At 65.3% G+C, this 115,343-nt stretch carries 102 protein-coding genes, 4 pseudogenes and 1 riboswitch (1 of these 107 only partly in view); of the genes and pseudogenes, 64 read left to right on the top strand and 42 right to left on the bottom strand.

All coding sequences use genetic code 11. The features are described 5' to 3' along the window. The 4 genes from BTH_RS28745 to BTH_RS28730 form a co-directional block, all read left to right on the top strand. On the top strand, positions 1-193 hold the end of the coding sequence (locus BTH_RS28745; RefSeq protein WP_009910200.1) for an alginate lyase family protein. Its footprint begins 926 nt before the window's first position; 193 of the gene's 1,119 nt are visible here — the last part of the coding sequence; the start codon falls outside the window, past its left edge; the stop codon is at positions 191-193. A 33-nt stretch (positions 194-226) separates the two neighbouring features. Next, positions 227-1,615, top strand: coding sequence for an L-serine ammonia-lyase (locus BTH_RS28740; RefSeq protein ID WP_011402636.1), 1,389 nt, complete (start codon positions 227-229; stop codon positions 1,613-1,615). 132 nt (positions 1,616-1,747) lie between these two features. Further along, the gene (locus BTH_RS28735; RefSeq protein WP_009906653.1) at positions 1,748-3,451 is read left to right on the top strand and encodes a thiamine pyrophosphate-binding protein; all 1,704 of its coding nucleotides are present in this window, start codon (positions 1,748-1,750) and stop codon (positions 3,449-3,451) included. A gap of 32 nt (positions 3,452-3,483) precedes the next feature. After that, on the top strand, positions 3,484-4,551 hold the full coding sequence (locus BTH_RS28730) for a glycosyltransferase family 9 protein (RefSeq protein WP_009906652.1): 1,068 nt from the start codon (positions 3,484-3,486) through the stop codon (positions 4,549-4,551). A gap of 121 nt (positions 4,552-4,672) precedes the next feature. On the opposite strand, the gene BTH_RS28725 is transcribed toward BTH_RS28730, so the two are convergent. Beyond that, positions 4,673-5,701, bottom strand: coding sequence for a helix-turn-helix domain-containing protein (locus BTH_RS28725; RefSeq protein ID WP_009906651.1), 1,029 nt, complete (start codon positions 5,699-5,701; stop codon positions 4,673-4,675). Positions 5,702-6,006: 305 nt separating this feature from the next. Between BTH_RS28725 and adh the strand changes: the two genes are divergently transcribed. Beyond that, the gene (adh, locus tag BTH_RS28720) at positions 6,007-7,527 is read left to right on the top strand and encodes an aldehyde dehydrogenase (RefSeq protein WP_011402635.1); all 1,521 of its coding nucleotides are present in this window, start codon (positions 6,007-6,009) and stop codon (positions 7,525-7,527) included. A gap of 419 nt (positions 7,528-7,946) precedes the next feature. On the opposite strand, the gene BTH_RS28715 is transcribed toward adh, so the two are convergent. Further along, on the bottom strand, positions 7,947-9,515 hold the full coding sequence (locus BTH_RS28715) for an MFS transporter (protein WP_025404143.1): 1,569 nt from the start codon (positions 9,513-9,515) through the stop codon (positions 7,947-7,949). 178 nt (positions 9,516-9,693) lie between these two features. On the opposite strand from BTH_RS28715, the pseudogene BTH_RS28710 reads away from it, so the two are divergent. From BTH_RS28710 to BTH_RS32640, 3 genes and pseudogenes are all read left to right on the top strand, one after another. After that, positions 9,694-10,032: pseudogene (locus tag BTH_RS28710) on the top strand (LysR family transcriptional regulator); the annotation flags it as partial. Between the two features lie 58 nt (positions 10,033-10,090). Continuing rightward, entirely contained in the window at positions 10,091-11,359 is a 1,269-nt protein-coding gene (locus BTH_RS28705) for an IS256 family transposase (protein WP_011402632.1), read from the top strand. Positions 11,360-11,601: 242 nt separating this feature from the next. Further along, the gene (locus BTH_RS32640) at positions 11,602-11,976 is read left to right on the top strand and encodes an HNH endonuclease (protein WP_080511565.1); all 375 of its coding nucleotides are present in this window, start codon (positions 11,602-11,604) and stop codon (positions 11,974-11,976) included. A 109-nt stretch (positions 11,977-12,085) separates the two neighbouring features. Here BTH_RS32640 and BTH_RS28700 read toward each other — a convergent pair whose 3' ends face one another. The 4 genes from BTH_RS28700 to dnaA form a co-directional block, all read right to left on the bottom strand. Beyond that, complete coding sequence (locus BTH_RS28700) at positions 12,086-13,063, bottom strand: toll/interleukin-1 receptor domain-containing protein (RefSeq protein WP_011402630.1); 978 nt, start codon at positions 13,061-13,063, stop codon at positions 12,086-12,088. 177 nt (positions 13,064-13,240) lie between these two features. Further along, a complete protein-coding gene (gene gyrB / locus BTH_RS28695) occupies positions 13,241-15,709 on the bottom strand; it encodes a DNA topoisomerase (ATP-hydrolyzing) subunit B (RefSeq protein ID WP_009910190.1) in 2,469 nt (822 codons plus the stop codon). A gap of 188 nt (positions 15,710-15,897) precedes the next feature. After that, on the bottom strand, positions 15,898-17,001 hold the full coding sequence (dnaN, locus tag BTH_RS28690) for a DNA polymerase III subunit beta (protein ID WP_009906826.1): 1,104 nt from the start codon (positions 16,999-17,001) through the stop codon (positions 15,898-15,900). A 162-nt stretch (positions 17,002-17,163) separates the two neighbouring features. Continuing rightward, positions 17,164-18,774 carry a chromosomal replication initiator protein DnaA gene (gene dnaA / locus BTH_RS28685; RefSeq protein ID WP_011402629.1) on the bottom strand — a complete coding sequence of 537 codons (1,611 nt, stop codon included), beginning with the start codon at positions 18,772-18,774 and terminating at the stop codon, positions 17,164-17,166. 445 nt (positions 18,775-19,219) lie between these two features. Here dnaA and rpmH point away from each other — a divergent pair, with 445 nt between their 5' ends. The 4 genes from rpmH to yidC all read left to right on the top strand — a co-directional run bounded on the left by rpmH (position 19,220) and on the right by yidC (position 21,869). After that, on the top strand, positions 19,220-19,354 hold the full coding sequence (gene rpmH, locus BTH_RS28680; RefSeq protein ID WP_004198824.1) for a 50S ribosomal protein L34: 135 nt from the start codon (positions 19,220-19,222) through the stop codon (positions 19,352-19,354). Positions 19,355-19,370: 16 nt separating this feature from the next. Then, a complete protein-coding gene (gene rnpA, locus BTH_RS28675) occupies positions 19,371-19,838 on the top strand; it encodes a ribonuclease P protein component (RefSeq protein WP_011402628.1) in 468 nt (155 codons plus the stop codon). Between the two features lie 79 nt (positions 19,839-19,917). After that, positions 19,918-20,187 (top strand): membrane protein insertion efficiency factor YidD, encoded by a 270-nt coding sequence (yidD, locus tag BTH_RS28670; protein WP_006024057.1) that lies wholly within the window; start codon positions 19,918-19,920, stop codon positions 20,185-20,187. A gap of 8 nt (positions 20,188-20,195) precedes the next feature. Then, positions 20,196-21,869 carry a membrane protein insertase YidC gene (gene yidC / locus BTH_RS28665; protein WP_009910184.1) on the top strand — a complete coding sequence of 558 codons (1,674 nt, stop codon included), beginning with the start codon at positions 20,196-20,198 and terminating at the stop codon, positions 21,867-21,869. Between the two features lie 140 nt (positions 21,870-22,009). Here yidC and BTH_RS28660 read toward each other — a convergent pair whose 3' ends face one another. Next, positions 22,010-22,429: a transcriptional regulator gene (locus BTH_RS28660; RefSeq protein WP_009906632.1), complete on the bottom strand. Its 420-nt coding sequence runs from the start codon at positions 22,427-22,429 to the stop codon at positions 22,010-22,012. Positions 22,430-22,767: 338 nt separating this feature from the next. Between BTH_RS28660 and mnmE the strand changes: the two genes are divergently transcribed. Then, positions 22,768-24,171 (top strand): tRNA uridine-5-carboxymethylaminomethyl(34) synthesis GTPase MnmE, encoded by a 1,404-nt coding sequence (mnmE, locus tag BTH_RS28655; protein WP_009910182.1) that lies wholly within the window; start codon positions 22,768-22,770, stop codon positions 24,169-24,171. A 243-nt stretch (positions 24,172-24,414) separates the two neighbouring features. Further along, positions 24,415-25,644, top strand: a complete 1,230-nt coding sequence (locus tag BTH_RS28650) for a tyrosine-type recombinase/integrase (protein ID WP_011402626.1) — start codon at positions 24,415-24,417, stop codon at positions 25,642-25,644. 311 nt (positions 25,645-25,955) lie between these two features. Here the strand turns inward: BTH_RS28650 and BTH_RS28645 are convergent, their stop codons facing one another. Further along, positions 25,956-26,531, bottom strand: a complete 576-nt coding sequence (locus BTH_RS28645) for a recombinase family protein (RefSeq protein ID WP_011402625.1) — start codon at positions 26,529-26,531, stop codon at positions 25,956-25,958. Positions 26,532-26,871: 340 nt separating this feature from the next. Between BTH_RS28645 and BTH_RS34150 the strand changes: the two genes are divergently transcribed. Next, positions 26,872-27,630 carry a hypothetical protein gene (locus BTH_RS34150; protein ID WP_127446420.1) on the top strand — a complete coding sequence of 253 codons (759 nt, stop codon included), beginning with the start codon at positions 26,872-26,874 and terminating at the stop codon, positions 27,628-27,630. 132 nt (positions 27,631-27,762) lie between these two features. Here the strand turns inward: BTH_RS34150 and BTH_RS34145 are convergent, their stop codons facing one another. Both BTH_RS34145 and BTH_RS28630 read right to left on the bottom strand, forming a co-directional pair. Then, complete coding sequence (locus BTH_RS34145; protein WP_127446419.1) at positions 27,763-28,476, bottom strand: hypothetical protein; 714 nt, start codon at positions 28,474-28,476, stop codon at positions 27,763-27,765. 1,676 nt (positions 28,477-30,152) lie between these two features. Continuing rightward, positions 30,153-30,461 (bottom strand): annotated as a pseudogene (locus BTH_RS28630) (DUF3274 domain-containing protein); the annotation flags it as partial. Between BTH_RS28630 and BTH_RS28625 the strand changes: the two are divergent. After that, positions 30,410-30,799 (top strand): annotated as a pseudogene (locus BTH_RS28625) (integrase core domain-containing protein); the annotation flags it as partial. The pseudogenes BTH_RS28630 and BTH_RS28625 overlap by 52 nt on opposite strands. 19 nt (positions 30,800-30,818) lie before the next feature. On the opposite strand, the gene BTH_RS28620 reads toward BTH_RS28625, so the two are convergent. The 6 genes and pseudogenes from BTH_RS28620 to BTH_RS28600 form a co-directional block, all read right to left on the bottom strand. Next, positions 30,819-31,082, bottom strand: a complete 264-nt coding sequence (locus BTH_RS28620) for a PAAR domain-containing protein (protein ID WP_009894667.1) — start codon at positions 31,080-31,082, stop codon at positions 30,819-30,821. A gap of 9 nt (positions 31,083-31,091) precedes the next feature. Beyond that, entirely contained in the window at positions 31,092-32,750 is a 1,659-nt protein-coding gene (locus BTH_RS28615; RefSeq protein ID WP_043037687.1) for a type VI lipase adapter Tla3 domain-containing protein, read from the bottom strand. An 18-nt stretch (positions 32,751-32,768) separates the two neighbouring features. Continuing rightward, complete coding sequence (locus BTH_RS28610; RefSeq protein WP_025404139.1) at positions 32,769-35,009, bottom strand: DUF3274 domain-containing protein; 2,241 nt, start codon at positions 35,007-35,009, stop codon at positions 32,769-32,771. A gap of 13 nt (positions 35,010-35,022) precedes the next feature. Next, the gene (locus tag BTH_RS28605; RefSeq protein WP_011400785.1) at positions 35,023-37,803 is read right to left on the bottom strand and encodes a type VI secretion system Vgr family protein; all 2,781 of its coding nucleotides are present in this window, start codon (positions 37,801-37,803) and stop codon (positions 35,023-35,025) included. A gap of 321 nt (positions 37,804-38,124) precedes the next feature. Further along, entirely contained in the window at positions 38,125-38,430 is a 306-nt protein-coding gene (locus BTH_RS32625) for an H-NS histone family protein (RefSeq protein ID WP_009894664.1), read from the bottom strand. Between the two features lie 587 nt (positions 38,431-39,017). Continuing rightward, positions 39,018-39,434 (bottom strand): annotated as a pseudogene (locus tag BTH_RS28600) (extracellular solute-binding protein); the annotation flags it as partial. Between the two features lie 2 nt (positions 39,435-39,436). Between BTH_RS28600 and BTH_RS32620 the strand changes: the two are divergent. Both BTH_RS32620 and BTH_RS28595 read left to right on the top strand, forming a co-directional pair. Continuing rightward, positions 39,437-39,856, top strand: a complete 420-nt coding sequence (locus BTH_RS32620) for a GNAT family N-acetyltransferase (RefSeq protein ID WP_009910165.1) — start codon at positions 39,437-39,439, stop codon at positions 39,854-39,856. Between the two features lie 19 nt (positions 39,857-39,875). Further along, positions 39,876-40,895 (top strand): AraC family transcriptional regulator, encoded by a 1,020-nt coding sequence (locus BTH_RS28595; protein ID WP_011402621.1) that lies wholly within the window; start codon positions 39,876-39,878, stop codon positions 40,893-40,895. Positions 40,896-40,992: 97 nt separating this feature from the next. Here the strand turns inward: BTH_RS28595 and BTH_RS34730 are convergent, their stop codons facing one another. After that, positions 40,993-41,319: a hypothetical protein gene (locus BTH_RS34730; RefSeq protein WP_155275555.1), complete on the bottom strand. Its 327-nt coding sequence runs from the start codon at positions 41,317-41,319 to the stop codon at positions 40,993-40,995. Positions 41,320-41,442: 123 nt separating this feature from the next. On the opposite strand from BTH_RS34730, the gene BTH_RS28590 reads away from it, so the two are divergent. From BTH_RS28590 to BTH_RS28570, 5 genes are all read left to right on the top strand, one after another. Then, the gene (locus BTH_RS28590) at positions 41,443-41,760 is read left to right on the top strand and encodes a VF_A0006 family four-cysteine protein (protein WP_009910162.1); all 318 of its coding nucleotides are present in this window, start codon (positions 41,443-41,445) and stop codon (positions 41,758-41,760) included. Positions 41,761-42,246: 486 nt separating this feature from the next. Beyond that, positions 42,247-42,891 (top strand): lytic polysaccharide monooxygenase auxiliary activity family 9 protein, encoded by a 645-nt coding sequence (locus BTH_RS28585; RefSeq protein ID WP_009910161.1) that lies wholly within the window; start codon positions 42,247-42,249, stop codon positions 42,889-42,891. A 188-nt stretch (positions 42,892-43,079) separates the two neighbouring features. Beyond that, complete coding sequence (locus tag BTH_RS28580) at positions 43,080-44,744, top strand: BBE domain-containing protein (protein WP_009910159.1); 1,665 nt, start codon at positions 43,080-43,082, stop codon at positions 44,742-44,744. A 108-nt stretch (positions 44,745-44,852) separates the two neighbouring features. Continuing rightward, entirely contained in the window at positions 44,853-45,086 is a 234-nt protein-coding gene (locus BTH_RS28575) for a hypothetical protein (RefSeq protein WP_009910157.1), read from the top strand. 240 nt (positions 45,087-45,326) lie between these two features. After that, the gene (locus BTH_RS28570; protein WP_025369710.1) at positions 45,327-46,070 is read left to right on the top strand and encodes an acetyltransferase; all 744 of its coding nucleotides are present in this window, start codon (positions 45,327-45,329) and stop codon (positions 46,068-46,070) included. 148 nt (positions 46,071-46,218) lie between these two features. On the opposite strand, the gene BTH_RS28565 is transcribed toward BTH_RS28570, so the two are convergent. Genes BTH_RS28565 through BTH_RS28540 form a run of 6 tightly spaced genes read right to left on the bottom strand, consistent with a single transcriptional unit; the run spans position 46,219 to position 52,688 of the window. Continuing rightward, positions 46,219-47,178: a hypothetical protein gene (locus tag BTH_RS28565; protein WP_009910153.1), complete on the bottom strand. Its 960-nt coding sequence runs from the start codon at positions 47,176-47,178 to the stop codon at positions 46,219-46,221. Between the two features lie 10 nt (positions 47,179-47,188). Then, positions 47,189-47,848 (bottom strand): acetyltransferase, encoded by a 660-nt coding sequence (locus BTH_RS28560; protein WP_009906621.1) that lies wholly within the window; start codon positions 47,846-47,848, stop codon positions 47,189-47,191. Next, positions 47,848-48,480, bottom strand: a complete 633-nt coding sequence (locus BTH_RS28555; RefSeq protein WP_009906620.1) for a class I SAM-dependent methyltransferase — start codon at positions 48,478-48,480, stop codon at positions 47,848-47,850. Before BTH_RS28555 ends, BTH_RS28560 begins: the two co-directional genes overlap by 1 nt. Beyond that, the gene (locus BTH_RS28550) at positions 48,477-49,187 is read right to left on the bottom strand and encodes a WbqC family protein (protein ID WP_011402619.1); all 711 of its coding nucleotides are present in this window, start codon (positions 49,185-49,187) and stop codon (positions 48,477-48,479) included. Before BTH_RS28550 ends, BTH_RS28555 begins: the two co-directional genes overlap by 4 nt. Further along, positions 49,177-50,307, bottom strand: a complete 1,131-nt coding sequence (locus BTH_RS28545) for a DegT/DnrJ/EryC1/StrS family aminotransferase (RefSeq protein ID WP_009906618.1) — start codon at positions 50,305-50,307, stop codon at positions 49,177-49,179. Before BTH_RS28545 ends, BTH_RS28550 begins: the two co-directional genes overlap by 11 nt. A 35-nt stretch (positions 50,308-50,342) precedes the next feature. Next, positions 50,343-52,688, bottom strand: a complete 2,346-nt coding sequence (locus BTH_RS28540; protein WP_011402618.1) for a tetratricopeptide repeat protein — start codon at positions 52,686-52,688, stop codon at positions 50,343-50,345. Positions 52,689-53,043: 355 nt separating this feature from the next. On the opposite strand from BTH_RS28540, the gene BTH_RS28535 reads away from it, so the two are divergent. Both BTH_RS28535 and BTH_RS28530 read left to right on the top strand, forming a co-directional pair. Further along, positions 53,044-54,849: a methyl-accepting chemotaxis protein gene (locus BTH_RS28535; protein WP_011402617.1), complete on the top strand. Its 1,806-nt coding sequence runs from the start codon at positions 53,044-53,046 to the stop codon at positions 54,847-54,849. A gap of 174 nt (positions 54,850-55,023) precedes the next feature. Then, a complete protein-coding gene (locus tag BTH_RS28530) occupies positions 55,024-55,347 on the top strand; it encodes an OB-fold protein (RefSeq protein ID WP_009910141.1) in 324 nt (107 codons plus the stop codon). Positions 55,348-55,482: 135 nt separating this feature from the next. On the opposite strand, the gene BTH_RS28525 is transcribed toward BTH_RS28530, so the two are convergent. Both BTH_RS28525 and BTH_RS34725 read right to left on the bottom strand, forming a co-directional pair. Beyond that, a complete protein-coding gene (locus BTH_RS28525) occupies positions 55,483-56,298 on the bottom strand; it encodes an alpha/beta fold hydrolase (RefSeq protein WP_009910140.1) in 816 nt (271 codons plus the stop codon). 276 nt (positions 56,299-56,574) lie between these two features. Continuing rightward, positions 56,575-57,159 carry a hypothetical protein gene (locus BTH_RS34725; RefSeq protein WP_155275554.1) on the bottom strand — a complete coding sequence of 195 codons (585 nt, stop codon included), beginning with the start codon at positions 57,157-57,159 and terminating at the stop codon, positions 56,575-56,577. 14 nt (positions 57,160-57,173) lie between these two features. On the opposite strand from BTH_RS34725, the gene BTH_RS28510 reads away from it, so the two are divergent. The 4 genes from BTH_RS28510 (at position 57,174) to BTH_RS28490 (ending at position 61,240) form a co-directional block, all read left to right on the top strand. Then, positions 57,174-57,851 carry a CsgG/HfaB family protein gene (locus tag BTH_RS28510; protein WP_009906608.1) on the top strand — a complete coding sequence of 226 codons (678 nt, stop codon included), beginning with the start codon at positions 57,174-57,176 and terminating at the stop codon, positions 57,849-57,851. A 59-nt stretch (positions 57,852-57,910) separates the two neighbouring features. Next, positions 57,911-58,342: a DUF4810 domain-containing protein gene (locus BTH_RS28505; RefSeq protein ID WP_009910138.1), complete on the top strand. Its 432-nt coding sequence runs from the start codon at positions 57,911-57,913 to the stop codon at positions 58,340-58,342. Positions 58,343-58,350: 8 nt separating this feature from the next. Next, the gene (locus BTH_RS28500; RefSeq protein ID WP_009910137.1) at positions 58,351-59,025 is read left to right on the top strand and encodes a DUF799 domain-containing protein; all 675 of its coding nucleotides are present in this window, start codon (positions 58,351-58,353) and stop codon (positions 59,023-59,025) included. Positions 59,026-59,578: 553 nt separating this feature from the next. Next, positions 59,579-61,240, top strand: coding sequence for an acid phosphatase (locus BTH_RS28490; RefSeq protein ID WP_009910134.1), 1,662 nt, complete (start codon positions 59,579-59,581; stop codon positions 61,238-61,240). A 264-nt stretch (positions 61,241-61,504) separates the two neighbouring features. On the opposite strand, the gene BTH_RS28485 is transcribed toward BTH_RS28490, so the two are convergent. Both BTH_RS28485 and BTH_RS34130 read right to left on the bottom strand, forming a co-directional pair. Continuing rightward, the gene (locus tag BTH_RS28485; RefSeq protein ID WP_009910132.1) at positions 61,505-62,128 is read right to left on the bottom strand and encodes a LysE family translocator; all 624 of its coding nucleotides are present in this window, start codon (positions 62,126-62,128) and stop codon (positions 61,505-61,507) included. 131 nt (positions 62,129-62,259) lie between these two features. Further along, a complete protein-coding gene (locus tag BTH_RS34130) occupies positions 62,260-62,520 on the bottom strand; it encodes a hypothetical protein (RefSeq protein WP_127462279.1) in 261 nt (86 codons plus the stop codon). Positions 62,521-62,816: 296 nt separating this feature from the next. Here BTH_RS34130 and BTH_RS28480 point away from each other — a divergent pair, with 296 nt between their 5' ends. After that, positions 62,817-63,218: a membrane protein gene (locus tag BTH_RS28480; RefSeq protein WP_011402612.1), complete on the top strand. Its 402-nt coding sequence runs from the start codon at positions 62,817-62,819 to the stop codon at positions 63,216-63,218. 299 nt (positions 63,219-63,517) lie between these two features. Here the strand turns inward: BTH_RS28480 and BTH_RS28475 are convergent, their stop codons facing one another. The 3 genes from BTH_RS28475 to BTH_RS28465 all read right to left on the bottom strand — a co-directional run bounded on the left by BTH_RS28475 (position 63,518) and on the right by BTH_RS28465 (position 66,673). Then, on the bottom strand, positions 63,518-63,832 hold the full coding sequence (locus BTH_RS28475) for a flagellar protein FliT (RefSeq protein WP_011402611.1): 315 nt from the start codon (positions 63,830-63,832) through the stop codon (positions 63,518-63,520). 13 nt (positions 63,833-63,845) lie between these two features. Further along, positions 63,846-65,372: a flagellar filament capping protein FliD gene (gene fliD, locus BTH_RS28470; protein WP_011402610.1), complete on the bottom strand. Its 1,527-nt coding sequence runs from the start codon at positions 65,370-65,372 to the stop codon at positions 63,846-63,848. Positions 65,373-65,521: 149 nt separating this feature from the next. After that, the gene (locus tag BTH_RS28465) at positions 65,522-66,673 is read right to left on the bottom strand and encodes a flagellin (protein WP_009906598.1); all 1,152 of its coding nucleotides are present in this window, start codon (positions 66,671-66,673) and stop codon (positions 65,522-65,524) included. Between the two features lie 544 nt (positions 66,674-67,217). Between BTH_RS28465 and rpsU the strand changes: the two genes are divergently transcribed. Continuing rightward, on the top strand, positions 67,218-67,430 hold the full coding sequence (gene rpsU, locus BTH_RS28460; RefSeq protein ID WP_004198205.1) for a 30S ribosomal protein S21: 213 nt from the start codon (positions 67,218-67,220) through the stop codon (positions 67,428-67,430). A 112-nt stretch (positions 67,431-67,542) separates the two neighbouring features. Here rpsU and BTH_RS28455 read toward each other — a convergent pair whose 3' ends face one another. Together BTH_RS28455 and BTH_RS28450 are read right to left on the bottom strand one after the other, a co-directional pair. Beyond that, positions 67,543-68,748 (bottom strand): IS110-like element ISBma3 family transposase, encoded by a 1,206-nt coding sequence (locus tag BTH_RS28455; RefSeq protein WP_009892020.1) that lies wholly within the window; start codon positions 68,746-68,748, stop codon positions 67,543-67,545. A 337-nt stretch (positions 68,749-69,085) separates the two neighbouring features. Next, positions 69,086-69,694 carry a DNA-3-methyladenine glycosylase I gene (locus tag BTH_RS28450; RefSeq protein ID WP_009906597.1) on the bottom strand — a complete coding sequence of 203 codons (609 nt, stop codon included), beginning with the start codon at positions 69,692-69,694 and terminating at the stop codon, positions 69,086-69,088. 150 nt (positions 69,695-69,844) lie between these two features. Here BTH_RS28450 and BTH_RS28445 point away from each other — a divergent pair, with 150 nt between their 5' ends. After that, the gene (locus tag BTH_RS28445) at positions 69,845-70,735 is read left to right on the top strand and encodes a BadF/BadG/BcrA/BcrD ATPase family protein (RefSeq protein WP_009910123.1); all 891 of its coding nucleotides are present in this window, start codon (positions 69,845-69,847) and stop codon (positions 70,733-70,735) included. 125 nt (positions 70,736-70,860) lie between these two features. Further along, on the top strand, positions 70,861-71,682 hold the full coding sequence (locus tag BTH_RS28440; protein WP_009910122.1) for a Cof-type HAD-IIB family hydrolase: 822 nt from the start codon (positions 70,861-70,863) through the stop codon (positions 71,680-71,682). 179 nt (positions 71,683-71,861) lie between these two features. On the opposite strand, the gene aqpZ is transcribed toward BTH_RS28440, so the two are convergent. Beyond that, positions 71,862-72,566: an aquaporin Z gene (aqpZ, locus tag BTH_RS28435; RefSeq protein ID WP_009910121.1), complete on the bottom strand. Its 705-nt coding sequence runs from the start codon at positions 72,564-72,566 to the stop codon at positions 71,862-71,864. A gap of 305 nt (positions 72,567-72,871) precedes the next feature. Between aqpZ and BTH_RS28430 the strand changes: the two genes are divergently transcribed. Continuing rightward, the gene (locus tag BTH_RS28430) at positions 72,872-73,168 is read left to right on the top strand and encodes an H-NS histone family protein (protein ID WP_009906591.1); all 297 of its coding nucleotides are present in this window, start codon (positions 72,872-72,874) and stop codon (positions 73,166-73,168) included. A 102-nt stretch (positions 73,169-73,270) separates the two neighbouring features. Here BTH_RS28430 and BTH_RS28425 read toward each other — a convergent pair whose 3' ends face one another. Beyond that, positions 73,271-74,335 (bottom strand): glycosyltransferase family 4 protein, encoded by a 1,065-nt coding sequence (locus tag BTH_RS28425; protein WP_009910119.1) that lies wholly within the window; start codon positions 74,333-74,335, stop codon positions 73,271-73,273. A gap of 594 nt (positions 74,336-74,929) precedes the next feature. Between BTH_RS28425 and flhD the strand changes: the two genes are divergently transcribed. From flhD to metF, 25 genes are all read left to right on the top strand, one after another. Further along, a complete protein-coding gene (flhD, locus tag BTH_RS28420) occupies positions 74,930-75,250 on the top strand; it encodes a flagellar transcriptional regulator FlhD (protein ID WP_009906586.1) in 321 nt (106 codons plus the stop codon). Between the two features lie 93 nt (positions 75,251-75,343). After that, positions 75,344-75,895, top strand: a complete 552-nt coding sequence (flhC, locus tag BTH_RS28415) for a flagellar transcriptional regulator FlhC (RefSeq protein ID WP_009906585.1) — start codon at positions 75,344-75,346, stop codon at positions 75,893-75,895. A gap of 201 nt (positions 75,896-76,096) precedes the next feature. Next, positions 76,097-76,957 (top strand): flagellar motor stator protein MotA, encoded by an 861-nt coding sequence (motA, locus tag BTH_RS28405; RefSeq protein WP_009906583.1) that lies wholly within the window; start codon positions 76,097-76,099, stop codon positions 76,955-76,957. 16 nt (positions 76,958-76,973) lie between these two features. Continuing rightward, positions 76,974-78,008 (top strand): flagellar motor protein MotB, encoded by a 1,035-nt coding sequence (gene motB, locus BTH_RS28400; protein WP_009906582.1) that lies wholly within the window; start codon positions 76,974-76,976, stop codon positions 78,006-78,008. Between the two features lie 30 nt (positions 78,009-78,038). Next, positions 78,039-78,419: a response regulator gene (locus BTH_RS28395; RefSeq protein WP_009906581.1), complete on the top strand. Its 381-nt coding sequence runs from the start codon at positions 78,039-78,041 to the stop codon at positions 78,417-78,419. A 31-nt stretch (positions 78,420-78,450) separates the two neighbouring features. Then, positions 78,451-80,700 carry a chemotaxis protein CheA gene (cheA, locus tag BTH_RS28390; RefSeq protein WP_011402607.1) on the top strand — a complete coding sequence of 750 codons (2,250 nt, stop codon included), beginning with the start codon at positions 78,451-78,453 and terminating at the stop codon, positions 80,698-80,700. Positions 80,701-80,730: 30 nt separating this feature from the next. Next, entirely contained in the window at positions 80,731-81,258 is a 528-nt protein-coding gene (gene cheW, locus BTH_RS28385) for a chemotaxis protein CheW (protein ID WP_009906577.1), read from the top strand. A 40-nt stretch (positions 81,259-81,298) separates the two neighbouring features. Then, a complete protein-coding gene (locus tag BTH_RS28380; RefSeq protein ID WP_011402606.1) occupies positions 81,299-83,299 on the top strand; it encodes a methyl-accepting chemotaxis protein in 2,001 nt (666 codons plus the stop codon). Positions 83,300-83,302: 3 nt separating this feature from the next. After that, positions 83,303-84,250, top strand: coding sequence for a CheR family methyltransferase (locus BTH_RS28375; protein WP_009906572.1), 948 nt, complete (start codon positions 83,303-83,305; stop codon positions 84,248-84,250). Continuing rightward, positions 84,247-84,951: a chemoreceptor glutamine deamidase CheD gene (cheD, locus tag BTH_RS28370; protein WP_011402604.1), complete on the top strand. Its 705-nt coding sequence runs from the start codon at positions 84,247-84,249 to the stop codon at positions 84,949-84,951. Before BTH_RS28375 ends, cheD begins: the two co-directional genes overlap by 4 nt. Before the next feature lie 5 nt (positions 84,952-84,956). Then, a complete protein-coding gene (locus BTH_RS28365) occupies positions 84,957-86,051 on the top strand; it encodes a protein-glutamate methylesterase/protein-glutamine glutaminase (protein WP_009910098.1) in 1,095 nt (364 codons plus the stop codon). Positions 86,052-86,136: 85 nt separating this feature from the next. Continuing rightward, entirely contained in the window at positions 86,137-86,532 is a 396-nt protein-coding gene (gene cheY, locus BTH_RS28360) for a chemotaxis response regulator CheY (protein WP_004185006.1), read from the top strand. A 1-nt stretch (position 86,533) separates the two neighbouring features. Then, on the top strand, positions 86,534-87,262 hold the full coding sequence (gene cheZ / locus BTH_RS28355) for a protein phosphatase CheZ (RefSeq protein ID WP_011402603.1): 729 nt from the start codon (positions 86,534-86,536) through the stop codon (positions 87,260-87,262). A 200-nt stretch (positions 87,263-87,462) separates the two neighbouring features. Further along, entirely contained in the window at positions 87,463-87,966 is a 504-nt protein-coding gene (locus BTH_RS28350) for a DUF2844 domain-containing protein (RefSeq protein WP_009910093.1), read from the top strand. A 22-nt stretch (positions 87,967-87,988) separates the two neighbouring features. Next, positions 87,989-89,302 (top strand): DUF3443 domain-containing protein, encoded by a 1,314-nt coding sequence (locus BTH_RS28345; protein ID WP_011402602.1) that lies wholly within the window; start codon positions 87,989-87,991, stop codon positions 89,300-89,302. A 179-nt stretch (positions 89,303-89,481) separates the two neighbouring features. Beyond that, positions 89,482-89,982, top strand: coding sequence for a VOC family protein (locus BTH_RS28340; RefSeq protein ID WP_009910090.1), 501 nt, complete (start codon positions 89,482-89,484; stop codon positions 89,980-89,982). Positions 89,983-90,082: 100 nt separating this feature from the next. Next, positions 90,083-91,549, top strand: a complete 1,467-nt coding sequence (locus tag BTH_RS28335; protein ID WP_011402601.1) for a phytoene desaturase family protein — start codon at positions 90,083-90,085, stop codon at positions 91,547-91,549. A gap of 380 nt (positions 91,550-91,929) precedes the next feature. Then, positions 91,930-93,135, top strand: coding sequence for a flagellar biosynthesis protein FlhB (flhB, locus tag BTH_RS28330; RefSeq protein WP_009910087.1), 1,206 nt, complete (start codon positions 91,930-91,932; stop codon positions 93,133-93,135). Further along, a complete protein-coding gene (flhA, locus tag BTH_RS28325; RefSeq protein WP_009906552.1) occupies positions 93,132-95,234 on the top strand; it encodes a flagellar biosynthesis protein FlhA in 2,103 nt (700 codons plus the stop codon). Before flhB ends, flhA begins: the two co-directional genes overlap by 4 nt. Beyond that, the gene (gene flhF, locus BTH_RS28320; RefSeq protein WP_009910086.1) at positions 95,231-96,964 is read left to right on the top strand and encodes a flagellar biosynthesis protein FlhF; all 1,734 of its coding nucleotides are present in this window, start codon (positions 95,231-95,233) and stop codon (positions 96,962-96,964) included. Before flhA ends, flhF begins: the two co-directional genes overlap by 4 nt. Further along, a complete protein-coding gene (locus BTH_RS28315; RefSeq protein WP_009910085.1) occupies positions 96,957-97,769 on the top strand; it encodes a MinD/ParA family ATP-binding protein in 813 nt (270 codons plus the stop codon). Before flhF ends, BTH_RS28315 begins: the two co-directional genes overlap by 8 nt. Before the next feature lie 24 nt (positions 97,770-97,793). Next, positions 97,794-98,525 (top strand): RNA polymerase sigma factor FliA, encoded by a 732-nt coding sequence (locus BTH_RS28310; protein ID WP_009906542.1) that lies wholly within the window; start codon positions 97,794-97,796, stop codon positions 98,523-98,525. 178 nt (positions 98,526-98,703) lie between these two features. Continuing rightward, positions 98,704-98,843, top strand: a riboswitch (S-adenosyl-L-homocysteine riboswitch). Positions 98,844-98,877: 34 nt separating this feature from the next. Beyond that, a complete protein-coding gene (ahcY, locus tag BTH_RS28305; RefSeq protein WP_009906539.1) occupies positions 98,878-100,299 on the top strand; it encodes an adenosylhomocysteinase in 1,422 nt (473 codons plus the stop codon). A gap of 163 nt (positions 100,300-100,462) precedes the next feature. Continuing rightward, entirely contained in the window at positions 100,463-100,816 is a 354-nt protein-coding gene (locus BTH_RS28300) for a phage holin family protein (RefSeq protein WP_009906537.1), read from the top strand. Between the two features lie 17 nt (positions 100,817-100,833). Beyond that, positions 100,834-101,664, top strand: coding sequence for a methylenetetrahydrofolate reductase [NAD(P)H] (metF, locus tag BTH_RS28295; RefSeq protein ID WP_009906536.1), 831 nt, complete (start codon positions 100,834-100,836; stop codon positions 101,662-101,664). Positions 101,665-101,745: 81 nt separating this feature from the next. Here the strand turns inward: metF and BTH_RS28290 are convergent, their stop codons facing one another. The 3 genes from BTH_RS28290 to BTH_RS28280 all read right to left on the bottom strand — a co-directional run bounded on the left by BTH_RS28290 (position 101,746) and on the right by BTH_RS28280 (position 105,424). After that, positions 101,746-102,966, bottom strand: coding sequence for an ISL3-like element ISBma1 family transposase (locus BTH_RS28290; protein WP_011400919.1), 1,221 nt, complete (start codon positions 102,964-102,966; stop codon positions 101,746-101,748). A gap of 186 nt (positions 102,967-103,152) precedes the next feature. After that, positions 103,153-104,643, bottom strand: coding sequence for an amidase (locus BTH_RS28285; RefSeq protein ID WP_009910081.1), 1,491 nt, complete (start codon positions 104,641-104,643; stop codon positions 103,153-103,155). A gap of 88 nt (positions 104,644-104,731) precedes the next feature. Next, entirely contained in the window at positions 104,732-105,424 is a 693-nt protein-coding gene (locus BTH_RS28280) for a dienelactone hydrolase family protein (RefSeq protein ID WP_009906534.1), read from the bottom strand. A 298-nt stretch (positions 105,425-105,722) separates the two neighbouring features. Here BTH_RS28280 and BTH_RS28275 point away from each other — a divergent pair, with 298 nt between their 5' ends. Both BTH_RS28275 and BTH_RS28270 read left to right on the top strand, forming a co-directional pair. Then, on the top strand, positions 105,723-106,823 hold the full coding sequence (locus BTH_RS28275; RefSeq protein ID WP_009906533.1) for an NAD(P)H-dependent flavin oxidoreductase: 1,101 nt from the start codon (positions 105,723-105,725) through the stop codon (positions 106,821-106,823). A 454-nt stretch (positions 106,824-107,277) separates the two neighbouring features. Continuing rightward, complete coding sequence (locus BTH_RS28270) at positions 107,278-108,420, top strand: branched-chain amino acid ABC transporter substrate-binding protein (protein ID WP_009906532.1); 1,143 nt, start codon at positions 107,278-107,280, stop codon at positions 108,418-108,420. 158 nt (positions 108,421-108,578) lie between these two features. Here the strand turns inward: BTH_RS28270 and BTH_RS28265 are convergent, their stop codons facing one another. Continuing rightward, positions 108,579-109,787 (bottom strand): MFS transporter, encoded by a 1,209-nt coding sequence (locus BTH_RS28265; RefSeq protein ID WP_025369719.1) that lies wholly within the window; start codon positions 109,785-109,787, stop codon positions 108,579-108,581. Between the two features lie 299 nt (positions 109,788-110,086). Between BTH_RS28265 and BTH_RS28260 the strand changes: the two genes are divergently transcribed. After that, the gene (locus BTH_RS28260; protein ID WP_025369720.1) at positions 110,087-110,776 is read left to right on the top strand and encodes a HugZ family protein; all 690 of its coding nucleotides are present in this window, start codon (positions 110,087-110,089) and stop codon (positions 110,774-110,776) included. A gap of 73 nt (positions 110,777-110,849) precedes the next feature. Here BTH_RS28260 and BTH_RS35790 read toward each other — a convergent pair whose 3' ends face one another. Beyond that, positions 110,850-111,098 (bottom strand): hypothetical protein, encoded by a 249-nt coding sequence (locus BTH_RS35790; RefSeq protein ID WP_009910075.1) that lies wholly within the window; start codon positions 111,096-111,098, stop codon positions 110,850-110,852. Positions 111,099-111,160: 62 nt separating this feature from the next. Here BTH_RS35790 and BTH_RS28255 point away from each other — a divergent pair, with 62 nt between their 5' ends. Both BTH_RS28255 and BTH_RS28250 read left to right on the top strand, forming a co-directional pair. Further along, positions 111,161-111,454, top strand: coding sequence for an H-NS family nucleoid-associated regulatory protein (locus BTH_RS28255; protein WP_004195767.1), 294 nt, complete (start codon positions 111,161-111,163; stop codon positions 111,452-111,454). Positions 111,455-111,693: 239 nt separating this feature from the next. After that, on the top strand, positions 111,694-112,884 hold the full coding sequence (locus tag BTH_RS28250; protein ID WP_009906524.1) for a cation diffusion facilitator family transporter: 1,191 nt from the start codon (positions 111,694-111,696) through the stop codon (positions 112,882-112,884). A 165-nt stretch (positions 112,885-113,049) separates the two neighbouring features. Here BTH_RS28250 and BTH_RS28245 read toward each other — a convergent pair whose 3' ends face one another. From BTH_RS28245 to BTH_RS28235, 3 genes are all read right to left on the bottom strand, one after another. Beyond that, positions 113,050-113,508: an Lrp/AsnC family transcriptional regulator gene (locus BTH_RS28245; protein ID WP_004195771.1), complete on the bottom strand. Its 459-nt coding sequence runs from the start codon at positions 113,506-113,508 to the stop codon at positions 113,050-113,052. Between the two features lie 90 nt (positions 113,509-113,598). Then, the gene (locus tag BTH_RS28240) at positions 113,599-114,255 is read right to left on the bottom strand and encodes an exonuclease (protein ID WP_009906521.1); all 657 of its coding nucleotides are present in this window, start codon (positions 114,253-114,255) and stop codon (positions 113,599-113,601) included. Beyond that, positions 114,252-114,896 carry an MBL fold metallo-hydrolase gene (locus BTH_RS28235; protein WP_009910074.1) on the bottom strand — a complete coding sequence of 215 codons (645 nt, stop codon included), beginning with the start codon at positions 114,894-114,896 and terminating at the stop codon, positions 114,252-114,254. The genes BTH_RS28240 and BTH_RS28235 overlap by 4 nt, the downstream gene beginning before the upstream one ends. Positions 114,897-115,343 lie beyond the last annotated feature (447 nt).

Genomic DNA, 115,343 nt, shown 5'->3' with positions numbered 1-115,343 from the left:
GCCCGTGCCGTTCGACGCGAAGCGCCGCGAGGCAGGCCTGCCCGGCTATTCCGGCATGTGGGAGCCGAAGAACGCGACCGAGCTGTTCCACCTCGCCGCGCGCCTGGACGGCCGCTACACGGGCATCGCCCAACAACTGTCGCCGACGCCGCCGGCTTGGCTGGCCGCGTGCCTGCCGCTGCCGGCGCGGTGATCCCCCAATACATCCCGTCACTCAGGAAACGAAATGGCAGTCAGCGTGTTCGATCTTTTCAAAATCGGTATCGGCCCGTCGAGCTCGCACACGGTCGGGCCGATGCGCGCCGCACTGATGTTCGCGCAAGGGCTCGAGCGCGACGCGCTGCTCGCCGCGACCGCGAGCGTGAAGGTCGAGCTGTACGGCTCGCTCGGCGCGACCGGCAAGGGCCACGGCACGGACCGCGGCGTGATGCTCGGCCTGATGGGCGACGCGCCCGACACCGTCGATCCGTCGACGATCGCCGCGCGGCTCGATGCGGTGCGCGACTCGAGAACGCTCGCGCTGCTCGGCACGCACCCGGTGCCGTTCGTGCCGAAGGAGCACATCGCGTTCTACCGGCAGGCGCTGCCCGAGCATCCGAACGCGATGAAGCTGCGCGCGACCGACGCGACGGGCGCGATGCTGCGCGAGGCGACGTATCTGTCGGTGGGCGGCGGCTTCGTCGTCACCGCGGGCGCGCCGAACACGAAGGTGCTCGCCGCCGTCGAGCAAATGCCGCATCCGTTCCGCACGGGCGCCGAGCTGCTCGCGCTCACCACATCGACCGGCAAGTCGATCGCGCAGCTGATGTGGGACAACGAGCGCGCGTGGCACACCGAGGCGGAAACGCGCACGGGCCTGCTGAAGATCTGGGACGTGATGCAATCGTGCGTCGCGCGCGGCTGCGGGATCGGCAACCCCGACGCGGACGGCACCCTGCCCGGGCCGTTCCAGGTCAAGCGCCGCGCGCCGCAGCTCTATCGCGCGCTGACGGGCAATCCGGAACGCGCGCTGCAAGACCCGCTGTCGATGGTCGACTGGATCAACCTGTATGCGATCGCCGTCAACGAGGAAAACGCGGCGGGCGGGCGCGTCGTCACCGCGCCGACCAACGGCGCGGCGGGCATCATCCCGGCCGTGCTCCATTACTACACGCGCTTCACGCCGGGCGCGAACGAGCAAGGCGTGATCGACTTCCTGATGACCGCGGCGGCGATCGGCATCCTGTACAAGCTCAACGCGTCGATCTCGGGCGCAGAAGTCGGCTGCCAGGGCGAAGTCGGCGTCGCGTGCTCGATGGCGGCGGGCGCGCTCGCGGCGGTGCTCGGCGGCACGCCGCAGCAGGTCGAGAACGCGGCCGAGATCGGGATGGAACACAACCTCGGCCTCACCTGCGATCCGGTCGGCGGGATGGTGCAGATTCCGTGCATCGAGCGCAACGCGATGGCGTCGGTGAAGGCCGTCAACGCCGCGCGGATGGCGCTGCGCGGCGACGGCAGCCACTACGTGTCGCTCGACTCCGTGATCAAGACGATGCGCGAAACCGGCGCGGACATGAAGACGAAGTACAAGGAAACCTCGCGCGGCGGGCTGGCGGTGAATATCGTCGAGTGCTGACGCGCGGGCGCGCCGCGCATCGCGTCGGCGCGGCGCGCGAACATCGCTGCCCTGCAGCACGCGGGCGCGCCTTCCGTCGCCCCTTCAACCGGCGTAAGCTGTACGTCCCGCCACGAAGGGAGCCCGTCTTATATGTCGATTTCCCCGGACCGCGAGCAGCGCGCCACCACCGGCGCACGGCTGCTCGTCGACGCCCTGCTCGCGAATCGCGTCGAGCGCGTGTTCTGTGTTCCCGGCGAGAGCTTTCTCGCCGTCCTCGATTCCCTCGCCGACGAAACCGAGCGCATCCAGACCGTCGTCTGCCGGCACGAAGCCGCCGCCGCGAACATGGCGGAAGCCGTCGGCAAGCTGACCGGCCGGCCCGGCATCGCGTTCGTCACGCGCGGCCCCGGCGCGACGCACGCGTCGATCGGCGTGCACACCGCCTTCCAGGATTCGACGCCGATGATCCTCTTCATCGGCCAGTGCGCGCGCGAGCATCTCGATCGCGAGGCGTTCCAGGAAATCGACTATCGGCGCATGTTCGGCCAGCTCGCGAAGTGGGTTGCGCAGATCGACGATCCGCGCCGCATTCCCGAATACCTGAGCCACGCGTTTCACGTCGCGATGTCGGGCCGGCCCGGCCCCGTCGTGCTCGCGCTGCCCGAGGACGTGCTGTCCGAGCCGTGCGCCGCGCAACCCGTCGCCCCCGCGGCGAAACGCATCGCCGCCGCGCCGTCGGCCGCGCAGATGAACGAGCTGCGCGAGCGGCTTTCGCGCGCTCGGCGGCCGCTCGTGATCGCGGGCGGCAGCGGCTGGACGCCCGACGCGTGCGCGGATCTGCGCACGTTCGTCGAACGCTGGCAATTGCCGATCGCGTGCGCGTTCCGCTATCAGGACACGTTCGACAACGAGCATCCGCAGTACGCGGGCGACGTCGGCCTCGGCGTGAATCCCGAGCTCGCGCGCCGCATCCGCGATGCGGACCTGCTGTTCGCACTCGGCCCGCGCCTCGGCGAAGCGACGACGGGCGGCTACACGCTGATCGACATTCCGAAGCCGAAGCAGGTGCTCGTCCACGTGCATCAGGGCGCGGACGAGCTGGGACGCGTCTATGCGGCCGATCTGCCGATCGCCTCCGGCATGCCCGAGATCGCCGCGCAACTCGCCGCGCTCGAGCCGCCGGCATCGCCCGCGTGGGCGGGCAGCGCCGCCGACGCGCATCGCGCGTATCTCGACTGGCGCGCGCCGCGGCCGATGCCGGGCGACGTGCAGCTCGGCGACGTGATGCGGCAATTGCGCGAACGCCTGCCGCACGACGCGATCGTGACGAACGGCGCCGGCAACTACGCCGCATGGCTGCACCGCCACTTCGCATACCGCCACTTCCGCTCGCAGCTCGCGCCGACAAGCGGCGCAATGGGTTACGGCGTGCCGGCCGCGCTCGCGGCGAAGTCGCTGTATCCGCAACGCACGGTCGTCGCGCTCGCGGGCGACGGCTGCTTCATGATGGCCGGCAACGAGCTCGCGACCGCGATCCAGTACGGGCTCGCGATCATCGTGCTCGTCGTGAACAACGGTCATTTCGGCACGATCCGCATGCATCAGGAGCGCAACTATCCGGCGCGCGTGCACGGCACCGGGCTCACGAACCCGGATTTCGCCGCGTATGCGCGCGCGTTCGGGGCACACGGCGAGACGGTCGAGCGCACGGCCGATTTCCTGCCCGCGCTCGAACGCGCGCTCGCAAGCGGTGCGCCCGCGCTGATCGAGATCCGCGTGCCGCAGGACGCGTGCACGCCCGCCGCGACGCTCGAGCAGGTGCGCGAGCAGGGGTTGCGCGCGCGTCGCGCGTGAGTGGCCGCGCGGCCGACGAGCGCTCCCTCGCGATGACGATGACATTCGACGACACCACGCTGTCGCCCGCCGATGCGCTCGCGTACCCCGGCACGCTGCTTTCGCCCGACGGGCGGCTCGTCGCGCCTTACGATCTCGAATGCACGAGCGCCGATGCGCGCGGCTACGTCGGCGCGGCGGCCCGGGTCGGGCTGCTGCACGCGGCGAGCCGCCCGTTCGCGCTCGATTACGCGACGTTGTCGACGGTTCACGTCATCAACGGGATGGGCGTCACGCTCGGCGATTCGGTGATCGGGCTGACCGCGCTCGCGGCGATCAAGGCGCGGCACCCGCACGTGCGCTTCGTGCTGTACCGTCCCGCGCACGCGCCCGCGTACGTCGATGCGCTGTACCGGCTCGCGGCCGATGCGATCGCGCCGGTCCGCACGCTGCCGTGGCCCGCGGCCGACCTGCCGGCGCGCGACACGCGAATCGATCTCGGCAATCACCTGTACTGGCCCGCATTCGCGGCGCGGCCGATGATCGACTTCTTCGTCGCGTCGCTCGGCGTGCCGCCCGAGTCGATCGCGGCCGACGCGAAATGCAATCGCTGGCTCGCGCGGCTGACGCTGCCCACGCTGCCGCCCGAATGGCGCGGCCGGCCGTACGCGTTGTTCTGCCCGCAGGCGAGCACGCCGCTGCGCAGCATTCCGGCGGCACGGCGCGCGGCGCTCGTCGAGCGGCTCGCGCGCGCGTATCGGCTGCCCGTGCTCGGCTTCGGGCCGATCAGCCATCCGGATTATGTCGATGTGAGCGGCCACTCCGCCGATACCGCGCAATTCATCAGTTGGGTCGGGCACGCAAGCATCGTGCTCTGCGCGGATACGTCGGCCGTGCACATCGCGGCCGGGTTCGACGTGCCGACGCTCGCGTGCTTTTCGAGCATCGCGCCCGAGCTGCGGGTGCGCGACTATCCGTTTTGTACGGCGATCGAGCTCGATGTGCCCGAGATGCTGCGCAATCGCCACAAAAGCGATGCGGCGGACGATATCGCGCAAATCGACGCCGCGTATCGGCGCATCGACTGGGACGCGATCGCGTGGCCGCAGGCGCGGACGTGAACACCCGCGCGACAAGCCGATGACTCCGCGTGCGCGCCGGGTACGCCGCGCGCGAGCCGCGAGCCACGATTCGTAAGCCGCGAGCCGCCCGACGCCGGCGGCCGGCGCGCCGCTCACCGCCTCAGCAGGCGAGCGCGCCGCGCAGCGTCTCCGATGGCCGCGCGCCGAACATCCGCCGGTAATCGGTCGCGAACTGGCTCAGGTGCCAAAACCCCCACGCGGCCGCGACGTCCTGCACCGAATCCGCCGCGCGCCCGCGCAAGTCGCGCCGCACGCCATTGAGCCGCAGCGCGCGCAGATAGGTCGCGGGCGCCATCCCGAGCACGTCCTGGAAGCAGTACTGCAGCGTGCGCCGGCTCACATGCAGTTGCTCGCACAGCTCCGGCACGCCGACGGGCCGCGAGCGGTGCGCGAGCACGTAATCGCGCGCGGCCGCGACGATCCTGCGCCGCCGCGACGAATGCTCGATCGTCGCATCGGCCGCGGGAGACGCGCACAGATCGAACAACGCCGCAAGCACCTCCGCCTGCAGATCGTTGCGCGCGCAGTCCGACAGCGGCGCGCCCGCCGCGCTCATCGCGTCCGCGTCGTCGAGACGCTGCGCGAGCAGCGCGCAAAGCCGCGTGAGCCGCGCCTCGCCGACGCGCACGACGGGCACGAGCGGCAATCGCTCGTCGAGCCCGCAGCGCTCGACTTCCTCCGCATAGCGGCGCAGCACCGCGCCGCGCACGACGACACCGTAGATCGAGAATTGCGCGGGCGTGAGCAGCTCGAATTCGACATTGCCGGGCCGAAACGCCAGCGCGTCGGCGGCGATCGGCCGCGCATCGATGCGCGCCGCGCCGTCGCGCGCGACCGGAATGCCGAACCAGTACGCATCGCCGCGCACTTCGCACGCCTGCCGCAGCGTGTGGCTCGTCGTCTCGCGGAACACCTTCATCGTGTCGAGCGGCAGCTCGGTTAGCGTGCCGACGAAACGGCCCGCCGCGAGCTGGTCGTAGGTCTGGCGCCAGCCGATCAGGTTGCGCGCCTGCTCGTCGGCGTCGTGCGCGACGCTGACGAGCGCACGCCCGGCCGCGCCGCCATCGCCGTCCGCGCTGCGTCCCGTATCCTCCGCCGTCGTCTCGGCGCCGGCGTGCTCGTGATCCATCGCGCCTCCTTTTGCGTCGCTGAAGCTGAAACGATCCGTCCGATTACGCAATTCCCATGCCGAAGCGTACCGTCGCCAAAATCGCCGATGTGGGTGCGACGCTGTGCCGCGTTTGAACAACCGGCGCGCGGCGGGTGTTCAACCGTGGCGCAGTTCGCCGCGCGCCGCCGCGCCGCGCGTGCGCCTGGCCCCGCGCCGGCGCTCCGATGCACCGCGGCGCAGCCCGCTGGCACGGTTTTGGCGTAACGATCGGCGTCGCGCACGTCGCGCGGCGCATCACCGATACCGACATGCGAGGAGCAACGATGAATCACGCGGACATGCAACATCTGAACATCGAATTTCCGTACCGCAAGCAGTACGGGAATTTCATCGGCGGCGAATGGGTCGCCCCGATCGGCGGTGAGTATTTCGACAACGTCTCGCCCGTCACCGGCCGGCCGTTCACCGCGATCCCTCGCTCGCGCGAAGCCGACGTCGAGCTCGCGCTCGACGCCGCGCACGCGGCAAAGGCGGGCTGGGCCGCGACGGACGCGGCCCAGCGCGCGAACGTGCTGCTGAGGATCGCCGATCGGATGGAGGCGAACCTCGCGCGCCTCGCGGTCGCCGAGACGATCGACAACGGCAAGCCGCTGCGCGAGACGACCGCGGCCGACGTGCCGCTCGCGATCGACCACTTCCGCTACTTCGCGGGCTGCATCCGCGCGCAGGAAGGCTCGATCGCCGACATCGGCGGCGACATGGTCGCCTATCACTTCCACGAGCCGCTCGGCGTCGTCGGCCAGATCATCCCGTGGAACTTTCCGCTCCTGATGGCCGCGTGGAAGCTCGCGCCCGCGCTCGCGGCCGGCAACTGCGTCGTGCTCAAGCCCGCCGAGCAGACGCCCGCGTCGATCCTCGTGTTCGCCGAGCTGATCCAGGATCTGCTGCCGCCCGGCGTGCTCAACATCGTCAACGGCTTCGGCCTCGAAGCGGGCAAGCCGCTCGCGTCGAGCAAGCGAATCGCGAAGATCGCGTTCACGGGAGAGACGTCGACGGGCCGCCTCATCATGCAGTACGCGAGCGAGAACCTGATTCCCGTCACGCTCGAGCTCGGCGGCAAGAGTCCGAACATCTTCTTCGCCGACGTGATGGACCGCGACGACAGCTACTTCGACAAGGCGCTCGAAGGCTTCGCGATGTTCGCGCTGAACCAGGGCGAGGTCTGCACGTGCCCGTCGCGCGCGCTCGTCGAGGAGAGCATCTACGAGCGCTTCATCGAGCGTGCGATCAAGCGCGTCGAGGCGATCAAGCAAGGCCATCCGCTCGATTCGCAGACGATGATCGGCGCGCAGGCGTCGTCCGAGCAGCTCGAGAAGATCCTGTCGTACATCGACATCGGCCGCGGCGAGGGCGCGCAATGCCTGACGGGCGGCGAGCGCAACGTGCTCGGCGGCGAACTCGCCGAAGGCTACTACGTGAAGCCGACCGTGTTCCGCGGCCACAACAAGATGCGCATCTTCCAGGAAGAGATTTTCGGGCCGGTGCTCGCGGTGACGACGTTCAAGACCGAAGAGGAAGCGCTCGAGATCGCGAACGACACGCAGTACGGCCTGGGCGCGGGCGTCTGGACGCGCGACGGCAACCGCGCGTACCGCTTCGGCCGCGGCATCCAGGCCGGCCGCGTGTGGACCAACTGCTATCACGCGTATCCGGCGCACGCGGCGTTCGGCGGCTACAAGCAATCGGGCATCGGCCGCGAGACGCACAAGATGATGCTCGACCACTACCAGCAGACGAAGAACCTGCTCGTCAGCTACAGCGAAAAGCCGCTCGGGTTCTTCTGATCCCGCGCGCGCGACGCGAATCGTTCGCGCCGCGCGCCGCATGAACGGCTTGGCCTGGCCCGGCGGATTCGCGTGTCGACGCGGCTCCGTCGGGCTTTTTCGCGCTTGCGTCGATTCGGCCCGGCGGCCGAATCGCTCACGGCAACGGGATACGCGGGCGACGCGTCTTTCGCGGCCGAGCGTTCCGGCGCCGGCGCTCGCGCGTCGGCCCTTCTGCCGGCCCTCGCGCCGCTGGCCCCTCCGTCATCGACGCTTCAGCCGCTCGATCTTCCGTCGTCGCTTCGCTCGTCGCCTCTTCGATCTCTCGGATCTCTTCGATCTCTCCGATCTCTCGGGTCTCTCCGAACATTGGCCGCACGGCCATCGCGCCAGGCCGGCGCGCGGCCGCCTCCCTTTATCCTCCGCACTTCATTCGCACTTCATCCGCACTCACGATCGAGCGTCGGCGCACGGCGAACGCCCGCGCTCGCCGGTTCGGCCACCGGCTCGTCTTGCGCGCGAGTCCCGCTCAGGAACGCGAACGCGGCGAGCGCGCACAGCAGCGTGACGACCGTCAGCCCGCCGAGCAGGCTGCCGAACGCAGCCGCATAGCTTTGCCGCAGCGCGTCGCGCGCGACGCCCGGCAGCAGCGCGGCCGCATGCGCGAGGTCGCCCGTCGCGAGCCGCGCGGCGGCCTCGTGCACGGCGGCGGGCGCGACGAGCGACGGCACCGCGTCGCGCACGTGCGGCTGCGCGAGCGTCGCGAGAATCGCATTGACGATCGCGAGCGCGATCCCCTCGCCGGCGACGCGCGTCGTGCTGAAAATGCCCGTCGCCATTCCGGCGCGCTCCTTCGGCACGACGCTCACCGACAAGCCGTCCATCAGCCCCCACGGCATCCCCGCGCCAATGCCGATCGCGAGCATCGGCGCGATCGCCGCCGCGCCCGCGCCGCCGTGCAGCGCGCGGCCGAGCCACGCGAGGCCCGCGGCCGCGATCACGAGCCCGATGCCCGAGATCACGCCCGCCGACATCCAGCGCGTGAGCGTCGCCGCGAGCATCGGCACGACGAGCATCGGCGCGGACAACGCGAGCATGAGCCAGCCGGCGTCGATTTCGCTGAAGCCGTCGATGCCGATGAAGCGCAGCGGCAGCACGACGAGCAGCACGATGTAGCAGCAGCAGGTCGCGATCGGCAGCACCTGCACGCCGACGAAACGCGGGTAGCGGAACAGCGACAGATCGAGCATCGGCCGCGCGACGCGCGCCTCGATCGTCGCGAACGCGATCGCGCAGAGCGCCGCGCCCGCGAGCAGCGCCGCGACGAGCGGGCTCGCCCAGCCGCTTTCCTGCGCCTGGATCACGCCGAACGTGAAACACGACAGCATTGCCGTGAACGCGAGGGTCCCGGCCCAGTCAAGGCCCTGTGCCTGCGGATCGCGCGACTCGCGCATCCTCGGCACGCCGAACGCGAGCGACAGCGCGCCCGCCACGGCGCCCGTCGCGAAGATCGCGCGCCAGCCGAAGCACTCGATCAGCACGCCCGCAAGCACCGGGCCGAACGCGAGCCCGAGCCCGAACGTCGTGCCGAGCACGCTGAACGCACGGGTGCGCGCGGCGCCGTCGAACTCCTGCGCGAGCGCTGCCGTGCCGCCCGCGAGCGCCGCGGCGGCCGCCACGCCTTGCGCGGCGCGCAGCAAATCGACGGCGACGATCGACGGCGCGAAGCCGAGCGCGAGCGAGCACGCGGTGAAGCCGCCAACGCCCGCCGCGAACACGCGCTTGCGGCCGAACTGGTCGGCGAGCGCGCCCGCCGCCATCAACAGGCTGCCGAACGTCAGCATGAACGCGTTCGTGACCCAGTTCATCGCGACCGGGCCGCCGCCGAGATCGCGGCCGATCGCGGGCGTCGCAACCGCGCCGCCCGAGAAGCCGAGCGGCAGCGCGAGCGCGGCGAGGCAGACGGCCGCGAGTATCGCGAGCCGCGCGGCGGAAAAAGATCGATCCATCATCATCGCTCCGTTTGAAAAGCGCCGGCGGGCGCGCCGCTGCCTCAGTTGCGACGACGAACCCTCCGGCCGAGCGACGAACGATAATCCGGATTCAATCGACGAAAAACAACGCAAGATTCCGTATATTACGGACTTGAATTCCGCAATTTCGGGTAACGAAGGGAACCGGAGCGATATGGACAACCTGAACGGCATCGTCGCGTTCGTCCGCACGGCCGAGACGCTCAGCTTCGTCGCGGCGGGACGCAAGCTCGGCGTATCGGCGTCGGCGATCGGCAAGACGATCGCGAAGCTCGAGCGCTCGCTCGGCGTGCGGCTCTTCCACAGGACGACGCGCAAGGTCACGCTGACCGACGAAGGACGGCATTTCCACGAGCGCTGTCATCGCGCGCTCGAAGAACTGCGCGACGCGCAAGCCGCCCTGTCGCAGAGCGCGCAAACGCCGCGCGGCCGGCTGCGCGTGAGCCTGCCCGTGATCGGCTACCGGTTTCTGCTGCCCGTCCTGCCGGAATTCGAGCCTGTCAGATTTTTAGTGTGCTGAGGTCATGAGACGATAACGGAATTAACGTCCTATGACCGATGCAACAGTGAGCAAGAAGAGCAAGAATCCGAAGGCACCAAAGCTGTTTCCCGATGAGCTGATCGATCAGTTGCTTGCCCAGGTTCAGGGCAAGGATGCCGAGTCGATCCTGGGCGAATCGGGGCTGGCCGGCCAGCTCAAGAAGCAACTGGCCGAGCGCATGCTCGCGGCCGAGTTGAGCCACCATCCGGCAGCCGAGACCGAGCAAGGCAGGGCCGGTAACCACCGCAACGGCACCAGCGCCAAGACGGTCCTGACGCCCAACGGCGAACTGAAGCTGGATATTCCGCGCGATCGACAGGCGACGTTTGAGCCGCAGTTGGTTGGCAAGTACCAACGCCGGCTGCCAGGCTTCGACGACCACGTGATCAGCATGTATGCGCGCGGCATGAGCGTTCGCGAGATTCAGGGCCATCTGCTGGAACTGTACGGGTTGCAGGTGTCGCCCGACCTGATTTCGACGGTCACCGACGAGGTGCTGGCCGACGTCGAACAGTGGCAGCAGCGCCCGCTCGAGGCCATGTATCCGATTGTGTACTTCGACGCGCTGCGGCTGAAGATCCGCGACGAAGGCACGGTCAAGAACAAGGCGGTCTATCTGGCGCTGGGCATCCGCGCCGAGGGCCGCAAGGAAGTACTGGGTTTGTGGATCGAGCAAACCGAAGGCGCCAAGTTCTGGCTGAAGGTCTTCAACGAGCTGAAGAACCGCGGCTTGCACGACATCCTGATCGCGGTGGTCGATGGGTTGCGCGGCTTCCCCGAAGCGATCGAGGCGGTCTATCCGGCCGCCCAAATCCAGACCTGCATCGTGCATCTGATCCGCAATTCGCTGAATCTGGCGAGCTGGAAGGATCGCAAGCCGCTGGCTGCCGCGATCAAGCCGATCTACCAGGCCGCCACGGCCGAGGCGGCGGCAGCGGCGCTCGACGCCTTTGCGCAGAGCGAGTGGGGCCGCAAATTCCCTACCGTCGCGGCCATGTGGCAGCGCCAATGGGAACAGGTGATTCCCTTCTTTGCCTATCCGCCGGAGGTGCGTCGAATCGTATATACGACAAACGCTATCGAGAGCATGCACATGCAGTTGCGCAAGATCGTCAAGAACCGCGGCCACTTCCCGAGCGACGAAGCCGCCAGCAAACTGCTGTATCTGGCCTTGCGCAACATCGAAAAGGATTGGAAGATGCCGCCTATCACTTGGCGGCAAGCAGTTAATCAGTTCGCCATTCTGTTCGGCGAGCGATTCACCTCCGCCATCAACTGAGACCTTTAACCGGCCTCAGCACACGAAATTCCTGACACGTCCGCGCAGCCATCAGTGACATCTCTGTTGGTGATTTGGACCAGCTTTACGTTGTCCTCCAACGTGCCTCGGCCATCGCCAGAACCGTACCAAACCGTGTGGCCGACCAGTTCCGGCGCGCGAAGAAGCACCTACCTCAAACTACTGAGGCAGAGCGCCTGGTGGTACAACGTGTCGGGCAAGACTTGTATCGAAGCGCACTGATGGATTACTGGCAGGGACGCTGCTGCGTAACGGGCCTCGCCGTCCCGGGCTTGCTACGAGCGTCGCACATCAAGCCTTGGGCTAAGTGCCAAAGTGACGACGAGAGGCTGGACGTGTTCAACGGGTTTCTGCTTGCACCACATGTTGATGCGCTGTTCGACGATGGTTGGATTTCATTCTCGGACCAAGGCAGCTTACTTGTGTCTGATGCGTTGCCGTCCGCTGCCAGGACTCAATTGGGGGTATCCCCTGAATGGACAATTCAGAATGTGAAGCCAGCTCATGTGCCATACCTGATGTTCCACAGAGCCAACGAGTTTCGTAAGGACTCTTTGTTCGCTCGCCGCGAAGGCTCGAAAGAGGAAACGGCTTGACCTTGAGCACGGTTATCGAAATCGTACGCACCTTGAGACAGGAATCATACATGCGGACGACCCGAGGCGGGTGGCTCAAAAGGCGTTACCGTGCCTCGAGCGGATGAACTCAGCGCTGGACGGGTTCCATCAACATTGACCACAGATACTCAGCGGCTCCGGTGTCAGACAGCTTTTCGGACACTCCCCTGGCCATGTTCATCATCGGCTTTAGGTACAGAGTCTGGCTATCTTCCGCGATGGTAAGCGCCTCGTTGAAGCTGTTGGTATGCGTTGAAATCTGACTGGAGTACGTAATCTCGCGGTTGCTGCTCCCACCGAAGGCGCCGCCGTGGGAGACGCTGCACTGCGAGATACTCTTGCCGTCCTTGTAGATGCTCGCAGTGAAGCGGCGCGCATCGATTCGGGTAAATCGACCCTGGAACTGGCCGTGCCGCTTTTCCAGCTCCTGGAGCGAGCCATCGAAGAAACGGGCGATAAAGTCAAACGTCTCCGAAACAAACGTATCTCTGTCCAAGTCCGAGAACTGATGTTTGACGCGCATGTTGCTAGACCGCGGCAATTGCGTACTCGCGGCGGGCACTGCCACTGCGCGGGCCGCCCCTGCCTCGCGCGCCGGCGCCGCAACCCGCGCTCGCGCCGATGACGACGCGGTCGCACTCACAGCAGCGCGAATCGACTTCGTGATGTCGGCAAACGCCTCATCTTGGTTGGGCCAAGAGGTCACCGGCCGGCCATCGGTCGGAACTGCGTTCAGTTTTCCGAACGGGGCGCTGTGCCAGTCACAAGCGCGCAGGATGACGGGGATGACGCGCACCTCACCAGCCTTATGACGCTCCATTGCACGCTTCATCTCGGTCGCGAAGCAGTACTCGGATGCGATGAAGTTCGCGCTCACTAGCAGCAAGATGATGTCTGCGCTCTCAAGGTGCTCATCGATGCTGTCATCGATGTCGGAGCCTGCGACGATGCGCCGGTCATGCCATGCGGTAATGAGGCCCTCGCGCTTCATAAGCGAGAGGTGGATTTCGAGCTGGTCGCGCAGCGACTCGTCTATATGCGTGTACGAAAAGAAAACTGATGCCATGCCGCGTTCCAGCCGAAATTCACGTCGTTGTTGTGGCCGCAGGCAACACCGCGGCCTCTTTCCTGCGACCGTGACGTCAGTTAGATGACGTCATTAGAGCTATTGGAATGCATCCACCAATAAATGTCTCAATGGATGCTTCCCAAAATCTCACATTATGGTTCCCGCTACACAACCTCAAACATCAATATTCCCCGCCCGCAACGCATTATTCTCGATAAACGCCCGTCGCGGCTCGACCTCGTCCCCCATGAGGGTGGTAAAGATCCCATCCGCCGCAATCGCATCCTCGATCTGCACGCGCAGCAACCGCCGCACCGCCGGGTCCATCGTCGTTTCCCACAGCTGCTCGGGGTTCATCTCGCCCAACCCCTTATACCGCTGCTTAGACATGTTCCGCTCGGCGTCGGCCATCAGCCACTTCATCGCTTCCTTGAAGTCCGCCACGTTCGAGCTCCGTTCGCCGCGCTTGATCGCCGCCCCCGCGCCGATCAAACCCTTGAACGTATTCGCGGTGTTTACGAGTTGCTGATAATCAGCCGTGTGCTGGAACTCCTCGTCGATCACCGATACGCGCACGTTGCCGTGATGCGTGCGCTCGACACGCAGCGAGCGCTGCTCGCGCACCGCATCGTAAGCGGGCACGACGCGCACTTCGGTCTTCGAATCGTCGGACAGCATGGCGGCCAGCGCCTTCGCCGACGCCTCCGTCGACGCCTCGCTCGACAGATCGATCGCGACGCCGTCCATGACCGCCTCGAGCGCGGCCGGGTCGTACAGGCGGCTCAGCCGCTCCACCACGCCCCGCGCGAGCAGATACGAGCGCGCAAGCTCGCCGAGCGCGTCGCCCGAGATCGGTGTGCCGTTCTCGGTCGGCACGAGCTCCGAGCCCTGCAGCGCGAGGCGCAGCATGTGCGCGTTCAGCTCGGTGTCGTCCTTCAGGTAGCGCTCGTCGCGGCCAGCCTTCACCTTGTAGAGCGGCGGCTGCGCGATGTACACGTAGCCGCGCTCGATCATCTCCGGCATCTGCCGGTAGAAGAACGTCAGCAGCAGCGTGCGGATGTGCGCGCCGTCCACGTCCGCATCGGTCATGATGATGATCCGGTGGTAGCGCAGCTTGTCGAGGTTGTAGTCGTCCTTGCCGATCCCGCAGCCGAGCGCGGTCACGAGCGTGACGATCTGCTCGGACGACAGCAGCTTGTCGTAGCGCGCCTTCTCCACGTTCAGCACCTTGCCGCGCAGCGGCAGGATCGCCTGGAACTTGCGGTCGCGCCCTTGCTTCGCCGAGCCGCCCGCCGAATCGCCCTCGACGATGTAGATCTCCGATTTCGCCGGGTCCTTCTCCTGGCAATCCGCGAGCTTGCCCGGCAGGCCCACGCCGTCGAGCACGCCCTTGCGGCGCGTCATCTCGCGCGCCTTGCGCGCGGCATCGCGCGCGCGCGCCGCTTCGACGATCTTGCCGCAGATGATCTTCGCGTCGTTCGGCGTTTCGAGCAGGAACTCCTCGAGCGCCTTCGCCACCACTTCCTCCACCGGCGCGCGCACTTCGGACGAAACCAGCTTGTCCTTCGTCTGCGAGCTGAACTTCGGCTCCGGCACCTTCACCGACAGCACGCACGAAAGCCCTTCGCGCATGTCGTCGCCGCTCGTCTCGACCTTTGCCTTCTTCGCGATTTCGTTGTCGGCGATGTACTTGTTGATCACGCGCGTCATCGCCGCGCGCAGGCCGGTCAAGTGCGTGCCGCCGTCGCGCTGCGGGATGTTGTTCGTGAAGCACAGCACGTTTTCGTTGTAGCTGTCATTCCACTGCATCGCCACTTCCACGCCGACGCCGTCCTTCTCGCCGTTGATGTGGAAGATCGTCGGATGCAGCACGCTCTTCGTCTTGTTGATGTACTCGACGAAGCCCTTCACGCCGCCCGCGAACGCGAAATCGTCTTCCTTGCCGGAGCGCTGGTCGGTCAGGCGGATGCGCACGCCGTTGTTCAGGAACGACAGCTCGCGGATGCGTTTCGCGAGGATGTCGTAGTGGTATTCGACGGTGCCGAAGATCGTCGAATCGGCCATGAAGTGCACTTCGGTGCCGCGGTTCTCGGTGTCGCCGATCACCTGCATCGGCGACACCTGCTCGCCGTCGCGCTCCTCGAGCACGCGGTTCTGCGCGATGCCGCGATGGAATTCCATGAAGTGCTTCTTGCCGTCGCGGCGCACGGTGAGGCGCAGCCAGCTGGAGAGCGCGTTCACGCACGATACGCCGACGCCGTGCAGGCCGCCCGACACCTTGTAGCTGTTCTGGTCGAACTTGCCGCCCGCGTGCAGCTCGGTCATCACGATCTCGGCGGCCGAGCGCTTCGGTTCGTGCTTGTCGTTGAGCTTGACGTCGGTCGGGATGCCGCGGCCGTTGTCGGTCACGGAGATCGAATTGTCCGCGTGAATGGTCACGTGGATGTCGTTGCAGTAGCCGGCAAGCGCTTCGTCGATCGAGTTGTCGAGCACCTCGAACACGAGGTGGTGCAGACCGGTGCCGTCCGACGTGTCGCCGATGTACATCCCGGGTCGCTTGCGCACCGCTTCCAGGCCTTCGAGGATCTGGATCGACGACGCGCCGTAGCTATTTTCGGGCTGCGAATTGTGCTGTTCAGTCATGGGTGTCTTCCGGTTCTGCTGGGCTACTCGAGTGGCGGCGGGGTGCTTCCGCCGAAAAAACCGGGCCGCCTCGGGTTTTTCGCCCCTTTCGGGGGCCGGCGTCGCGCGCCGGCGCTCAAGCGTGCGAATCGCCATAAAAACGCCAAAGGGGCGTGGCGCCCCTTGGTGTGTCCGGCGAGTCGTGCGCGTCAGATGCGCATCGGCATCACCACGTACTTGAATTCGTCGTTCTCGGGCACGGTGATGAGGGCGCTCGAGCTCGCGTCGCCGAGGCTCACCTGAACGGTGTCGACCTTCAGGTTCGCGAGCACGTCGAGCAGATACGTGACGTTGAAGCCGATGTCGACGGTGTCGCCCTGGTAGGCGATTTCCAGTTCTTCCTGCGCCTCTTCCTGGTCGGCGTTCGTCGACATGATCTTCAACTGGCCGGGCGCGATGATGCAGCGCACGCCCTTGAACTTGTCGGACGTGAGGATCGCCGCTCGCTGCAGCGAGCGCTGCAGCTCTTCGCGGCCGATTTCGAACGTGTTCTTGTGCGCCTTCGGAATCACGCGCTGGAAGTCCGGGAACTTGCCCTCGACGAGCTTCGATACGAGCTCGACCTGGCCGAACGTGAACTTCGCCTGAGTCTGCGCGATGTCGATCTTGACCGTGTCGTCGATGTCCTCGAGCAGGCGCTGCAGCTCGAGAATCGTCTTGCGCGGCACGATCACTTCCTGGCGGCTGAACGAGCCTTCGATCTTCATCGACGAGAACGCGAGGCGGTGGCCGTCGGTCGCGACAGCCATCAGGCGGTCGCCGTCCACGACGAGCAGCATCCCGTTCAGGTAGTAGCGGATATCCTGCTGCGCCATCGCGAAGTACACCATGCCGAGCAACTGGCGGAACGCCTTTTGCGGAACGGCGAGGCTCGCGCCGAAGTCTTTCGATTGCGCGACGGTCGGGAACTCGTCGGCGGCGAGCGTTTGCAGGGCGAAGCGGCTCTTGCCGGACTGGACCGTCAGGCGCTTGTCGGCGAGCGACAGCGTGACCTGGCCGTCGGGCATCGCACGCAGGATGTCGAGGAGCTTGCGGGCCGCGACGGTCGTCGCGACCTGGTCGCCGCCGACGCCGAAATCGGCGCGCGTCGTGATCTGGAGCTCGAGGTCGGTCGACAGGAACGACACGTCCGGGCCGTTCTTCGTGATCAACAGATTGGCGAGGATCGGCAACGTGTGGCGGCGTTCGACGATACCGCTCACGGTTTGCAGCGGCCTAAGGAGGGTGTCTCGTTCGGTCTTGACCAGTTGCATAGAGTTCCTTCGTTCAATTAACGGCCTGCAAGCCTCGCAGCGCCTGGCCGGGCGGGCCCTCGGCCCGCCGCCGGCCGGGCGGTCAAACCAGTATTGTGCCTCAAAACCGAACCGCCCCTTTTAAATTGGGGCGGTTCCGCGTTTCTCAAGCGCTCGCGCGCATCAACCCTTGAGCGTCTGTTCGAGCACGTGCAGCTCATGGTTGAGCTGGGCGTCCTTGCCGCGTTCGTCGGCGATCTTGCGCACCGCGTGCAGCACGGTGGTGTGGTCGCGCCCGCCGAACAGCTCGCCGATTTCGGGCAGGCTCTTCTGCGTGAGCTCCTTCGCGAGATACATCGCGATCTGCCGCGGCCGCGCGATGTTCGCGGGCCGCTTCTTCGAATACATGTCGGCGACCTTGATGTTGTAGAAGTCGGCCACCGTCTTCTGGATGTTCTCGACCGAGATCTGCCGGTTCTGCACGGTGAGCAGATCCTTCAGCGCTTCCTTCGTCAGCTCGATCGTGATCTCGCGGCCGTGAAACTTCGAGTACGCGAGGATCTTGCGCAGCGCGCCTTCGAGCTCGCGCACGTTCGAGCGCAGATGCTTCGCGACGAAGAACGCGACGTCCTCCGACAGGCTCACGCCTTCCGACTGCGCCTTGCGCATCAGGATCGCGACGCGCATCTCCAGCTCTGGCGGCTCGATCGCGACAGTGAGGCCCGAATCGAAGCGCGAGATCAGGCGATCGTCGATGCCGGAGATTTCCTTCGGATACGTGTCGCTCGTGATGATCACCTGCGCCTTGTTCGCGACGAGCGCCTCGAACGCGTAGAAGAACTCTTCCTGTGTGCGCGACTTGCCCGAGAAGAACTGGATGTCGTCGATGAGCAGCAGATCGAGCGAATGATAGTAGCGCTTGAAATCGTCGAACGCCTTGCGCTGGTACGCCTTCACGACGTCGGACACATACTGCTCCGCGTGGATGTAGCGGATGCGCGCGCCCGGCTTGTCGAGCAGCAGTTGGTTGCCGATCGCGTGGATCAGGTGGGTCTTGCCGAGGCCGACGCCGCCGTACAGGAACAGCGGGTTGTACGAGATGCCCGGGTTGTCGGCCACCTGGATCGCCGCCGCGCGCGCGAGCTGGTTCGCCTTGCCGGTGACGAAGTTGTCGAACGTGAGCACCGGGTTCAGCTTCGAGCGCTCGTACATCGAATCGGCGGCTTCGCTGTTCGCGCTCGCCGCGCCGGGGCGCCACGTGCGGCGGCCGGCCGCCGCCTCGTGCGCGGTGAGGCTCGGCAGGTCGAGGTCGGCGGCCTCGTCGGCGTTCAGCGCGGCGGCGTTCGCCTGGGCCGCCTGGGCGGCCTGCGCGGCGGCGACGGCGGCGACGGCGGCCGCGGTGGCGGCGTTCATGCCGGCGGGCGCGGGCGCGTTCGCATCGGCGGCGCCCGAGGGCGCCGGGCCGGCCGTAACCGGCGCAGGGTTGGCCGCCGGCAGCGGCGCGCGGGGCGCGAGCGGCGCCGCGCCGGCGGCGCTGCGCTGGCCCACCTTCGGATCGAGCACGAATTGCACTTCGATCGGCGCATTCCAGAAATCTCGGGCCAGATCGGAGATCCGGCCCGAGAACTGGCTCTTGACCCAGTCGAGCTTGAAGCGGTTCGGTGCGGCGATCGACAGCGTGTTCGCAGCGGCATCGAAGGCGACCGGGGCCAAGGGTTTAATCCACGTCACGTACTGTTGGGGCGTCAATTCACGCTCCAATAGCGCGGAACAGTGTTGCCAGAAATCGTTCATCGAAGAGCTGTCGTTGTTTCGTTTGCACGCAGGGCGCGCGGCCGCCCTTGTCGCGGATGCGCAACAAGGCCCGGTGCGGCCGTGCGGACGTGCCTCGGACGCTTGCGCGACAAGGGTTTGAGCGCAGGCGCGAGCCGAGGCGGCGTGCGGGATTCTTGGAGATAAGGCGAGATTCTACCGCCAAACGGGGTGCGCGCGGGAGTTATCCACAGGGGCGGGCGGCTGGTGGGGCGCGATCGTCACAGTGCGCGGAACCGTGGATCAACACAGCTGATGCGGCCCCGGTATGTCTCTAACGTATTGACCGCCAAGAGAAAAACGGTTTAAATAGCGGGTTCCGCGAAAACCAATCCTGTTATTTTCGGCGATTGCGTTCGCCCGGTTGCCTCGAAAGAGAGGGCACGCGGTCCCTGATTCCCGATATTCTCGAACAAGTGAGAGCAACATGAAACGTACCTACCAACCTTCCGTGACGCGCCGCAAGCGCACCCATGGCTTCCGCGTGCGCATGAAGACGGCAGGCGGCCGCAAGGTCATCAACGCCCGCCGCGCGAAGGGCCGCAAGCGTCTCGCCATCTAAGGGCGGGCCGCGCGCCGTGTCCGCCGTCCGCAGCGATGCGGGCGAGGCAGCCGCTGTCCCGGGTTCGATTCCGTTGCAAGCGTCCGCCGCCTTTCCCAAAGCTGCGCGACTTCTGAAAACGGATGAATTTTCATCCGTTTTTCGTTTGCGCCCGTGGCGGCGCACCGCGCACTTCGTGATCTACGGCAAGCCGACGGGGCGCGAAGCGCGTCTTGGGCTCGTCATCGGCAAGAAGTACGCTGCGCGTGCGGTGACGCGCAATCTGGTCAAGCGGCTCGCCCGCGAAGCGTTTCGCACGCGTCGCGCCGAGTTCGCCGGCTGGGACATTCTGCTGCGCCTGCATACGCGCTTCGACAAGAAGGCGATGCCGAGCGCCGCATCCGCGCCGCTCGCGGCGCTGTGCGCGGGCGAGATTCGCGAGCTGCTCGATCGGGCGGCCCGGGAGATTGCCCGGCGCAACGGGGCGAAGCCCGCGTCCGAGTGACGCGCCGACGCCCGTCGCGGACGGCGTGCAGCCGTCCGCCCGATTGGCTCGACCGCGGCGCCATGGCGCCGCCACTGCTATGCAAACGGTTCTGATCGCGTTGCTGCGTTTCTACAAGCTTGCCGTGAGCCCGCTGCTCGGCAGCCGATGCCGTTTTTATCCCTCCTGTTCGGATTACGCGCGCGAGGCAATCCAGTATCATGGCGCCGCGCGCGGCACTTACCTTGCCGCCAGGCGCCTGTGCCGATGCCATCCGTTTTCCGCGGGCGGCATCGATCTCGTCCCGCCGCCCAACTCCGACGCACGTAACGCTCCTCACGAAGCTGAGGCGTCGTCCCATCGACTCTGAGACAACGCATGGATATCAAACGCACCGTCCTATGGGTGATCTTCTTCATGTCAGCGGTCATGCTGTTCGACAACTGGCAGCGGTCCCACGGACGCCCGTCGATGTTCTTCCCGAACGTCACGCAGACGAACACCGCGTCGAACGCGACTAACGGCAATGGCGCGTCGGGCGCGAGCGCGGCGGCGGCGAACGCGCTGCCGGCGGCCGCGACGGGCGCCGCTCCCGCGACGACAGCTCCCGCGGCGCAGGCGCAGCTCGTGCGCTTCTCGACCGACGTCTATAACGGCGAGATCGACACGCGCGGCGGCACGCTCGCGAAGCTGACGCTGACGAAGGCGGGCGACGGCAAGCAGCCCGACCTGTCGGTGACGCTCTTCGACAACGCGGCGAACCACACGTACCTCGCGCGCACGGGCCTCCTCGGCGGTGACTTCCCGAACCACAACGATGTCTACACGCAGGCGGCCGGCCCGACGTCGCTCGCGGCCGGCCAGAACACGCTGAAGCTCGCGTTCGAATCGCCCGTGAAGGGCGGCGTGAAGGTCGTGAAGACGTACACGTTCACGCGCGGCAGCTACGTGATCGGCGTCGACACGAAGATCGAGAACGTCGGCACCGCGCCCGTGACGCCGAGCGTCTACATGGAGCTCGTGCGCGACAACACGTCGGTCGAGACGCCGATGTTCTCGCACACGTTCCTCGGGCCGGCGGTGTACACGGATCAGAAGCACTTCCAGAAGATCACGTTTAGCGACATCGACAAGAACAAGGCCGATTACGTCACGTCCGCCGACAACGGCTGGATCGCGATGGTTCAGCACTACTTCGCGTCCGCGTGGATTCCGCAGCAAGGCGCGAAGCGCGACATCTATGTCGAGAAGATCGATCCGACGCTGTACCGCGTCGGCGTGAAGCAGCCGGTTGCGGCGATCGCGCCGGGCCAGTCGGCCGACGTGTCCGCGCGCCTGTTCGCCGGCCCGGAAGAAGAGCGGATGCTGGAAGGCATCGCGCCGGGGCTCGAGCTCGTGAAGGACTACGGCTGGGTGACGATCATCGCGAAGCCGCTGTTCTGGCTGCTCGAGAAGATCCACGGCTTCGTCGGCAACTGGGGCTGGGCGATCGTGCTGCTCACGCTGCTGATCAAGGCGGTGTTCTTCCCGCTGTCGGCGGCGAGCTACAAGTCGATGGCGCGGATGAAGGAAATCACGCCGCGGATGCAGGCGCTGCGCGAGCGCTTCAAGAGCGACCCGCAGAAGATGAATGCGGCGCTGATGGAGCTGTACAAGACCGAGAAGGTGAACCCGTTCGGCGGCTGCCTGCCGGTCGTGATTCAGATCCCGGTGTTCATCTCGCTGTACTGGGTGTTGCTCGCGTCGGTGGAAATGCGCGGCGCGCCGTGGATTCTGTGGATTCACGACCTCTCGCAGCGCGACCCGTACTTCATCCTGCCGGTGCTGATGGCCGTGTCGATGTTCGTGCAGACGAAGCTGAACCCGACCCCGCCGGACCCGGTCCAGGCGAAGATGATGATGTTCATGCCGATTGCTTTCTCGGTGATGTTCTTCTTCTTCCCGGCCGGCCTCGTGCTGTATTACGTGGTGAACAACGTGCTGTCGATCGCGCAGCAGTACTACATCACGCGCACGCTCGGCGCCGCCGCGGCGAAGAAAAAGGCGAGCTGACGCTCGGCCGGACGAAAAGGGGGCGATTCAGTTCGCCCTTTTTTTGCCGCTTCGGATGGTCGGGCTTCGTTTCGGCTGAAGATAAGAAAAAGCCGCCTGGTTGATCGGGCGGCTTTTTCGTTGGAGCGGGCGGCGCGCGGTCAGCGCTTCGACGTATCGCCGTAGAACTGCTCGATCAGTTCCTGCACCAGATAGCGGTGATGCGGCGACAGCGCTTCGATTTTCGACGCGAGTTCGATGGTCTCCGGCGTCGGCGGATACTTTTCGTCGCGCGGCAGCGGCTGCGGCGTGGTGCGCGCCGCGCTCGGCGGCGGGCCGTAGTGCAGCCAATGCAGATCCACCCGAAGCCACTCGGCAAGCGTGTGAAGCTTGTCCGGCGTCGGGATTGTGCGGCCCGTCAGCCATTTGTGCGCGGTTTGCGGAGAAACCGGATGCTCGCCGTGATGACGCAAATTGAAATGCAAAGCGAGTTCCGTCGCGCCGGTCACTTTTTCTGGGCTGCGCAACAAGGCGAATTTGAGACGTTCGGTGAACGCCGCTTTTTCTTCGAGTGTCGGCATGGCCAGATTGTGCAGTTCGACCGCTGACAGGAAGACAACCAACCGGGTTATGTTTAGCGCAACTGAGTGACTGTTTAACTGGTGGATGCCAGAGGTTGCGATCGGCTGCGGGTGCGCTCATGCTTGCTGATCGGCGGTCGAGGTCGATTCGCCGGCGCGCCCTCCCGGATTTGTCATATCAATTGATTAGCGCAACTAAGATAAACAGAAAATTGCGGAAAATGGCGGGGCGGAACGTTGTCTGCGCAATACTATTGCGTGGCCGGGCTACAATTCGGCATTCAAGGATATCTGCGATTTTTCTTGATTTCCATTTCATTTATTTCAGAATTTTTGCCATGCTCGCCACTGATTCCGATCCGATCGTCGCCATTGCCACCGCGTCCGGCCGAGGCGGAATCGGCGTTGTGCGCATTTCGCTTGGGCGAGCCGGGGAGGCGGCGGCGCTTGCGCTGAGCGACGCGCTGTGCGGTGCGCGGCTCACGCCGAGGCATGCGAGCTATGTGCCGTTTCTCGATGGCGCAGGCGAGCCGCTCGACCGGGGCATCGCGCTCTATTTTCCGGCGCCGCATTCGTACACGGGGGAGCACGTGCTCGAGCTGCAAGGTCACGGCGGGCCGATCGTGCTGCAGCTCGTGCTGCAACGCTGCCTCGACGCGGGGCGCGCGTACGGGCTGCGGCTGGCGGAGCCGGGAGAATTCACCCGCCGCGCGTTTCTGAACGACAAGCTCGATCTTGCACAGGCGGAGGCCGTTGCCGATCTGATCGAGGCGAGCACCGAGGCGGCGGCGCGCTCGGCGGGACGCTCGCTCGACGGCGCGTTCTCGCGCGACATCCATGCGCTCGTCGACGACGTGATCGCGCTGCGGATGCTCGTCGAGGCGACGCTCGATTTTCCGGAGGAAGAGATCGACTTTCTCGAGGCGGCGGACGCGCGCGGCAAGCTCGCGCACATCCGCGAGCGGCTCGCGCACGTGCTCGGCGACGCGCGGCAGGGGGCGTTGTTGCGCGAGGGGCTGTCGGTGGTGCTCGCCGGGCAGCCGAACGTCGGCAAGTCGTCGCTATTGAATGCGCTTGCGGGGGCGGAGCTGGCGATCGTCACGCCGATCGCGGGCACGACGCGCGACAAGGTCGCGCAGACGATCCAGGTCGAGGGCATTCCGCTGCACATCATCGATACGGCGGGCTTGCGCGAGACGGAGGACGAGGTCGAGAAGATCGGCATCGCGCGCACGTGGGGCGAGATCGAGCGGGCCGACGTCGTGCTGCATCTGCTCGATGCGAGGAGCGGACTCGGCCCGGACGACGAGGCGATCGCCGCGCGCTTTCCGGCCGGCGTGCCGGTGGTGCGCGTGTTGAACAAGACGGATCTGACGGAGGCGCCGGCATCGGTGGCGCGGGTGGGTAGCGGTGCGGAGCGCGCGGATCTGTGCGAAGTGCGGCTGTCGGCGAAGCGCGGCGACGGGATCGATTTGCTGCGCGGCGAACTGCTGCGGATCGCCGGGTGGCAGGCGGGCGCGGAGAGCGTGTATCTCGCGCGCGAGCGGCATCTGATTGCACTGCGAGCGGCGCAGGCGCATGTCGCGCGGGCGGCCGAGCATGCGGACCAGAATGCTCAGGCGCTCGATCTCTTCGCCGAGGAACTTCGGCTTGCGCAGGAGCAGCTCAATTCGATCACTGGGGAGTTTTCGTCCGATGATTTGCTAGGGGTGATTTTTAGTCGGTTTTGTATCGGAAAATAAGTAGTCGCCAGCCGTCACCTAAGTTTCACAAGAAAGAAGCCGCAAAGCCCCGCCAGACATAGATCGACTCCCCATATTCCCCAAAGTTTACCAATCGACAACTAGCAGTTTTTGGCATACAAGATGGCATACACCGCGCCTCTACGCGAAATCATGTATGCCAAAAACACCTCATGGCCTTATCTGGCAAGCGTTTCCGGCCGAGGTAAACATCAAGAATCTGTATGCCAAAAGGGGAAGACCATGCCGAAAGTCGTTCAACCGCTGACCGATACCCGCGTCAAGGCATTGCAACCGAAAGCGGCCCGCTATCCTGTCTCTGACGGGGGTGGTCTGATTTTGGAGGTAATGCCGTCAGGCTCGAAATTCTGGCGCTACCGCTACTCGCTGCATGGCAAGCGCCAGCCGCCCGTGACGATTGGCGAATATCCGGCCGTCAGCTTGGCAGCTGCTCGTGAGCGCGCCCGTCGATATGCGGAGATCGTGGCTGGTGGCGTTTCCCCGGTAGCGGATGCTCGGAAAGATCGGGGCACAACCAAGGCGCTCAATACCGTGCGTGAGTTCGCTGCGTACTGGCTCGAACAACAGATGGCGGACAAGTCGGCCGAGTATCAGCGGACGACGAAACGCGCACTCGAAAAGGACGTGTTTCCGGCGCTCGGCAGCAAGCCGGTATCCGAAGTGACCCCCGGCGATGTGCTGGCGATCTGCGACCGGATCAAGAAGCGCGGAGCGCCGAAGATGGCCTTGCACACCCGCAATGTCATCAAGCGAATGTACGAATATGCGATTGCGCGCCAGCTCGTGACGATCAATCCGGCGCAGGCGGTAGTTGCCCGTTTTATCGCCACGCAGGAGAGCCGCGACCGCGTGCTATCTCCCGACGAGCTCGGGCACGTGCTGCGCGTCGTCTATGCATCGAGTATCCGCCGACCGTTGAAGCTGGCGATTCATCTGCTGGTGCTGACAATGGTCCGCAAGTCCGAATTGATCGAGGCTAGATGGTCCGAATTCGACCTGGATGCCGCCGTCTGGCGTATCCCGTCTGATCGGATGAAGAAACCCCGCGAGCATTGGGTCTACCTTGCTCCGCAGGCCGTGCTGATGCTGCGCGAGTTGTATGAAACTCGCACGAGCCAGCAATACGTGTTTCCTTCATCTCGCGGTGCGGACCGGCCAATCGCCAAGAGCACGTTAAACCAAGCCGTACGGGCGCTCGATATGGAGGTTCAGCACTTTGTGCTGCACGACTTCCGGCGCACCGCCAGCACGCACCTTCACGAGATGGGGCAACCGTCAGACGCAATCGAGAAGGCGCTTTCGCACACCATCACGGGAATCAAGGGCGTCTACAACCGTGCGGAGTACGCCGAACAGCGCCGCCACATCCTCGCCCTGTGGGCCGCTTTCGTTGAGGCTCAGATAGACGAGGGGCGCAAGGTGATCCTCGGCAAATTCGCAGCGAATGGGTAGTTGAGGCGCGTCGCCGGAATGAAATGTCTTGGGAACAGCGGGAACATTGGGAACAGATGGCGTAGAGGATTGATTTGTCTGGATTATTTTGTTCCCAAGTTGTTCCCAAACACTCATATATCTTGGGAACAGACCGGGTACAACTGCCTGCGGTACGCGACGCCATGGTGGTCGACTTCGCCGCCGCAATCGAATGGGCCTCCCTGCTGGAACGCTACGCGCAAAGAAGCTCCCTGCGCCGCCGCCTCCCGCGCGTGGGAATGAAAACGGGCCTTACGGCCCGTGAAAAAGTGACTTTGAACGGTCGGGCCTTATGCCGCGTCGCGTACCCGCATGATCGTCTGACGGCTTGTGTCGTACTGCTTCGCGAGGCTGGCGACGCTTGCCCCTTCGCTCAATCGCTGCCTCACCTCGTCCTGCTGTTTAGGGGACAGTGCGGACGGCCGCCCCATCGCTTTCCCTTCCGCCTTCGCTCGCGCGATACCGGCCTGCGTTCGCTCGATCAATAAGTCACGCTCAAACTCGGCAACGGCGTTCAATACCTGCATCGTCATCCGGCCGGCCGCGCTTGTCAGGTCAACTCCGCCGAGCGCAAGGCAATGAATCCGAATGCCGCGTGCCGCCAACGCTTCGACTGTTGCGCGCACGTCCATCGCGTTCCGGCCGAGCCGGTCGAGCTTCGTCACGATCAACACGTCGCCTTCTTCCAGTCTGCGGAGCAAGTCCGCAAACCCCGGCCGCTGGTCCGCGCTTACGCTACCTGAGATGCTTTCCGTTACGACCCGGCGCTTGTCGACATTGAAGCCAGCCGCCTCGATCTCGCGGAGTTGGTTAGCTGCCGTCTGGTCGGCCGTGCTGACGCGGGCGTATGCGAAGGTTCGGGACACCGTGGGCTCCAGCGTGTTCAAAAAGGGTGTACGAATTGTAACCCCTGTACGAAAATATCAAAGCCTTATTTTCGAACACCCCTTCGCACCCATGTCCGTAAGGGAACGGTTTCGGACATGCATGTTAGATCGTGGGCGGATGATCACCGTACAATCGACGTCGGCACATTAGCGGATGCAGCACGGGCCAATTCGATGGTGCCGTGTGATGCTGTTCAAATAGGGTACGATACAAACTGAGGTCTGGGTTCCCGCTCCCCGGAGTTGCTCCGATCAGGGCAGCGAGTTGTGGCACGCAAAGCTATTCGCATCCCGACGACTGTTGACGACCGAGTACGCAATGGATGAATTTGGCCCGTTTCCGCGATTGGTATGGAACTTCGTTCGAAAAAATCCGCATATGGGGTTGGCTGCGTTGCTCTTTATAGTTGGGGGCGTTGCCCTTCCAACGAAGCTCGCCATAATTTCAGGAGCGTTGTTTGGTGCTGGGGCTTCCCTATTGGGAGCTTGGATAAACGAACTGAACACTCGTCGCTCAAAGGCCGAAGAAAAGAAGCGGAGTGAAGCAGACGCGCGGCGATACTTCGCAGCCGAACTAAACCGCATCATCATGCGGGTTTTGTATATTCATGAGCGAGCCTGTCCAAATTACATGGCCGCAGTGAATGAATATATTGAGGTCGAGAATAAATTCAAGCCGAACGACTTACAGGGTGATTTTCTTCCGGAAATGCCGGTGTTGTATCCGAGTGCGCCACAATTCCGAGAGTTGTCCGGTGATGACGCGACTGCACTTATTGCCTTTTACGATTCGCTTCATGCGTTAGATGGCTTTGTGACGAACTGGTGGCAGAGGGAAGGGCAATTGCCGGTGAACATATTTAACCAGGTGCTCCACCTTAGCGAAAGAAGCCTTGCTCTCGCGGTTGTATGTATTCAACGGTTCGACTTAGAGAAGCTGTGCCCGCCGCCATATGAGGCTTGGGGAACGTTGACGTCCCGCATTGAACGTTCGCTGTCGTTCGCAAAGGAAATGCTGGAGAAGCACGTCGCTAAAATCGAGGCTTATCACAAGCAATCGAATATGCCGGCCCGGTAGCAAATTCAGCGAGGCCGCGGCGCTTGACGATTCAAAGCTTTGTTCATGGCACCGCAACAACGGCTTTCGAAGTACGGTTGCCGCGCGCCTAGTGCTGGACGAGATGACCGCGCAGCTTGCCTCTGTATCCACTTAGCGACCCTTATCGCCACGCCGCGCCGTGCGCGCTTTTTTTGGGGCCACAGCTTCAATGGGTTCTGGCAACGGGGGGATCAACTCATGGAAACCTCGATGAGCATTGCGTGCCATCTTCACCAGCGAACTCAATAGGTTGTGACCATCACTCTGCGTTTCGTGGATGCGCTGCTTCAGGCGAACGCTGGTATCTCCACTATCTTTGATATAGCGCTCGTCCACTTCGCCTCCATTGTGCTCATACACATGGCGGCGGTAGAACATTCGCGCAACGAAGTTTCGCTCGCTGTCGGGTATACCGTTAAACAATTCGATGCCGAACCACTCGCCAAAGATTCTCTGAGTCTCGTTGATGTCATGAAAGCGCTGATTGAGCAACCGTGCCCTGCGTCGCTCGATCATTGGAACGAGTACGGCAAGTTGTTTCCCGTACTGCGCGATAAATGAATCGAACGCCGCAACACCATCGCGCACACAGTCTTCCGCTGGAGCGCCCGAATTGAGTCGGTCTCGGATTGCCGGGACTATTTGCTCCTCGAACTCAACAAGGTCATTTCTCGTCCCACAGACTGAGCAGTAGCCGAAACGTCCTAGAATATCGTTGAACTGCTCACATGCACGACAGATGAACTTGTGCTGTTGGCTCTCCTCAGACACATAGAATGCGGGCTTCTCCCCCTCTTTTCCGGCCGCGTCAGCTACCTCATCCATATCGATCGTTACCTGGACATCGTGGTCAGATCGCAGCGCCTTATCGAGCACCTCGCAATAGTGTTTAACGTATCGCCTTTGTGCCCCAGACAAGAATTCATGGATTGGAGCTGTAACCGCGCAGTATGGACAAACATTCGGCCATGGACCGCTTCGCCAGTAGCCTCCGCAGTCGGGGCAAAGGTGGCCAAATTTTCCTTCACTATCAGACGCGATAACGACAGGCAAGCAGCCACGGAGCGGGGGCGGTCGCGAACCCATGCCTAGGTCGTAGACGCCCACGGGAATACCATTCTCGGGTAGCGCCCAAACTCCAATCAACGCCACGGGTACTGGCCTCATCGAGGACATTGTTGTCTGGACGCTTGTTCGGCCTTGATCGTCGATCTGCACCTCGAACGTGATCGTACCTCCCGAATGCCCAATTTCTTCGAAATCGCCTGCCATGTAGCACTCCAGTAACGATTCTGAGCAAATTGCCGTGCTTTTCGCCGTCTTAAGCGCCCACCGTGGCATGCACGTCGGATTGCGTTCGGGCTGGCTCCAACTTGGTCACAGCTAACGCATTGCTACCCCTTCCAGCGGGTCGAGTCTCGCGAAGTCGGACGCACTGCATTGCGGCAACGGCAGTTGATTAAAGCGGTGACGGCACCGCAAGGTCTGATGTTAAACCGAGTGCGATGACTCGGGCCGAAAGGGCTAGCCTGCTTTGAGCTTGAGGCTGGCACTGGCAATGCCGCGTGGCAAGTCGTGAGAAAATGCGATCTGTCGAGCCTAGGGCGGCCACCCGAAAAACCGGACACCTTCACCGGCTGGCTCGGCGTTCTTCGTGAAGGTCCACGCGAAGGGTGGACATGAGAAAGTCGCGCAACCTCGGGCACGAGGAAATAGATCCAGACGAAGAGCCGGTCTCAGCGGACGAGTTGGCCGCGTTTGTCGATCGCGGCCCGTCAGCGAAAATCAATCACGTCTCCGACCATTTTCTGCATCTCGATCCGGCCGACAGGGATAGTCCTGCGGTACAGGCCGCCACTGTCCAGCTAATCAAGGCGGAGCATGAGCGGTGGGAGCGCGAGCACTTCCAGATGGGGCGCCTAGATTTGCTTCGGGCGCGACGGCTTTCGCTGAGCGATTCATTGCCCTATCCGCTGGAGCAGAATGCGGGGCACGTTGCGCGCCTAAGCGGTGGGAAGTATGACCGGGCGGAATGGATGTATGCCTTGTATTGGCGCGGAGTGGCGGAGGCAAGGCGGCGAGCGCGCGCTGGCGACGACTTATCCGACCTGCCGAAGCCGGATAAGGCCGTCGCTGCGCAGATTCGAAAGCTATGGTCGGATATGGAGCGCACGATTGAATTTGCTGTTTCTGCTGATGTCAGCAGCATCCAGCGCGAACAGCGAATTTACGCTTTCATCTATTGCGGCACGACTCATGCGTTTACCGCCACGCTTGAACTTCTGCGTCGGCGCTTGAAGACTGCTCCGGCGAAACAGGAGGCAGAAGTGGTGCGCCGCGAGAGGCGAAAGCGAGACGGATCTGTTGGCCGAGATGCCAATGTCGCGAAGGGTGCGGCAACGCGTGCAATGGTCAAGGCGGAAGTCGCACGCTACCGCAATCGTGGGGTCCATATTGGAATCGACGAGCGAAAGGCGATCGCGGACAAGCTGAATATCTCTGCGCTTGCGAACCTCGTCCGGCGTCTCCTCGCGCTGGATCACGTACGTCTGATACCGTCCGCCCGTGGCGGCCGCCGACAGCATCGAGCCGAGCGACCGGCTCGGCACGATGCGCCAGTTATGCGACTGCTCGTCGACCGGACGGCCGCGATTGAACGCCTGCTTGTGCGGCTCGATGCTGGCGCCCGGGTCGTCCGTCGTCGCAACGTCCTTCCACTGGAACTTCGCGTACTGGTTGCCGAGCGCGACGTTCTTCGTCACGTCGTCCGGACGCATCAACCCGGCGACATCGGCGTGCCCCGGCACCTGAGCAACGTGGTCGACCGCAAGGCTTGCTGTTTCACTCGGATCAAGGCGGCCAATATGCAAGCCGGAAATTCCGTCAGCGCCTCTGGCGCTATCGGATACAGCAGAGCATGAGCCGTCGAGGAAATTGTTGGGATAACTCCCCGATGGAGAGGCTGTTCCGCAGCTTCAAGACCGAATGGCTACCGTCAGTGGGCTACATGTCGGCGCAGGAGGCACACCGGGACATCAGCCACTACCTGATGCACCGGTACAACTGGATACGGCCGCATCAGTTCAATGACGGACTGGCGCCGGCGGTTGCGGAAGAAAAACTTAACGCAGTGTCCGGGATTAGTTGACCACTACAGGCAAGTCTTATTATGTGCGCCCCGACGTCGGAATCGACGAGATGAGCGTCGCGCCGCACGACGTCCGATGGCCGTCGAACGCCACCGCGCGCCCCTCGATTCGCACGCCTTCGTCGCCCTCCACGATCACGCAATGTTCGTGTCCATTCATCGGGCACGTGCAGCGGTCGCCGACGCAGGCCACTGCCCGCCCCATCACGGTCGAACCCTCGCGGCCGGTTACAACGCGGCCGCCGTGCGAGGTCGAATCACCGATGCGAATCACGCCGCGCATACGGGCTCCTTACCGGAACGGATTGACGTCAGGCTGCTTATGCGTCGGCGGGCTCACCATCACGATCGTCGCCGTGCCGTTCGGCCGGCGATGGATCGTGGCGCTGGCCCCGCCTTCGTTGTAGCTCGCGATCAGGCCGAGTCCAATCTGCACCAACGGCGAGCTGATGCCCGTGTTCCCGATCCGACGGCCGATGTCGTAGCCTTCCTTCACGTCATCGAGACTCGGCGCGGACGGCCCGCTTTGCGCGAGCGCCTGGTTGATCGGCGCGACCCACGCGCGATCGCCCGTCGTGTCGTAGAAGATCCGCTTCGGCGTTTCGCCGGTGGGCAGCGTATCGACGGCTTGCTGCCACCCCGCCTTGAGCGCTTGCGCCTGCTGCGCGGTCTTCAGCGGCTTGCCGTGCGCATCGGCGAGTTTCACGTCGATGGGCCGATGCAGGTAGCCGAGCAGCGGCGCGTTGTCGAATTGCCTCACCTGCCAGGTCGTCCAGCGCACCGGGATGTACGGCGTGGGTTTGAACTCGCCCGGCCCTTTGTTGCTGATCGTTTTCCAGAAATCGGGGAGTTGTGTCTGCCACCATTGCGCCGACATGAAGCCGAGAAAAGCGCGTGGCCGGATGCCCGCCGCCTTCTGCTGCTCTTGATAGTACGCTTCAAAGCTGCCCGGCCCTTCCCCGTTGTTCTTCTCCCAGAAGAAGTTCCACAGCTTGGTGATGTCGTATTCGGTCGTGTTCTTGTCGACGTTTTCCGTCTGCTCGACGGCGTAGGGGCGAATCAATCTGTCAACGCGATCGGAGCGGGACACGAGCATCGCGGCCATGCTATCCGGCATCGTCGGGATGTTCGATTGCTTGAAGGTATCCACGTAGCCCGGCGTCTGATTGAGATCGCGGGTCGCGGCCCCATCGAAGGTGACGATAATCGCTTCGGGTATGTCCGGATGCGCATCGAAGAACTCAAACAGCTTCTCGATGATGGTAGAACCATCGTTCGTGTTCGCATCTTCTTGCCACAGCAAGAGCGTGACGCCCAGGCTAGCCTCCTGCCGAATACCGGAGAGCTCATTGGCTGGCCGACTAACGTGTGATGCCTTCGGTGGCTCCCAGATGAAAACCGGGACCGGCCAATAGCCAACGGAATGATGGGCTGCCAGTTGGAAACTCAGTCCCGTCCCAACCCCCAGGTAGGTCATCCGGCTATCCTCGCTGTCTGGATAGTCGGCGGGGTTTTGCGACATGTAAGTGGAGTGATTGTCCGCCTTGGCTTCGATTGCATTCCAGATTTCGTCATTCGCGTTTCGCCCTGTAACGAGGCCCAAACCACGGACTTCCAAGACAAACTTGTCGCCAGTTTGAGCGAGCAGTGCCGGTGCCCCGTTATTGCCGTGCGTTGCTGCGGCAGGCAATACCGGTGATGCCGATGTTGAACTCGCGGCTGCGTGCGACGATTCGACAGGTGCGCGCTTAATCCACACAAAGCTCGCCACGAAAGCTGCGACTGCGACACCCGCCGCAACTAGCACACCGTTTCGAATGCTACTCACCATACCCGGCATCTCCTGTCCCGTTGCTTGCCAATAGTGATAATGCCGCGCCATCACGACAATTGTCCAACCCAGCGCCATCAAGATGAACCCAAGTGCGTACGGCCAGATACGAGGTTTCATAAAGCCTCTTCGTCAATCTCACGTTTTCTGATCAAGTTTCAGTTCACTTGTGATCAGCGACGGCAGGGCGAGCGAAACAAACTTCTCAGACGGGAATAGGCCCTTCTGATAGTACTTCGCGCATGCATCAATAAAACCCTGGGTATGATCATCCAAACGGGCAAAGCTCTTGCAGTTCGTGATCTTCTTCTGTGCACTCGGCGTCATCTTCCAATCCGCCATCAAAAGCAACAACTGCCGCCAGTCCGGATCATCCAGCGTCACCGCCTGACCGATCGCCACATCCATCGCCGTGACCCAGCGATGGTTCTCCGAACTGAGCAGCACGCCCGAATGATAGTTGTTCGCTTCCAGTTGATCGGCATCGGTGCGCATGCGCTTGCGAACCTCGTCCGGCGTCTCCTCGCGCTGGATCACGTACGTCTGATACCGTCCGCCCGTGGCGGCCGCCGACAGCATCGAGCCGAGCGACCGGCTCGGCACGATGCGCCAGTTATGCGACTGCTCGTCGACCGGACGGCCGCGATTGAACGCCTGCTTGTGCGGCTCGATGCTGGCGCCCGGGTCGTCCGTCGTCGCAACGTCCTTCCACTGGAACTTCGCGTACTGGTTGCCGAGCGCGACGTTCTTCGTCACGTCGTCCGGACGCATCAACCCGGCGACATCGGCGTGCCCCGGCACCTGTCCGCCTTTCTGAACCTCGCCCCCGTACAGATCGGGCTCGTACGCCGGTTTCAGTTGCTCGCCGTTGATGAGGCGAATGTCGTTGCGCTTGAACGACGCCTGCAGCGCCATGTTCTTGCCGGATTCGACCAAGGTGCCAAGCATCGTGCCGTCCGTGTCGGGGCCCGGCGTCAATCGCTGAAACGGATCGCGAACCGGCACGCGCGCGGGCGGCGTGCCGACGGCGACCTTCGAGCGCCTCCCCCTGCCGTCCTGGTCGCGCTCGAGCCGCGTCCACATGCGCTGAAAGAAGCGCTTCGGCTCAAGCGCCGTCATCGCAGGCATCGTTTTGCCCCGGCTGGCCGCCGCGCCATCGGCCGGAACCTCGTCGGGCACGCCGAACGTGCCGATCCCGCGCACCTTGTCGAGGCCGACCACGGTGTCTTCCGGGCAGAAGTACAGATAGACCTTGCCGCGGTTGTCGCGCTCGTCGAACGTGATCCAGTGCTTGCCGCTCTTGTCCAGCCGCTTTCCCTGCGTCTGGCTCCAGTTCTGTCCGGCCCGGCCGCACGAATGGGCCGAATCGATCATCAGTTCGGCCAGATCCGGAATCGTATGCGGCTCGCTCGTCACCGCGTTGACGATGTCGACCAGCGTCTTGAGCTTCGCGTGCCCGGTTTGCTGGCTGCCGTCCTTGGTGAACTGCAGGCTGTACGGCGTATCGACCATGATGATGCAATCCACGCAGCGCTGCCCTTGCTGCTTGAGCATCGCCTGCGCGAGCAGCGTGATGATCGTGCCCTGGCTGTGCCCCATCACCGTGATCGTTTCGTGCTGAGGGTCCATTCCATGTTCGAGCGCGAGCGCGGAGGGCTGAATGGTCCGAATGGTCTTGATGAGATTCGCCAGGCGAGCCGCGGCAAGCACGAAGTAACGGCGCTCGGGCGACTTGCCGGCGAAGATCGTATTGCCGGCGAGCGCGTTTTGCATGACCGTGCGCTCCAGCTTGTCCGGTTCGAAACCCCGGCTATACATCTGCGGAATGTTGTTCGTCGCGTTGGCGAAAAACCCGCCGCCCTTGCCGAAATGGGCGTCAAGCCGGTTGCCGTGGATGTCCTGATACTGGCCGCGCGTCATCAGGTTGCCGTCGCTGTCCGCCACGCGGCTCTTGATCTCGCCCGGATGGTTGATCTTCGCGATTTCGTTGTCGGATGCCCGATAGCCCCAGTAGAACGGCAGGAACATGCTGTGGGCACCGCCACTTTCCGCACGTCGATACAGATACATGTCCGGATCGTTGGCGATTTTGCTATCGAAGAACGGGCTCTTCCGGTCTTTCGCTTTGATGGCTTCAGCATATTCCCTGCCATATTCCGCCGGCCGCAAATCGCTTCGCGACAATCGCTCATTGAGCCCCTGGCACAGCCCGCGCTCCACAGTGGCATAAGCCGCACCGGGATCGTTGACGCCGTGAATGAAGATCACCACGCCCGGCAGATCGCGCGGAATCGGCACGGGCCGGTCGCCCGGCCGATTCGCCATCGTCACGCCCGCCCCGTGGGCGGCGGTGAAACACTGATCGTTGATACCGTTCATCGTTCGCCCGGGTTCAAAGCTTCGGTTTCAGATAGTCGATCTTCGCGATACGCATCGCGTCGTCCTTGACCAGATCCGTCAGGCCGCTCGCATCGGTCTTGCCCTCGATGACGCGCCCGTCGTTCAGCGTGATCCGGAATGGCTTGTTCGCCGCAGCCGGCAAATCGCCGTCCTCGCCCGGATAGTGCAGCTTGAAACGCTGATCCGTCGGCTGGTTGTCGAACGCGGTCTTCGCCGCCTGCGCCGTCGACGGCCCGCCCCACTGGTGCGACGCCGACAGCAGCTTGATGTCGCCGTTCGTGCCGAGCGTGATGCCGTTGCCGATCTCGAGGTAGCTGCCGTCCTCGGCGACGAGCCGAATCCTCGGCGCGCTCACGAACACCTCGTGCTCGTTCGTCGTGATCTTGACGCCCTTCTGCGCATTCGCCGTCAACGTATCGGCTTGCGCCTGCAGCAGCATCGGCCCTTCGCCCGCCACGGCCTGCACGCCCGCGCCCCGCGCGAAGAGTTGCATGCCCTGCCCGGCCGTCGCGTTCAGCCGCTGGCCGCTCATCAGTTGCAGGTGCTGCTGCGCAACCTGATCGATGTTCTCTCCGGCATACGTCACGTGCGTCTTCGGCGTGACGTTCACCGAGCCGGCCTGCGCGCCGAACGCCATCAGCGCGCGATCTCCGCCGTCGGGCGGCGCATCGGCGCCGCCCGCGCCCGGCGTCCAGTTCCTGAAGGCGGCGGCCACCGCGTGCTGGCCGGCCGTATCCGCAGCCTGCCCGCCGTGCTGCCCCGCGTAGTCGCCCAGCGCCTTGAACAGCTCCGAGCACTCGCCGAGCAACCGAATCAGCTCGTCACGGTCCAGTTGCCCGCCGCTCGCCTGCGTGCGCGCGTAGGTCGTCAGCAGAATGCCTTGCGCCGCCCGCAGCGCCGCCGCCGCGTCGGTACGCAGCTCCGCGCCCTCGCCGCGGTCGTTGCCATGACCGTTCTCGCGCGGTTGGGTCAGGTATCCGAGATTGAGCTGCGAATGCGCATGCTCGCTCGCCAGTTGCGCGCTGATCTGGTTCGGCGTGTCGTCGAGACGCAGCTGGTTGTACCGCTGCCCCTTGATCTCCTTCGTCTTGATGCCGGACAGGTAGCGGTTGCCCGGCAAGCCGCCCGCATGGCTGAACGTCGCCGGCGGATTCGCGCCGTTACCGAGCACGCCGATGATCACCAACCGGTCCGGATCGCCGCCGAGACAGCCGAGGAGGACTTCCATGCCGACTCGCGGCAGAAACGATGCGCCGAAATGGGCGCCGGCGAGGCTCGACGCCACGCGGATCGGCGCGCTGTCGCCCGCGTTGTCGTTGGTGCCCGCGCCCTGCGCGTGCGCGTGGTCCGCCGGGTCGAGGCCGTGCACCCGCACGCGCACCCGGCCGTTTTCGTCGCAGAACACTTCCTCGCCCTCCGCGCCGACGATCGTGCCCGTGAGCAGATGCACGGGCGGCAAATCGGCTTGCGGATCGTACGCGGGCGCAAGCGGCACGCCGCGGCGCACGCAGGTGAACGTGTTCTCGTAGCGCGTATCCGCGTCGTTCGCAAGCGCGGCCGGCAGCGCGCCGGGCGCGTTCACGAGATTGCGGCTCGCGGCGAACAGCGCGTGCACGCGGTCATTGAGCCCCTTCGGCAGGTTGTTCCAGATGTCATGATCGATCGACGTGATCACGAACTGGCGCTTGTCGGCGAGTTGCCTGTCCCAGTCCGGATCGCCCGTCAGCGTGATCCACGCGCCCACGGCCAGATCCCGCACGCTGCTAACGCCGTCGTAGCGCTCGGCCTCGAACTCGTGCGCGAGCATGCGCGCGCGGGTGAGCCGCTCGTGATCGCTCCATGAATCGCCCGCGTGCGGAATGTCGATCGCGATGTCGGTCAGCAGCTTCGCCAGATCGTTGCCCGCCTCGCCCTGATCGAGGCTCGAAGCGACGCTCGATTCGTCGATCCGCGCCTTCTTGTAGTCCCACGACGGGCGTCCGGCCTTGCCGGGCACCAATTGCCGACGCAGCGCGAACAGCGTGACCGTGTCGCGCTGCTCGGTGCCGGCGTCGCGCGGATGCAAGCGAACCGTGCCGGCCGGCGCTTGCGGCAGCGACATCGGCTCGTCACAGCACACGAGCGTGTGCACGGTCGCATCGCCCTGCAACGGCTGTTCGCCCTTCGCCGGCCCCGCCTTCGCGAACACGGTGATCCCTTCGCGGCGCAGCAGACGGCGCACGAAATGCGCATCCGATTCGTTGACTTGCCGGGTCAGTTCGCGGGGCGGATAGCGATCGGCGCGCAAGCCGGACAGATCGAATTCGAATGCGCGCGCGAGGGCCGGGCTGCGCTGCTGCCATTCGTTGAACAGCGTGGCGAGCACATCGATGACGCTGCGCTTTCGGAAGACCCGCGAATTGGTGCGCTTGTCCATCAGCGACAGCGCGTCGCAGACCGTCAGCTGGTACACACAGAGCTCGCCGTCGCTTTGGCCGATCTGGACGTCGCTGATGATCGCGTTCACCATGTGCGGCTGTCCGCGATCGGTAATGAGCCGGATCGAGACCGGCATGCCGAGAAACACGCCGGGTGGGATGTCGCGACGGGTCGAAACACAGGTCAATCGCCCGCCAATCCCGGTCATCAGACCTTCCTGAACACTGGCGTGTTGCAACGCGAGGAGGTGGCCCAGCGCGCCTTGCGCGGCGCCAAAGTGCAACGCGACCGGACGTTTATTCCAGTCGACCGCCCCCGACGCAAAATTGCGTAGCGTATCGTTCAAATTGGTCACGGCAGACTCTCAGGTTTCTGCTTGGATTCGAATCCGAGGAGTATTGATTCTCGATGTAAATGATGCCCTCCCCACGGCGCGTAGATTTTATCAACGCTGAGGCAAATGGCGGCCAAATTAACGAAGATTCACCATCGCGCTGACGACGGACGAGTCGACAACCTGGAGGCGACCTGTCAAGGTTGACAGGCCAATATCGCCTTTTGGTACGCTCAAGCATGGGCCGCACCATCCCAGGCCCCGAAATGGACCTTCAAAGCGGAAATTTTTTGGCGGACTGGCTCGCTCCATGGGCGCGAGAGCGGAGTGCTCGATTGTCGATCAGGCGGGTCGATCTATAAGGAATTCTACGCGCGGCAACCCGGACATCCATTTTGGTGCTCGGCCTCGACCGCACCAGGTTTCCCCAGTCATCGGGTTCCGATACTTTGGAGGCAGTGGACCACGCCGCTTGTCCGGCGAGCGAAGGCGCGTCCATTGCGGAAAGATCTGGTCGGGACGAATTTCGTACCTCAGGATGGTTTCCCGGATCTGAGACAGCGCCGTCGAGATTTCACGCGCTTTGGCTGCTTCGGCCTCCTTATTGAGTGCATCGAGTTGAGCTTTCAGTTCCTCATAAGTTGCCACAATGACTCTCCAATCGAATTACGTTAAACCTGCACATTCGAGCGCCGAACGTCGTCAGGGGCGCGTATCGTGTGCCATGCATGCGACGATATGACGGGAATAAAAAGGCGATCGCCGATATCGACGATCGCAAAACCGCCTGCTCCGAGGCAGTTCGGAGGGCAGCAGGCGGTGGCCTAAACGAGTTGGACGGTCAGGTGTCGCCGGAACTTCGGATGGAAGTGCGGTGAACCTTGATCGACTGATCAACCAAATTTGGGATCGGGCACTGGGCGTAGCCGGGCGTTAAACGACGTCCGCATATCGAGCAGTCGGAAGCGTTCGCATGTTCCGATGGTGGTATATTGACCGGGCGAAACTGACGCGTGGACCGTAGAATCAAGGTCCTCAAACTTGATCGCGAGGTGGTGAACGCAAACGTCGTCACAGCGAAACGACGGGCGTGCCGTTGTTCACGTAGAATACGAGCAGCCATGGTGGTCTCTCAATGTGTGCACCTCGGTTAGGCGGCGGGCGATGTTCGCAGCATCGCCCGCCGCCGCTTCTCTTCAAATCGCTTCAGGGGAAGCCGTGATCGGCAACGTAGCTTATCGATTCCCCTTCAGCTTCAGCCAGACCTTGTTGCGTAACTGAATCGCGGCCAGCGAGCACAGCTTGTACGGCCTGAGCCGTGCCTTGTACTGCTCTGGCGTCTTGACTGCCGGGTTGTCCAACAACGCTGCATCTACGTAGCGTTCGGAACCGATGATCTCGTTGTTGTACCGAACCGCATTCGTCACCAGCGCGATGTTCTCCGGTTGCATCATCCAATTAAGGAACTTGTAGGCGGAATCGATATTGCGAGCTTTTGCGGGGATGAGCAGACTGTCCATGAACAGGCGAACGCCCTCCTTTGGATAGACGAACTTGATGCTCGGGAGGCGTTCCTGTGCACGCACTGCGGCGCCGTTCCAGACATGTTGAACGGCGATTTGGCGGGACGCGAGACGATCGACCGTACCGTCCTATGAGAGAGCGTGACATCGGTGCATTTTACGACGTCCGCTTCTCGGTAACCGAGAATAGAATCCACCCACACCAGGTTCATTTGCTCAACCGCAGCCTTTTGATCGAAAAGATTCGCCAGGGCGGCGGATGGATCTGCGAATGCAACGACGAGGTGGCCGGAGTATGTCTCCCCGTCATTACCGATACTCCGTTCATTTCTGCTCTGTTTGTTAAACCAATCTTTCACGGTATGGGTGTTGGACGTGAGTTGCTTGAGCGCGCCGTGAAATGGCTGAGGGACAATGGAGTCGATCGGGTCACATTGGGGACAGACCCAGGCTCGCGTGCCGACGGCTTCTATCAGCATCTCGGATGGCAGCGTGGTGCGTTGGACGAATACGGCTGCCAGGTCGTATTCTCAAAGTCGCTGGAAGAATAAATTTTGCCGAGGATGGTGGATGAAACCAGTAGCCATGGCGGTCACTCGTACTGCAGCGCAGCGTCCTGCGCCGCTGCATACTATTTTCATTACGCTTGAGGTAATGAAGCGTATTGGATTGTCCAGAGAGACTCTGCTAGAAGGAACTGGCATTTCACCTTCCGACGTCGAGCGTCCTAACGCGATGGTGACGCATGCTCAGGAGATGGTCCTATTTGCCAATGCGCTGAAAGCTACCGGAAATTCCGCGATTGGCCTTCACATCGGCAACGAGATACCGGTGACGGCGTACGGCCTTCGGGCTCACGCAATGCTTGTTAGCCCCACGCTTGGCGATGCGATGCGCTTGGCGTTCGAACACCCGTTGCTAGGGATTAGCTATTTTCGGATGAAGTTGTTGATCGATGGCGAAGTGGCGCGAATTATCGTCGGCGGCTACACGTATCGCCACGACTTACTTGTCATCAACACTGATATGTGCTTTACAGCGATCCGCCGACAGATGATTGATTTGATAGGAGGATCGCCGAATTTTACGCGCATCGGATTTGCTTATCCAAAGCCCTCTCATGCAGATAGCTACTCTGACTACTTCTCATGCCTGGTGATATTTGATTCAGAAATAAATTTTCTAGAGTTTGATGCTTCAATTTTAATGACGAAATTGCCTTTCGCCCACCCCATTGAATATGAAGTGGCGAGAAAAGCTTGCGAGAAACGGGAGTTTGAATTGGCCCATTGGATGCCGACTGACCTCGTTGGGCAGCTACTCTGCCTGATGTATGAAAATCCGATCTCCCAAGATGTTTTTGAGTTCGCCGATCGGCTTGGGATGTCATTGCGCAGTTTGCAGCGCAAGCTTAAAGATATGGGGACATCATTCAGTGCTTTGCAAGACCTTGTGCGCCAGGATATCGCGTCAAAATACCGCACTGAAAAGCACTATACCGCCAAAGAAATAGCGGCTCGCCTTGGATACAAAAATGCTTCTGCGTTTAGCCGTGCGATGAGGCGCTGGTCAAAAGTTTCTGTCGACTAATTCCGATTTGCTGAGTGCCACGCGAGGGAGAGCATCGTACCGCGGCAACGCGCACTGCCGCAGTGGCAAGCATACTCTTGACGAACTTTCTCAAGTTTCAACTGGTCCGAAAATTCCAGGGCAGGTCAACGCCTGTCGACAGCTTCATTTTGAGCCGGAGGTCGACTGCGTTGTTCGGCAGAATGTCGGTCACGAACGTCATACTGCCGCGGCGCTCGTCCCGACTCGCCCCAAGGTCCGGCTGATTCACGCGCGCAATGTGCAGCGCGTCGCTCGGTCCACCGTGTGTTCGTGGTTCCGTTACCGGCATCGTGCGGCGCGTCACCGTCGCGCATTCTTTGAGCGCCATCGTCGGCACCATTGACGCAGGGCTTGCATGCCGGCGCGCATCCGCCGCTTTTGTCGCACGTTGCCAGGCAAGCATCAGATTCGTCTTTGAGCGACACTGCCTGAACACACGTGCGGCCTCTAACGCCCGCGGTGTCCCCACAAAGTCGTCGGCCTACAATTCGACCATTCTCCCGCTGCAGTTCTCAAGGTGAAAACCATGCATCTGATCGCAAGGAGCCTGTTGCTCATCGCCGTCCTCAGCCCGCTTTCGGCTGCCGCATTCAACGAAGAGCAGGGGTATGACCAGTGCATCCTGAGCGCGTTGCGGGGAAGCAGGAACCCGACCGCGACGGGCTTCATGCGCAATGCGTGCGACCAGCTCTATCGGAATTGGGCGATGTTGCTGCCGCGCGACCGCGCGTATCACACGTGCATCCTGGAAAGCCTCGGGGGCGTGAAGGACACTTCCGCCGTGCAACAGATCGTCGCCGCCTGTTCTCGGCAGAGCGAAGGCGCCGGGCCCACGTTCAAATAACGCGGGAACCGAGCGAACCTCGCCCGCGCCGAATTGGCGATCTGACTGCCGACCGCGCCGCTCGCGGACGCAGCACAACATCGGGGGCATTGCCGGGCCGCGTTCGTCAATGTCGCCGTGGGCGATAATCCCCGCGCAAGTTCCCAGGGCCTGCTGCCTGACAGGTGCCGGCATCGCTCGACAGCAGGCGCGCGCCTGGCTTCGATAGAAACATTTCTTCGTTTTAAATTTTCATTGAATCCGCGTAATCACCATGCGCTGCGAGCACCGGGTAGTCGGCCAGGCAAATCCATTGTTGACCGCCGCATACACAGATCCTCATTCAATTTCCCTGATGAAAAATATAAAGCGACTGAAAAGGGGATGTCGATAAATTAATTGGCGTCGTTCGGAGTGAGCGCCTAGCATAAATTTCATTCGTTTCGCGAATAGCTTCCAAACGTTTGTCTTGCCGATGCCCGGCATGTTTGCAGCAAAGGAGGCGACATGAGCACTACCGATCTGAGAGGCGCAACGAAATCCTCGTCAATTTCTCCGCGGCATGGTCGGGTCATCACGCCCGAATCGCGCGCCGTTTATCTCTACGAAGCAGGAAGACTCGATTTCGGGCAGGTCAACGAGTTGGAAGGCGGCAAGTTCTTTCCCGCGACCCAAAGCGGGCTGAGAGATCCGGACGCGCCGGACGATGTCGCCAACGGGGCGCCGCCGCGCGACGGCGAAATCGCGAGCGGCGGGCGCACGGCGGATGCCCGTGCGCAACTCAACGAACCCGATTCCGTCGCGCATTGGCAGAAGCACTCGGTGCGCTCGGGGCAGTCGCTGCAGATCTCGTGGTCGTATTCGATGCCGCACAAGACGCGGCGCTGGACGTACTGGATCACCAAGCCCGGATGGGACGCCAGCGCGCGGCTCGCGCGCGCGCATTTCGAGCCTGAGCCGCTCAAGGTCTACCTGAACACGTACCAGCCGTACTGGGGGCCGGACGCAGACAAGGAACTGATTCCCCGCGGCGACACGATCCACGAATTCAATCTGCCCACCCGCACCGGCTATCACGTGCTGCTCGCGGTGTGGGACATCGCGGATACCGCCAACGCGTTCTATCAGGTGATCGACCTGAACTTCGCGTGACTCGGTTTGCGATTTCCGCGAATCGCAGCGCTCAGCGCACGAATAAGGCATCGCGGCCATCGGATTCGAGACCGTTCGATGGCCATCCCGCGCCTCGAGTGGCGCGGCGATCGCGCGGTGCGTGATCCCCGGGTTGCGCGGCCATTCGCTCGGCTTTGACGCATGCGGCACATTCGCCGGAGGTTCCGATGTCCTACGTGCACGTCGACGGCGCCGATCCCCGTCATTCGACGCTTCAAAAGGGCTTCAACCTGCGCTGGCCGCCGACCGCGGCAGCGGGCGCGGCGGCGATCTATGTCTGCCGCACGGCAGACGACGTGATCGCGGCGTCGCGCGACGCACTCGCGAAAGCTTGCCGGATCACGGTGCGCAGCGGCGGACACTGCTACGAAGGCTTCGTCGCGAACCGGCTGCCGGACGACGGCGGCCGGTCGCTCGCGATCGTGGATCTCGGGCTGATGTCGGGTTTCGACGTCGATTCGCGCGGGCAGATCGTGTCGCCGTTCGACGTCGCCGGCTCGGCGCGCTATCGGGTTCGCGTCGCAGCGGGCAGCCAGAACTGGGACGGCTATGTCGGCCTGTACAAGACTACGGGCAAGACGCTGCCCGGCGGCTCGTGCTACTCGGTCGGCGCGGGCGGTCATATCGTCGGTGGCGGGTACGGGCTGCTTTCGCGCATGCACGGGCTCACGGTCGACTGGCTGGCGGGCGTGGACATCCTGACGCCCGCATCCGGCGGCGGCGCGCTCGACGCGAAGCACGTGCATTCCGGCAGCACGGATCCGGCGGACCGGGCGCTTTTCGTCGCGTGTCGCGGCGGGGGCGGCGGCAACTTCGGCATCATCCTGAACTACTACTTCAATGCGCTGCCGGACGCGCCGCGCACCGCGTATTGGCTGCCGCTCGCGTACGACTGGTCGCACTTCACGCAGGCGAGCTTCGGCCAATTCATCCGAGCCTATTGGGACTGGTTCAGCCGCAACGATGCGAACTGGAACGCCGCGGATCCGGCGCTCGCGAACGGCGGGCTGTTTACGCTCCTGAAGCTGCAGCACCGCTCGACCGGGCCGGTCGTGCTAGCGATTCAGTACACGGGCAAAAACGGAACGGTGGGCGGCTCGGCGGATGCGCCGTTCATCGATTTCGTCGACACGATGAATGCGGCAGCGGGCCGGATGCCGATCATCTGGGATCGGTTCGTCGCGCCGAATCTGCCGGCGCTCGGGCACCCGTTCGCCGGGCTGCGCATGGCGCATGCGGCGCAAAGCGCATTGAAGATGGACTGGCTGTATCTGACGCAGACGATCAACGGATCGGGCGCTAACCGGCGCGGCAAGTATAAATCCGCGTATCAGATCGGCAATTTCGGCGACACCGAGATCGACGCGCTGTGGCGATATCTGAATACCGCGGACGATCCTCGTCTGAACCAGACGCTCGTGCAGATCGATTCGTACGGCGGCTGCGTGAACGCCAACGACGAAAGCGCGAATCCGACGTCGGTCTATCAGCGGCGTTCGCTGTTGAAATCGCAGTATCAGACTTACTGGACGAATCCCGATGACGACGCCTTCCACGTCGAATGGCTGCACGACATGTTTGCGGCGGTGCACGCGGATCAGGGCGGCAAACCATACAGTGATGCGAGCGGCCGCTACGAGGGGTGCTACATCAACTACCCGGACATCGACATGAAGTATCTCGAGCGCGATCCGGCGCAGATCGATCCGCGGTGGCTCGAACTGTACTACGGCGGCAAGGCCGCGTCGCTGGTCGCGACGAAGCAGGCGGTGGACCCGTCGAATATGTTCATGCACGAGATGTCGATTCCGCTGATGCTGCCCGGGGCCTGAGCACCGGTAATCGAGGGCGGTCGATTCGAGCGTGTCGCAGATGCGTTTTGCGAAGCGCACAAGCGGCACGGTTCCGCATCGCGAGGGCTCGCATAAGCGAGTGCGCAGATGCAGCGTGCGTGTTTTGCAAACCGCAGCCGCATCGATTTTTCGGCAGCGTCCGTTGACCGCAAGCCGGATTGCCGCATCGAAACGACCATCGGAAATCACGATAGAACCGGCCGACGTGCGCCGAAGCCGAAGAGTGTGAACGATACGATCATCCGCATGGGCGACGGCAGCGCTGTTCGCGCCGTCCATCGCGCGGTGAGTGACGGCCATGTTCACGCGACGGTGGGCTAATTCAAGAAACTGCGGTTACATGCGCAGGGCGAGCGGCAAGTTGCCGCCATTCGGCCGCTCACCCACCGATGGACGGAACAGAAGCCAAATCCCCGTTCTTATTTGCCGCCGGCCATCGCCCCGCGCTTCATATACTGCCGTGTCTGCGACGCCTGCGGATTCGCCGCGCGTCGTTCCCGATTTTCCGGCCATGCGGCCTCGGGTCATCGAGCCGCCGCGTCGGCATTCTTGCGACCGCGAATGAACGTTACGACTTCCGACGACTGTATTGGCGTGCTCCCCGATCATCCTTGGGCGAAGCACTTCATCGTGCTTGGTTACCGGGACGGCGCCTTCTCGACCATTCCGAACAATTTCTTCCGCAACTGGCTCGATGAAGAGGCGCAAGTCGGCACTTTTCACATCGGCCGCTGCTCGGGGCTCGGCGTCGGCTCGATCGCGAAGTACGACCAGGGACTTCAGAAACTCGTGATCGGCAAGAACGTCGCGGGCGGGATGCGTCTTCGGTTTCTGCTGAACGGTCAGCATGAGATGCGGACCATTTCCACGAGCCTGTTCAGCATTTATGGCAATGGTCTCGAAAACGCGCCGATGCCGCAGTATCCGGACACCGTGATCCACAACGACGTCTGGATCGGCGACGAAGCGCTGTTCCTCGGCGGCAGCCAGATCGAGAGCGGCTGCGTGATCGGCGCGCGGGCCGTCATACCGCCCAATTTCCGCACGGAGGCCTATGGCATCTATGCCGGTTCGCCCGCCCGTCTGGTTCGCTTCCGATTCACGGAAAAAGTGCGCGAGAAATTGCTGCAACTCGCATGGTGGGACATGCCGCTCGACTGGATCAAGCGGAACAACCACGCGTTCCTCGTCGATCTCACCGCCAACGAAGGTCGGGCGCTGGACACCCTTGCGGCGCTTCAGGAATCCAAGGACAACGCGACGGGCGAAGCCGGCCGTCAAACCGCGGCAGCGACGCCTGTCTGATCGATTTTTCGCGACGCGCGACGGGCGCGCGTTCGTGGATGGCCGCGGGCGTGCGGCCATTCGATCGTCAATCAAGCCCAAGCGCGAAGCACAGCTGCGGCGCGCCGGGCTCCCGACGAACCACGCGACGCGCCGCTCGCGTCGCGCTCTATCTCGGGCCGGCGTGGCACGCCGCTTCGGCATAGCCGAAACCCGTCGCGCCAAAACCGTTGCCGTTATAAAAAAGGTAGAGCCGACCGCCGATCTCCACGACTTCCGGATACGCGACCATGAACGCGTCCCACCCGGTTTCGGAAACGTCGAGCGCCGCTTCTTCGTCCATTCGGTCCCAGACAATTCCGTCGGCCGACTCCGCGTAGCCCATCCGGTAGCTGACCGACGAGTTTTCGCGATACGCGGTGTGGCTGCGTTTGCAAAACCACATTCGGTAGCGGCTGCCGTCGTGGTGCACCGATGCCCTGGCGAGGCCCCCTTCGTCGTCGCTCAGGTAGTCGATGGCGATTCGTCCCGTGCGCTCCCAGTGGATGCCGTCGCGGGATTCCGCGTATTTCAGGTGATAGCGCGGCTCGGGCTTGCCGGCGACGATGCTCCAGCCGGTGCATGCGAGATACCAGTTGCGCCAGATCCCGTTTTCGATCCGCACGCACGTGGTGCCGCAGAAATACGGTTCCTCGGCCGTTCGGTCCATCACGGGCCCTTCGAACAGGCGTCGGTACGTTTCGCCGCCGTCCTCGCTGATCGCGAGCCCGACCGCGTTGTGGTACGGAATCGTGTTGCGCACGTTCCAGCCGATGTAGTACAGGTAATGCACGCCGTCGCGCTCGACGACCGACGACGGCATCGTTCCGCAGTCGTCGAAGGCGCCCAGCGCGCCGGGCGGCAGCACCGGATCGGCTTTCACGTCGAGGACCTGCGACGGGTCGCCCGCGCGCACGTCGAGCCGCGCGATCCCGCTGCGGTTGTCGGCGTCGCGGCTGCTGAAGAGCAGGCGCAGCGCGTCGCCCTTCACGCCGGCGGCGGTCGGAATCTGCGCATGCGATGTCGCCCACGGCAACCGCGCATCGACCGTGTAGACGAGCCCGCGTTTTTCCCAGTGAATACCCGCCATCTCGGTTGTCCTAGAACTTGACTTCCGTGCTCGGCATCGTCAGCTTGACTGCCGGATTGCCGCGATAGACCGACCACGGCTCGGTGTTCTTCGTGATCGCCGATGCCATCGCGACGAACGTGCCTTCTCCGATCGTCACGCCGTCGCGCAGCGTCGCGTTGACGCCGACGAAGCTGTACGCGCCGATGTCGCAATGGCCGGACATGACAACGTGCGAGGTCATCGTCACGTGATCGCCGATGCGTCCGTGGTGCCCAATGTGGTTGCCGCTCCACAGCACGACGTTGTCGCCGATCCGGGTGAACGGCTGCAGCGTGTTGTCCTCGAGGATGAAGCAGTTCTCGCCGATCTCGTTATCGAACTTCGTCGCTCTCGAGCTGACGTAGCTGATCAATGTGTAGCCGTGCGCCTTGATCGCGTTGAAGATCCGCTCGCGATCGCGATTCATGTGCTTCGGCGACATCGGCGCGAAGAAGCTGAAGTCGCCCGGCGGATGCGTGTGCGCGACGTCCTCGAACGCGACGACGGGCAGGTTCTTGAACGTTCCGCTGTCGGGAATGTACTGCCGGTCCACGCAGAACGCGGCGACTTGGTGGGGCGAGTCGTGCTCCAGATAGTAATGCGCGAGCTCCGCGTAATCCTGCAAGCCGAATAGAACGACGTTTGCCATCAGTTGTGCTCCCTGTACACATAGGTCGTGTACTCGTACAGCCCGTAGTCGTGCCGCACGACATAGTGCCGTGACAGCTCAGCCGCGACGAAGTGCGTGAGCTGTGTGACGGGCACGTGAAACAGATCGTCGCGCTCCCAGTCGACTTCCTTCGACATCACGTTGAACGCGATGCCCTTGCTCGCCTTCGCGAACATGATCTTCAGCACGCGCGTGAAGTAGTCGAACATGTCGTCGAACGACAGTTCGCGCTTCTCGGTGAACACGCCGTTCATCACGATGTAGTCGAATTCGCCGACGCGCTCCGGCTCCGCGAGCACGTCGACGCACAGGTACTCGTTGTCCGGATACTTGCTCTGCGATAGCGTGCAGAAGGCCTGCGACGCATCGAGGCCCGCGTAGCGAAGTCCGCCGACGCCGTTGTCGAGCATGTATTGATACAGATGCGACGCGCCGCACCCGAAGTCGAGCAGTGTCGCGGGTCTCGCGCCGGGCCGGACCAGATCGAGCATGACCCGGTAGCGCTTGGCCGCGTCGTCCGCATTGGGCCAGTCGACGCCGCGATGGGTGTCGCCGAAGCGTTCGAGGCAGCGCTCGTAGTGGCGGATGATGGCGTGGTGAGGAGCGTTCATGACAGCGTGGCGCATCCAAGCAGGTGATCGACCGATGCGTCGTCGTTGCACATCAGGACGTCGATGATCGAAAGGGCGGGGACGAATGCGCCGCGCACCGGCGCGTAACGCGCGAGCCCCGGTGTGAGGAACTTGAGTTGCAGGCCCGCGGCGGCGAAGTCGTCGACGTTGTAGAGTTCCCGGCCGCCCGCCGCATTGACGTAGATGCCGGCGCGTTCCTTGAGCGCGATGTCGACGATGCGCGCCTGCGCTTTGAGCTCCGCATTGCCGTAGCGTCGCGACGTCGCGACGATTTCCGTCTTCAACCGCAGGTGGTCGCGCAACACCGTCAGCCCGTGCAGCAGGAAATCGGCGAGGTTGGCGGCATCGTGCAGCATCACGCACTCGATCATCGGAAACACTCGCGCGAATTGCGGCGCGCGCGCGTAGCTCTGGTGGATCGTGCGCAGCAGCTTCGCCCGCCACGCGGCATCGGGAGCGACGTCGATGTCGCAGATCCGGCGGTTCTGGCTCGCGCGCTGCAGCGGCACGGTGATCATGTGAGGCGCACCGTTGACGTTGATCCGGTTGCGATTGATCCAGCCGCGGTTGATGAACGCGACGTCGTCGTAGACGACGAACGCGTCCACGCTGGCCATCAACTGGAAATAGCCGATGTACGGGAAAAAATACGGCTGCATGATCGCAAGCCGGCGGTCAGCTTGCATGTAGCTTGCGTCCGGCCGCGGCGAGCACGATGTCGATGATCCGATCCTGGTCGCTCGTCGAGAGCGCCGGATAGATCGGCAGGCACAGCACCTGGCGCGCGATGTCCGTCGCGACCGGCAGGTTCGCCACCGAGGCCGACGGCAGGCCGCGATACGTCGGAAACTCGCTGATCAGCGGGTAGAAGTACCGGCGCGCCGCGATGTTGCGCGCGCGCAGCGCGTCGTAGAGCGCGTCGCGGGAGATTGGAAAGTCGCGCGTGATGCGCACCGGAAAATACGAATGGTTGGTCGTGCCGCGCTCGGGAACGGGCGGCAGCTCAAGCCCGGTGACGTTCTTCAGCGCGTCGCGATAGCGTGCGTCGACGCGCCGGCGCGCGCTCGCGATATGGTCGAAGTGACGAAGCTGCAGCAAGCCGAACGCCGCCTGCACTTCATTCATCTTGCCGTTGATGCCGGGGCCGATCACCGTGACTTCGTCGACGAAGCCGAAGTTCTTCAGGTGATCGATGCGGCGCTTCGTCTTCGCATCGCGGCTGATGAGCGCGCCGCCTTCGAACGTATTGAAGATCTTCGTGCCGTGGAAGCTGAGCACCGACATGTCGCCGGCGTCGAGAACGGACCGCCCGTCGATGCGAACGCCGAATGCGTGCGCCGCGTCGTACAGCACGCGCAGGCCGTAGTTGTCGGCGATCCGCTCGATCGCGTCGACGTCGCACGGATAGCCGTAGACGTGCACGGGGAGGATTCCCGTCGTCTGCGGTGTGATTGCCGCTTCGATTTTCGCGATGTCGATGTTCATGTTGCGCGGGTCGATGTCGACGAACACCGGACGGATGCCGTTCCAGTGCAGCGCATGCGTCGTCGCGACGAAGCTGAACGGCGTCGTGATGACCTCGCCGGTGATCTTCATCGCCTGCAGCGCGGTGATCAACGCGAGCGTCGCGTTCGAGAACAGCGACAGGTGTTCGACGCCGAGGTAATCGCACAGCGAGCGCTCCAGTTCGGCATGGAAGGCGCCGCCGTTCGTGACGATCTTGCTCTCCCAGATTTTTTCCAGGTACGGCAGGAATTCGTCGAGCGGTGGCATGTACGGCTGCGTGACGGGTATGAGCTTGTCCATGACGTGTTCTCGCGGTGCGTTGCGTCTCGAATCGATCAGACGGGCGATGCGGTGGTGTCGGCCGAGGGCCGGTCGAGTTCGACCTCGAAGGCGGCCGGCGAGAGGCCTTCGCACCAGCGCTTCCACATCATCCGCAGCGCCGCCGACAGGCCCCGCGCGACGGTGTTCGGCTGGAACGGCGCGGAGGCGAGGCAGCGTTCGCGCATGCCGAGCCGCAGCCGGTTCAGCGCGTCGAGATCTTGCGCGGCGGCGATGCTCGTGCGCACGAAGGATTTCTGGTCGTGCGCGATGTACTCCGCCAGGCCGACGTGGCTCAGCCAGCTTGCCGAACCGCGGCTCGGGATCGACTTGCCGGACAGCGTGACGGTCGGCACGCCCATCCACAGCGCGTTGAGCGTCGTCGTCGAACCGGCGTACGGGAAGGCGTCCAGGCAGACGTCGACGTGATGATGCTGCTGCAGATACACCGGCATGGCCGCGCGCGGCTGGAACGTCAGGCGGTGCGCATCGATGCCTTCGGAGACGAACCATTCGATGATCGTCTCGCGATCTCCTTCCTGTTCGATCGAGCCGATGACCATCCTCGCGCTCGGCGTCGCGAGCAACACTTGCGACCACAGCGCGATCACGTTCTGTCTAAGCTTGTTGAGGCGGTTGAAGCTGCCGTATGTGACGTAGCCGTTGCGCAGCGCCGGCAAGCCGTTGACGGGCGGGCAGTGCGGCGGCGGCAGGTACGGCGCGAGCGCCGGCATTCGCACGATCTTCTCGATGAAGTGGTCATCCATTTCGCCCGGCGGCGTGATGACGCTGTCGCTCAGGTAGTAGTCGATCGCCTTGAGCCCGGTCGTGGCCGGGTAGCCGATCCACGACGCCTGGATCGGCGCGGGCTTGTGCGCGAGCGCGACGAGGCGGTTGCGGCCCGTATGGCCGGACAAGTCGATCATGATGTCGATCCGGTCACGGCGGATCTTCTCGATCAGGTCGGCGTCGCTGACGTTCGTCACGTTGTCCCACGCCGGCACCTTCTCGCGCAGCTGCGCGGTGATCTGATCCTCGACCAGATAGTTGTAGTAGATGTGCAGCGACAGGGTCGGGTCGTCGGCCAGATGGTCGATGACGGGCTGCAGGTACGCCGCGACCGCATGCGCCAACAGGTCGCCCGAGATGATGCCGACCTTGAGCTGGCGCGCCGGATCGCGCGAATTCGCATGCGGTTTCACCGTCACACGCGCTTCGTGCCGCCGGCCGAACACTCGATGCTCTTCGAGGAGTTGCGCGGGATCGACCGCGTCGTCGTGGACCAGTGCGAACAGCATGGCGCTGTGCGTGACGCTATCGGTCGGATCGATCTCGACTGCGCGACGCAAGCGGCCGATCGCCTCGTGCACATTGCCTTGTTCGAGCAGGACGACGCCGAGCGTGCCGTTGGCTGGCGCCGCGTTCGGCGCCAGCTCGACCGCGCGGCGGCAAGCGGCGACCGCTTCCTCATAGCGGCGCTGCGCGTGCAGCACGAGGCCGAGCATCCGGTGGGCCTCGGCGTTGTCCGGCTTCATTTCGATGAGCCGGCGGGATTGGGTCTCGGCTTCGGGCAGGCGCTTCGTGATTCGCAGCACGTCGACGAGCAGTATGCGCGTCACCAAATCGTCGGGCAGGAGCTCGAGCGCGCGGGATGCCGACGCGATCGTGTCGTCGAGCTGGCGCGCCCGGTACAGCGATACCGCCAGCGCGCGCCAGCATGCGCCGTCGTAAGGAAAGGCCTCGACCAGCTCGCGCGCGCACGCGATCGCCTTGTCGAGCAGCCCCTTGTTGAACAGCGCGGCGTGCTTCGCGAGTCTCGACTGGTCGGCCTTGCGCGCGTCAGCGGGCGCCGTGCTGGAGACAACCGTGGCGTTCGGCGCCGCGTCGCCCGCAATGAGGTTGATCGTGCCTGCCGGCCCGGGCGCGGCGGCGGCGGTCGCCAGCGTGATATGCGGCGTGGCCATCTGCGCGATCAGGCCGTCCAGCGCCGGGCCTCGGACGCCGCGCTGCTGCGCGAGCTCCACCGCGACCCACGCGGCCGGCGTGAGCCCGCTCTGGTGCAGCGCGTTGATGTAGCTGACCCAATATTGGCCGTTGTTCGGATTTGCGCCGAGCGCGATCTCGAAGTGCGGCAGCGCTTCCTGCGCTCGCCGGGTCTGCGCTTTCAGCACCGCGAGATTGTAGTTCGCGTCGGCATGATCGGCCTTCGCGCCGATGATGGCCTCGTACAGCGCTTGCGCATCGTCGTGCTCGCCCTTGTGGTGACGTTCGAGCGCGCTTTGCATGATCAGCGCGATATCCTGCTCGAACTGCTGTTCGGGCGTGAGTGTGTTGGTGGCAATCGGTTCGGACAGGGGCATCATGATGGTCGAGACGAATCAGTCCGAGCCATTATGGGCGGCGTTCCCGGCCGTCGAAGCTGCGAGGTGACGCCAAAAGGACAGCCAATTTGGCCAATTGCGGCGGCCCTGTCGGCGCGCTGGTGGGGCCAGGTCGCCGGGCGATCGAACACCTCGCGCGAGGCGCGGCCGAGGTGAACGAGCGCGCCCCTGAGGCCGGCGTGCGGGGCGGCCGCCCGATGCGCCGGCATGTCGCGCTCGAGTGCATTTCGCGTAAACCCTAGACCGAAAACCCCTCACGCATCGCGTTCGTCGGGTTAAGTCGCACGCGCTCGCAGCCGTAAACCAAGAGGTTCGCTCCACACCTACGTCGCTCCCCATGCTCTCCTCGATCCGGTCCCGCATTCTCGTCGCGTGCCTTGCCATCGTCATCGGCTCGCTCGTCATCAACACGGCGCTCAACTATTTCGTCGCCAACCGCTATAACCGCGAGTCCATCAGCCAGAACCTCAGCGCGGTGCTGACCGGCCACGAAACCGGCATCGCCGACTGGGTCGCGTCGAAGACGCAGATGATCGTGTCGGTCGAAGACGCCGCGATCTCGCCCGATCCGATTCCCGCGCTCAAGCAGATCGCCGCCGCCGGCGGATTCACGAACGTCTATGTCGGCTACGCGGACAAGACCTCGAAATTCTCTGACCCCACCGGCATCCCGCCCGACTACGATCCGACCGTCCGCCCGTGGTACAAGCAGGCCGTGCAGGCGGGCAAGCCGGTCGTCACGCCGCCTTACGTCGACGTCGGCACGGGCAAGCTCGTCGTCGCGTTCGCCGCGCCGATCGTGCGCGACGGCGTGCTGAAGGGCGTCGTTTCCGGCGACGTCGCGATGGACAGCGTGATCGCGAACGTCAAGGCGATCCATCCGACGCCCGGCAGTTTCGGGATGCTCGTCGACCGCAGCGGCCACATCGTCGCGCACGCCGATCCGAAGCTCACGCTCAAGCCCGTCACCGATCTTTCCGACGATCTGAACATCGACGCGCTCGCCGCGTCGTCGGCCGACGAGAACGCCGCGCCGATCGACGCGCACGTCGCGGGCGCGGCGAAGCTCATGCGCGCGCGCGCCGTGCCGGGCACCGACTGGCTCACCGTCGTCGCGCTCGACAAGTCCGATGCGATGGCCGGCATGCATTCGCTGCTGCTCGTCTCGATCGGCACGCTCGTCGCGCTCGTCGCCGCCGCCGCGCTGATCGTCAGCGCGATCACGGGCGTTGCGTTCCGGGGGCTCGCGCGCATTCGCGACGCAATGGAGTCGATCGGCTCGGGCACGGGCGATCTGACGCAGCGCCTGCCCGATAGCGGCCGCGACGAAGTGGCGCAGATCGCGCGCTCGTTCAATGCGTTCGTCAGCAAGCTGCAGGAGGTGATGCGCGTGATCCGCGACGCGAGCGAATCGGTGCGGCATGCGGCGGGCGAGATCGCGTCCGGCAATCATGATCTGTCGCGCCGCACGGAATCGGCGGCGGCGAGCCTGCAGCAGACGGCCGCGTCGATCGAGGAGATCACGTCGACGGTCACGCAGTCGGCGGGCGCCGCGCGCCAGGCCAACGACATCGCGACGAACGCGGCGAGCGTCGCGTCCCGCGGCGGCACGGTCGTGTCCGACGTCGTGTCGACGATGCACGAGATCGAAGGCGCGTCCGGCAAGATCGCCGACATCATCGGCGTGATCGACGGCATCGCGTTCCAGACCAACATCCTCGCGCTGAACGCGGCCGTCGAGGCGGCGCGCGCGGGCGAGGAGGGGCGCGGCTTCGCGGTGGTCGCGGGCGAGGTGCGCTCGCTCGCGCAGCGCAGCGCGCAGGCGGCCAAGGAGATCAAGGCGCTGATCGACTCGAGCGTGACGAGCGTGTCGACGGGCGCCACGCTCGTCCAGCAGGCGGGGCAGACGATGGACGACATCGTCGGCACGGTTTCGAACGTGACGACGATCATGCGCGAGATCTCCAACGCCGCCGACGAGCAGACGCGCGGCATCCAGGAAGTGAATCGCGCGGTCGCGCAGCTCGACGAGATGGTTCAGCAGAACGCGGCGCTCGTCGAGCAGTCGGCCGCGGCCGCTTCGGCGCTGCAGACTCAGGCGGTTGAGCTCGCCGAGGCGGTTGGGCAGTTCAAGGTTGCGTGATCCGATTGCGCGGGGCGGTGCGCGACGCATTTTTCGCCGGCGCCGGCGCGTCGCCCGGCGTCATCAGGTTCGGCATGCCGCATGCGGCCGGGAGCTCTCCAGCCGCCGTGCGGTGCATAGGGCTCCCCGGCCCGTCGTCGTGCGTCCCCCATTCACCGCTTCACACGCGGCAATGTGAGCGAGCCGGCGTTGAGCGTCACGGCCTCGCAACTCTTCGCCGCATATGAAAAGAACGAGGTCGCGGCCGATCAGCAATACAAGGGAAAATCCTTGCTCGTCAGCGGAACCGTGCAAAGCATCGACAAGGACGCATTCGACAACATCGTCATCCAGTTGCGTACGAGTAACGAGTTCATGCCCGTTCACGCCTATCTCGCGTCGGGAAACGAGGCGGTCGCCGCGTCGCTCGACAAAGGGCAAAAGGTGAAATGGGTTTGCGAGGGCGAGGGCCGGCTCATCGGTAGTCCGATGCTGAGGGAGTGCGTTCCGAACGCGTAATGCAAGATCGCGACAAGAGCCCGCGCGTGACGCGGGCTCTTGTCTGTCGCGATAGGTAAGCTGTTCCGATCGGCGTTCCGAAAGCGCAAAGCGCCGCGCGCGCAGCGGCCCTTTCGACGTGGCGGCGTTCGCGGTTCAGTTGCTGCCGCGTCCGAGCCAATCGATCAACGCCTGCGTCACGAACGCCGGGTTCTCGAGATTCGAAATGTGCCCGGCGTTCGGCACGAACACCTTTTCGCAGCCGATCAGCGTTGCGATTTCGTCGGCTTCCTCGGGGGGCCGCGCGACGTCGTTCGCGCCGCACATCACGAGCGTGCGCTGGGCCGGCAGCGCGCTGAGTTTCGCGCGTGCGTCTTCGCGGCCAAACGTGATCTTGCCGAGCGGAATCACCGAGTCGCGCAGCCTCTCGGTCGTGAACGCCTGCAGCGCGCGCCGGAAGCCCGCAGGCAGCTCGCTCGCGAGATCGATGCCGGGGCGGAAGAAGATCGGCACGATCGCGTCGAGCAGCGGCGCGGGGATCGCGCCTTGCGCGTCGATGGCCGCGAGCATCTGGAAATACTTGTTGCGTGTCGCGTCGGGCTCGATGCCGACATAGGTGTCCATCAGCACGAGACGGTCGATCCGCTGCGGCGCGCGGTGCGCGAGCGGCACCGCCCACATGCCGCCCACCGACAGCCCGACGATCGAGCAGGTGTCGATGCCGAGATGATCGAGGAGCACGCACATCTGCATCGCCAGATCGTCGAGATCGTTCGTGCCGTCGGGCAGCGGGCCGGATTGGCCGTGCCCCCACAGGTCCGGCGCGATCACGCGATACGACTTCGAGAGCGCTTCGAGCTGCGGCTCCCACATCGACGAATCCCACAGGTAGCTGTGCCCGAACAGCACGGGCGCGCCGGAGCCCCTGATCTGATAGTGCAGGGGTTGGCCATCGATAGTGACGAAAGGCATGTCGATAAGGTCGCTTGGTAGTGAATCGGTTTACGGAGTTCGGGTAAGCGCGCAATCAATGCGCATGCCGAAGCAGTCTGCGGTAATCGGCAGCGATTGCTGCTTGTGAGTGCAGGGTGACGGAATTGTCGCGCCACCTTATCCCGTACGTGTGTCGAAATCAATCGAGCGGGCGGGTGGCGCTGTTGCCGTCGCGGGGCGCGGCGTTCGCCGATCGGCGAATTCGTGCGGTCCGCATGCGTGCCGTACGCGTCGATGCAGTCGACATCGCGAAATCTACGGATCGAAGCGCATTGGCGAAATGCGCGATAGGCGCGCGCTGTTGCGGTCGCTCGACATTCGGCACTTTTTTGTTGTCGTGTGTGTATGGTTGCCGTTATCGTTGCGTACTACGACAATAATTGCGTGTTGTGAGAGCTTAGTGGCGGCATATAAGAAGACTTTGCACCTGACTTCGTTCAGGCATCGGGGAGCGGCGAACGCGGTCGAGCCGGCGGCATGCGCGGCGAACGAACCGCCTTGCCGCAATGCGCACGCGCACGTCGCGGCGCCGCGGGCGAACCGCTCGGCATGCGGTCGGCCGATCGCGCGGAGAAGTGTCGCCGCCGTGCGCGAATTCTTGCCGCTCGCGCCTCCCATTCGATTCCTCATCTGACGTACGGCGTCGCATCGCGTGCTGCCTGCGCGATGCGACGCCGGCCGGCGTGCGCGCTCGTCGCGCGCGCCTTCACGGGCGCCGCCGCGCGCGGCGAATCCGGAATCGCGCGAGCGCGATTCGTCGATTCGCACACGCGCAGCGCGACGGCCCGAGCCGCCCGTTCGGCGCGACGCCGCCGACACGGCATGTTTAGCGATCTCCAAGGAGGGTCCATCGTTTGAAAACTTCGAAGACAGTTCTGGCGTGCCTCGCGGCATCGGCCATCGTCGCATTGAGCGGTTGCGCGACCGAGGCGTCGCGCACGCTCCCCGTGCCGGCATCGGCGAGCGCGCAGAAGCCGTTCGCGGGCAAGCCGATCGGCATCGCGGTCGGCAAGTTCGACAACCGCTCGAGCTACATGCGCGGCATCTTCACCGACGGCATCGACCGCCTGGGCGGCCAGGCGAAGACGATCCTCGTCACGCAGCTCCAGCAGAGCCGCCGCTTCAACGTGCTCGATCGCGAGAACCTCGACGAGATCAAGCAGGAAGCCGCGTTCATGAAGAAGGCGCAGGCGGTGAAGGGCGCGAACTATGTCGTGACGGGCGACGTCACCGAGTTCGGCCGCAAGGAAGTCGGCGATCAGCAATTGTTCGGCATTCTCGGCCGCGGCAAGAGCCAGATCGCGTATGCGAAGGTGAACCTGAACATCGTCGACACGACGACGTCCGAAGTCGTGCTGTCGAGCCAGGGCGCGGGTGAATACAGCCTGTCGAACCGCGAGATCATCGGCTTCGGCGGCACGGCCGGCTACGACTCGACGCTCAACGGCAAGGTGCTCGACCTCGCGATCCAGGACGCGGTCAATCACCTCGTCGAGCAGGTCGACGCGGGCGCGCTCGCGTCGGGCAAGTGAGCGCGCCGCAACGCGCGGACGAATTCGTTCATCCATCGTTTCCACCGACAACGACAACAATGAAGAAGACCTTCAAGACGGGAATCCTGCTGCCGGTCGCGGCAGCGGGCGTGCTGCTGGCGGGCTGCGCGGCGAACCAGCCGAAGCCGCTCTATCAATGGGACGGCTATCAGCCGCAAGTCTACGAATACTTCAAGGGGCAAACGAGCCCCGAGGACCAGATCGACGCGCTCGAGAAGGCGCTGCAGCAGATCCGCGCGAAGGGCAATCGCCCGCCGCCCGGCTTCGAGGCGCATCTCGGCATGCTGTACGCGAGCGTCGGCAAGGAACAGCAGGCCGAACAGGCGTTCCAGGCCGAGAAGGCGTCGTTTCCCGAGTCGTCGCCGTTCATGGATTTCCTGCTGAAGAAGAAATCCGCGGCGACGCAAGCGAAGCCGCAAGCGCCGGCACAACCGACGGCGCAAACTCAAACGCAAGCACAACAACAATAAGGGCCGCCATGTTCAAGTTCATTTCCGCAAGACTCCTGTCGGCCGCGTCCGTGCTGGCGCTCCTCGCCGCATGCGCCGGGCCCGCGAAGCACGTCGATTACACGGCGTTCAAGAAGAGCCAGCCGCGCGCGATCCTGCTGCTGCCGCCGCAGAACGACACGTCGGACGTGAAGGCGACGTACGGCCTGTTGTCGCAGATGACGCGGCCCGTCGCCGAGGCGGGCTACTACGTCGTGCCCGTCGCCGTGATGGAAGAGACGTTCAAGCAGAACGGCCTGACTAACGCGGCCGACATCCAGACCGTGTCGCCCGCGAAGCTGCGCGACATCTTCGGCGCGGACGCGGCGCTGTACACGACGGTCACGCAGTACGGCTCCGTCTACACGGTGCTCGATAGCACGACGGTCGTATCGGCGTCCGCGAAGCTCGTCGATCTGCGCACGGGCGATCTGCTGTGGCAGGGCAGCGGGCGCGCGACCGGCAAGGAGCTCGGCGCCAGCGTGGATTTCAGCGGCTTCGGGTTGATCGCGACGCTCGCGCAGGCGGCCGTCAAGCAGATCGCGCACACGTTGAGCGACGATGCGGTCGGCGTGGCGGGGCTCGCGAGCGGCCGGATGCTGTCGGCCGGCCAGCCGAACGGCCTGCTGTACGGCCCGCATTCGCCGAAGTACGGGACCGATTGAGCGAAGGCTTCGCGCGCTCGACGACAAACGGCTCGGCCCGGGGTGGCCGGGCCGTTTTTCCTTGACGCGGCCGCGCCGGTTCGCGCCGCGCTTGCTGGCGATAGCGCATCGGCGGTGCGTGCGTCCGATCGCGGGCGGGGCCAAGCGCGGGATTCGACGCGCGTCGCGACGTGCCGCGGCGCGATCGCGACGCCGATGACATGCTTTTTCCGCGCACGATTTCGCGCGTCAATGTTCGGGTTTTTTTCTGTTCATGCACCGATCAGGCAAGGTTTCGCGCGGACGGCACGCTATAGTCGCGATTGTGACGTTTTCGTGACAGTGTGCGGTTGCGCCGATACGGCCGAGCGGACGAGAACGTTGCGGCCCGTCTGTCTTCGCGAGGCGCGACGGCGGCGGGTATCGCGCCGTCCGGCCGCATCGCGTCGTCGCCCCTGCGCGAAACGCGTCCGACCGCGGCCGCCGCCATGCGAAGCCGGCGGTGCGCGCGTCACCGGTTCGAGCGCCGCCTCGCGGCGGACCGTACAACCAACCAGAAGATCGAGGAGCAGAAGTGACTGACAAGCATCCCCCGTCGACCGACCTTCCCGAGGATCCCGACCGCCGCCGCGTGCTCGGCGGCATCGCCGCGCTCGGCGCGAGCGTCGCGCTCGCCGGCTGCGAGACGGCCGCGCCCGCCGCGCCCCGCTCGGCCGACGAGCTGCGGCTCGACGCCGCGCTGCGCCGCGAAGTGCGCAACATCGTCGTGATCTACGCGGAAAACCGCAGCTTCGCGAACCTGTTCGGCGATTTCCCCGGCGTGCAGCAGCCGCTCGGCGCGGTATCGCCCGAGCGCTATGTGCAGTTCGACCGCGACGGCAAGACGCCGCTCGCGACGCTGCCGAAGATCTGGGGCGGCCTCGTGCCGCAGGCGCAGGTCGTCGACGGCAAGCGCTACATGATCGGCGAGCGCGACATCGCGGGGCTGCCGAACGCGCCGTTCGTGATTCCCGATGCGCAAGGCAAGCCGCTGCCGAACGGCGTGATCACGCGCGACCTGTGGCATCGCTTCTATCAGAACCAGATGCAGATCAACGGCGGTCGCAACGACCAGTTCGCCGCATGGGCCGATTCGGGCGGCCTCGTGATGGGGCATTACCGCAATTCGGCCGAGACGCTGCGGCTGTGGAATCTCGCGCGCCAGTACACGCTCTGCGACAACTTCTTCATGGCCGCGTTCGGCGGCTCGTGGCTGAACCACATCTTCCTGATTTCCGCGCAGGCGCCGCTCTATCCGGACGTGCACAAGAGCCCGGCGAAGCATCTCGTCTCCGTCGTCGAAGGCGACGACCCGGCCGGCACGCGGCTGAAGCTCGCCGCGGATTCGCCCGCATCGGCGCTCGACGGCCCGCCGAAATTCGAGAACGACGGCCTCTTCACGCCGGACGGCTACGCGGTGAACACGATGGCGCCGCCGTATCAGCCGAGCAGCGTGCGCCCGCCCGTCGACGGCAACCCGGCGTATGCGGACCCGTCGAACCCGCGCGTGCTGCCGCCGCAGCACTACGCGACGATCGGCGATCGCCTGTCGGAAAAGGGCATCGACTGGGCGTGGTACGGCGGTGCGTGGCAGTACGCGCTCGAACATCGCGACACGGGCTCGGTGCCGGACTTCCAGTACCACCATCAGCCGTTCAACTACTTCGCGAACTACGCGCCGGGCACCGAAGCACGGCGCCGCCATTTGCGCGACGCGGGCCTCGGGGACGATCCGTCGACGAACCATCTGATCGCCGACATTGACGCGGGGCGTTTGCCGGCCGTCACGTTCTACAAGCCGCAGGGCAACCTGAACATGCATGCGGGCTATGCGGACGTCGAATCGGGCGATCGGCACATCGCGACGGTGATCGACCGCATCATGCGCGGCCCGCAGTGGGCGCACACCGTCGTGATCCTGACGGTCGACGAGAACGGCGGCTGGTGGGACCCGGTGTCGCCGCCGAAGGGCGACCGCTGGGGGCCGGGGTCGCGGATTCCGGCGATGGTGATCTCGCCGTTCGCGAAGAAGGGCTATGTCGATCACACGCTGTACGACACGAACTCGATCCTGCGCTTCATCTCGCGTGTGCATGGGCTCGCGCCGCTCGACGGCGTGCTCGCGCGCGAGCGCGCGTTCGCGGCGCGCGGCGCACAGCCGCCGGGCGATCTCACAGCGGCGCTCGACCTCGGCTGAGGCTCGGCCGAAATCCGGCCGTGAACCGCACGTTTCGTTGACGGGCGTGCCGACGCGCCGGCAACGACGGCGCGGGCCGCATCGCGCACGAACGCCGCGCGTTCGCGCCGGTTCGCGCGGCGACCGAGAAGAGCGGGAAGGAGGCCGGCGGGGCGCTGGCGTCCGGGGCGGCACGCGGCCCGCCCGCGTCCCCCGCGAATACGCGGCGCGCCGCGCATCTCGCTGCGCGGATTCGAGCGGCCCGCCGCGCGAAGCGCCTCGGCCTCAGCTTCTCGACATCCCGAGCGTCAGCGCGCCCGCGCCGATCAGCGCGGCGCCCCCGCCGTACCCGAAGCGGCGCTGCGCGGCGGCGCCCGTCAGCCGCGCGGCGGCGAAGCGCGCGACGCGCGCGTAGCAGGCCGCGTTGATCGTCGCAAGACAGACGAAGGTCGGCAGCAGGATCGCGCATTGTCGCGCGAACGTCTCGTGCGGCGAGATGAACTGCGGAACGAACGCGACGAAGAACACGATGCTCTTCGGGTTCAGCGCGGTGACGGCCCACGCGGACAGGAAGCGCCGCTTCGCCGAGCGGCGCTCGACGCTCACTTCCATCGTGCCGGCGCGGCGAGCGTGCAGAATCGAACGAATGCCGAGATAGACGAGATAGCCGCCGCCGACGAGCTTGAGCGCGGTGAACGCGGCCGCCGACATCGCGAGCAGCGCGCCCGCGCCGGCGAGCGAGATCGTCATCGCGGTGGTGTCGCCCGCCGCGACGCCGGCGACGGTGCTCCACGACGAGCGATTGCGGTTCGCGAGCGAATCGCCGATCACGAGCAGGATCGTGGGGCCGGGAATCATCAGGAGCGCGATGCTCGCGCCGGCGAAGGCGAGCCAGGTTTCGACGGACATGATGGTCTCCGTGCGCGATCACGCGGGGCGAAAGTCCTTAGTGATCCATGGCGGCGGATGGCTTGTCAAGCGGTTCTTCTTCAACGATTGATGCTCTATATCAATGGTAGATACGGCTTCGGGGGCGCGCTTCAATTTTCCACGTTTATTGTCGCTATGCCTGATGCAACATGAATTTCGCGCACGATTTTCCGATTCGATTCAATGCGGAAAATAACCGCGAGGGCATATGCATGGCCGAAGGAAGCTGATGGCCGGTGACGACGATTTTCGTTTCCTGTTCCGCCATGGCGGATCGGGAGCATTGCAAGACCTTCACGCTCAATGGTTACGCCAATTCCATTCGTTACGGGTTTTTCAACGCGCAGGGCGATATTCCAAGCAACCCGCATCACTGAACAATGTCGGGCGATCGGCGGACAGAGTGCGTGTCGAATGCCTCGCCGCAAACATGCGCGCGTCAGTTTTTTCTTTCGATCGCGGATATTGTCTGAAATAATCGTTATCGCGAACGACAGAGAAATCTCATCATGAGACTGCGAGATTTTCTGGCGGCCATGGAATTATACGCATGAAATGCTTCTGACGTATTGCGAAGGCGGAGGCTGTATTCGTCTTTTCCGATCGAGCTCACGGGCCATGAGCCCATTTTATTTCAATTGAAGCATTTCATAAGAGAAATCGATCCATGCGTGCAAAAATTGCCGCAGGCGTGCTTGCGGCTGTCATTCCGTTCGTATGTGAGGCGGCGAGCACCGTTGTCGTCGATGCGAAACGCAATTGTCTTTCGAACACCGGCAATGTCTCCGGCGGCACTCCGGCAACATTCCCGCTGGCGCCAGGGCGATATGTGGTTTCGATCAGTTCGAACAACATGAGCTGCTCCGCCGGCGTGTTGACCGGCGGCTGTCTGATCAATTCCGTGATGCTGCAAGGCGGATATGGAAATAACCGATGGGGCACCACCATCACTCAGCCGACGGTTGTCGACGTCCCCGGGAATACGTCGACATACATCGCATATGTCAGCGACGACGCTTGTGGCGATAACACGGGGCAGGCGACCTTGCTCATTCAAACGGCCAACTGACCATCCGGCGCCGGCCGACGAATTTCCACGTTATTGAAGTGCGATTGGGCGAGGCGCCGCGGATAGAGCGCGCGCGTCAGCCGAAGATCCGGGCATGCTGACGCGTCGCTATCGAGCGCGTACGGGCTCATCGGCTTGAGTGAGAGCCGTTCGGCGCGATCCGCAGCGGGGAACGATCGCTCACGGACGGATCTGGTACGCACGCGCACCAAAAAATACCCGCCTTGCGGCGGGCGGGAGGTGAACGAGCACACGCCGAAGCGCGTGATTTATTGTTGTGTGGGGGGAAATCCCTGCGCTCAGAACTGCGCGGCGGCCTGATATGCGCCCGCCTTGCTCAGCCGGTCCATCGCGGCGCGGTACTCGACCTGCAGCTCGGCCTGCGTCGCCTTCGCGTTCGCAAGGAGCGCCGTGTCGATCGCCTGGATCTGGCGCACGAGCGCGAGCGACGTGGGCGTCTGCTCGGCCGAGATCGACATCAGGTATGGCGAGCGCTCTTCGGTCAGGCGCGCGGCCTCGGTCCAGTCGGCCATCTGCACTGCGTGATCGATTTCGCGGGTGATCGACAGCACGTGTTCGATCAACGACATCTGATCCATTTCAGGCTTCTCCATCGCATCCGATTCGTTACTTGTTGTTCGCCATCGCGCCCGAGCTGTTGCTGCCGCCGAACAGTTGCGTCAGGTAGTTCGAGTTGCTGTTCATCTGCGCCATCAGCGTGTTGAGCGCGGTGAACTGCGCGTTGTATTGCGACGTCAATTGCGACGCGTACGACGCGAGTTGCGTCTGCTGCTGCGCGAGGCTCTTCAGATCCTGGTTCAGTGCGTTCGAGCGCGTATCGAAAACGCCGCCTGTCTGCACGTAATTCTGGATCGTGGTGTTGAGCTGCGCGCCGATGCCGTTCGTCGAATTGAAGACGGCGGCGACGGTCGACGGGCTGTTTTGCAATGCCGCGTTGAGCTTCGTCGTATCGATCGTCAGCGTGCCGTCCGCCTGCGTCGAGGTCGCGCCGTCCGCGAACGTGATGCCGATCGAAGCGAGCGATACGGTCGAGCCGCCCGTCGTCACGCCCGCGCCGACGACTCGCGCGAGCGAATTCTGGATCATGTTGAGCGTCGAGTCGCCGAGCAGCGGCCCCGCTCTTTGCGAACTCGTGCCCGCGCCCGACAGCGACGACAGCGACGACATCGTCGTGACGACCGTGTTGTACAGGTTGACGACGTTCGTGATCGCGGTGGCCTGCGCGGTCGTGTCGGTGGTCACGTTCAGCGTCTGCGTGGTGCCGACGGCGGCTTGCGTGAGGTTCAGCGTGACGCCGGCGATCGCGCCCGATACGGCGTTGCTCGCGCTCGACGCGGCGATGCCGCCCACCGTGAATTCGGCGTCCTGAGCGGAGGTGCTTTGCGTCCACGCGATGCTGCCGCCCGACTGGATCGTCGACTGGCCGCCCGTCGTGCTCGCCGTCGACGTGACGGCGAGGCTCGACAGCCCGTTGTCGCCGGACAGGTTGCTCACGCCGACGTTGATCACGTTGGCCGCGCCCGTCGTCGCCGAGCGCAGCACGAGGTGCGCACCGTCGGTGCCCGTGACGATCGTCGCCGTCACGCCGGGGTTGTTCGGCGCGGAGTTGATCGCGGAGGCGATCCCGGAGAGCGTGTTGTTCGTCGAATCGATCGAGATCGACGTCGATTTGCCGCCGACGCTCAGCGTCAGCGTGCCGGTGCCGAGCTGCTGCGTCGCATTGAATGCGCCGGAAGACAGCGTCTGCGACGTGGCGATCTGCGTGACGGCAACCGAGTAGCTGCCGGCCACCGCACCCGCGCCCGTCGTCGCGGTGAGTCCGGTGCCCGTCGCCGTGGCGGTGAATTTCTGGGTCAGCGTGCCGTCGCCGAGCGAGCCGATCCCCGCCTGCAGCGCGGTGAGCGCGGCCTTCAGCGTGCCGAGCGCGGAAAGCGTCGTCTGGTCGGTCGCGACCGAAGTCGACAGCGCCGCGCTCTGGCCGGCCGTCTTCGCGTTGACGAGCGCGGTCACGAGCGAGTTCACGTCCATCGACGAGTTGCCCGTCGCGCCGCTGATGATCGATTGCGCGGCTTGCTGCAGCGCTGCGTCGGTTTGCTGCTGCGTCGTGGTCGTGGTGCCGGTGACGGTGGACATCGGATAGCTCCCTTCGCTGCCTGAAATGGCGGGCGAAAATCGCGGAATTCGGAAGAATCAGAAAACAAAAACGTGCGGCGGCCACGAGGGTGCTGCACCGCCGCACAAAGGCGGGCCGCCAGACTGCGCGGCCCGTCGTTCGGTACACGTTATTGCAGGAGCTTCAGCACTTGCTGCGGCAGCGAGTTCGCTTGCGCGAGCACCGAGATGCCGGCTTGCTGGAGCACTTGCGCGCGCGACAGGTTCGCGGTTTCCTGAGCGAAGTCCGCGCTCTGGATTTGCGATTGCGCTTGCGCGAGGTTGTTCGAGCCGGCTTGCTGCGTGGTCGCGATCGCGGTGAAGCGGTTCTGCGCCGCGCCGAGCGTTGCCTGCAGGTTGTTGACCGTCGCGAGCGCGTTGTCGATCGACACCATCGCCTGATAGGCGCCCGTCTGCGTGCTGATGTTCAGGTTCGAGACCGTCTGCGGCTGGTTGACCGCGTTGACCTGCGTTTGCATTGCCGCTGCGGCCGCCTGATCCGCCGCGCTCAGCGAGCTGGTGGCAGCCGAGTTGAGCGTCACCGTCAGGGCCGTGCCCGAGCCGGCGGTGGATGCGCCGAACAGCGCGGTGACGGCCGTCGACGACAGCGTCTGATTGTTCTGGTCGGTGAACGTGAAGCCGCCCTTGCCGTCCGACAGGACGTTGATCTGCGTCGTTTCCTGACCCGTGCTGCTCGCGGTCCAGGCCGCGCCGGACGAATCGACTGCGACCTTGAACGTGCCGAGCGTCTGGCCCGTTTGGACCAGGCCGCCACCGATCTTGGCGGCCGACATGCTTTGCGACAGGTCGACGGTGACCGTCTGGCCGACGTTCGCGCCGACCTGGAAGCTCAGCGTGCCTGCCGAGCCGTCGAGGATGTTCTTGCCGTTGTAGTTCGTCTGCGAAGCGATACGGTTCACTTCCGAGATCTGCTGCGCGACTTCCTGTTGCAGCGCCGATGCGTCGCTTGCGCTCAGCGGGCCGTTCGAGGCTTGCACGGCGAGCTGGCGGATACGCTGCAGGCTGTTGGTCAGCGAGGTCAGGCCGCTCGATGCCGTTTGCAGGATCGACACGCCGTCGTTCGCGTTCGACACGCCCTGGTTCAGGCCGTTGATCTGCGTTTGCATCCGGGTCGCGATCGCGAGGCCGGCCGCGTCATCCGCCGCGCTATTGATGCGCTTGCCCGACGACAGGCGGGTGATCGCTTGCGACAGGGCGCTTTGCGAGCCGTTGAGGTTCTGTTGAGCGACCAACGAGTTGAGGTTGCTGTTGATTCCGAGCATGAAAATCTCCTAATTGAGCCGTATAGCCCATCAATGCCACTATTGGCGTGGGCGGAAGCACTCGTTCTTTGCCGGCCGCCTTGTGCAGGATTTCGGCGCACGCCAAAAAAACTTGAGGGAGATGATGAGATTCGGCCCGAATTTTTTGTGCCGGCCGTTCGGTGAGCAAACGTTGGAGGTGCGCGAATCGCGTGCGCGGCTCGAACCGCCCCCGGCGGGCCGCGCATGGGCGCGGATGCGGGTTTGCGATCGGAAAGCGGTAAACCACTGGTCGCGCCGACGTTTACCTGTTATGATGGCGGGCTGAATTGAGATTTCTGTCACGCCTTTGCCGTTTACGTTTGCGCGTAGGGCATGTCTGCTGACAGTCAAACGCGGCGCCTGGTGCTGGTTGCCGAGCGTTTCGCGGTGCATTCCGCCTCTCATTTCCGGCCTCCGAGGCCGCATACCCGCTCGTTTCGCCCGTTCGTGGAAACGCCCGGAAGGCCGGTGCGTGGCGCTTGGCCGCTACGTTTTTGACCGTATCAAGCAAATTAGGAACGACATGACGACGATTCTTTTGAAAGAAAACGAGCCGTTCGAAGTGGCGATTCGCCGCTTCCGCCGCGCCATCGAGAAGAACGGCCTGATCGCCGAGCTGCGCGAGCGCCAGGCATACGAAAAGCCGACCGCCGTGCGCAAGCGCAAGAAGGCGGCCGCGGTGAAGCGCCTGCACAAGCGCCTGCGCAGCCAGATGCTGCCGAAGAAGCTTCACTAAGCTTCGTTCGCTTCGCCTCGACGGCGGTGCCGCTTCGCAAGAAGCCGCGCCGCCGTTTTGTTTGGATCGCTACCGGCAAGGCGCTTGGGGCGGGGTGCCCCTATGTGTTTCGTCAAGCGGTAGGGGCTGACTTGGGTTGGTAAATGGTGCCGTCACGCAGCATGGCGAACAGGACGTCGCAGCGTCGCCGTGCCAGTGCGATGAGGGCTTGGTTGTGGCGCTTGCCTTGCTGGATCTTGCGGGAGTAATAGGCCCGTGAGACTGGGTCTCGTAAGGCAGCGAAGGCGGATAGGAACAAGGCGCGCTTTAGCACCTTGTTGCCGCGTCTGGATGGATGTTCGCCTCGGATAGACGAGCCTGAGCGCCGGGTGACCGGGGCAAGGCCAGCGTAGGCCGCCAAGTGTGCAGCCGAAGCGAAGGCCTTATGGGCGACTTCGGTCAGGAGTCTGGCGGCGGTCCTGACGCCGACTCCCGGCATGCTGGTCAGGACCGGCCAAAGAGGGTGAGCAAGCACCAGTTGCTCAACTTCGGCCGCGACCTCGTCGCGCTGCTTACGCAAGGCCGCAAGCTGCTGGGCCAAACGAGGCATGACGATGGTGGCAGCTTGCGTGCCGGGCACGATCACGGCTTGTTCGCTCAGAGCCTGAACGATCTCGGCCGCCAAGCTTTTGCCCATGCGGGGCGCGAGCTTGGTCAGGCGGTTAGCAAGCGTCTTCTCGCTGGTTGAGGCAAGCGCGGCGGGCGACGGGTAGCGCTCAAGCAGATCGAGCACTGCCGGATGGTCGAGGCGGGGTCCGAGAACGCGCTCGAGCGCCGGATGGATTTGAGTAAGCAGGCCGCGAATGCGGTTGCTGGTTTGAGTGACCTGGGCGGCGAGATCATCGTCGAAGCCGCACAGCATGGTGAGCTCGGCGAGTTGCTCGTCAGCCAATCGAAGTGAGCGCAGCGTATGTGGCATCGAGCGGGCGGCTTCGGCAATGATCGCGGCATCGCGGGCATCGGTCTTGGCTTCACCTGCATGCAGATCGGCGATGCGGCGCATGGCCAGTCCCGGCAGATAGGCGACGAGTACGCCTTCAGCACGGGCTACGGCCACCGGCAGCGCGCCGATGGTGGAAGGTTGGTCGACGACGAACAGGAGTCGACCGTGAGTCTTGAGTTCGGCGATGAGGGCGCGCAGCTTGGCCTCGTCGTTGGGTAGCGCCTTGTTGTACAGACGCTTGCCGTTCCGATCGAGTGCGACGGCGTGATGCTGGCCTTTACCGACATCGACGCCGACGAAGACATCGACGGCATCACGTTGTTGTGTGTCTTGCATCGCAGTTTGTGCAGAGTGAACGGATTGGCCTGCAACAACGGTGGCAAGTCTCGGCATCCACGTTACGGACGGCGTCGGGATATCCCGGCCAAACCCCTATCAGCGATCACCAGCCACCCACCAGGCCCGGTGACAACACCCCCCGGATCATGACTGCGACTGGGGGCGAGAATCATGCCGGGCCTGGCTGGCCAAAGCCCCGATTATCGGGGCGTGAAGATAGTAACGGGGCGCTCCAAGCGAATGCCTGCCGCCGCGCGCATGCCGAGCGCCGCCATTCGCATTCGGCCGCCCGTCGCGGCGACGCCGATCGCCGCGGCGGAGCAGGACTTTCAGATCACGTCGCCGGCTTTCTCTTTTTGACCGCCTTCTCGCCGAGCGCCGCGCAGCGCGCATGACACGGGCAGGTTCTTTCGTGATCGTTGACCATGCCCGTCGCCTGCATTAGCGCATAGCAGATCGTCGAGCCGACGAACTTGCAGCCATAGCGCTTGAGCGCCTTGCTGAGCGCGTCCGAACGCTCGGTTGACGCCGGCGCTTCGCGGTATGACGCCCATGCGTTCTGCCGCGGCGCATGATCGACGAATGACCACAGGAACGCGGCAAGCGAGCCATGTTCCGCGCGAATCTGCTGGACCGCGCGCGCGTTCGCGACGGCCGCTTCGATCTTCGCGCGGTTGCGCACGATGCTCGCATCGAGCACCAGCTCGTCGATCCGCTTTGGCGTGAAGCCGGCGACCTTGTCGACGTCGAAATCGGCAAACGCCGCGCGGTAGCCGGCGCGCTTGTTCAAAATCGTCGACCACGACAGGCCGGCCTGCGCGCCTTCGAGCACGAGCATCTCGAATAGATGCCGGTCGTCGTGCGACGGCACGCCCCATTCGGTATCGTGATAGTGAGCGTCCGCTTCGGTTTTTACCCAACTGCAGCGTCCCTGTTTCGGCATCTCGCAAGTTCCGTCGATCTGGTCGCGTCAGCATAACGGATCGGCGAGGGCGCGCAAGCCTGGCCGTTCGGCCGATGGGCGCGGCGAACCGTTGCGGTTAAGCTTCGGCATCGAGGACATTTCGACGGATCAATCGAATAGAAGCAAGCGATGGGAAACGACATTTTTCTGATCGGCATCGACGGCGGCGGCACCGGCACCCGCGCGGTGCTCGCCGATGCGCACGGGCGCGAGCTTGCGCAGGGTAGTGCGGGGCCGTCGGGGCTCGCACTCGGCATCGAGGCTGCGTGGCGCTCGATCGAGGCCGCCAGCGCAGACGCGTGCGCGCACGCCGGCGTCGCGTTCGACTGGCGGCATTGCGTGCTCGGCTGCGGGCTCGCCGGCGTGAACCATCGCGAGTGGCTGAACGCGTTCCGCGCGCGCGCGCCGCTTGCGGCATTCGCGGTCGAAAGCGATGCGTATACGACCGTCGTCGGCGCGCACGGCGGGGCACCGGGCGTGGTCGTCGCGCTCGGCACGGGCAGCATCGCGGCCGCGCTCGATGCGTCGGGCGCTTGCCGGATTGCGGGCGGATACGGCTTTCCGTCCGGCGACGAGGCAAGCGGCGCATGGCTCGGCTTGCGCGCGCTGTCGTACGCGCAGCAGGCGCTCGACGGCCGCGCGCCGTTCGACGCGCTCGCCCGGGCGCTCGTCGCGCACACGGGCGCGTCCGACCGCGATGCGCTCGTCGTTTGGTCGTGCGAAGCGAATCAAACCGCGTATGCGCGGCTCGCGCCGATCGCGCTCGCCCATCGCGACCATCCGGCGGCCGAGCACTGGATCGAGTTGGCGGGCATCGAGATCGGCAGGATGATCGACGCGCTCGACCCGGCGGCGGCGTTACCCGTCGCGTTATGCGGCGGGCTGGCGGAGGCGCTCGCGAGCGCGGTGCCCGAGCCGCATCGCGCGCGGCTCGTCGCACCGCAAGCCGACTCCGCGCACGGCGCGCTGCGGCTCGCCGAGCGGGAAGCAGCGCGGCTCGGGCTCACGGCGTCACGCTGAGCCCGATCGGGGCGATCGACGGGCGCGAGCGGGCATCCGCGAGCGGCATTCTTCGTCCGACGATAGAATGAATGTCCGCGTCCTGCCGCGTCACCCGCATCCTCCGACGTCCGCCATGTACCGCCATGTATAAAGTCATCGCCACCGATCTCGACGGAACCTTGCTCAACAGCGACCACCAGCTCGATCCTTATACGATCGACACCGTACGGCGGCTCGCGGAAAGCGGCGTGCCATTCGTGATCGCGACCGGGCGCCACTACGCGGACGTCGCCGGCATTCGCGACGTGCTCGGCATCCGCCCTTACCTGATCACGTCGAACGGCGCGCGCGTGCACTCGCCGGACGACACGCGGATTCACGCGCAGGACGTGCCCGCCGACGCGGTGCGGCAACTGGTGCGGCCCGAACTCGTCGGCGCGCACGGCCGCGTGATCGTCAATCTGTTCACGAACGACGGCTGGCTGATCGATCGCGCCGCGCCGCATCTGCTCGCATTCCATCAGGATTCCGGATTTCGCTACGACGTCATCGACATGCTGTCGCACGACGGCGCGGACATCGCGAAGGTGCTGTACATCGGCGAGCCCGAGGACCTGGCCGTCGTGTCCGCCAACCTCGAGCGCACGTTCGGCGGCGCGCTGTACGTCACATATTCGCTGCCTGACTGCCTCGAGGTGATGACGGCGAACGTATCGAAGGGGCGTGCGCTACGTGTCGTGCTCGAGCGGCTCGGCGTCGATCCCGCGCACTGCGTCGCGTTCGGCGACAACATGAACGATATCGATCTGCTCGAGACGGCGGGACATCCGTTCATGATGCGCAATGCGAATCCCGATCTCGTCGTGCGCCTGCCGAAGGTGCCGCGGATCGGCAATAATTTCGAAGCGGGGGTTGCGCGACATCTGCGCACGCTGTTCGCGCTCGAGGATTCGATCGCGCACTGAGCGCCGCGCCGATCGCGCTCGCGGCCAGCCGCATCCGCAATGAAAAACGGGCGCCGCGGCGCCCGTTTTCGCTTTCGCCCCGTCGCCGTCGGCCGGCGCGCAGCGATTTTCATATTCCTCTGTCGTGTCGCCCCGTGGGCGACGGGCGGGCGGCCGGCGCGAGTCCGGCCGTGCCGTCATCAGCTTTCGTCGCGTCCCGCGACGAGCGGGTACACGACGCCCGCGATCGCCGCGCCGATGATGGGCGCCACCCAGAACAGCCACAGCTGGCCGATCGCCTCGCCGCCGACGAAGAGCGCCGGGCCCGTCGAGCGCGCCGGGTTCACCGACGTGTTCGTCACCGGGATCGAAATCAGATGGATCAGCGTGAGGCACAGACCGATCGCGATCGGCGCGAAGCCCGCCGGCGCGCGCTTGTCGGTCGAGCCGAGGATCACGAACAGGAAGAAGCCCGTCATCACGACTTCGCAGATGAACGCGGCCGCGAGCGAGTAATGGCCGGGCGAGCGCGCGTCATAGCCGTTCGTCGCGAAGCCGCTGCCGACGACGTCGAAGCCCGGCTTGCCGGTCGCGATCAGGTACAGCACGAACGCGCCGAGCGTGGCGCCGATGACCTGCGCGACGATGTACGGCACGAGATCGCGGGCCGGGAAGCGTCCCGCCACCGTCAGGCCGACGCTCACGGCCGGATTCAGGTGACACCCCGAGACGTGGCCGATGGCGAACGCCATCGTGAGGACCGTCAGGCCGAATGCCAATGCGACACCGGCAAAGCCAATGCCGAGGCCCGGAAAGGCGGCCGCCAGAACGGCGCTGCCGCAGCCGCCGAGGACGAGCCAGAACGTGCCGAACACTTCCGCCGCGAGACGCTGAGGTAATTTCATTGGAGTGGTTCCCGGTCGTGAAAATCGATAACGGATTGCGCCGCAAAAGCAGGGACGCATCCACGAATGCCGACTGGATTATAGGAAATCTTACGGGTTCCGAAGGGTCAACGATTGTCAAATTGAGATTGGCCGATCGGTGTTTTTATTAGAATAAGGCCGCATTGCAGGGGGTATTGCAATTGAGTTTTAAAATTTATCAGACGAAATAATTTTGGTGGATTTCGTAGCAATTCTGATTGCGCAATAGAACCTTTGTGTCTAGGCTGGGAAATGCCAGGCGGATCATGATATAGGGAGTTGAAATGTCTCAATACGCGAAAATCAAGGCGCAGATCGTCGAGCTTCAGGCCCAGGCCGAAGAGGTGCGTCGTCAGGAGATCGCGGCCGTGGTCGCCGAGCTGCAAGGCAAGATCGCCGAGTATGGGCTCACGGCGCAAGACCTGGGATTTGCCGAGCGCGCGCGGCGTGGCCGTCCGCCGAAGAAGGGGCCGCTGCCCCCGAAGTACCGCGATCCGAAATCCGGCAGTACGTGGAGCGGCCGCGGGAAACCGCCGCAATGGATCGTCGGCAAAAACCGCGATCGCTTTTTGATCGGCTGATTTCCGGCGCTTGGCAAAAAGAAAGCCGCATTTCCCGATGCGGCTTTCTGCTATCCAAAGCGTAATGGGCGCGTCATTTCTCCAATGACGCTGGCCAAAGGGTTAACCCGCCGCTACGCGTCGCCATTGCGGCTGCTTGGCCGCGTCGCGAAGCGTTTCATAGATGTCGATATAGCGCCGCGCCATTGCATGCGAGCTGAAACGTTGCTCGAATTGCGCGCGGATTGCATCGCGTGACAATTCGTCGATCCGGTGCAGCGCGCCCACGGCGCCTTGCACGTCCTCGACGATGAAGCCCGTCAGGCCGTCGTCGATGACTTCCGGCACGGAGCCGCGATTGAACGCGACGACCGGCGTGCCGCACGCCATTGCCTCGATCATCACGAGGCCGAACGGCTCGGGCCAGTCGATCGGGAACAGCAGCGCCTTCGCGCCAGACAGGAACGCGGGCTTCTGCGCTTCGTTGATCTCGCCGATGAACTCGACGTGCGCGGAATCGAGGAGCGGTTCGATCTCGGCCTTGAAATAATCCTCGTCGACCTTGTCGACCTTCGCCGCAATCTTGAGCGGCAGGCCGCTTTGCGCGGCGATCCGGATCGCGGTGTCGACGCGCTTTTCCGGACAGATGCGGCCGAGGAACGCGAGATATTCGGGCTTGCGATCGGCTTGCGGCGTGAGCAGCGTGCCGGGCAGCCCGTGGTGGACGGTGCCCGCCCAGCCGGCCTGCGGCAGCGGCATGCGCTGCGAATCCGAGATCGACACGACGGGCGCGTTCGGGAACGCGTCGAATACGGGCTGCAACTCCGGCAGATCGAGGCGGCCGTGCAGCGTCGTGACGAACGGCGCGTCGAGGCGCGACAGCAGCGGGAACGGCAGGTAGTCGAGGTGGAAGTGCAGGATGTCGAACGTGTGCGCGACGCGCGCGACCTGCTCGAGCAGGCGCATATGGGGCGCCATCGCATCGCGAATCGACGGATCGAGGCGCAGCGCACGCGGCCAGGCGGCTTCCAGGCGCGCCGAAGTAACGGAATCCCCGCTCGCGAACAGCGTGACGTCGTGCCCCATTTCGACGAGCGCCTCGGTCAGGTAGGACACGACCCGCTCGGTGCCCCCGTAGAGTTTGGGCGGAACGGCTTCGTAGAGCGGGGCGATTTGGGCAATGCGCATGAGCGTTTCTCCGTTGCGAAGAGGGCGGAACTCGCCGTGGGGCGGTGCGAGCTTCGCTCCGGTAAGCGGTGAGCGCCTGCCTGCGGGCAGACGGGGCGGTGCGCGGCGAGCGTCGCCGGACCGGGCGTTTCGATTCATTATCGGGATCGCTTGCGCGGGATCGAGCGATTTTTCAAACGCTTAACCCTTGTTACAGGATGAAATACGCAAAAACCCTAGAAAACGCCCGGCCGAATGACTAGGATGTGGCGGAAAAGCAGTGGGAAAGCCACGCGCCGCAATGGCGCGCATTCCGTCGCCCAGTCGCCGCCGCGGCTGAAGATGGTGTTTTCCCTGCCTTGATTGGCGGGGCTTTCGGCCGGACGGGCTTCCGCGGGCCATTTCCGCCCTTTGTCGGAAAAATTCCTACACGGTTTACAGACAAATCCGGCAAAGCGCATTCCCCTTCACTGATAGCGGCCCCCCCGCCGATTGGCCAAAATGCCCGTAAGAATATAAACAAGCCGATTGCCCCCCTTGCCGGTGGGTAGATCGAGCAAACGTTTTCACTGGCATTACCGATTGGCCAAGGATTTCTTACGGGGGAATCGAATCATGAGCGCAACCAGCGAAATGCTCGCCGAGATCAACGAAGTCAACCTGTCTTACCTGCTCCTCGCCCAGCGACTGCTGCGCGAGGACAAGGCCATGGGCATGTTCCGCATGGGGATTTCGGAGGAACTCGCCGATGTGCTCGTGAACCTGACGCTTGCCCAGACGGTCAAGCTCGCCGCGTCGAACCAGATGCTCTGCCGTTTCCGCTTCGATGACCACGCGCTCCTGTCGTCGCTCGCCGACAAGGGCCGCAGCTCCGCCGTCGCGCACGCGCACTCGGCGATCCTGATGGCTGGTCAGCCGGTCGAAAGCTTCCGCTGAGCGGAAAGCCGTGCGCCACGCCCGGGCGCATTGATTCATGAATGAAATCGGGAAATCTGATTGTTTTGTTCGAGTAAATAGCGGAGAGCGGCAATGGCGTCCAAGAGCGTAGTGGTCGAGGTCAAGGAGATCACCCTGGCGATCGAGCTGATCGAGCTGGGCGCGCGGCTGCAACTGCTCGAAGCCGAGACGAACCTGTCGCGCGATCGCCTGATCAAGCTCTACAAGGAGCTGAAGGGCGTGTCGCCGCCGAAGGGGATGCTGCCGTTCTCGACCGACTGGTTCATGACGTGGCAACCGAACATCCATTCGTCGCTGTTCTATAACATCTACCGTTTCATGCGCGAGCACGGCGGCTGCGATTCGATCCAGTCGATCGTCAAGGCATACCGGCTGTATCTCGAGCACGTCGGCCTGTCCGACGACGAGGCGGCGCTGAGCCTCACGCGCGCGTGGACGCTCGTGCGCTTCTTCGATTCCGGGATGCTGCAGATGACGCCGTGCACCCGTTGCGGCGGGCACTTCGTCGCACACGCGCACGACCCGCATCACGGCTATGTGTGCGGCCTTTGCCAGCCGCCGTCGCGCGCGGGCAAGACCCGCAAGGCCGCCGCGCAGGCCGATCAGGCCGCAATCGCCGCGTGAGCTTCTTCGCCGGGCCGCAAGCGAACGGCCGTTCGCTCGCGATCGCCGCCCGCCTCGGTCACGCATTGGGCGGCCCGCTCTAGCCCCATCTGCTGGTTTACACCGGCGAGCCCCTGTGGGGCGTCTCCCAAAGTTTTCGTTACGACTGCCGTAAACCACTTAACGGCGGCCTCCCGGCTGCTCATTCGTGAGGGACAGGCAGTGCTGATTTTCGTGGGAACTCTCGTGACCTTGTTGTCCGTGTTCGGCGGCTACGCGCTGGCGGGCGGGCACCTGGGCGCGCTCGTGCAACCCGTCGAGATCCTGATGATCACCGGCGCGGGCGTAGGCGCGTTCATTCTCGGCAACGGCATCAAGACGATCAAGGCGACGCTGCGCGTGCTGCCCACGCTGTTCAAGGGCTCGAAGTACAACAAGGACATCTACATGGAGCTGATGGCGCTCCTGTACGTGTTGCTCGCGAAGGCGCGCAAGGAAGGTACGCTCACGCTCGAGGCGGACATCGACGACCCCGAGAAGAGCCCGATCTTCACCCAGTATCCGAAGATCCTCGCCGACCATCACATCGTCGAATTCCTGACCGACTACCTGCGCCTGATGGTGGGCGGCAACATGAACGCGTTCGAGATCGAAAGCCTGATGGACGAGGAGATCGAGACGCACCACGCGGAAGGCGAAGGCCCCGCGCATGCGCTGATGCGCGTCGGCGATGCGATGCCGGCGTTCGGGATCGTCGCCGCGGTGATGGGGGTCGTCCACACGATGGCGTCCGCCGACAAGCCGCCCGCGGTGCTGGGCGCGATGATCGCGCAGGCGCTCGTCGGCACGTTCCTCGGCATCCTGCTCTCGTACGGCCTGATCGGCCCGCTGTCGAGCCTCGCGGAGCAGCGCGTCGCCGAATCGACCAAGATGTTCCAGTGCATCAAGGTGACGATCCTCGCGAGCCTGAACGGCTATGCGCCGGCGATCGCCGTCGAGTTCGGCCGCAAGGTGCTGTTCTCGACCGAGCGTCCGTCGTTCGCCGAGCTCGAAGAGCACGTGCGCCGCGTGAAGGCGAAGTGAGCGCGAGGGCACCGACATGAGCAAGGGCAAGGATCAGGCGATCATCGTCAAGCGGGTGAACCAGCAGAAGAAGGGGCACCACGGCGGCGCATGGAAGCTCGCGTACGCGGACTTCATGACCGCGATGATGGCGTTCTTCCTGTTGATGTGGCTGCTCTCCGCGGTGACGCCCGTTCAGCTGAAGGGGATCGCCGAATACTTCAACACGCCGCTGAAGGCCGCGATTTTCGGCAGCGGCGATCGCAGCGCCGACGATTCGAGCATCATCAAGGGCGGCGGCCGCGACATCTCGAGCGTCGACGCGGGCACGACGCGCCTCACCGACGGCTCGACGCATCTTGCCGAGCGCGTCGCGAAGAAGAGCGAGGACGACGCGCTCGCGCAGGCGCAGGGCTCGCTCGAGCGCCGCGAGCAGATTCGGCTGCACGACCTGCAGGTGAAGCTGATGGCGGCCATCGAGGCGAATCCGACGCTGCGCCAGTTCAAGCAGCAGATCCGCATCGATTCGACGCTGATGGGGCTGCGCATCGAAATCGTCGACACGCAGAAGCGGCCGATGTTCGCGATGTCGAGCGACGCCGTCGAGCCGTACATGCGCGACATCCTGCGCGAGATCGGCAAGACGCTCAACGACGTGCCGAACCGCATCATCGTCCAGGGCCACACCGACGCCGTGCCGTACGCGGGCGGCGAGAAGGGCTACAGCAACTGGGAACTGTCCGCCGACCGCGCGAACGCGTCGCGCCGCGAGCTGATCGCGGGCGGCATGGACGAAGCGAAGGTGCTGCGCGTGCTCGGCCTCGCGTCGACGCAGAACCTGAACAAGGCGGACCCGCTCGATCCGGAGAACCGCCGGATCAGCATCATCGTGCTGAACCGCAAGTCCGAGCTCGCGCTGATGCGCGACGACGCGACGACGACGACGCTTTCATCCGACGCGGCCGGATCGACCCGGCTCGCGCAGCAGATCGCGCCGCAGATCACGCCGCCCGGCGCGGCCGTCACGCCCGCGCTGCCGGGCGCGTCGGCCCCCGCCGTGCAGAAACCCTGACGCATTCGAGACACGCATTCGAGACACGACATGATCCGAACCATTCTCGCCATCGACGACTCCGCCACGATGCGCACGCTGCTCAGCGCGACGCTCGGCGAAGCGGGCTACGACGTGACCGTCGCCTCGGACGGCGAGGTCGGGCTCGATGTCGCGATGGCCACGCCTTTCGACCTGGTGCTGACCGATCACTACATGCCGAAGAAGAACGGCCTCGAGCTGATCGCGGCGCTGCGCGCGCAGTCGGCCTACGAAGCGACGCCGATTCTCGTGCTCACGACCGAGAACGGCGACGCGTTCAAGGATGCGGCGCGCGCGGCGGGCGCAACCGGCTGGATCGAAAAGCCGCTTGACCCGGATGCGCTGATCGAGCTCGTCGCGGCGCTTTCGGCGTCGTCGAGCCTTTCGTGACGAATACGACGTTTTTACGCGGTGAACCGGCATGACTCTCGACATCACACAGTTCTATCAGACGTTCTTCGACGAAGCGGACGAGTTGCTCGCGCAGATGGAGCAGCTGCTGCTGAACCTGGACGTCGCATCGCCCGATCCCGAGGATCTGGCGGCGATCTTTCGCGCCGCGCATTCGATCAAGGGCGGCGCCGCGACCTTCGGCTTCACTGCGCTCACCGAGACGACGCACATCCTCGAATCGCTGCTCGATCGCGCACGCAATCATGAACTCACGCTGACGAAGGAGATGGTCGACGCGTTCCTCGAGACGAAGGATGTGCTGTCCGACCAGCTCGCCGACTATCGCGCGAGCGCCGAGCCCGATACGGCCGCCGCGGCCGCGATCTGCGCGAAGCTCGAACGGCTGAAGGCGTCGGCGAGCGGCGTGCAGGCGGCGCCTGCCGCCCCCGTCGCGGCGGCGCCCGCAGCACCGGCCGCGCCGACGATGGGCGTCTTCGGCGTGCCCGAGCACGTCGTCGAGCAGGCGGTCGAGGCCGCGCATCCGGCGCCCGGCGCACCCGTCGCCGCCGCAGGCGGTGGCGACGGCCCGCATCTGAAGATCACGCTGACGGGCGTCGGCGACAAGGATCAGGAACTGCTGACCGAGGAGCTCGGCAATCTCGGGCAGATCGTCGGCCGCGCGAAGACGAGCGACGCGCTCACGCTGTGGCTCGAGACCGACGTGTCGTCGGACGACATCGTCGCCGTGTGCTGCTTCGTGATCGACGAAAGCCAGATCGCGATCGGCCGCGGCACCGCGCCGGGCGCAGGCGGCGCGCAGGCCGCGGTGCCCGCGGCGACGCCTGCGGCGCAGCAGCCGAGCGAGGCCCCACACGAAGCCGCGGCTGTCGACGCCGCGCCGGAACCGGCGGCGGCCCCGCCTGCGGCGGCGCCCGTCGCCGAGGCGCCGCCCGCCGCGCCGGTTGCCGTGCCGAGCGCGCCCGCCGCTCCGGCGCCAGCCGCGCAAGCCGCGGCATCCGCCGCCGCGCAGCATCACGACGACCGCAAGCCGCGCCCGGCCGCCGCCGCGAGCGCGGAGGGCAGCTCGATTCGCGTCGGCGTCGAGAAGGTCGACCAACTGATCAACCTCGTCGGCGAGCTCGTGATCACGCAGGCGATGCTCGCCGAGACGACGAGCGCGTTCGATCCGGCGCTGCACGACCGCCTGTACAACGGGATGGCGCAGCTCGAGCGCAACGCGCGCGACCTGCAGGAAGCGGTGATGTCGATCCGGATGATGCCGATGGATTATGTGTTCAGCCGCTTCCCGCGGCTCGTGCGCGATCTCGCGGGCAAGCTCGGCAAGCAGGTCGAGCTCGTCACGTTCGGCCAGGCGACCGAGCTCGACAAGAGCCTCATCGAGCGGATCATCGATCCGCTGACGCACCTCGTGCGCAACAGCCTCGATCACGGGATCGAGACCGTCGAGGCGCGCCGCGCGGCGGGCAAGGACGCGGTCGGCCAGCTCGTGCTGTCGGCCGCGCACCACGGCGGCAACATCGTGATCGAGGTCAGCGACGACGGCGCGGGCCTGAACCGCGACAAGATCCTCGCGAAGGCGGCCAAGCAGGGCATGCAGATCTCCGAGAACATCAGCGACGACGAAGTGTGGAACCTGATCTTCGCGCCGGGCTTCTCGACGGCCGAAGTCGTGACCGACGTGTCGGGCCGTGGCGTCGGGATGGATGTCGTCAAGCGCAACATTCAGTCGATGGGCGGGCACGTCGAAATTTCGTCGCAGGCCGGCCGCGGAACGACGACGCGCATCGTGCTGCCGCTCACGCTCGCGATTCTCGACGGGATGTCGGTGAAGGTCGGCAGCGAGATCTTCATCCTGCCGCTGAACTTCGTGATGGAATCGCTGCAGCCGGCGGCCGACGACATCTACACGATCGGCAACGGCGAGCGCGTCGTGCGCGTGCGCGGCGAATACCTGCCGCTCGTCGCGCTGCACGAGGTGTTCTCGGTCGACGACGCGCGCACCGATCCGACGCAGGGCATCGTCACGATCATGCAGACGGAAGGCCGCCGCTTCGCGATGCTGATCGACGAGCTGGTGGGCCAGCAGCAAGTGGTCGTCAAGAATCTCGAGACGAACTACCGCAAGGTGTACGGCATTTCGGCCGCGACGATTCTCGGCGACGGCAGCGTCGCGCTGATCGTCGACGTCGCGGCGCTCAATCGCGAAACCCGCACGACTCACGTCGCGCATACGAGCGCCGCGCTCGCGGTGTCCTAATTTACGTGATCCATCGACCTGGGGGCTAACGTGTCCGAAGTCCAAACGAATCATCAGGCCGCGCCGAACGCGGCCAGCCGCCGCGACGCCGAGCAGGGCGACGCGGCGGGCCAGGAATTCCTCGTCTTCACGCTCGGCGACGAGGAATACGGCATCGACATCCTGAAAGTGCAGGAAATCCGCGGCTACGACAGCGTCACGCGCATCGCGAACGCGCCCGATTTCATCAAGGGCGTGATCAACCTGCGCGGGATCATCGTGCCGATCGTCGACATGCGCATCAAGTTCCACCTCGGCCGCGTCGATTACGACCATCAGACGGTCGTGATCATCCTGAACGTCGCGCACCGCGTCGTCGGGATGGTCGTCGACGGCGTGTCCGACGTGCTCACGCTGTCGACCGAGCAGATCATGCCCGCGCCGGAATTCGGCGGCGTGCTGACGACCGAGTACCTGACGGGGCTCGGCACGGTCGACGGCCGCATGCTGATCCTGATGGACATCGAGAAGCTGATGACGAGCAAGGAGATGGCGCTGATCGAGACGCTCGGCGCATAAGCGGGCGCGACGCACGCAACGCAACTACGGGGAGCTGACGATGCTGCACAACTGGTCGATCCGCACGACGCTGACGGCCGTCGGATTCATGCTGGTGCTCGTCGCCGCGCTGGTCGGCGGGCTCGGGCTGTATGCGCTCAATCACGCGAGCCGCTCGCTCGACGCGATCGCGCACGGCGATCTGCCGACGATCCACACGCTCGACGACGCGTCGTCGTACCTGCTGCGCTCGCGCGTCGCGCTCGACCGCTTCAAGACGCTGTCCGAGGCCGGCAACGCCGACGAGGCGAAGAAGGTGCTCGCGCGCGCGCAGGAGCTTTACGCGAAGTCGACGCAGAACTGGCAGGCGTATGTCGCCGCGTCGAAGGAGGGCATCGAGCCGGCGCTGACCGACGAGCTCGCCGCGCGCTACACGACGCTCGCGAAGGAAGGCGTCGAGCCGGAATTCGCCGCCGCGGGCGCGGGCGACCTCGCCGCGTATCACGCGATCGCCGACACGAAAATCAGCCCGATGTTCGTTGCGTACGACAAGGCGGCGGCCGCTGTGATCGCCGCGTATTCGAGGCGCGCGGAATCGCGCTTCGACGCGACGCAGGCGCGCATCTCACTGATGATCGCGCTGATCGCGGCGGGCATCGCCGCCGCGTTCCTGATGGTGATCGGCATCCGCTTCGCGCTGCGCGGGCTCATCGTGCAGCCGCTGAACATCGCGATCGCGCAGTTCGAGCGGATCGCGGCGGGCGACCTCACGCAGGCGACGCAAGTCGCCGGCAACAACGAGATCGGCCGGCTGTTCCAGGGCATCGGCCGGATGCAGGCGGCCGTCGCCGACATGGTGAAGGCCGTGCATCGCGGGGCGGAAGCGGTCGACGTCGGCGCGCGCGAGATCTCGAGCGGCAACGCGGACTTGTCCGCACGCACCGAATCGCAGGCGGCCTCACTGCAGGAAACCGCGTCGAGCATGGAGCAACTGACGGGCACCGTGCGCCAGAACGCGGAGAACGCGCGGCAGGCGAGCCAGCTCGCGGTGAACGCGTCCGACATCGCGACGCAGGGCGGCGATGTCGTCGGCCAGGTCGTCACGACGATGCAGGACATCGCGACGAGCTCGACGAAGGTGGCCGACATCATCGGCACGATCGAAGGAATCGCGTTCCAGACCAACATCCTCGCGCTGAACGCGGCCGTCGAGGCGGCGCGCGCGGGCGAGCAGGGGCGCGGCTTCGCGGTCGTCGCGGGCGAGGTGCGCTCGCTTGCACAGCGCAGCGCGACGGCCGCCAAGGAGATCAAGCAGTTGATCGGCGACTCCGCGCACAAGGTGCAAAGCGGCTCCGCGCTCGTCGAGCGCGCGGGCGCGACGATGGCGGAGATCGTCCAGGCGGTGCGCCGCGTGACCGACATCATGGGCGAGATCAGCGCGGCGTCCGAAGAGCAGTCGACGGGCATCGTCCAGGTGAATCGCGCGGTCAGCCAGATGGACGCCGTCACCCAGCAGAACGCGGCGCTCGTCGAGGAAGCCGCGGCCGCGGCCGCGTCGCTCGAGGATCAGACGCGGCAGATGAAGCAGATCGTGTCGGCGTGGCGCGTCGAAGGCGGGATTGCGCCGGCGGCTTCGAGCGTGCGCTCGAACGTGACCGGCCGCGCGAGCGAGCCGCACGCCGCCGCATCCGCGTCCGCGTCCGCATCCGCGTCGCACGCCTCGAGCGCGACCGCAACGGCCGGCGCGTCCGGGTCGTCGCGGGCGTCGGCGGCCGCCGCACACGGTGAGCGTGCGTCGCACGCCGCCGCGCCGCATGCCGCGAAGACTACCGTCGCCGCGCCGAAATCCGCCGCATCGCCGGCGTCGCCCGCCTATGCGCCGAAGCTCGCGAAGCCCGGCGCCGCCGCGCGCGCCGCAACGGGCGCGGCGGCGAGCACGGCCGCCGTCGCGCCGCAAGCCGCCCCCGCGTCCTCCTTCGCGCTCAAGCGCCCGGCGCTGTCGGGCGAGCCGAAGCCCGCGGCCGCGTCGGCATCCTCCGACGACGACTGGGAAACCTTCTAAGCCATGATGCCCGCACGCGCCGCCTCTCGTCTCGACGCACTCGAACCGCAGGAACGGTCGGGCGATGCTGCGCGGGACTTCGAATTCACGTCCGCGGATTTCGCGAAGATCCGCGCGCTGATCCATCGGCGCGCGGGCATCTCGCTGTCCGAGCACAAGCGCGACATGGCATACAGCCGCCTCGCGCGGCGGTTGCGCGCGCGCGGGCTCAACCGCTTTAGCGACTATCTCGAGCTGCTCGAACGCGAGAACGATCCATCCGAATGGGAAGCGTTCACGAATTCGCTCACGACGAACCTGACCGCGTTCTTTCGCGAATCGCATCACTTTCCGATCCTCGCCGAATTCGTCAAGCGTCGCGAGCAGCCGGTGTCGGTGTGGTGCTCGGCGGCGTCGACGGGCGAAGAGCCGTATTCGATCGCGATGACGCTCGTCGAGGCGCTCGGCGAATCGGCCGCGCGCTCGGCGAGCGTCATCGCGACCGATCTCGACACGCAGGTGCTCGCGAAGGCCGAAGCGGGCGTCTACGCGTTCGAGCAGGTCAAGCACCTGTCGCCTGAGCGGCTCAAGCGCTTCTTTCTGAAAGGCACGGGCGCGCAGGCCGGCCGCGTGAAGGTGCGGCCCGAGCTGCGCGCGATGATCCGCTTCGCGCAGTTGAATCTGACCGACGCCGATTACGGCCTCACGAAGCCGTTCGATGCGATCTTCTGCCGCAACGTGATGATCTACTTCGACAAGCCGACGCAGTCGCAGGTGCTCGCGCGCTTCGAGCCGCTGATGAAGCCGGGCGGCCTGCTGTTCGCCGGCCACTCGGAGAACTTCACGTATGTGACGCAGGCGTTCCGCCTGCGCGGGCAGACGGTCTACGAGCTGACGCGCGACGCTCAGTCGGCCGCGCCGCGCGTGCGCGCGCGCATCGCCGCGGCGGCGGCCGAGGAGGAACTCCGATGAGCGGGCTGCCGATCGCGACCAATCTTTATTTCGACGCGCACTTTCACCGCCGCGGCGTGAAGCTGCTGCCCAACGAGTTCTACACGACGCGCGAGGACATGGTCCTCGTTACCGTGCTCGGCTCGTGCGTCGCCGCGTGCCTGCACGATCCGATCGCGCGGATCGGCGGGATGAACCATTTCATGCTGCCGGACGACGGCGCGGACCCGTCCGCCGCCGCGTCCGAATCGATGCGTTACGGCGCGTACGCGATGGAAGTGCTGATCAACGAACTCATCAAGGCGGGCGGGCGCCGCGAGCGCTTCGAGGCGAAGGTGTTCGGCGGCGCGGCCGTGCTCGCGGGGATGACGACGATCAACATCGGCGATCGCAACGCCGATTTCGTGCGCCGCTATCTGGCGCTGGAGCGCATCCGCATCACCGCCGAGGATCTGCAGGGCGTGCATCCGCGCAAGGTCGCGTTCATGCCGCATACGGGGCAGGCGATGGTCAAGAAGCTGCGCGTGCAGGCGCCCGACGTGGCCGAGCGGGAAGCCGCGCTCGCGCGCGAGGCGGCCGGCCCGCGCGGCGAGCGTGCGGCCCGTGCGCGGCCGCGCGTTGAGCTGTTCGGCACGCCCGCGCCGAAGGCTCAGGCGACGCCTCGCATCGAATTGTTCGGTACGCGGGCCACGCAGCCCGCCACAAGAAAGCAGGAGGCTTGAACGCTGTGCAGAAGAAAATCAAAGTGCTGTGCGTCGACGATTCGGCGCTGATCCGCAGCCTGATGACCGAAATCATCAACAGCCAGCCCGACATGGAGGTGTGCGCAACGGCGCCCGATCCGCTCGTGGCGCGTGAGCTGATCAAGCAGCACAACCCGGACGTGCTGACGCTCGACGTCGAAATGCCTCGGATGGACGGCCTCGACTTCCTCGAAAAGCTGATGCGCCTGCGGCCGATGCCGGTCGTGATGGTTTCGTCGCTGACCGAGCGCGGCTCGGAGATCACGTTGCGCGCGCTCGAGCTGGGCGCGGTCGACTTCGTGACGAAGCCGCGCGTCGGGATTCGCGACGGGATGCTCGAATACGCGGAAAAGCTGGCCGACAAGGTGCGCGCGGCGTCGCGCGCGCGCGTGCGCCAGAATCCGCAGCCGCACGCGGCCGCGGCGGCCGCCGCGCACGGCCAGACCGCCGCCGCCGCGCCGCTCATCAACAATCCGCTCGTCAGTACCGAGAAGCTGATCATCGTCGGCGCGTCGACGGGCGGCACCGAGGCGATCCGCGAAGTGCTGACGCCGTTGCCGCCCGACGCGCCCGCCGTGCTGATCGCGCAGCACATGCCGCCCGGCTTCACGCGCTCATTCGCGCAGCGCCTGAACGGGCTGTGCCGGATCTCGGTGAAGGAAGCGGAGCACGGCGAGCGCGTGCTGCCGGGCCACGCGTACATCGCGCCCGGCCACGCGCACCTGCTGCTCGCGAGAAGCGGCGCGAACTACATCGCGCACCTGTCGGACGATCCGCCCGTCAATCGCCATCGCCCGTCGGTCGACGTGCTGTTCCGCTCGGCCGCACAGCACGCGGGCAAGAACGCGCTCGGCGTGATCCTGACGGGGATGGGCCGCGACGGCGCGGCCGGGCTGCTTGAAATGAAAAAGGCGGGCGCGTATACATTCGCGCAGGACGAGGCGAGCTGCGTCGTGTTCGGAATGCCGCGCGAGGCGATCGCGATGGGCGGCGTCGACGACGTCGCGCCCCTTTCCGACATGAGTCGCCGTATCATGGCGCGCCTCGCGTCGATGGGCGATCGCGTGCAGCGCGTGTAACGCCGGGGCACGTTCGTGGGCGCGTCGCTCGTGCGCACGGGCCCCGGCCTCCGTTACAGGACATGAATCTGGAAAGGAACAGACGATGGACAAGAGCATGAAGATTCTGGTGGTGGACGATTTTCCGACGATGCGTCGGATCGTCCGCAACTTGTTGAAAGAGCTGGGCTATTCGAACGTCGACGAGGCGGAGGACGGCCTGGCGGGCCTCGCGCGGCTGCGCGGCGGCGGCTACGACTTCGTGATCTCCGACTGGAACATGCCGAACCTCGACGGTCTCGCGATGTTGAAGGAGATCCGCGCGGACGCGTCGCTCACGCATCTGCCGGTGCTGATGGTGACAGCCGAATCGAAGAAGGAGAACATCATCGCGGCCGCGCAGGCGGGCGCGAGCGGCTATGTCGTGAAGCCGTTCACGGCGGCGACCCTCGACGAGAAGCTCAACAAGATCCTGGAAAAGATGGCGAAAGCGGGGAGCTGACGTGAACGAGCCGATTGATGTGGCAGTTGCCGGCGCGAACGCCGACGAACGCCTTGCCGACGCCGCCGATCTGGCGAGCGACCGTATTCTCGCGCGCATCGGCCAGCTGACGCGCACGCTGCGCGACTCGATGCGCGAGCTGGGGCTCGACAAGCACGTCGAGAAGGCGGCGGAGGTCGTGCCGGACGCCCGCGATCGGCTGCGCTACGTCGTCGCGATGACCGAACAGGCGGCCGAGCGCGTGCTGACCGCGATCGAAATTGCGAAGCCCGTGCAGGAGCGTCTGCAGCAGGAAGCCGCGGCGCTCGACGCGCGCTGGGCGAAGTGGTACGAGACGCCGATCGAGCGCGCGGAAGTGCGCGGCCTGATGGACGACACGCGCGCGTTCCTGCGCGCGCTGCCGGACGCGACGGGCGCGACCAACGCTCAATTGCTCGAGATCATGCTTGCGCAGGACTTCCAGGATCTGACGGGCCAGGTGATCAAGAAGATCATGGACATGGTCTACCTGATCGAGCAGCAACTGTTGAACGTACTGGTCGAGAACATCGCGCCCGAACGCCGCGAGCAGTTCGCCGCGACGGCCGCCGCGCTTGCCGCCGAGCAGGCGGGCGGCGCGATGACGCCGGAATCGCTGCTCAACGGGCCGCAGATCAATCCGGAAGGAAAGGCAGACGTTGTGCAGGATCAGGCCCAAGTCGACGATCTGTTGGCAAGTCTGGGATTTTGAGTTGAGTTGTTTTGCAATAATTAAAAATTATCGAGATTAATGCCGATAGGTTTTTGACATAAGCGGCAGGCATACTACGCTCCTGATTTGCTGGCTCTCGAGGGCTTTCTTTTTACTTTCGATTGTCGATAATGAGCAGCGCGTGGTTCGTCGGACGCCATGCTGCCCGAATGCAGAGCTTGAATTCGAGGAGGAATGGAGTGAGATCGAGTCGATTTCGCCGGATCGCCGCGACGGCGGCCGGCTTCATGTGCGCGTGGCTTGCCGCGCCCGCCCAAGCAGGCCTTGGCGGCGCGCCGATGACCCCGCCCGCCGCGGACACCGCCGCGACCGTGCGATCGATGCAACGCAGCCTCCACGCGGCGGGCGGCGCCGCGACGGTCGCCGTCGGCTACACGGTGCGCGAAACGACGCTCGGCTCGGGCACGGTCGTGCGCGAGTATGTGTCGACGGCGGGCACCGTGTTCGCGCTGTCGTGGCAAGGCCCGGTCACGCCGAATCTGTCCGATCTGCTCGGCACCTATTTTCCGCAGTACGAGGCAGGCGTGAAGGCGTCGCGCGCCGCGCGCGGGCCGCGCGCGCCCGCCGCGATCGACACGGGCGGGCTCGTCGTCCACACGGGCGGCCACATGGGCTCGTACTCCGGTCAGGCGTGGCTGCCGCAGGCGCTGCCGGCCGGCTTCTCCACCAACGACATCCAGTGATCGCGCCGGGAGGGGACAGATCTTGCGCTTCCAACATACTCTGATTCGCTGGCTCGGCGCGCTGAGCCTCGCCGCGGCCACGGTCGCGCTCGTCGCCGCGTGCGGCGGCGGCGGCGACGGCGGCTCGAACGCGTCGGTGAATACCGGCTCCGGCGGCGGCAACACGTCCGCGGGCGGCGGCTCGACCAGCGGCTCCGGCGGCTCGGGCGGTTCCGGTGGCTCGGGCGGCACGCCGCTCGCGTCGAACCAGGCGGCGATCACCGTCAGCACGGGCGTCGCGACCATCGTCAACATGCCGACCGTCAGCGTGACGATCTGCGCGCCCGGCACATCGACGTGCCAGACGATCGGCAACGTGCTCGTCGACACCGCGTCGTACGGGCTGCGCATCGTCAACACCGCGGCGTCGGGCGTGCTCGGCAGCCTGCCTGTATCGAGCGTGAGCGGCGGCTCGCTTGTCGAGTGCGGCAAGTTCGTGACGAGCTACACGTGGGGCACCGTGCGCACCGCCGACGTGAGGATCGCCGGCGAGCAGGCAAGCTCGCTGCCGGTCCAGATCATCGGCGACCTCGGCTCGTCCGGCGTGCCGACCTCGTGCTCGAACGGCAACACGCCGTCGAACACCGCGGCCGACCTCGGTGCGAACGGCATTCTCGGGATCGGGCCCGCACCGTACGACTGCGGCTCGAACTGCACGACGTCGACGCTCTACAGCAACTATTACGCGTGCCCGAACGGCAACGCGAGCTGCCAGGTCACGACGGTGCCGCTCGCGCAGCAAGTCACCAATCCGGTGCCGCGCTTTGCGACCGACAACAACGGCGTGATCGTCGCGATGAACCCGCCGTCGGGCGGCAGCGCGACGGGCACGCTGACGTTCGGGATCAACACGCAGGCGAACAACGCGCTGCCGGCAGGGGTGACGAAGCTCACGTCGACGACTTGGGGCGACTTGACCGGCACGCTGCTCGGCCGCGCGATCACGAGGACGTTCTTCGACACCGGCTCGAATGCATACTTCTTCGATACGGGCGGCAGCACGGCGGTCTCGCTGCCCGTGTGCAGCAACAATTCGTCGTTCTACTGCCCGTCGAGCATGCAAACGACGACGGCCACCGTCGTCGGCCTGAACGGCGCGCAGGCGTCGCCGTCGATCTCGGTCGGCAACGCGAACTCGCTGTTTTCGTCGTACGGATCGGCGGTGCCGAACCTGGGCGGCCCGTTCGGCGATACGCGGGTGCTCGACTTCGGCCTGCCGCATTTCTTCGGCAAGACGCTGTACTTCGGGATGGACCTGACGGGCAGCGGCGGTCCGGCGCCGTATGTCGCGTTCTGACGCGGCGCGCGCGGGCTCCTGTTCGACGGGCCCGCACGCGGCGGACTGACGGAAAAAAGGGCGCGAGAAATCGCGCCCTTCTTGCATCGAGCCTACGGAAGCGGCGGAGCCCGCGCGCGCTGCGAGCGTCTATCATCGTGGCGTTGTTCCGCCGAGGAAGACAAGCGAGGAGAGACGTCATGACGGCACGCGTGCAGCGCATCACCCCGTTCCTCTGGTTCGACGGCAACGCCGAGGAGGCGGCGACGTTCTACGTATCGGTGTTCGACAACGCAAGGCTCACGCGCGTCGCCCGCTACGGCAAGGAGGGCGCGCAGGCGTCCGGGCAGGGCGAGGGCGCCGTGATGACGGTCGCCTTCGAGCTGGACGGCCAGGGCTTCGTCGCGCTGAACGGCGGCCCCGTGTTCCAGTTCAATCCGGCCGTGTCGTTCGTCGTCAACTGCACGACGCAGGACGAGATCGACTACTACTGGCGCCGGTTGTCCGAAGGCGGCGACGAAAGCGCGCAGCAGTGCGGCTGGCTCAGGGACCGCTTCGGTCTGTCGTGGCAGATCGTGCCCGTGCAGTTGCCGGAACTGCTGACGGGCGACGATCCGGCGAAGGCGTCGCGCACGATGCAGGCGTTGATGCGGATGAAGAAGATCGATCTCGGCGCGCTGCAGCGCGCCGCGGCGGGCTGAGCGGCCGCTCGGTCACGGCTTGCCGGCCGGGTGTCGCCGGCCGGTTCGTTGGGCGCGCCCGTCGGCGACGAGACGGGCTTCTCCACGGAGCAGACACGGCATGAAGCCAATCGGAGTGACGCGCATTGCGATCGTCGGCGGCGGCGTGGCGGGCCTCGCGGCGGGCGTCGAGCTCGCGCGCCGGGGCTGCGACGTGCGGATTCACGAGGCGCGAGGTCTGGCGGGCGGATGCGCGTCGACGACCGACGTCGACGGCTTTCGCTTCAACGACGGCGCGCTGTTCGTCGCGCTGCCGCGCCTGCTCGATCACGCGTTCGCGCGGCTCGGGCTCGATCGCGCGGCGCGTGTGCCGCTGCGGCCGATCGCGGTGCCACACGCATCATGGCTGCCCGACGGTACCCGCGTGACGCTCGGCGCACGCGGTGCGGCGTTCGTCGACGGCGCGCGAGGCGCCGAGCGCAGCGCGGTGCTGCAGGCGCAGATCGCGTGCTGCGTCGACCGGTGGCGGTCGTTGTTGCAAGTGTTCGTCGACGATCTGCTGCTGCGGCCGCTGTCGCTGCCGCATTTCGTCGCGAGGACCTGGCGGCATCTGTCGAAGCTGCGCGGCACGCTCGCCGCCGAACTCGCGCGCGCGTTCTCCGATCCGGATGCGCGCGAGGCGCTCGCCGCGGTCGCGCTGTACACCGGATTGCCCGCCGAACGCACGCCCGTCGCGCAGATCGTCGGGCTGATCGCGCTGCTCGACGACGGCCTGTTCCTGCCCGAAGGCGGGATGGGCGCCATTGCGCGCGCGCTCGCCGACGCGTTCGCCGCACACGGCGGCCGGCTTCGCACCGGCGAGGCGGTCGAGCGGATTCGCATCGCGGGCGGCCGCGTGCGCGGGATCGAGCTCGCGTCGGGCGAGCAGGTCGATGCGGACGCGGTGGTGTCGACCGCGAGCGGCATGACGACCTTCACCCGCCTCGTCGCCCCGGCCGACGCGCCGCGCGCGATGCTGCGCCGCGTCGCCCGCGCGCCTTTGTCGCATCGCGCGCTCGGCATCCAGCTCGGGCTGCGCAACCGGATCGAGCCGGTCGCGTACTCGGTCGACCATCTGCCGCCCGCGGGCGAACTGCGGGCGATGCTGTCGCCGCAGCCGGACGGCGTGCGGTGGTTCAACTACACGGTGCCGACGGTCGCGCTGCCCGAGCTCGCGCCGCCGGGCGGCAGCATCGTCGAGATGTTCGCGCCCGTCGATCCGCGCGCGCCGCTCGACGCATGGACCGACGATGCGAAAGCGGCGGCCGCGCAGCCGTGGATCGACGCGCTCGCACGCTGCCACCCGCTCGACATCGCGACGCTGCGCGTGACGAGCCCGAAGGATTACGCGCAGCGCCTCGGGCTGTACGAAGGCGCGCTTTACGGGCTGTCGCCCGCCGCGCGGCCCGATCAGCAGTTCCCGCATGCGACGCCGATCGACGGGCTGTATCTTGCCGGCCAGACGACATACCCGGGCTTCGGCGTCGCGACGTCGATGCTGTCGGGCATCTTCGCGGCCGAGGCCGTCGCGTCGCGCGCGTTGCGCTGAGCCGACCGAAGCCCGCGAGCCGAACCCGGCGGCACATGCGCGCGGCGCGCCGGGCGGCGGGAGCTCGGGCGAGCGGGCGCCCCGCTCCGGCGGCGCGTCGCGAGCGCGGATGAGGCGTTGCTCTCGCCGCGCTCCTTTTTCCGCGATTCGCCGTCCCTTGCCCGCTTTCCACTTCCCGTTTCACGCTTCCCGCTGTCGGCCGCCGCTTGCCTGCCGGATCGCGCCCCAAAATCCTCCGGCACCGCGCCGTTCGCGCCGCAACCGATTCCGAGAAATACCCCGGTTTCCCCGCTTTCCTCGACCGATCGCCCGTTGACTGCTCCGGGAATAATCGGTGTCACTGGAAAGCGGCACCCCGCCGCGCCCACATGGAGGCCCGCGTGGCAGAGGACAGCGATCTCGAACGGACAGAAGCCGCCACTCCCAAGCGCCGCGAGAAGGCGCGCGAGGAAGGGCAGGTCGCGCGCTCGCGCGAGCTGGCTTCGTTCGCGCTGCTGTCGGCGGGCTTTTACGGCGCGTGGATGTTGTCCGGGCCGATCGGCGAGCACCTGCGCACGATGCTGCACACGGCGTTCTCGTTCGATCGCGCGACCGCGTTCGACACGAACCGGATGCTGTCGCACGCGGGCATCCTGAGCCTCGAAGGACTCTACGCGCTCGTGCCCGTGCTCGCGCTGACGGGCGTCGCGGCGCTCGCCGCGCCGATGGCGCTCGGCGGCTGGCTCGTGTCGACGAAGACGTTCGAGCTGAAGTTCGAGCGCCTGAACCCGGTCGCGGGCCTCGGCCGCATTTTCTCGATTCAAGGTCCGATCCAGCTCGGGATGTCGATCGCGAAGACGCTCGTCGTCGGCGGGATCGGCGGCATCGCGATCTGGCGCAGCAAGGATGAATTGCTCGGCCTCGCGACGCAGCCGCTTCACGCGGCGCTCGCCGACGCGCTGCATCTCATCGCCGTGTGCTGCGGGATGACGGTCGCCGGGATGCTCGTCGTCGCGGGCCTCGACGTGCCGTACCAACTCTGGCAGTACAACAAGAAGCTGCGCATGACGAAGGAAGAAGTGAAGCGCGAACACCGCGAGAACGAAGGCGATCCGCACGTGAAGGGCCGGATTCGCCAGCAGCAGCGCGCGATGGCGCGCCGCCGGATGATGGCGAACGTGCCGACGGCCGACGTCGTCGTCACGAACCCGACGCACTTCGCAGTCGCGCTCAAGTACACGGACGGCGAGATGCGCGCGCCGAAGGTCGTCGCCAAGGGCGTGAACCTCGTCGCCGCGCGCATCCGCGAGCTCGCGGCCGAGCATCACGTGCCGCTGCTCGAAGCGCCGCCGCTCGCGCGTGCGCTCTATCACAACGTCGATCTCGAGCGCGAGATTCCCGGCACGCTGTATTCGGCCGTCGCCGAAGTGCTCGCATGGGTGTATCAACTGAAGCGCTTCCGCGCCGAAGGCGGGATCGCGCCCGAGGCGCCCGTCGATCTCGACGTGCCGGCCGAACTCGACAAGGGCGCGCACGTCGCGCCGGAAGACGAACTCGAAGAGGCCGAAGACGCGCTCGGCAGCCGCGCCGCCGGAGGTGCCGCATGAACATGCCGGCCGGCCTCCTCGGCAAGCGCTCGCAGCTGTTCGCGGGCACGAACCTGCGCGCGCTCGCGGGCCCGATCCTCATCTGCATGATTCTGGGGATGATGATCCTGCCGCTGCCGCCGCTGCTGCTCGATCTGTTCTTCACGTTCAACATCGCGCTGTCGGTGATGGTGCTGCTCGTCAGCATGTACACGATGAAGCCGCTCGACTTCGCCGCGTTCCCGAGCGTGCTGCTGTTCTCGACGTTGTTGCGCCTGTCGCTGAACGTCGCGTCCACCCGCGTCGTGCTGCTCGAAGGCCACACGGGCCCGGACGCGGCCGGCCAGGTGATCGAGGCGTTCGGACACTTCCTCGTCGGCGGCAACTTCGCGGTCGGCATCGTCGTGTTCGTGATCCTGATGATCATCAACTTCATGGTGATCACGAAGGGCGCGGGCCGGATCGCCGAAGTGTCCGCGCGCTTCACGCTCGACGCGATGCCCGGCAAGCAGATGGCGATCGACGCCGATCTGAACGCCGGCCTCATCAACGAAGAGCAGGCGAAGAAGCGCCGCCAGTCGGTCGCGCAGGAAGCGGAGTTCTACGGGTCGATGGACGGCGCGTCGAAGTTCGTGCGCGGCGACGCGATCGCGGGCCTCATCATCATGGCGATCAACGTGATCGGCGGGCTCATCGTCGGGATTCTCCAGCACGACATGAGCTTTGCCGCGGCGGGCAAGAACTACACGCTGCTCACGATCGGCGACGGCCTCGTCGCGCAGATTCCGTCGCTCGTGATCTCGACCGCGGCGGGCGTGATCGTGTCGCGCGTCGCGACCGACGAGGACATCGGCACGCAGCTCACGACGCAGCTCTTCACGAACCCGCGCGTGCTGATGATCACGGGCTCGATCATCGTGCTGATGGGCCTCATCCCGAACATGCCGCACTTCGCGTTCCTGCTGCTCGGCGGCGGCGCGATCTGGCTGTCGCGCACGATGACCAAGCGCGAGGCCGCGAAGAAGGCGGCGGGCATGGTCGCCGAGATCGCGCCGCCCGCGGCGCTGCCGGCCGACAGCCACGAAGCGACGTGGGAAGACGTGACGCTCATCGATCCGCTCGGCCTTGAAGTCGGCTATCGGCTGATTCCGCTCGTCGACAAGAACGCCGACGGCGAATTGCTCAAGCGGATCAAGAGCATCCGCAAGAAGTTCGCGCAGGAAATCGGCTTCCTGCCGCCCGTCATCCATATCCGCGACAACCTCGAGCTGCGCCCGAACGCTTACCGGATCGCGCTGAAGGGCGTCGAAGTCGGCACGGGCGAAGCGTATCCGGGCCAGTGGCTCGCGATCAACCCGGGCCAGGTCACGGCCGCGCTGCCGGGCGCGCCGACGCAGGACCCGGCGTTCGGGCTGCCCGCCGTGTGGATCGATACGTCGCTGCGCGAGCAGGCGCAGGTGTACGGGTACACGGTCGTCGACGCGAGCACCGTCGTCGCGACGCATCTGAATCATCTCGTCGTCCAGCACGCGGCTGAACTGCTCGGCCGGCAGGAGGTGCAGGCGCTCATCGAGCGGACCGGCAAGGACGCGCCGTCGCTCGTCGAGGATCTCGTGCCGAAGACGATCTCGCTCACGACGCTGCAGAAGGTGCTGCAGAACCTGCTCGACGAAGGCGTGCCGATCCGCGACATGCGCACGATCATCGAAGCCGTGTCCGAGCAGGCGGGCCGCATCACCGATCCTTACGATCTCACCGCCGCCGTGCGTCTGTCGCTCGGCCGCGCGATCACGCAGCAGTGGTATCCGGGCGCGGGCGAGATGCAGGTGATGGGGCTCGACGCGCATCTCGAGCGCGTGCTGTCGCAAGCGCTCGCCACGGGCGCGAATCCGGGCCTCGAGCCGGGCCTCGCGCACTCGCTGCTCATCGGCACGCAGGACGCGATGCTGCGCCAGCAAAACATGGGGCTGCCGCCCGTGCTGCTCGTTCAGCACGCGCTGCGCGCGATGCTCGCGCGCTTCCTGCGCCGCAGCCTGCCGCAATTGAAAGTGCTGTCCTACGCCGAAGTGCCGGACACGCGCACGATCAAGGTCGTTAACGTCATCGGGGGTACCGCTTGAACATTCGCAAATTCATTGGTCCGACGAGCCGCGACGCGCTGCGCCTCGTGCGCGAAGCGATGGGCGCCGACGCGGCGGTACTGTCGAACCGGACGCTCGAAGACGGACGCGTCGAGATCGTCGCGCTGCCCGCCGCCGAACTCGCCGAAATCTCGACACGCCGCGCAGGCGACGCCGCCGCGCACGGCGTGGCCCAGCCGCACGCGCCGCGACCGGGCGCGCAGCATGCGCCTGCGGGGCCGTCGTTCGCGTCGCCCGCCGCATCGGTTGTCGTGCCGAGCGCTGCCGCGTCGGCGTCGGCGTCGCGCGCGGCCGCGAATCCGTACGCGGCGGGCGGCATGCCCGACGTGTTCTCGTCGGTGTTCGGCGCGAGCGTCGAGACTTCGGCCGATGACGATACGCCGCCCGCCGTCTCCATGCCGGCGCCGCCCGCGCAGCCGGCCGCCGCGCCGTCCGAGCCCGCGCCGTGGCTCGTCGAGCACGCGAAGCGGTTGACGAAGCAGCACGAAGAGCTCGTCGCGCGTCCGCGCGCCGCGCCCACCGTGCCGCATGCGCCGCGCGAGCGCGCGGCAGCCGACGAAGCGCCCGAATGGGCGCGCGACATCGTGCGCAACGCCGCACGCCGGCTGCCGGCCGACGAGCCTTCGGCGGCCAAGCCGGCGCTGCGCCTGCCCGAGGATACGGCGGCCGTCGTCGCGGACGCGGTGAAGGCGCGCATCGAGCGCATCGTCAACGACACGGTGATGCAGGAGCTCGGCTCGCTGCGCGAGCTGATGGAAGAACAGTTCGCGGGCCTGATGTGGAACGAGCGCCAGCGCCGCAACCCGGTGCACGGCGCACTGACGAAATACCTGTTCGCGGCGGGCTTCTCCGCGCAGCTCGTGCGGATGATCGTCGACAACCTGCCGGAAGGCGAAGGCTACGACACGCTCGACGCGGCGGCCGACTGGGCGCAGTCGGTGCTCGCGGCGAACCTGCCCGTGCTCGACAGCGAGGACGCGCTGATGGAGCGCGGCGGCGTGTTCGCGCTGATGGGGCCGACGGGCGTCGGCAAGACGACGACGACCGCGAAGCTCGCCGCCCGCTGCGTGATGCGCTTCGGCGCGAGCAAGGTCGCGCTGCTCACGACGGACAGCTACCGGATCGGCGGCCACGAGCAGTTGCGCATCTTCGGCAAGATCCTCGGCGTGCCGGTGCACGCGGTGAAGGACGGCGGCGATCTGCAGCTCGCGCTCGCCGAGCTGCGCAACAAGCACATGGTGCTGATCGACACGATCGGCATGAGCCAGCGCGACCGCACGGTGTCCGACCAGATCGCGATGCTGCACGGCGCGGACACGCCGGTGCAGCGCCTGCTGCTGCTGAACGCGACGAGCCACGGCGACACGCTCAACGAAGTCGTGCAGGCATACCGCAGCGCGGCCGGGCAGCCTAGATCGGCCCTGCCGGATCTCGCGGGCTGCATCCTGACGAAGCTCGACGAAGCGAGCAACCTGGGCGGCGTGCTCGACACGGTGATCCGCTACAAGCTGCCGGTCCACTACGTGTCGACCGGCCAGAAGGTGCCCGAGAACCTGTACGTCGCGACGAAGAAATTCCTGCTGAAGAGCGCGTTCTGCGCGCCGCGCGAGGATTCGCCGTTCGTGCCGCACGACGACGATCTGCCGGCGATGCTGTCCGCGCTGAGCGCACGCACCGGCAACGAACTGCACGAGGTCCGCTTTGGATAAGCGCATCACCGACCAGGCAGAAGGATTGCGGCGCCTGCTCGCCGGACGCGCGTCGCGCGTCGTCGCGGTGACGGGCGGACCGTCGGGCGTCGGCTGCACGTCGACGGTCGCCAATCTCGCCGCGGCGCTCGCCGCGCTCGGCAAGGACGTGCTCGTCGTCGACGAACGCGCGAACGTGCGCTCGATCTCGGCGACGCTGTGCGGCTCGTGGCTGCGCGACGGCGAACCGGTGCGGCACGAGCTCGGCTTCTCGGTGTGCGAGGCATCGCGGCTCGCGCGCGCCGGATACAGCGACGCGCAGCTCGAGGCGCTCGGCGACGGCGCGGCGGACATCGTGCTGATCGACGCGCAGCTCGACGCGAGCGGCGCGCTTTCCGCGCTCGCGCGCGACGCGCACGACGTGCTCGTCGTCACGCGCGTGTCGGCGTCGGCAATCACGGAGGCGTATGCGTGCATGAAGCGGCTGCACTACGCGCACGCGCTCGCGCAGTTCCGCGTGTTGACCAATCACGTGCAGAGCGCGGCCGACGCGACGGCCGCGTACGAGAACCTCGCCGGCGTCGCGAGCCGCTATCTGCGGGTGTCGCTGTCGAACGCCGGGTGCGTCGCCGCCGATGCGCTGATCGAGCGCGCGCGCGGGCTCGCGCACACGGTGGTGGACGCGTTCCCGTCGGCGGCGGCGGCGCGCGATTACCGGCAGATCGCCGCCGATCTGCTGTATTGGCCGATGCGCCCGGGCCCGGGCGTTGGCCGGGTCCGGACGGGAAGTTCGGCGTTTGAACGAGGCGCGGCTCATGCCGCCTGAACGCCACGACGAAGAGAGGGCAAGATGTATAACGCTCAAGGCAAGATTTCCCAGGACGCAGTGCTGACGCAATATGCGCCGCTCGTGCGTCGTCTGGGCCTGCAGCTCGTCGCGAAGATGCCGGCGAGCGTGGACCTCGACGACCTGATCCAGGCCGGCATGATCGGCCTGCTCGACGCGGCGAGCCGCTACAAGGAAGACCAGGGCGCGCAGTTCGAGACTTACGCGACGCAGCGCATCCGCGGCGCGATGCTCGACGAGCTGCGCAGCAACGACTGGCTGCCGCGCAGCCTGCGCAAGACATCGCGCGAGGTCGAGCACGCAGTGCATCAGGTCGAGCAGCGGCTCGGCCGCTCGGCGAACGAGACGGAGATCGCCGCGCATCTGCAGATGCCGCTCGACGAATACCAGTCGATGCTGCAGGACCTGCACGGCAGCCAGCTCGTCTACTACGAGGATTTCGATCGCTCGGCCGACGACGAGCCGTTCCTCGACCGCTACCGCGCCGACCACAGCGATCCGCTGTCCGCGCTGCTCGACGAGCATCTGCGCAGCGCGCTCGTCGACGCGATCGAGCACCTGCCGGAGCGCGAGAAGCTGCTGATGTCGCTGTACTACGAGCGCGGGCTGAACCTGCGCGAGATCGGCGCGGTGCTCGAGGTGAGCGAGTCGCGCGTGTGCCAGTTGCACAGCCAGGCGGTCGCGCGGCTGCGCGCGAAGCTGCGCGAGCAGGCGTGGGTCGGCACGGAGAACTGAGCCGGCCGCGCGGCGCTCGGGCGAGCGAGGCGCTGCTGAAAAGCCGGCCCGAAAGCGCGCCGGCGACGCGGGCGGAATGCCGCCGGGACGCCGCGCGGAATGGCGCGTGACGGCGACGCTGGAGCAGCCGGCCCGCCAGACAGGAAAACTTCGCCTCGATTTGCTACAATCCCACCTCGTTTCCGAGGAGCGTTGCGACGGGCCCCGCCCGCCAGGCTCGGAAATGGTCAACCGAGCGGTGTGTCTGCGCATCATCGTCGCATAGCGGCGATCGTTTCCGCCGATGCCGGCCGCTTACTTGAACGGCGCTCACGTCACAATTTTCTAGAACTTTTTTAGAAAGGAGGGCGTGATGAACGCCGCTGTCATCGATTCCAATTCCGCACAAGATTACGTCGTCGCCGATATCGCGCTGGCCGGCTGGGGCCGCAAGGAACTGAACATCGCCGAGACCGAGATGCCCGGCCTCGTGCAGATCCGCGACGAATACAAGGCGCAGCAGCCGCTGAAAGGCGCGCGCATCGCCGGCTCGCTGCACATGACGATCCAGACGGGCGTGCTGATCGAGACGCTCAAGGCGCTCGGCGCGGACGTTCGCTGGGCGTCGTGCAACATCTTCTCGACGCAGGATCACGCGGCCGCCGCGATCGTCGAAGCCGGCACGCCCGTCTTCGCGTTCAAGGGCGAATCGCTCGACGAATACTGGGAGTTCTCGCACCGCATCTTCGAATGGCCGAACGGCGAGTTCGCGAACATGATCCTCGACGACGGCGGCGACGCAACGCTGCTCCTCATCCTCGGCTCGAAGGCCGAGAAGGACCGCTCGGTGATCGCGAAGCCGACCAACGAGGAAGAAGTCGCGCTCTTCAAGTCGATCGAGCGCCACCTCGAAATCGACGGCAGCTGGTACTCGAAGCGCCTCGCGCACATCAAGGGCGTGACCGAAGAGACGACGACGGGCGTGCACCGCCTGTACCAGATGGAAAAGGACGGCCGCCTGCCGTTCCCGGCGTTCAACGTCAACGATTCGGTGACGAAATCGAAGTTCGACAACCTGTACGGCTGCCGCGAGTCGCTCGTCGACGGCATCAAGCGCGCGACCGACGTGATGATCGCGGGCAAGATCGCGGTTGTCGCGGGCTACGGCGACGTGGGCAAGGGCTGCGCGCAATCGCTGCGCGGCCTCGGCGCGACCGTCTGGGTGACGGAAATCGATCCGATCTGCGCGCTGCAGGCGGCGATGGAAGGCTACCGCGTGGTGACGATGGAATACGCGGCCGACAAGGCCGACATCTTCGTGACGGCGACGGGCAACTACCACGTGATCAACCACGATCACATGAAGGCGATGCGCCACAACGCGATCGTCTGCAACATCGGCCACTTCGATTCGGAAATCGACGTCGCGTCGACCCGCCAGTACCAGTGGGAAAACATCAAGCCGCAGGTCGACCACATCATCTTCCCGGACGGCAAGCGCGTGATCCTGCTGGCGGAAGGCCGCCTCGTGAACCTCGGCTGCGCGACGGGCCACCCGTCGTTCGTGATGTCGAACTCGTTCACGAACCAGACCCTCGCGCAGATCGAGCTGTTCACGCGCGGCGGCGAGTACGCCAACAAGGTGTACGTGCTGCCGAAGCACCTCGACGAAAAGGTCGCGCGCCTGCACCTCGCGCGCATCGGCGCGCAGCTCTCCGAGCTGTCGGACGATCAGGCGGCGTACATCGGCGTGCCGAAGGCGGGCCCGTTCAAGCCGGATCACTATCGTTACTGATATCTTGATCCGTACCCGGCGCGCGGGCGCCGGGCGGCCCGCCGCCTGACGCCCGCCGTGCGCGGCGCGCGGGCGGCAAAGCAAGCCGCCCGCCGCGCCGCGCGTTCTCATCTTCCGGGGCGGCCGCGCCCGGCCGGATCGTCAACCGCTGAAGGAGCAACCCATGACCGTCATCCTGACCTGGATCATCAACGCGCTCGCGCTCTTGATCATCACGTACCTCGTGCCGTCGATCCACATCAAGAGCTTCGGCACGGCGCTCATCGTCGCGGTCGTGCTGGGCCTCATCAACGCGGTGATCCGACCGATCCTGATCCTGCTCACGCTGCCCGTGACGATCGTCACGCTCGGCCTGTTCATCCTCGTCGTGAACGCGCTGTGCTTCTGGTTCGCGTCGTCGCTGTTGAAAGGGTTCGAGGTGTCGGGATTCTGGTCCGCGTTCTTCGGTTCGATCCTGTACAGCATCGTGTCGTGGCTGCTGTCCGCCCTGATCTTCGGTCAGCGCAACATCGGCTGACGGGTGATACCTGAATCATGAACCCGATCGAACTTTCCTTTGAATTCTTTCCGCCGAAGACGGCGGAAGGCGTCGACAAGCTGCGCGCGACGCGCGCGCAGCTCGCGCCGCTCAAGCCGAAATTCGTGTCCGTCACGTTCGGCGCGGGCGGCTCGACGCAGCAAGGCACGCTCGACACCGTGCTCGACATGCAGAAGGCGGGGCTCGAAGCCGCGCCGCACTTGTCGTGCATCGGCTCGTCGAAGGACAGCCTGCGCGCGATTCTCGACCAGTACCGCTCGCACGGCATCCGCCACATCGTCGCGTTGCGCGGCGATCTGCCGTCCGGCATGGGCGAGGTGGGCGAGCTGCGCTACGCGTCGGAGCTTGTCAGCTTCATCCGCGCCGAGCATGGCGACTGGTTCCGGATCGAAGTGGCCGCGTATCCCGAGTATCACCCGCAGGCGCGATCGCCGAAGGCCGATCTCGAGAACTTCGCGCGCAAGGTGAAGGCGGGCGCGAACGCCGCGATCACGCAGTATTTCTACAACGCGGACGCGTACTTCCGCTTCGTCGACGATGCGGCGAAGCTCGGCGTCGACGTGCCGGTCGTGCCGGGGATCATGCCGATCACGAACTTCTCGCAGCTGATGCGCTTCTCCGAGATGTGCGGCGCGGAAGTGCCGCGCTGGATCGCGCGCCGGCTCGAGAGCTTCGGCGACGACAAGGACTCGATCCGCGCGTTCGGCGCGGATGTCGTCACGGGTCTTTGCCGGCGGCTCATCGACGCGGGCGTGCCCGGCCTGCACTTCTACACGCTCAACGGCGCGGCGGCGACGAAGGCCGTCTGCGAGCGGCTGGGGCTCTGACGCCGGCCGGCGCGGCGAGAGCGCCGCGCATCGGCTGCGATGACGAGGCGAAACCCTTGGGTCTCGCCTCTTTTTTTAGGTTCATCGCGGAATCCCGGGGAACGCGGCGCGGATCTTGAGGAAGAAGTATTGCTCGTCGCGGTACCCGTAAGCTCGGCGCTTGATGACCTTGATCGTGTTGTTGATGCCTTCGACGACGCTGGTATTGAGCGGATGGCGGCAGCGGGCCACGATTCCGTGCCAGTAACCCTGCAAGCGCTGGGCGAACTTTTGCAAGGCGGCGATCCCGCTTTGCTGAGCCTGTTCGAACCATTGCCCCCAAGCCTTTTCCGCGCAGGCCGGCTTGCGGTAGAACCAGAGCCGTTTGAGCTCGTCGCGCAGCACATAGACGCATAACAGCGACTGATTGGCCGCCAGCAGTTCCTTCAGATGCACGGCCTGTTCTGGCTTCAGGTTATGACGGTTGCGCAGCAGCAACCAGCGACTGGACTTCAGAACCTTGCGGGCCGGCTTGTCATGTCGCAGTTGGTTGGCCTGATCCACCCGTACCCGATCGATCACCTCGCGACCGTACTTGGCCACGACGTGGTACAGGTCAAAGACGATTTCCGCCTGCGGGCACTGTTCCTTGATCTCCAGCTCATAGGCCGTGGTCATGTCGATTGCGACCGCTTCGATGCGCTCGGCCACGCCTTCGGGGAGTTGTTCGAAGAAGGCGCGCGCCGTCTCGCGTGACCGTCCGGGCCCAACCCAGAGGACCTGCCGGCCGATCGGATCAACCACCACCGTGGCGTAGCGATGGCCTTTATGGAGCGCGAACTCGTCCATCGCCAGATAACGGATCGTCGACCAGTCCGGTTCGGCCACGCGCGCGCGCAAGCGCATCTTGTCGATCGATTTGACCGTGTGCCAGCCCAGATCGTAGAAGGCCGCCACGGCCTGTACGCTGGCGGCCTGCAGCAACTTCTCGCAGGCCTGGGCAAACCGCTCCGTCACCCGCTGGTAGCGGCCCAGCCAGTCCAGCTTCTCCAGCCGCGCTGCGCCGCAGCGTTCGCACCAGACTCGGCGTCGAGGCACGTGCAGCACCACCCGGTACTCGAACAACGGCAGATCACGTACCCGCCGTACGGTCGTTTCATGAATCTGCTGGCAACGCGCACCGCATTGCTCGCAGTACATGATCCGACTGACCGGCTTCAGGTAGAGCGACAGCGTGCGGCTATCGCCCTGCGGCCACTCCACCCGCTCCAGCCGATAGCCTGTCCAGCAACCTAGTGCCTGAAGTGCCTTGCGATCGAGCAATTCCGCCTCCTGACATCCATAAAATCAGGCGTCAGGTTACGCAATCGTTCTCCAAGGCTCCACGGTTTTCTGCGATGAACCTTTTTTTACCCCGAACTCGAGTATGTGGCGAAGCGGCGGTGACGATGCGGCGCGCGGCGGCCCCGAAGCCGCGCGCCGCATCCGCCGTCGCTCGTCGTCCGCGGCTCACGCCTGCGCGCGCACGAGCGGCGGCCGCTTGTCGAACCACGGCTGCGCAAGCTCGAGCTGACGCGCGAGCGCGAACAGGCGCGCATCGTCGCCGTGCCGCGCGACGAACTGGACGCCGACCGGCAGCCCGCGCGCGGTCCAGTGCAGCGGCACCGACATCGCCGGCTGCCCGGTCAGATTGAAGAGCTCCGTGCAGCCCGCCCACGCGAATGCCTGCCGCGACACCTCCGCGAGCATGCGCTTGAGGAGCGGCTTCATCGGCAGCACGCCGAGCAGCTCCATCTGCCGCGTCTCGAACGGCGTCGGCTGCATTTCGCCGATCTTGATTGGCGGCGCGGCGAGCGTCGCGCACAGGATCGCGTCGTAGCGCGACACGAAGCCCGCGACGCGCGCGGTGATCTGCCGCTGCAGCTCGAGCATGTGCGGCAGCCGCTCGCGGGCGAGGTGGCGGCCGACCTGCGCCATCGCCCAGGTCGCCGGCTCGAATTCGGCACGCGCGGGCTTGCGTCCGGTGATGCGCTCCGCGCCGAGCACGAGCTCGTCGGCGATCGCCGCCCAGATCGTCAGGAATACCTCGCCGATCTGCTCGAAGTCGAGGTTGAGCGTCGCCGGTTCGACGTTGTGCCCAAGCGATGCGGCAAGCGACGCGGCGCGCTCGAGCGCGTCGCGCACGTCGGCCGACAGCGCCGGCGCGAGCATCGGGTCTGTCACGTAGCCGATTTTCAGCGCGGGCGGCGGCGCGTCGAGCGCGCCAAGATACGTGCCCGGCGCGCCGGCGCCTTCGAGCCCGCCCGGCGCGATCCGCCCGGTCGTGATGTCGAGGAGGAGCGCGCTGTCGCGCACGCTGCGCGAGACCGCATGCTCGACGACGATCTCGCCCGGCACGGGCCACGGCGCGAGCGCCGGATCGCGCGACGGCTTGAATCCGAACAGGCCGCAGCACGATGCGGGAATCCGGATCGAGCCGCCTCCGTCGGACGCATGCGCGAGCGGCACGATGCCCGCGGCGACGGCCGCCGCCGCGCCGCCGCTCGAGCCGCCCGGCGTGTGATCGAGATTCCACGGGTTGCGGCACACGCCGAACAGCGCCGATTCGGTGTACGGCATCTGCCCGAGTTCGGACGTGTTGGTCTTGCCGAAGATGTTGAGCCCGGCCGCCTTGGTCCGAGCGATGAGCGGCGAATCCTCGGCCGGCACGTAGTGGCGATAGTGGCGGCTGCCGAGCGACAGCGGCAGCCCGCCCACCGCGGAGCCGAGATCCTTGACGAGATACGGCACGCCGGCGAGCGGACCATCGAGCGCGCCGCTCGTCGCGCGTTCGCGCGCGGCCGCGTAATTGTTCAGCACGATCGCGTTGAGCGCCGGATTGAGCGCTTGCGCGCGGCCGATCGCGGCGTCGAGCAGCTCGCGCGCGCTGGCTTCGCGCTGCGCGACGAGCTGCGCGAGCCCGATTGCGTCGTGACACAGATAGTCGGACTGCACAGTCATCTCCCCGAGGTGACGAGCGGCGAACGTTTCGGAATTCGAAAGCGGTGACACGGCGCGCGCGGTGCGCGGGCGTGGCGATTGCGTCAGCTTACAGGCGTTCGGCGAGGAAAGTCAGCGTGCGGCCGTGCGCGAGCGCCGCCGCGCGCTGGTCGTACGATGCGCGCTCCGAGCAGTTGAAGCCGTGCTGTGCGTCCGGATACAGGTGGAACTCGGCGTTCGCGCGGCCGGCGAACGCGGCCTTCACCTTGTCGACCGCGTCGAGCGGAATCGACTGGTCGTGGCCGGCGTAGTGGAAGAGGATCGGCTGCGTGACCTTCGCCGCGACGTCGACTTGATTCTGGATGCCGCCGCCGTAATACGCGACCGCGACGTCGACGTGCTGCTGCGCCGCCGCGAGATACGCGAGACGCCCGCCGAAGCAATAGCCGATCGCGGCGAGCTTGCCCGCGACCTCGGGGCGCGCGCGCAGCGCCGCCGCTGCCGCGCCGATGTCGGCGACCGCCTGCACGACGTCCGTCTTCTGCAGCAGCTCGATGCCCTTGTCGCGGTCCGCGCCTTCATAGCCGAGCTCGACGCGCGGCTGCGTGCGCCAGAACACGTCGGGTGCGAGCGCGACGTAGCCGTCGGCCGCGTATTGATCGGCGACCGAGCGGATGTGGCCGTTCACGCCGAAGATTTCCTGGATGATGACGATGGCCGGGCCCCTGCCGCGCTTGGGCAGCGCGAGGTAGCCGCCGAACGTGTCGTTGCCTGCGGGGATGTCGATCCATTGCGAAGCCATGCTGATCTCCTGGCGAAGCAAGACCGGTGAAGGTCCTGACGGTGAATGTGGAAGCGGCGCCCAGTGTGCCATCAATCCCGTGGCGCTGCAGCGCCGCGAAACGTGCGCGCGGCGGCCGAAGCGGCGAGCGCCGCAAGCCTCGGGTGCCTTCTCGCCGCGCGAACGGACCGATCTGGATTATTCATTTTTCACGCATGGCGCGCGCGGGTAGAGTCGGTGCGTCGAGCATTCGGTTCCGCCGTCCCTTGCATGACCGCATTCGCCGCATCCCCGCATCCCATCCATTCGAGGATCAGCCATGACTTCCCGCATCGCCCCGACTCCGTTCGCCGCCCGTTTCGACTTGCGCCTGCCGCTCGTGCAGGCGCCGATGGTCGGCGCGACGACGCCCGCGCTTGTCGCGGCCGCCTCCAGCGCCGGCGCGCTCGGCAGCCTGGGCGGCGCGTCGTTCGCGCCGGACAGGCTTGCCGCCGAGATCGCCGCGGTGCGCACGGCGACGCACCGCCCGTTCGCCGTGAATCTGTTCGTGCTGCCCGACGTGCATCCCGACGACGCGATTGTGCGCCGCGCGCTCGACGCGATCGATCCGCTGCGCGCGCAGTTCGGGCTGCCGCCGGGCGCGCCGCCGCCGCGCTACGCGCCCGACTTTCGCGCGCAACTCGACGCGCTCGTCGACGCGCGCGTGCCGGTCGCGAGTTTCACGTTCGGCGTGCTCGACAAAAAAGACGTCGAGCGGCTGCATGCCGCGGGCACGTACGTGATCGGCACCGCGACGCATGTTGCCGAGGGCCTCGCGTGGCGGGCGGCGGGCGCCGACGCGATCTGCGCGCAAGGCGCGGAAGCGGGCGGCCATCGCGGCACGTTCCTGGGTTCGGCCGAAGACGCGCTCGTCGGCACGATGGCGCTCGTGCCGCAGCTCGTCGACGCGACCGGCCTGCCGGTGCTCGCGGCGGGCGGCATCATGGACGGGCGCGGGATCGCCGCCGCGCTCGCGCTCGGCGCACAGGCGGCGCAACTCGGCACCGCGTTCCTCACGTGCGCGGAAAGCGCGATTCCGGCGTGCTGGAAAGCGCGTTTGCGGGCGAGCGACGATACGTCGACATCCGTCACGCGCGCGATCACGGGCCGCCACGCGCGCGGCATTCGCAATGCGCTGATGGCGCAACTAACCGAGCGACTCGATTCGGTCGCGCCGTACCCAGTGCAAAACGCGTTGACGCAGGAGTTGCGGCAAAGCGCCGCGCGTGCGGGCGACGCCGAGCATTTGTCTCTATGGTCCGGACAGGGTGCGCCGCTCGGCAAGCACCGCGATGCAGCGCTCACGGCCGCCCAATTGATCGACGCGCTCGATGCCGAATGGCGTTCGGTGCTTTCCCGCCAAGGTATTTCGGTAGTCTGACGAATTGGCCGGCGCGACAAAAAAGCGCGCCGGCCTCATTGCCGGCACATTAGGCGTACGGAATTATTTCCGCCGGAAAGCATTGATTAAAAACATGATTAAAACTGCTTTCCATATCATTAACCGAGTCTTTCATTTCTCGCGCCGATTCTTCATTCAAATAAGCGGAAACCCTTATGCGGCGTGGGTTTGCCGGCAATGGGGGCGGTTTGCGAAAAATGCGACATCGGTACTCATACCAGTTCTCTAAAAATATCCTACTGATTAATTTGATCACCTACACTTGCGCGCAAGCACGTGAAGGCCGCCCCGCATGCGGTACATCGCGCGCTTAATTGGTGCAAGTGGGTAAAGCAATGCAGCCGGCGAATGTCCAGTGATTTTGTGTCGAACACGAGGATCGGTGCGGGGCGTCGGTGAAAGCGTTTTCTTGGGATTGAAACTGGAGACTTACATGAATATCAAGATGCAAAAGCTGCTGCCGATCAGCGCGGCGGCTATGCTGTTGGCTGCAGCCGCCACGAACGCTGCCGCCGACCAGGTCGTCAAGATCGGCCATGTCGCACCGTTGACGGGCGGGATCGCCCACCTTGGTAAGGACAACGAAAATGGTGCGCGCCTTGCGGTCGAGGAGATCAATGCGAAGGGTCTCACGATCGGCGGCCAGAAGATTACGCTCCAGCTCGACGCCCAGGACGACGCGGCTGACCCGCGCACCGCGACGCAAGTCGCGCAGAAGCTCGTCGACGACAAGGTTGTCGCGGTCGTCGGTCACCTGAACTCGGGCACGTCGATCCCGGCCTCGAAGATCTACAGCGATGCGGGCATCGTGCAGATCTCGCCGTCGGCGACGAATCCGGCCTACACGCAGCAAGGCTTCAAGACGACCTACCGTGTCGTCGCGACCGACGCGCAGCAGGGCCCGGCGCTCGCGAACTACGCGCGCTCGAAGGGCGTCAAGAGCGTCGCCGTCGTCGACGATTCGACCGCATACGGCCAGGGCCTTGCGGATGAGTTCGAGAAGAAGGCGAAGGCGCTCGGCCTGAAGGTGCTGTCGCACGACGCGACGAACGACAAGGCCGTCGATTTCCGCGCGATCCTGACGAAGATCAAGGGTGAAAATCCGGATGCCGTGATGTACGGCGGCATGGACGCCACCGGCGGCCCGTTCGCGAAGCAGGCGAAGCAGCTCGGCCTGCGCGCGAAGATCTTCGCGGGCGACGGCGTCTGCACCGAAAAGCTCTCGGACCTCGCGGGCGATGCGACCGACAACGTCGTGTGCTCGGAAGCGGGCGCGTCGCTCGAGAAGATGCCGGGCGGCGCGGCGTTCAAGGCGAAGTACGAGAAGCGTTTCGGTCAGCCGATCCAGATCTACGCGCCGTTCACGTATGACGCGGTATATATCATCGTCGACGCGATGAAGCGCGCGAATTCGACGGACCCGGCAAAGATCGTCGCGGCGATGCCGAAGACGAATTACACGGGCGTGATCGGCACGACGACCTTCGACTCGAAGGGCGACCTGCGGCACGGCGTGATCTCGCTGTACGATTACAAGGGCGGCAAGAAGACGTTCCTGGATGAAGTGAAGATGTAACCGTCAGCACGGCCGACGGAGGGGGCGGGGCGCGCATGCCCGAAGGCATGCGCGCCCCATTTTTTATCGGTGAAGAAGGCGTGCGGCGCGCGCGGCGATCGAACGCCGCGCCTGGGCGTTGCGTCGCAGGCTCGCCGATTGCCGCGCCGATTGCCGGATCAGACCTTCAGCCGGCTCAGCACCTTCGGCGCGACGATCGCGACGAGCGCCGCGCACACCGCGACGATCGACAGCCCGACCGACAGGTTGGCCGCTTGCGTGACCGCGCCGATTGCGACCGGGCCGAACAGCAGCCCGAAGTAAGCAAGCCCCGCGACGTGCGCGAGCCCTTCGGCTGCGTGAATGCCTTCGACCCGCGCGGCGGCGGCGAACAGCACGGGCATCATGTTGGCGAGGCCGAGGCCCATCAGCGTGAAGCCCACGAGCGCGACGACGGGGTACGGCAGCGCGAGCGCGCCGATCATGCCGATGCACGCGAGCGCCGCGCTCGCGCAGATGAGTTGCGGCGCGCCGAAGCGTGCGCGGACCGCATCGCCCGCAAAGCGCGCGGCCGCCATGCCGCCCGAAAACGCCGCGTAGGCGGCGCTCGAGAACGCAGGCGACGCCAGGACGACGTCGCGCATATAAACAGTCGCCCAGTCGTACATCGCGCCTTCTGCGATCAACGCGACGAGCGCGATCGCGCCGAGCGCCCACAGCGCGGGCGAGCGCCAGCGGTTCGGGCGCGGGCCGCCCTGCGCGGCGGCCTCGTGCGGCACGTTCGGCAGCACGGCCGGGCACGCAAGGCCGAGCACGAGCGCGCTGGCGAGCGCAGCAAGCGCGAGATGCACGGCGCTCGCCATGCCGGCCGACAGCAGTGCGCCGCCCGCCGCCGCGCCCGCCATCCCGCCGACGCTGAACATCCCGTGCAGCATCGACATGATCGGCTTGTCGAATGCCGATTCGACGGCGCTCGCCTCGGCGTTCATCGCGACGTCGAGCGTCGCCATCGAGAAGCCGAACAGCGCCAGCACCGCGAGCAGCAGCGGATAGGTCGGCACGACGAGGATCAGCGCGCCGCACGCGGACATCGCCAGGCCGCCCGCGAGGCACGCGGTGCGCGATCCGGCGCGCGCGATCCAGCGTGCGTTGGTCGCCATCGCGACGATCGAGCCGATCGCGACCGCGAGGAGCGCGAACGACAGCAGCGCGGGCGACAGCGCGAATTTGTCGCGCACCGTCGGCACGTGCACGCCCCACGACGCATACATCATGCCCGCGACGAAAAAGAGCGCCATCGTCGCCGCCCGCGCGCGTTGACGTGTGGAGGCGGGAAGCCGGCGATGGACGGAGGCGGGCGAGGCGAGATCGGGCGACTGGTCGGACACGGGAAGCTGGGCGAACGAAGGGAGGATCGGATGCGAGCGACGCGCGAAGCTTACGCGACGCTTAACGAAAACAGCGCCGATTCTAGCGGAGCGCGATGCATCTCGCTTGCGCTTGCCGGGTTGCGCGCGATGCGTCGCCGGGCGCATGCTTGGCGTGCGCCCGGCGTCGGCCGGGAGGGACGCGCGCCGTTCGAACCCGTCGAACCCGCCGAACCGGTTCTCGCCTGTCGCGTGTCCGGCGCGTACGGCCGCGCCGGGCAGGCCCCATGTTTCGCCCTCGCCTCGCAAGGATTCCGCACGTGAATATTTCTGCCGCCTTACCGCTTCACTTGCTTCACCGCAACGCGCTCGGCACGCTCGCGACGCACTCGCGCGCGCCCGAAGGCTACCCGTATCCGACCGTGGTGCCGTACGCGGTCGACGCGCGGCACCGGCCGGTCGTGCTCGTCAGCGGGCTCGCCGAACATACGCGCAATCTCGCGGCCGATCCGCGCGCCGGGTTTCTCGTCGTCGACGGCCTGGGCGGCGCGCCGGGCGCGTCGGGCGCGTCGGACAGCGTGCTCGAGGCTGAGCGCGCGACGCTCGTCGGCCGCTTCGAGCCGGCCGGCGCCGATCCGCACGTGGCCGCGCGTTACCTGCGCTATCACCCGGACGGCGAGCGCTATCTCGCGCTCGGCGATTTCGCGTTCTGGGCGCTCGCGTGCGAGCGGCTGCGTTATATCGGCGGATTCGGGCGGATGGGGTGGCTGGACGCAACCGGGCTGGACGCGCTTGCGCCCGTCGGCTACGAGGACGAGCGCGCGTTATGGGACGAACATGACGCATCGCGGGAGCGGCGCGCGGGGCTCGAGTTGCTCGGCGTCGACCGTTACGGCGCGGACTGGCGCTTGAACGGGCTGAGGCGCCGCACGCCGTTCGACGCGCCGAAAATGGATGCCGAGGCGCTCTCCGAGGCGCTGCGCGAGGCTGCCGCCGTTTCGCTCAAGTAAAGCGATCGCGCCGATTATGAGCGATTCCGCACATTGTGAGCATATTAAACGGGATAAGACCGCGTCCATGCTTTCAATCAACGGAACCTTTCGTTTCATGAAAACTTCCAATTTCTATTGTTCGCGCCAATTGCGCAGTTTGCGAGCTTAAAATATGTACTGAATTCTGCCGATCCACTTGTAAGACTGGCGATAATTGCAAATGAAGCGGATGCTGGTCAATTTGAACAATCAAATCACAAAATACAACATTTATTTTCCGTGATATGGTCTTCACCGAATTCTTTTTTGTGCTAACCTCTGATCCAATTATCCGAGGCATCGTTAGTTAAGATGGCAAGCCGGCTCAAGATCGGTGCCATTTGGTCAGATAAAAGGGAATTTATGTCTTCTTACAAGGACCTTCTCGCTCAGCGAGAGAAGCTGGAGAAGCAGATCGAAGAGGCCAAGTCGCGCGAATACGCGGAGGTATTGAGCGACGTCAAGCAAAAGATCGCCGATTACGGTTTCACGCTCGCAGAACTCGGTCTCGGTCGTGGCAAAGCTGGAAAGGCGGGTCGGCCCCGCGCCGGTGTCGCGGCGAAGTACCGCGATCCGGAATCCGGCGCGACCTGGTCGGGCCGTGGGAAGCCTCCTCGCTGGATTGCGGGCAAGAACCGCGAACAATTCGCAATCTGAACGCAACCCGCCCGCCAAACACAAAAGGCCACACCCCTTAGAGGGGCATGTGGCCTTTTGTGTTTTGAAAGTCGGCCGCCGCGCCCGGCATTTGTCATGAAAATGTCATGTTTAGCGGTAAATGAAAATGCGTTGCGTTTTCATAAGCGATTGATTTTGCTTGTTTTTTTGGTTTGCGGCCGCGCGCTTTCAAGTTCGGCTTGATAGAATTGCGTCTCCATCGCCGCATTCGATATTTCATGTCTACATTTTCAAACGGCGACCTGGCATCGGAAAAGCAGGTCGTCGCCCGCAAGAGCACGTTTGTCAGTATCGTCCTCAACGTGATTCTGGCGACGCTGCAGGTGGTTGTCGGTGTAATTGCGCATTCCCAGGCTTTGATTGCCGATGGCGTCCACTCTTTGTCGGATTTGGTTTCAGATTTTGTGGTACTGCTCGCCAACCGGCATAGCGGCGCAAAACCGGACGCCGACCACAATTACGGTCACAGTCGTTATGAAACGGTTGCTTCATTCTTTCTCGGCGCGATCCTGATCGCAGTCGGCGTCGGAATGCTGTGGCGCGCGGGCGACCGGCTCGTGCATCTCGAAGACATCCCGCCCGTCCATGCGAGCGCGCTCGCGGTCGCGGTGGTCGTGCTGCTGTCGAAGGAGGGGCTGTTCCGCTACATGCTGCGCGAAGCCCAGCGCGTGCGCTCGGCGATGCTCGTCGCGAACGCCTGGCACGCGCGCTCGGACGCTGCGTCGTCGCTCGTCGTCGCGATCGGTATCATCGGCAGCCTTGCCGGCGTGCGCCTGCTCGACCCGATCGCCGCGGCGATCGTCGGCTTCATGGTCGCCCGGATGGGCTGGACGTTCGGCTGGGACGCGCTGCAGGATCTGTCGGACCGCGCGCTCGACGAGAACGCGTCCGCCGAGATTCGCGCGCTCATCGTATCGACGCCCGGCGTGCGCGACGTGCACGATCTGCGCACGCGCAAGATGGGCGATTCGGCGCTCGTCGATGCGCACATCCTCGTCGATCCGATGATGTCCGTCTCCGAGGGGCATTACATCGCGGAGGCCGCGCGGGCGCGCGCGCTCACCGACCGGCGCGTGCTCGACGCGCTGATTCACGTCGATCCCGAGCACGACGTCGCGCGCCGCACGGTGCTTGATCTGCCGCCGCGCGATCAGATAGAGGGGCAGATCGAGGCGGTGCTCGAAAGGGCGGGGCTAAGGGCGAGCGCGATCAACCTGCACTACCTGAGCACGGGACTCGAAATCGACATCACGCTTGCGCCGGATGCAAGCGGGGATCGGGAGGGCGGCAGCGATCCGGCCGCTCGTTTGGACATCGAAGCATTGAAGCAGCAGTTCGGCGCGCGACGCCTCGGCGTTTCGCGCGCACTCGCGTCGAGCGACGCGGCGGCGGTCGGCCGGCCGCTCTGACCGGGGTCGGCGCGACGCGCGCACGCGCCGCGACACGTGCCGCACGGCGCGGGGGGGCATCGCAGGCGCTGCTGAAATGCGGAGACGACGCGCGCACGCGCCTGCCAGCCAACGCAAGCCGACGCGCCCCGACGCGACTCGCCGCCGAAGTCGCCTGACCCCGCGTCAGAGCGGCAACTGCGTATCGAACTTGATTTCGCGCAGCACGACGCTCGTGCGCACCTGCGAGACGGCGGGAATCTTGAAGATCCGCTCGTGCAGGAAGATGTCGTAGGCCTTGATGTCCGGGGCGACGATCTTGAGGATGTAATCGGCTTCGCCCGTCGTGCTGTAGCACTCGGTCACTTCGGGGCAGGTCGCGATTTCACGCTCGAACTGCTCGACGCCGCCTTCGTTGTGGCGGGTCAGGTGAACGTGCGCGAGCGCGCAGATATGGAGCCCGAGCTTCTCGCGGTCGAGGAGGGCGGTGTAGCGCTGGATCACGCCCGACTGCTCCATGTCCTTGATGCGGCGCCAGCACGGCGTGCTGGAGAGGCCGACCTGATCGGAGATCTCCTGCACGGAGCGGCGCGCGTCGAGCTGCAACAGGCGAAGGATTTTTTGCGAAAAGGTATCGAGGGTCACCTGCGCCTCCAAAGCGGCTACAACATGTGGCAATGGTAGAGGCGGGTGGAAGGAAAGGCAATCTGATGGCGCTGAAATGAGCGATATTCGCTAATTTCTCGGGCCGTCGGCGGCATTTTGTGCTGATTCGTCAGCTTCTTCGACGGACGGCGCCGGCGCCCTCGCCGTCTGCAGCGCGCGCAGGTCGGCGAGCATGTTGCAAAAGAGCGCGCCTTGCTCGATCGCGTCGTCGAGCGCGACGTGTGTGTGTGGATGGTCGTCGAACCAGTGCCTCGGGAAGCGCGGCTTGATCGCCTTCCGGTACGGCAGGCCGGTGATCGCGAATGCGAGCGTCTTGATGTCGAGCGCCGACCACGAGAACGGGCAGCGCCCGGCGAAGCGCATCATGTACCAGAACATGAACGTGAAATCGAAGCCCGCCGGCATCGCGACGAACACGGGCTTGCCGGGCAGCGCCTCGACCCATTCGACGTACGCGACGAGCGCCGCCTCCGGCGCCTGCAAATCGCGCCGGCATGCGGCCCACGCCTCGGGCTGCGTCTTCCACCACGCAGCCTGCACCGGGTGCGCCGCCGCGCCCGGCAGCAGCTCGAGATTCGCGGAGAAGGTCGCGATCAGCCGCTTGTCCTCGGTAAATGCGGCGGACGCGAAGCTCAGCATCGAATGCGGGCCCGGGATCGGGCCGTCCGCCTCGACGTCGGTGCTCACATAGATTTCGCGGCTCGGCATGGTCGGCGCAGCGCTCATCCCGCCACCCCGTCTGCGACGAACGGATTCGTGCGGCGCTCGTCGCCGAACGTCGACACCGGGCCGTGGCCGGGCACGAACGTGACGTCGTCGCCGAGCGGCCAGAGCTTTTCGCGGATCGAGCGGATCAGGTCCGCGTGGTTGCCGCGCGGGAAATCGGTGCGGCCGATCGAGCCGGCGAACAGTACGTCGCCGACGATCGCGAGCCGATGCGCGCGGCTGAAGAACACGACGTGGCCTGGCGTGTGCCCCGGGCAGTGATAGACCTCGAGCGTTTCCTCGCCGAACGTGACCGATTCGCCGTCGTCGAGCCAGCGGTCGGGCTCGAACGCCTCGGCGGCCGGAAAGCCGAAACGTTCGCTTTGCATCGGCAACTTCTCGATCCAGAAGCGCTCGTCTTCGTGCGGCCCCTCGATCGGCACGCCGTAATGCGCGGCGAGCCGCTTCGCGCCCGCGCAATGGTCGACATGACCGTGCGTGAGCAGCACCTTCTCTACGCGCACGTTCTGCCGGGCGACTTCCTGTTCGATCAGTTCGAAATCGCCGCCGGGGTCGACGACGGCGGCGCGCCCCGTCTTTTCGCAGACGAGCAGCGAGCAGTTCTGCTGGAACGGCGTGACCGGAATGAGCGTGACTTTCATGGCGCGGGAGCGGCTAAAACCCCCGATTGTACTGGTCGCGCCGATCGGCTGCCGCGCGCGGCGGCTCAATGTCGATTGTTTCGATCATAGAGAGAATCAATGATCGAAACCGGTCGTTTTTGAGGCGGCCGTTTTCGTTTATGTATAATGCGGCGCAGTGTGCGTGGAAAGCCACGCCTTCAGCAGGTGTTCGGGGGACGTCTTTTCGGCTTCCGTGACACCGTCAATGCAAGAGCCGCCGGGGGTCCGGCGGCGCATCCAGCGCCGATTCGTCGGCGCTCACGTCTTGTCCGGCCAGGCGCAACGCGCCTGCTGCGGCCCTGCTGCCGCGACGCCGGATGAGGCCTATGCCGCCGTTCCTGCGCGTTTGAGTTCATGACGCGCACGAACGTGGAAGCCATGTTCGATTGGCGGCATGTGGGGTCTGGTCAGGCTGCCGGGGACAGG

Origin of the sequence: Burkholderia thailandensis E264 (assembly GCF_000012365.1) — a bacterium.
GTDB classification, from domain to species: Bacteria; Pseudomonadota; Gammaproteobacteria; order Burkholderiales; family Burkholderiaceae; genus Burkholderia; species Burkholderia thailandensis.
The sequence above is the reverse complement of the archived record's forward strand: the minus strand, read 5'-3'. Positions and strand labels throughout refer to the sequence as shown.

Excerpts from the sequence above, each read along its gene's own strand:
- BTH_RS28740 (WP_011402636.1), top strand. The coding sequence starts at position 227 with ATGGCAGTCAGCGTGTTCGATCTTTTCAAAATCGGTATCGGCCCGTCG.
- BTH_RS28735 (WP_009906653.1), top strand. The coding sequence starts at position 1,748 with ATGTCGATTTCCCCGGACCGCGAGCAGCGCGCCACCACCGGCGCACGG.
- BTH_RS28730 (WP_009906652.1), top strand. The coding sequence starts at position 3,484 with ATGACGATGACATTCGACGACACCACGCTGTCGCCCGCCGATGCGCTC.
- BTH_RS28725 (WP_009906651.1), bottom strand. The coding sequence starts at position 5,701 with ATGGATCACGAGCACGCCGGCGCCGAGACGACGGCGGAGGATACGGGA.
- adh (WP_011402635.1), top strand. The coding sequence starts at position 6,007 with ATGAATCACGCGGACATGCAACATCTGAACATCGAATTTCCGTACCGC.
- BTH_RS28715 (WP_025404143.1), bottom strand. The coding sequence starts at position 9,515 with ATGGATCGATCTTTTTCCGCCGCGCGGCTCGCGATACTCGCGGCCGTC.
- BTH_RS28705 (WP_011402632.1), top strand. The coding sequence starts at position 10,091 with ATGACCGATGCAACAGTGAGCAAGAAGAGCAAGAATCCGAAGGCACCA.
- BTH_RS32640 (WP_080511565.1), top strand. The coding sequence starts at position 11,602 with ATGGATTACTGGCAGGGACGCTGCTGCGTAACGGGCCTCGCCGTCCCG.
- BTH_RS28700 (WP_011402630.1), bottom strand. The coding sequence starts at position 13,063 with ATGGCATCAGTTTTCTTTTCGTACACGCATATAGACGAGTCGCTGCGC.
- gyrB (WP_009910190.1), bottom strand. The coding sequence starts at position 15,709 with ATGACTGAACAGCACAATTCGCAGCCCGAAAATAGCTACGGCGCGTCG.
- dnaN (WP_009906826.1), bottom strand. The coding sequence starts at position 17,001 with ATGCAACTGGTCAAGACCGAACGAGACACCCTCCTTAGGCCGCTGCAA.
- dnaA (WP_011402629.1), bottom strand. The coding sequence starts at position 18,774 with ATGAACGATTTCTGGCAACACTGTTCCGCGCTATTGGAGCGTGAATTG.
- rpmH (WP_004198824.1), top strand. The coding sequence starts at position 19,220 with ATGAAACGTACCTACCAACCTTCCGTGACGCGCCGCAAGCGCACCCAT.
- yidD (WP_006024057.1), top strand. The coding sequence starts at position 19,918 with ATGCAAACGGTTCTGATCGCGTTGCTGCGTTTCTACAAGCTTGCCGTG.
- yidC (WP_009910184.1), top strand. The coding sequence starts at position 20,196 with ATGGATATCAAACGCACCGTCCTATGGGTGATCTTCTTCATGTCAGCG.
- BTH_RS28660 (WP_009906632.1), bottom strand. The coding sequence starts at position 22,429 with ATGCCGACACTCGAAGAAAAAGCGGCGTTCACCGAACGTCTCAAATTC.
- mnmE (WP_009910182.1), top strand. The coding sequence starts at position 22,768 with ATGCTCGCCACTGATTCCGATCCGATCGTCGCCATTGCCACCGCGTCC.
- BTH_RS28650 (WP_011402626.1), top strand. The coding sequence starts at position 24,415 with ATGCCGAAAGTCGTTCAACCGCTGACCGATACCCGCGTCAAGGCATTG.
- BTH_RS34150 (WP_127446420.1), top strand. The coding sequence starts at position 26,872 with ATGGATGAATTTGGCCCGTTTCCGCGATTGGTATGGAACTTCGTTCGA.
- BTH_RS34145 (WP_127446419.1), bottom strand. The coding sequence starts at position 28,476 with ATGGATGAGGTAGCTGACGCGGCCGGAAAAGAGGGGGAGAAGCCCGCA.
- BTH_RS28620 (WP_009894667.1), bottom strand. The coding sequence starts at position 31,082 with ATGCGCGGCGTGATTCGCATCGGTGATTCGACCTCGCACGGCGGCCGC.
- BTH_RS28615 (WP_043037687.1), bottom strand. The coding sequence starts at position 32,750 with ATGAAACCTCGTATCTGGCCGTACGCACTTGGGTTCATCTTGATGGCG.
- BTH_RS28610 (WP_025404139.1), bottom strand. The coding sequence starts at position 35,009 with ATGAACGGTATCAACGATCAGTGTTTCACCGCCGCCCACGGGGCGGGC.
- BTH_RS32620 (WP_009910165.1), top strand. The coding sequence starts at position 39,437 with ATGAGAGAGCGTGACATCGGTGCATTTTACGACGTCCGCTTCTCGGTA.
- BTH_RS28595 (WP_011402621.1), top strand. The coding sequence starts at position 39,876 with ATGAAACCAGTAGCCATGGCGGTCACTCGTACTGCAGCGCAGCGTCCT.
- BTH_RS34730 (WP_155275555.1), bottom strand. The coding sequence starts at position 41,319 with ATGCTTGCCTGGCAACGTGCGACAAAAGCGGCGGATGCGCGCCGGCAT.
- BTH_RS28590 (WP_009910162.1), top strand. The coding sequence starts at position 41,443 with ATGCATCTGATCGCAAGGAGCCTGTTGCTCATCGCCGTCCTCAGCCCG.
- BTH_RS28585 (WP_009910161.1), top strand. The coding sequence starts at position 42,247 with ATGAGCACTACCGATCTGAGAGGCGCAACGAAATCCTCGTCAATTTCT.
- BTH_RS28580 (WP_009910159.1), top strand. The coding sequence starts at position 43,080 with ATGTCCTACGTGCACGTCGACGGCGCCGATCCCCGTCATTCGACGCTT.
- BTH_RS28575 (WP_009910157.1), top strand. The coding sequence starts at position 44,853 with ATGCAGCGTGCGTGTTTTGCAAACCGCAGCCGCATCGATTTTTCGGCA.
- BTH_RS28570 (WP_025369710.1), top strand. The coding sequence starts at position 45,327 with ATGAACGTTACGACTTCCGACGACTGTATTGGCGTGCTCCCCGATCAT.
- BTH_RS28565 (WP_009910153.1), bottom strand. The coding sequence starts at position 47,178 with ATGGCGGGTATTCACTGGGAAAAACGCGGGCTCGTCTACACGGTCGAT.
- BTH_RS28560 (WP_009906621.1), bottom strand. The coding sequence starts at position 47,848 with ATGGCAAACGTCGTTCTATTCGGCTTGCAGGATTACGCGGAGCTCGCG.
- BTH_RS28555 (WP_009906620.1), bottom strand. The coding sequence starts at position 48,480 with ATGAACGCTCCTCACCACGCCATCATCCGCCACTACGAGCGCTGCCTC.
- BTH_RS28550 (WP_011402619.1), bottom strand. The coding sequence starts at position 49,187 with ATGCAAGCTGACCGCCGGCTTGCGATCATGCAGCCGTATTTTTTCCCG.
- BTH_RS28545 (WP_009906618.1), bottom strand. The coding sequence starts at position 50,307 with ATGGACAAGCTCATACCCGTCACGCAGCCGTACATGCCACCGCTCGAC.
- BTH_RS28540 (WP_011402618.1), bottom strand. The coding sequence starts at position 52,688 with ATGATGCCCCTGTCCGAACCGATTGCCACCAACACACTCACGCCCGAA.
- BTH_RS28535 (WP_011402617.1), top strand. The coding sequence starts at position 53,044 with ATGCTCTCCTCGATCCGGTCCCGCATTCTCGTCGCGTGCCTTGCCATC.
- BTH_RS28525 (WP_009910140.1), bottom strand. The coding sequence starts at position 56,298 with ATGCCTTTCGTCACTATCGATGGCCAACCCCTGCACTATCAGATCAGG.
- BTH_RS28505 (WP_009910138.1), top strand. The coding sequence starts at position 57,911 with ATGAAGAAGACCTTCAAGACGGGAATCCTGCTGCCGGTCGCGGCAGCG.
- BTH_RS28500 (WP_009910137.1), top strand. The coding sequence starts at position 58,351 with ATGTTCAAGTTCATTTCCGCAAGACTCCTGTCGGCCGCGTCCGTGCTG.
- BTH_RS28485 (WP_009910132.1), bottom strand. The coding sequence starts at position 62,128 with ATGTCCGTCGAAACCTGGCTCGCCTTCGCCGGCGCGAGCATCGCGCTC.
- BTH_RS34130 (WP_127462279.1), bottom strand. The coding sequence starts at position 62,520 with ATGCGGGTTGCTTGGAATATCGCCCTGCGCGTTGAAAAACCCGTAACG.
- BTH_RS28480 (WP_011402612.1), top strand. The coding sequence starts at position 62,817 with ATGCGTGCAAAAATTGCCGCAGGCGTGCTTGCGGCTGTCATTCCGTTC.
- BTH_RS28475 (WP_011402611.1), bottom strand. The coding sequence starts at position 63,832 with ATGGAGAAGCCTGAAATGGATCAGATGTCGTTGATCGAACACGTGCTG.
- fliD (WP_011402610.1), bottom strand. The coding sequence starts at position 65,372 with ATGTCCACCGTCACCGGCACCACGACCACGACGCAGCAGCAAACCGAC.
- BTH_RS28465 (WP_009906598.1), bottom strand. The coding sequence starts at position 66,673 with ATGCTCGGAATCAACAGCAACCTCAACTCGTTGGTCGCTCAACAGAAC.
- rpsU (WP_004198205.1), top strand. The coding sequence starts at position 67,218 with ATGACGACGATTCTTTTGAAAGAAAACGAGCCGTTCGAAGTGGCGATT.
- BTH_RS28455 (WP_009892020.1), bottom strand. The coding sequence starts at position 68,748 with ATGCAAGACACACAACAACGTGATGCCGTCGATGTCTTCGTCGGCGTC.
- BTH_RS28450 (WP_009906597.1), bottom strand. The coding sequence starts at position 69,694 with ATGCCGAAACAGGGACGCTGCAGTTGGGTAAAAACCGAAGCGGACGCT.
- BTH_RS28445 (WP_009910123.1), top strand. The coding sequence starts at position 69,845 with ATGGGAAACGACATTTTTCTGATCGGCATCGACGGCGGCGGCACCGGC.
- BTH_RS28440 (WP_009910122.1), top strand. The coding sequence starts at position 70,861 with ATGTATAAAGTCATCGCCACCGATCTCGACGGAACCTTGCTCAACAGC.
- aqpZ (WP_009910121.1), bottom strand. The coding sequence starts at position 72,566 with ATGAAATTACCTCAGCGTCTCGCGGCGGAAGTGTTCGGCACGTTCTGG.
- BTH_RS28430 (WP_009906591.1), top strand. The coding sequence starts at position 72,872 with ATGTCTCAATACGCGAAAATCAAGGCGCAGATCGTCGAGCTTCAGGCC.
- BTH_RS28425 (WP_009910119.1), bottom strand. The coding sequence starts at position 74,335 with ATGCGCATTGCCCAAATCGCCCCGCTCTACGAAGCCGTTCCGCCCAAA.
- flhD (WP_009906586.1), top strand. The coding sequence starts at position 74,930 with ATGAGCGCAACCAGCGAAATGCTCGCCGAGATCAACGAAGTCAACCTG.
- flhC (WP_009906585.1), top strand. The coding sequence starts at position 75,344 with ATGGCGTCCAAGAGCGTAGTGGTCGAGGTCAAGGAGATCACCCTGGCG.
- motB (WP_009906582.1), top strand. The coding sequence starts at position 76,974 with ATGAGCAAGGGCAAGGATCAGGCGATCATCGTCAAGCGGGTGAACCAG.
- BTH_RS28395 (WP_009906581.1), top strand. The coding sequence starts at position 78,039 with ATGATCCGAACCATTCTCGCCATCGACGACTCCGCCACGATGCGCACG.
- cheA (WP_011402607.1), top strand. The coding sequence starts at position 78,451 with ATGACTCTCGACATCACACAGTTCTATCAGACGTTCTTCGACGAAGCG.
- BTH_RS28380 (WP_011402606.1), top strand. The coding sequence starts at position 81,299 with ATGCTGCACAACTGGTCGATCCGCACGACGCTGACGGCCGTCGGATTC.
- BTH_RS28375 (WP_009906572.1), top strand. The coding sequence starts at position 83,303 with ATGATGCCCGCACGCGCCGCCTCTCGTCTCGACGCACTCGAACCGCAG.
- cheD (WP_011402604.1), top strand. The coding sequence starts at position 84,247 with ATGAGCGGGCTGCCGATCGCGACCAATCTTTATTTCGACGCGCACTTT.
- cheY (WP_004185006.1), top strand. The coding sequence starts at position 86,137 with ATGGACAAGAGCATGAAGATTCTGGTGGTGGACGATTTTCCGACGATG.
- BTH_RS28340 (WP_009910090.1), top strand. The coding sequence starts at position 89,482 with ATGACGGCACGCGTGCAGCGCATCACCCCGTTCCTCTGGTTCGACGGC.
- BTH_RS28335 (WP_011402601.1), top strand. The coding sequence starts at position 90,083 with ATGAAGCCAATCGGAGTGACGCGCATTGCGATCGTCGGCGGCGGCGTG.
- flhA (WP_009906552.1), top strand. The coding sequence starts at position 93,132 with ATGAACATGCCGGCCGGCCTCCTCGGCAAGCGCTCGCAGCTGTTCGCG.
- BTH_RS28310 (WP_009906542.1), top strand. The coding sequence starts at position 97,794 with ATGTATAACGCTCAAGGCAAGATTTCCCAGGACGCAGTGCTGACGCAA.
- ahcY (WP_009906539.1), top strand. The coding sequence starts at position 98,878 with ATGAACGCCGCTGTCATCGATTCCAATTCCGCACAAGATTACGTCGTC.
- BTH_RS28300 (WP_009906537.1), top strand. The coding sequence starts at position 100,463 with ATGACCGTCATCCTGACCTGGATCATCAACGCGCTCGCGCTCTTGATC.
- metF (WP_009906536.1), top strand. The coding sequence starts at position 100,834 with ATGAACCCGATCGAACTTTCCTTTGAATTCTTTCCGCCGAAGACGGCG.
- BTH_RS28285 (WP_009910081.1), bottom strand. The coding sequence starts at position 104,643 with ATGACTGTGCAGTCCGACTATCTGTGTCACGACGCAATCGGGCTCGCG.
- BTH_RS28280 (WP_009906534.1), bottom strand. The coding sequence starts at position 105,424 with ATGGCTTCGCAATGGATCGACATCCCCGCAGGCAACGACACGTTCGGC.
- BTH_RS28275 (WP_009906533.1), top strand. The coding sequence starts at position 105,723 with ATGACTTCCCGCATCGCCCCGACTCCGTTCGCCGCCCGTTTCGACTTG.
- BTH_RS28270 (WP_009906532.1), top strand. The coding sequence starts at position 107,278 with ATGAATATCAAGATGCAAAAGCTGCTGCCGATCAGCGCGGCGGCTATG.
- BTH_RS35790 (WP_009910075.1), bottom strand. The coding sequence starts at position 111,098 with ATGCCTCGGATAATTGGATCAGAGGTTAGCACAAAAAAGAATTCGGTG.
- BTH_RS28255 (WP_004195767.1), top strand. The coding sequence starts at position 111,161 with ATGTCTTCTTACAAGGACCTTCTCGCTCAGCGAGAGAAGCTGGAGAAG.
- BTH_RS28250 (WP_009906524.1), top strand. The coding sequence starts at position 111,694 with ATGTCTACATTTTCAAACGGCGACCTGGCATCGGAAAAGCAGGTCGTC.
- BTH_RS28240 (WP_009906521.1), bottom strand. The coding sequence starts at position 114,255 with ATGAGCGCTGCGCCGACCATGCCGAGCCGCGAAATCTATGTGAGCACC.
- BTH_RS28235 (WP_009910074.1), bottom strand. The coding sequence starts at position 114,896 with ATGAAAGTCACGCTCATTCCGGTCACGCCGTTCCAGCAGAACTGCTCG.